This is a genomic window from Flavobacterium bizetiae (assembly GCF_024271895.1).
GTDB classification, from domain to species: Bacteria; Bacteroidota; Bacteroidia; order Flavobacteriales; family Flavobacteriaceae; genus Flavobacterium; species Flavobacterium bizetiae.
In genome coordinates, this window is sequence record NZ_CP091861.1 from 753186 (window position 1) to 868528 (window position 115343).

Annotated in this window: 90 protein-coding genes (1 of these 90 only partly in view); 41 read left to right on the plus strand and 49 right to left on the minus strand. The window is 34.5% G+C overall.

Annotated elements, in window-relative coordinates:
- From ileS to gdhA, 6 genes are all read right to left on the minus strand, one after another.
- On the minus strand, positions 1-2894 hold the 5' portion of the coding sequence (ileS, locus tag L0669_RS03560; RefSeq protein WP_263761373.1) for an isoleucine--tRNA ligase. It extends 508 nt beyond the left edge of the window; 2894 of the gene's 3402 nt are visible here — the first part of the coding sequence; it begins with the start codon at positions 2892-2894; its stop codon lies off the left edge, out of view.
- Between the two features lie 203 nt (positions 2895-3097).
- Entirely contained in the window at positions 3098-5017 is a 1920-nt protein-coding gene (locus L0669_RS03565) for an Atg14 domain-containing protein (protein WP_263761375.1), read from the minus strand.
- Positions 5018-5073: 56 nt separating this feature from the next.
- On the minus strand, positions 5074-6963 hold the full coding sequence (locus tag L0669_RS03570; RefSeq protein ID WP_263761377.1) for an outer membrane protein assembly factor BamB family protein: 1890 nt from the start codon (positions 6961-6963) through the stop codon (positions 5074-5076).
- A gap of 132 nt (positions 6964-7095) precedes the next feature.
- The gene (gene recO, locus L0669_RS03575) at positions 7096-7809 is read right to left on the minus strand and encodes a DNA repair protein RecO (protein WP_263761379.1); all 714 of its coding nucleotides are present in this window, start codon (positions 7807-7809) and stop codon (positions 7096-7098) included.
- Positions 7810-8128: 319 nt separating this feature from the next.
- Positions 8129-10411: a type IX secretion system anionic LPS delivery protein PorZ gene (porZ, locus tag L0669_RS03580; RefSeq protein ID WP_263761381.1), complete on the minus strand. Its 2283-nt coding sequence runs from the start codon at positions 10409-10411 to the stop codon at positions 8129-8131.
- 131 nt (positions 10412-10542) lie between these two features.
- On the minus strand, positions 10543-11886 hold the full coding sequence (gene gdhA, locus L0669_RS03585; RefSeq protein ID WP_173970488.1) for an NADP-specific glutamate dehydrogenase: 1344 nt from the start codon (positions 11884-11886) through the stop codon (positions 10543-10545).
- Positions 11887-12212: 326 nt separating this feature from the next.
- Here gdhA and L0669_RS03590 point away from each other — a divergent pair, with 326 nt between their 5' ends.
- Positions 12213-13007 (plus strand): THC0290_0291 family protein, encoded by a 795-nt coding sequence (locus tag L0669_RS03590; protein WP_173970489.1) that lies wholly within the window; start codon positions 12213-12215, stop codon positions 13005-13007.
- Between the two features lie 86 nt (positions 13008-13093).
- On the opposite strand, the gene L0669_RS03595 is transcribed toward L0669_RS03590, so the two are convergent.
- Positions 13094-14236, minus strand: a complete 1143-nt coding sequence (locus L0669_RS03595; RefSeq protein WP_263761383.1) for a cystathionine gamma-synthase — start codon at positions 14234-14236, stop codon at positions 13094-13096.
- Positions 14237-14341: 105 nt separating this feature from the next.
- On the opposite strand from L0669_RS03595, the gene L0669_RS03600 reads away from it, so the two are divergent.
- Complete coding sequence (locus L0669_RS03600) at positions 14342-15085, plus strand: DUF3298 and DUF4163 domain-containing protein (RefSeq protein ID WP_263761385.1); 744 nt, start codon at positions 14342-14344, stop codon at positions 15083-15085.
- A 169-nt stretch (positions 15086-15254) separates the two neighbouring features.
- Here L0669_RS03600 and L0669_RS03605 read toward each other — a convergent pair whose 3' ends face one another.
- The 4 genes from L0669_RS03605 to L0669_RS03620 all read right to left on the minus strand — a co-directional run bounded on the left by L0669_RS03605 (position 15255) and on the right by L0669_RS03620 (position 18925).
- Positions 15255-16406 (minus strand): ATP-binding protein, encoded by a 1152-nt coding sequence (locus L0669_RS03605; protein WP_263761387.1) that lies wholly within the window; start codon positions 16404-16406, stop codon positions 15255-15257.
- Between the two features lie 132 nt (positions 16407-16538).
- Positions 16539-17291 carry an SDR family NAD(P)-dependent oxidoreductase gene (locus L0669_RS03610; RefSeq protein WP_263761388.1) on the minus strand — a complete coding sequence of 251 codons (753 nt, stop codon included), beginning with the start codon at positions 17289-17291 and terminating at the stop codon, positions 16539-16541.
- 239 nt (positions 17292-17530) lie between these two features.
- A complete protein-coding gene (locus L0669_RS03615) occupies positions 17531-18037 on the minus strand; it encodes a GNAT family N-acetyltransferase (protein ID WP_263761390.1) in 507 nt (168 codons plus the stop codon).
- Positions 18038-18052: 15 nt separating this feature from the next.
- The gene (locus L0669_RS03620) at positions 18053-18925 is read right to left on the minus strand and encodes an aldo/keto reductase (RefSeq protein WP_173970497.1); all 873 of its coding nucleotides are present in this window, start codon (positions 18923-18925) and stop codon (positions 18053-18055) included.
- A gap of 223 nt (positions 18926-19148) precedes the next feature.
- On the opposite strand from L0669_RS03620, the gene L0669_RS03625 reads away from it, so the two are divergent.
- The 8 genes from L0669_RS03625 to L0669_RS03660 all read left to right on the plus strand — a co-directional run bounded on the left by L0669_RS03625 (position 19149) and on the right by L0669_RS03660 (position 28542).
- A complete protein-coding gene (locus L0669_RS03625; RefSeq protein ID WP_056248441.1) occupies positions 19149-20153 on the plus strand; it encodes an AAA family ATPase in 1005 nt (334 codons plus the stop codon).
- Between the two features lie 80 nt (positions 20154-20233).
- Complete coding sequence (locus L0669_RS03630; protein ID WP_055093980.1) at positions 20234-21097, plus strand: DUF58 domain-containing protein; 864 nt, start codon at positions 20234-20236, stop codon at positions 21095-21097.
- Between the two features lie 150 nt (positions 21098-21247).
- Entirely contained in the window at positions 21248-22882 is a 1635-nt protein-coding gene (locus tag L0669_RS03635) for a hypothetical protein (RefSeq protein WP_263761393.1), read from the plus strand.
- Positions 22882-23883 (plus strand): vWA domain-containing protein, encoded by a 1002-nt coding sequence (locus L0669_RS03640; RefSeq protein ID WP_263761395.1) that lies wholly within the window; start codon positions 22882-22884, stop codon positions 23881-23883. Before L0669_RS03635 ends, L0669_RS03640 begins: the two co-directional genes overlap by 1 nt.
- Positions 23884-23956: 73 nt before the next feature.
- The gene (locus L0669_RS03645; protein WP_173970501.1) at positions 23957-24991 is read left to right on the plus strand and encodes a vWA domain-containing protein; all 1035 of its coding nucleotides are present in this window, start codon (positions 23957-23959) and stop codon (positions 24989-24991) included.
- Between the two features lie 45 nt (positions 24992-25036).
- Positions 25037-25789 (plus strand): tetratricopeptide repeat protein, encoded by a 753-nt coding sequence (locus L0669_RS03650; protein ID WP_263761397.1) that lies wholly within the window; start codon positions 25037-25039, stop codon positions 25787-25789.
- A gap of 101 nt (positions 25790-25890) precedes the next feature.
- The gene (locus tag L0669_RS03655) at positions 25891-27654 is read left to right on the plus strand and encodes a BatD family protein (RefSeq protein WP_263761399.1); all 1764 of its coding nucleotides are present in this window, start codon (positions 25891-25893) and stop codon (positions 27652-27654) included.
- 138 nt (positions 27655-27792) lie between these two features.
- Positions 27793-28542 (plus strand): tetratricopeptide repeat protein, encoded by a 750-nt coding sequence (locus tag L0669_RS03660; protein ID WP_263761401.1) that lies wholly within the window; start codon positions 27793-27795, stop codon positions 28540-28542.
- Positions 28543-28712: 170 nt separating this feature from the next.
- On the opposite strand, the gene L0669_RS03665 is transcribed toward L0669_RS03660, so the two are convergent.
- Complete coding sequence (locus L0669_RS03665) at positions 28713-29282, minus strand: 5-formyltetrahydrofolate cyclo-ligase (RefSeq protein ID WP_263761403.1); 570 nt, start codon at positions 29280-29282, stop codon at positions 28713-28715.
- Positions 29269-30249 carry a succinylglutamate desuccinylase/aspartoacylase family protein gene (locus tag L0669_RS03670; RefSeq protein WP_173970506.1) on the minus strand — a complete coding sequence of 327 codons (981 nt, stop codon included), beginning with the start codon at positions 30247-30249 and terminating at the stop codon, positions 29269-29271. Before L0669_RS03670 ends, L0669_RS03665 begins: the two co-directional genes overlap by 14 nt.
- A 135-nt stretch (positions 30250-30384) precedes the next feature.
- On the opposite strand from L0669_RS03670, the gene uvrC reads away from it, so the two are divergent.
- The 14 genes from uvrC to L0669_RS03740 all read left to right on the plus strand — a co-directional run bounded on the left by uvrC (position 30385) and on the right by L0669_RS03740 (position 48106).
- The gene (gene uvrC / locus L0669_RS03675) at positions 30385-32178 is read left to right on the plus strand and encodes an excinuclease ABC subunit UvrC (RefSeq protein ID WP_263763903.1); all 1794 of its coding nucleotides are present in this window, start codon (positions 30385-30387) and stop codon (positions 32176-32178) included.
- Between the two features lie 9 nt (positions 32179-32187).
- Positions 32188-34557 (plus strand): patatin-like phospholipase family protein, encoded by a 2370-nt coding sequence (locus L0669_RS03680; protein ID WP_263761405.1) that lies wholly within the window; start codon positions 32188-32190, stop codon positions 34555-34557.
- A gap of 308 nt (positions 34558-34865) precedes the next feature.
- The gene (locus tag L0669_RS03685) at positions 34866-36023 is read left to right on the plus strand and encodes a homogentisate 1,2-dioxygenase (protein ID WP_263761407.1); all 1158 of its coding nucleotides are present in this window, start codon (positions 34866-34868) and stop codon (positions 36021-36023) included.
- Positions 36024-36161: 138 nt separating this feature from the next.
- Positions 36162-36521, plus strand: a complete 360-nt coding sequence (locus tag L0669_RS03690; protein ID WP_263761409.1) for a four helix bundle protein — start codon at positions 36162-36164, stop codon at positions 36519-36521.
- A 93-nt stretch (positions 36522-36614) separates the two neighbouring features.
- Positions 36615-37775: a 4-hydroxyphenylpyruvate dioxygenase gene (gene hppD / locus L0669_RS03695; RefSeq protein WP_263761410.1), complete on the plus strand. Its 1161-nt coding sequence runs from the start codon at positions 36615-36617 to the stop codon at positions 37773-37775.
- A gap of 299 nt (positions 37776-38074) precedes the next feature.
- Entirely contained in the window at positions 38075-38845 is a 771-nt protein-coding gene (locus tag L0669_RS03700) for a DUF3108 domain-containing protein (protein ID WP_173970511.1), read from the plus strand.
- Entirely contained in the window at positions 38845-39786 is a 942-nt protein-coding gene (locus L0669_RS03705; RefSeq protein WP_263761413.1) for a tryptophan 2,3-dioxygenase family protein, read from the plus strand. Before L0669_RS03700 ends, L0669_RS03705 begins: the two co-directional genes overlap by 1 nt.
- A gap of 22 nt (positions 39787-39808) precedes the next feature.
- The gene (locus L0669_RS03710; protein ID WP_263761415.1) at positions 39809-41029 is read left to right on the plus strand and encodes a peptidoglycan DD-metalloendopeptidase family protein; all 1221 of its coding nucleotides are present in this window, start codon (positions 39809-39811) and stop codon (positions 41027-41029) included.
- Positions 41030-41066: 37 nt separating this feature from the next.
- Positions 41067-41687, plus strand: a complete 621-nt coding sequence (locus L0669_RS03715) for a hypothetical protein (RefSeq protein ID WP_173970515.1) — start codon at positions 41067-41069, stop codon at positions 41685-41687.
- A 46-nt stretch (positions 41688-41733) separates the two neighbouring features.
- Positions 41734-42069, plus strand: coding sequence for a hypothetical protein (locus tag L0669_RS03720; RefSeq protein ID WP_263761417.1), 336 nt, complete (start codon positions 41734-41736; stop codon positions 42067-42069).
- A 113-nt stretch (positions 42070-42182) separates the two neighbouring features.
- On the plus strand, positions 42183-43826 hold the full coding sequence (pgi, locus tag L0669_RS03725; protein WP_173970517.1) for a glucose-6-phosphate isomerase: 1644 nt from the start codon (positions 42183-42185) through the stop codon (positions 43824-43826).
- Positions 43827-44145: 319 nt separating this feature from the next.
- Complete coding sequence (locus L0669_RS03730) at positions 44146-46992, plus strand: TonB-dependent receptor (RefSeq protein WP_263761419.1); 2847 nt, start codon at positions 44146-44148, stop codon at positions 46990-46992.
- Between the two features lie 105 nt (positions 46993-47097).
- On the plus strand, positions 47098-47520 hold the full coding sequence (locus tag L0669_RS03735; RefSeq protein WP_173970519.1) for a hypothetical protein: 423 nt from the start codon (positions 47098-47100) through the stop codon (positions 47518-47520).
- A gap of 88 nt (positions 47521-47608) precedes the next feature.
- Positions 47609-48106 carry a septal ring lytic transglycosylase RlpA family protein gene (locus L0669_RS03740; RefSeq protein ID WP_173970520.1) on the plus strand — a complete coding sequence of 166 codons (498 nt, stop codon included), beginning with the start codon at positions 47609-47611 and terminating at the stop codon, positions 48104-48106.
- Between the two features lie 40 nt (positions 48107-48146).
- Here the strand turns inward: L0669_RS03740 and L0669_RS03745 are convergent, their stop codons facing one another.
- Complete coding sequence (locus L0669_RS03745; protein ID WP_263761421.1) at positions 48147-48602, minus strand: DinB family protein; 456 nt, start codon at positions 48600-48602, stop codon at positions 48147-48149.
- Between the two features lie 78 nt (positions 48603-48680).
- Between L0669_RS03745 and L0669_RS03750 the strand changes: the two genes are divergently transcribed.
- The 6 genes from L0669_RS03750 (at position 48681) to nadD (ending at position 52661) form a co-directional block, all read left to right on the plus strand.
- Complete coding sequence (locus tag L0669_RS03750; RefSeq protein ID WP_173970522.1) at positions 48681-49034, plus strand: arsenate reductase family protein; 354 nt, start codon at positions 48681-48683, stop codon at positions 49032-49034.
- Positions 49035-49422: 388 nt separating this feature from the next.
- The gene (locus L0669_RS03755; protein ID WP_065448735.1) at positions 49423-50283 is read left to right on the plus strand and encodes a YicC/YloC family endoribonuclease; all 861 of its coding nucleotides are present in this window, start codon (positions 49423-49425) and stop codon (positions 50281-50283) included.
- Between the two features lie 6 nt (positions 50284-50289).
- Entirely contained in the window at positions 50290-50898 is a 609-nt protein-coding gene (locus tag L0669_RS03760) for a hypothetical protein (protein WP_263761423.1), read from the plus strand.
- Positions 50899-50915: 17 nt separating this feature from the next.
- Positions 50916-51491 (plus strand): guanylate kinase, encoded by a 576-nt coding sequence (gmk, locus tag L0669_RS03765; protein ID WP_173970523.1) that lies wholly within the window; start codon positions 50916-50918, stop codon positions 51489-51491.
- 74 nt (positions 51492-51565) lie between these two features.
- Positions 51566-51988, plus strand: a complete 423-nt coding sequence (locus L0669_RS03770; RefSeq protein WP_173970524.1) for a DoxX family protein — start codon at positions 51566-51568, stop codon at positions 51986-51988.
- Between the two features lie 67 nt (positions 51989-52055).
- Entirely contained in the window at positions 52056-52661 is a 606-nt protein-coding gene (gene nadD / locus L0669_RS03775) for a nicotinate (nicotinamide) nucleotide adenylyltransferase (protein ID WP_173970525.1), read from the plus strand.
- A gap of 260 nt (positions 52662-52921) precedes the next feature.
- Here the strand turns inward: nadD and L0669_RS03780 are convergent, their stop codons facing one another.
- From L0669_RS03780 to L0669_RS03850, 15 genes are all read right to left on the minus strand, one after another.
- Positions 52922-54391, minus strand: a complete 1470-nt coding sequence (locus L0669_RS03780; RefSeq protein WP_263761424.1) for a nicotinate phosphoribosyltransferase — start codon at positions 54389-54391, stop codon at positions 52922-52924.
- Between the two features lie 141 nt (positions 54392-54532).
- On the minus strand, positions 54533-55264 hold the full coding sequence (locus L0669_RS03785; protein ID WP_263761426.1) for a metallophosphoesterase family protein: 732 nt from the start codon (positions 55262-55264) through the stop codon (positions 54533-54535).
- Between the two features lie 3 nt (positions 55265-55267).
- Positions 55268-55828 carry a 2OG-Fe(II) oxygenase gene (locus L0669_RS03790; protein ID WP_263761428.1) on the minus strand — a complete coding sequence of 187 codons (561 nt, stop codon included), beginning with the start codon at positions 55826-55828 and terminating at the stop codon, positions 55268-55270.
- A gap of 15 nt (positions 55829-55843) precedes the next feature.
- Entirely contained in the window at positions 55844-56683 is an 840-nt protein-coding gene (locus L0669_RS03795) for an ADP-ribosylglycohydrolase family protein (protein WP_263761430.1), read from the minus strand.
- 39 nt (positions 56684-56722) lie between these two features.
- A complete protein-coding gene (locus L0669_RS03800) occupies positions 56723-57271 on the minus strand; it encodes an RNA 2'-phosphotransferase (RefSeq protein WP_263761431.1) in 549 nt (182 codons plus the stop codon).
- Between the two features lie 20 nt (positions 57272-57291).
- Positions 57292-57807, minus strand: a complete 516-nt coding sequence (locus L0669_RS03805) for an O-acetyl-ADP-ribose deacetylase (RefSeq protein ID WP_482168792.1) — start codon at positions 57805-57807, stop codon at positions 57292-57294.
- Between the two features lie 5 nt (positions 57808-57812).
- The gene (locus tag L0669_RS03810) at positions 57813-58340 is read right to left on the minus strand and encodes an NADAR family protein (RefSeq protein WP_263761433.1); all 528 of its coding nucleotides are present in this window, start codon (positions 58338-58340) and stop codon (positions 57813-57815) included.
- 12 nt (positions 58341-58352) lie between these two features.
- Positions 58353-59432, minus strand: a complete 1080-nt coding sequence (locus L0669_RS03815) for an adenylosuccinate synthetase (protein ID WP_263761435.1) — start codon at positions 59430-59432, stop codon at positions 58353-58355.
- Between the two features lie 208 nt (positions 59433-59640).
- Positions 59641-60501, minus strand: coding sequence for an NUDIX hydrolase (locus L0669_RS03820; protein ID WP_263761437.1), 861 nt, complete (start codon positions 60499-60501; stop codon positions 59641-59643).
- A 2-nt stretch (positions 60502-60503) separates the two neighbouring features.
- Entirely contained in the window at positions 60504-60839 is a 336-nt protein-coding gene (locus L0669_RS03825) for a hypothetical protein (RefSeq protein ID WP_194617295.1), read from the minus strand.
- A gap of 84 nt (positions 60840-60923) precedes the next feature.
- Entirely contained in the window at positions 60924-61742 is an 819-nt protein-coding gene (locus tag L0669_RS03830; protein ID WP_263761439.1) for a TIGR02452 family protein, read from the minus strand.
- Positions 61739-62566 (minus strand): ribose-phosphate diphosphokinase, encoded by an 828-nt coding sequence (gene prs, locus L0669_RS03835; protein WP_263761441.1) that lies wholly within the window; start codon positions 62564-62566, stop codon positions 61739-61741. Before prs ends, L0669_RS03830 begins: the two co-directional genes overlap by 4 nt.
- A gap of 74 nt (positions 62567-62640) precedes the next feature.
- A complete protein-coding gene (locus tag L0669_RS03840) occupies positions 62641-63333 on the minus strand; it encodes an NUDIX hydrolase (protein WP_173970537.1) in 693 nt (230 codons plus the stop codon).
- Between the two features lie 112 nt (positions 63334-63445).
- Positions 63446-63817: a PKD domain-containing protein gene (locus L0669_RS03845; RefSeq protein ID WP_263761442.1), complete on the minus strand. Its 372-nt coding sequence runs from the start codon at positions 63815-63817 to the stop codon at positions 63446-63448.
- 68 nt (positions 63818-63885) lie between these two features.
- Positions 63886-64791, minus strand: a complete 906-nt coding sequence (locus L0669_RS03850) for a LysR family transcriptional regulator (protein WP_263761443.1) — start codon at positions 64789-64791, stop codon at positions 63886-63888.
- 85 nt (positions 64792-64876) lie between these two features.
- On the opposite strand from L0669_RS03850, the gene L0669_RS03855 reads away from it, so the two are divergent.
- Together L0669_RS03855 and L0669_RS03860 are read left to right on the plus strand one after the other, a co-directional pair.
- Positions 64877-65641 carry a type 1 glutamine amidotransferase domain-containing protein gene (locus tag L0669_RS03855; protein WP_263761445.1) on the plus strand — a complete coding sequence of 255 codons (765 nt, stop codon included), beginning with the start codon at positions 64877-64879 and terminating at the stop codon, positions 65639-65641.
- 160 nt (positions 65642-65801) lie between these two features.
- Positions 65802-66959 (plus strand): iron-containing alcohol dehydrogenase, encoded by a 1158-nt coding sequence (locus tag L0669_RS03860; RefSeq protein ID WP_263761446.1) that lies wholly within the window; start codon positions 65802-65804, stop codon positions 66957-66959.
- A 257-nt stretch (positions 66960-67216) separates the two neighbouring features.
- Here the strand turns inward: L0669_RS03860 and L0669_RS03865 are convergent, their stop codons facing one another.
- A complete protein-coding gene (locus L0669_RS03865) occupies positions 67217-69706 on the minus strand; it encodes a toxin-antitoxin system YwqK family antitoxin (protein WP_263761448.1) in 2490 nt (829 codons plus the stop codon).
- Positions 69707-69878: 172 nt separating this feature from the next.
- On the opposite strand from L0669_RS03865, the gene L0669_RS03870 reads away from it, so the two are divergent.
- The 5 genes from L0669_RS03870 (at position 69879) to L0669_RS03890 (ending at position 78023) form a co-directional block, all read left to right on the plus strand.
- Positions 69879-70874, plus strand: a complete 996-nt coding sequence (locus tag L0669_RS03870; RefSeq protein ID WP_173970543.1) for an NAD(P)H-dependent glycerol-3-phosphate dehydrogenase — start codon at positions 69879-69881, stop codon at positions 70872-70874.
- Between the two features lie 394 nt (positions 70875-71268).
- A complete protein-coding gene (locus L0669_RS03875; RefSeq protein ID WP_263761450.1) occupies positions 71269-73941 on the plus strand; it encodes a TonB-dependent receptor in 2673 nt (890 codons plus the stop codon).
- A 16-nt stretch (positions 73942-73957) separates the two neighbouring features.
- Positions 73958-75268 carry a DUF4876 domain-containing protein gene (locus L0669_RS03880; RefSeq protein WP_263761453.1) on the plus strand — a complete coding sequence of 437 codons (1311 nt, stop codon included), beginning with the start codon at positions 73958-73960 and terminating at the stop codon, positions 75266-75268.
- Between the two features lie 11 nt (positions 75269-75279).
- Positions 75280-76881 carry a DUF6850 family outer membrane beta-barrel protein gene (locus L0669_RS03885; protein WP_263761455.1) on the plus strand — a complete coding sequence of 534 codons (1602 nt, stop codon included), beginning with the start codon at positions 75280-75282 and terminating at the stop codon, positions 76879-76881.
- Between the two features lie 2 nt (positions 76882-76883).
- A complete protein-coding gene (locus L0669_RS03890; protein WP_263761457.1) occupies positions 76884-78023 on the plus strand; it encodes a cytochrome-c peroxidase in 1140 nt (379 codons plus the stop codon).
- A 228-nt stretch (positions 78024-78251) separates the two neighbouring features.
- Here L0669_RS03890 and L0669_RS03895 read toward each other — a convergent pair whose 3' ends face one another.
- The 4 genes from L0669_RS03895 to L0669_RS03910 form a co-directional block, all read right to left on the minus strand.
- Complete coding sequence (locus tag L0669_RS03895; RefSeq protein WP_173968618.1) at positions 78252-78659, minus strand: hypothetical protein; 408 nt, start codon at positions 78657-78659, stop codon at positions 78252-78254.
- Positions 78660-78776: 117 nt separating this feature from the next.
- Positions 78777-79796 carry a phenylalanine--tRNA ligase subunit alpha gene (pheS, locus tag L0669_RS03900; protein WP_194617281.1) on the minus strand — a complete coding sequence of 340 codons (1020 nt, stop codon included), beginning with the start codon at positions 79794-79796 and terminating at the stop codon, positions 78777-78779.
- Between the two features lie 85 nt (positions 79797-79881).
- The gene (locus L0669_RS03905; protein ID WP_173968614.1) at positions 79882-80331 is read right to left on the minus strand and encodes a hypothetical protein; all 450 of its coding nucleotides are present in this window, start codon (positions 80329-80331) and stop codon (positions 79882-79884) included.
- Between the two features lie 162 nt (positions 80332-80493).
- Complete coding sequence (locus tag L0669_RS03910) at positions 80494-80850, minus strand: hypothetical protein (RefSeq protein WP_173968613.1); 357 nt, start codon at positions 80848-80850, stop codon at positions 80494-80496.
- 398 nt (positions 80851-81248) lie between these two features.
- On the opposite strand from L0669_RS03910, the gene L0669_RS03915 reads away from it, so the two are divergent.
- The gene (locus tag L0669_RS03915; protein ID WP_263761459.1) at positions 81249-81797 is read left to right on the plus strand and encodes a CvpA family protein; all 549 of its coding nucleotides are present in this window, start codon (positions 81249-81251) and stop codon (positions 81795-81797) included.
- 201 nt (positions 81798-81998) lie between these two features.
- Here L0669_RS03915 and L0669_RS03920 read toward each other — a convergent pair whose 3' ends face one another.
- The 14 genes from L0669_RS03920 to L0669_RS03985 all read right to left on the minus strand — a co-directional run bounded on the left by L0669_RS03920 (position 81999) and on the right by L0669_RS03985 (position 110598).
- Entirely contained in the window at positions 81999-84404 is a 2406-nt protein-coding gene (locus tag L0669_RS03920) for a glycoside hydrolase family 95 protein (RefSeq protein ID WP_263761461.1), read from the minus strand.
- 449 nt (positions 84405-84853) lie between these two features.
- Complete coding sequence (locus L0669_RS03925) at positions 84854-86356, minus strand: family 43 glycosylhydrolase (RefSeq protein ID WP_263761464.1); 1503 nt, start codon at positions 86354-86356, stop codon at positions 84854-84856.
- An 8-nt stretch (positions 86357-86364) separates the two neighbouring features.
- Positions 86365-88314, minus strand: a complete 1950-nt coding sequence (locus L0669_RS03930; protein ID WP_263761466.1) for a sialate O-acetylesterase — start codon at positions 88312-88314, stop codon at positions 86365-86367.
- A 106-nt stretch (positions 88315-88420) separates the two neighbouring features.
- The gene (locus L0669_RS03935) at positions 88421-89932 is read right to left on the minus strand and encodes a glycoside hydrolase family 5 protein (protein WP_263761467.1); all 1512 of its coding nucleotides are present in this window, start codon (positions 89930-89932) and stop codon (positions 88421-88423) included.
- A 308-nt stretch (positions 89933-90240) separates the two neighbouring features.
- A complete protein-coding gene (locus L0669_RS03940; RefSeq protein WP_263761469.1) occupies positions 90241-92478 on the minus strand; it encodes a glycoside hydrolase family 3 C-terminal domain-containing protein in 2238 nt (745 codons plus the stop codon).
- A gap of 45 nt (positions 92479-92523) precedes the next feature.
- Positions 92524-94104 carry a GH39 family glycosyl hydrolase gene (locus tag L0669_RS03945; RefSeq protein WP_263761471.1) on the minus strand — a complete coding sequence of 527 codons (1581 nt, stop codon included), beginning with the start codon at positions 94102-94104 and terminating at the stop codon, positions 92524-92526.
- Positions 94105-94276: 172 nt separating this feature from the next.
- Positions 94277-96283, minus strand: a complete 2007-nt coding sequence (locus tag L0669_RS03950; RefSeq protein ID WP_263761473.1) for a glycoside hydrolase family 97 protein — start codon at positions 96281-96283, stop codon at positions 94277-94279.
- Positions 96284-96584: 301 nt separating this feature from the next.
- On the minus strand, positions 96585-98984 hold the full coding sequence (locus tag L0669_RS03955; RefSeq protein WP_263761475.1) for a glycoside hydrolase family 31 protein: 2400 nt from the start codon (positions 98982-98984) through the stop codon (positions 96585-96587).
- 31 nt (positions 98985-99015) lie between these two features.
- Positions 99016-101505: a beta-galactosidase GalB gene (gene galB / locus L0669_RS03960; protein ID WP_263761477.1), complete on the minus strand. Its 2490-nt coding sequence runs from the start codon at positions 101503-101505 to the stop codon at positions 99016-99018.
- A gap of 127 nt (positions 101506-101632) precedes the next feature.
- Entirely contained in the window at positions 101633-103003 is a 1371-nt protein-coding gene (locus tag L0669_RS03965; protein ID WP_263761479.1) for a hypothetical protein, read from the minus strand.
- A gap of 22 nt (positions 103004-103025) precedes the next feature.
- Positions 103026-104597: a RagB/SusD family nutrient uptake outer membrane protein gene (locus L0669_RS03970; protein ID WP_263761481.1), complete on the minus strand. Its 1572-nt coding sequence runs from the start codon at positions 104595-104597 to the stop codon at positions 103026-103028.
- 11 nt (positions 104598-104608) lie between these two features.
- On the minus strand, positions 104609-107740 hold the full coding sequence (locus L0669_RS03975) for a SusC/RagA family TonB-linked outer membrane protein (RefSeq protein ID WP_263761483.1): 3132 nt from the start codon (positions 107738-107740) through the stop codon (positions 104609-104611).
- A gap of 45 nt (positions 107741-107785) precedes the next feature.
- The gene (gene xylA / locus L0669_RS03980; RefSeq protein ID WP_263761485.1) at positions 107786-109105 is read right to left on the minus strand and encodes a xylose isomerase; all 1320 of its coding nucleotides are present in this window, start codon (positions 109103-109105) and stop codon (positions 107786-107788) included.
- A gap of 2 nt (positions 109106-109107) precedes the next feature.
- Complete coding sequence (locus L0669_RS03985) at positions 109108-110598, minus strand: xylulokinase (protein ID WP_263761487.1); 1491 nt, start codon at positions 110596-110598, stop codon at positions 109108-109110.
- Positions 110599-110989: 391 nt separating this feature from the next.
- Between L0669_RS03985 and L0669_RS03990 the strand changes: the two genes are divergently transcribed.
- Together L0669_RS03990 and L0669_RS03995 are read left to right on the plus strand one after the other, a co-directional pair.
- Entirely contained in the window at positions 110990-111706 is a 717-nt protein-coding gene (locus L0669_RS03990) for an NUDIX hydrolase (RefSeq protein WP_173968588.1), read from the plus strand.
- 21 nt (positions 111707-111727) lie between these two features.
- Positions 111728-112453 carry an NUDIX hydrolase gene (locus tag L0669_RS03995; protein ID WP_173968587.1) on the plus strand — a complete coding sequence of 242 codons (726 nt, stop codon included), beginning with the start codon at positions 111728-111730 and terminating at the stop codon, positions 112451-112453.
- A 41-nt stretch (positions 112454-112494) separates the two neighbouring features.
- Here L0669_RS03995 and L0669_RS04000 read toward each other — a convergent pair whose 3' ends face one another.
- A complete protein-coding gene (locus L0669_RS04000) occupies positions 112495-112722 on the minus strand; it encodes a hypothetical protein (protein WP_173968585.1) in 228 nt (75 codons plus the stop codon).
- A 504-nt stretch (positions 112723-113226) separates the two neighbouring features.
- Between L0669_RS04000 and lepA the strand changes: the two genes are divergently transcribed.
- A complete protein-coding gene (lepA, locus tag L0669_RS04005; protein WP_173968583.1) occupies positions 113227-115023 on the plus strand; it encodes a translation elongation factor 4 in 1797 nt (598 codons plus the stop codon).
- The last annotated feature ends 320 nt before the right edge of the window (positions 115024-115343 follow it).

Here is a 115343-nt window from a genome sequence, read left to right on the forward strand (position 1 = left end):
ATTTGTTTTACCAGGATATCTGAATCGTCATCTAAAAGCAGGATTTCTTTAACGTTTACCTCCGCTTTTACAAGCTCTGAAATAGCCAGGATTTCAGCTCTCTGATTTTCGTCAAGTACCGGAATCATTACCTTTTGCAAAGGTTGACGTACTTTTATCATTTCCTTTTTACGAAGTGATAAAACCAAAGATGAGATGGTTTGTGCCTTCTGCATTTTGCTTTCTAACGTTTTATTAACAAAGTTTTCGACAAATTCCGGGAATTTAGCCAAGTGAACACTGCTATATTGCTCAGATCCTGTTGAACTTGTTAAATCACGGTACAATTTATCCATGAAAAAAGGAGCGATTGGAGCGCTTAATTTACTGATCGTTAACAGACAAGTATAAAGCGTTTGGTAAGCTGCAATTTTATCATGAGCATATTCACCTTTCCAGAAACGACGACGGCATAAACGAACGTACCAGTTACTTAAGTTTTCCTGAACGAAATCAGAAATTGCTCTTGCTGCTTTTGTTGGTTCATAATCTTCGTAGCATTCGTCAACAAATTTTATTAAAGAATGTAATTCAGATATGATCCATTGATCGATTTCCGGTCTTTCGTTTAACGGAATTTCAGCTTCTTCATGTTTAAACCCATCGATATTCGCATATAATGAAAAGAACGAATAGGTGTTATATAAAGTTCCGAAGAATTTACGACGAACCTCAGCAATTCCTTCAAGGTCAAATTTTAAGTTATCCCAAGGATTCGCATTCATGATCATGTACCAACGTGTGGCATCAGGACCATATTCTTCGATCGTTTTAAAAGGATCAATAGTGTTCCCTTTACTTTTAGACATTTTGATTCCGTCTTTGTCTAAAACCAAACCATTCGAAACTACGTTTTTATACGCTATTTTATCAAAAACTAAAGTTCCGATAGCGTGCAGGGTATAAAACCATCCACGAGTCTGATCGACACCTTCAGCGATAAAGTTCGCAGGAAAATCTTTATTCTCGTCTATTTTATCTTTATTCTCAAAAGGATAATGCCATTGTGCATAAGGCATCGCTCCTGAATCGAACCAAACATCAATTAAATCGCTTTCGCGTTTCATTGGCTGTCCTGAAGCCGAAACCAACGTAATCTGATCCACTACATTTTTGTGTAAATCGATTAAATCATAATTTGATTCAGCCATATTCCCGATTTCAAAACCTTTAAAAGGATTTTCTTTTTGAAAACCTGCTTCGATAGATTTTTCGATCGCATTGTACAATTCTTCTACAGAACCAATAAGAACTTCTTCTTTTTTGTCTTCAGTTCTCCAAATTGGCAACGGAATACCCCAATATCTAGAACGAGATAAGTTCCAGTCGTTGGCATTTTTCAACCAATTTCCAAAACGTCCTTCACCAGTAGACTTAGGCTTCCAATTGATAGTTTCGTTCAGGTCGAACATTCTATCTTTTACATCGGTTACTTTAATGAACCAAGAGTCTAGCGGATAATATAATAACGGCTCATCAGTTCTCCAACTGTGTGGATAACTATGTACGTATTTTTCAACCTTAAAGGCTTTATTTTCTTCTTTTAATCGAATAGCGATCTCAACATCTACAGAACGTTCTGGAGCTTGTCCCGCATCGTAATATTCGTTTTTCACGTATTTACCAGCCAATTCACCTAAGTGTGAAGTGAATTTTCCTTGTAAATCTACTAAAGGAACTGCTGTTCCGCTTTCGTCAAGAACCAACATTGGCGGTACTTCCGGCTTAGCTTCTTTTGCTACTTTAGCATCATCAGCACCAAAAGTTGGAGCGGTATGTACAACTCCTGTTCCATCCTCTGTAGTAACGAAATCTCCCGCAATTACTCTAAATGCATTTTCAGCATTTTGATATGGTAATACGTAAGGCAATAATTGTTCGTAACGAATTTCTACTAAATCAGCACCTTTTGCTTCTGCTAAGATTTTGTACGGAAGTTTTTTATCTCCTTCTTTTACATTATCAAAATCAGCATCATCTTCACTTAGAAAAAATCCTTTTCCGAATTGTTTTCCAACTAAATTCTTAGCTAAAACAACATTGATTGGCTCAAAAGTATATTGATTGAATGTTTTTACTAAAACATAATCGATTTTTGGTCCAACTGTCAAAGCGGTATTCGATGGCAATGTCCACGGAGTTGTCGTCCATGCCAAGATGTGAATATCACCATAACCTTGTAAAAAGCTTGGTAGCGTTTCCGGCAAAGTTTTGAATTGTGCTACAATCGTAGTATCTGTAACATCTCTATAAGCTCCGGGCTGGTTTACTTCGTGAGAAGACAATCCTGTTCCTGCTTTTGGAGAATAAGGCTGAATTGTATATCCTTTGTACAACAAACCTTTATCGTAGATTTGTTTCAAAAGCCACCAAACAGACTCCATATATTTTGGTTTGTAAGTAACATACGGATCTTCCATATCTACCCAATATCCCATTTTTTCGGTCAAATCATTCCATACGTCCGTATAACGCATTACGGTTTTTTTACACGCTTCGTTATATTCTTCGATCGAAATTGTTTTACCAATATCTTCTTTTGTAATTCCAAGTTCTTTCTCAGTACCTAATTCTACAGGTAAACCGTGAGTATCCCAACCGGCTTTTCTTTTTACCTGAAAACCTTTTTGAGTTTTATATCTGCAAAAAATATCTTTAATCGCACGTGCCATCACGTGGTGAATTCCCGGCAAACCATTTGCTGAAGGCGGACCTTCAAAAAATACGAAAGGCTCTGCTCCTTCGCGAGTAGTTACACTCTTTTCAAATATATTTTCTTTCTTCCAAAAATCAAGTACTTCTGACGCTACTGTTGGCAAGTCAAGTCCTTTGTATTCAGTAAATTTTGTGCTCATTTTATCCTTTTCTTAAACGAGGTGCGAAAGTAAGGAATTTTGGATTATTGACCGCCACTTTCTTGAAATTTCACAAACTTTTGTTGAGATTATAGATACAAAAACAAAAGAATTGATTAGTTTCCGGTTCTGAACTCAAAAAATCGAGTCGAAAAAACCAAAAACCAATCAATTCTAATTATTCTTTTTTATTAAAGTAAAGACTATTTAAATCCTCCGAAATAAACTTCTTTCATAAAAATTCTATTACCAAATACAGGATTTATTTCTACTTTTTCCCGGATTTCCTGATAAAGGGTTTCTCCGTTAAAATCTTCGATTTCGTAATTAATCTTATGCGGAATTTTTCCGGAATTTAATGTCGCAACAGGTCGGTAATCTCCAAAAAGTTTTCTTTCGAAAAAGCTTTTATTTCCGTTATCAAATTCTGTTTTCTCCGTCGAAACTATATTATAATTTTCTTTATCAATAAAAACATGATAATCTGTTTTAGGAATTGTTCTGTTACCTGAACTCAACGTTTTTTCAAAATAATTTAAATGATAACACAATCTGCCTTCGTACATTTCATCTGGCAAAAGCTCAAAATTATTCCATAAATCAAGTCTCAAATCGGTTAAGAAATTGATTAAGTCGACATTTTTAGACAAATTGCTATAATCGTACGAAGTGAGTTTTGCCCATTTCGCATTTACACCACTTTCGCGATCGTCATGACTCCATGCTTCTGCGCCGTTTACGATTTCATAATAGCTTTCCGGCATTTTCTTTCTAAGAAGATAATTGGTGTTTGTGGCCCATTTTTCTTCTGTTTGAGGTATCTTATTTCCTTCTATAGAAAGTTTAGAAAACAAATGTGTTTTTTCAACTTTCTTCAAAGCCTGACTTCCTCCTAAATTATCTATTACTTTAGCAAGCAAATTTGCGTTAAGCTGATAAGGTATCGAATCAAGCATATTGTATCGTTGCATTTTTGATTTTTCTAAATGCGCTTCACGATTCGATTTCTCTACTTCCCATTCAGCATCTTGTAGCTGTATTTTTTCAAAAAAAGCCAATCTTTTTTCTTCTTTTTCTTCGGCAATTTTAAGTCCCAGCTTTTTAAGCTCAGCAAAACGATTGGTATGGCTTCTTATTTTTTTCTCAACAAAATTCCCTCTATTAACCCTATCTATAATTGATGATCCTCGAGAATCCAGTTTATCGTTTTCGATAAGCAAATTAGCATATAACAATGCTTTTTCTTTATTTTCGAGCAGTAAATATGTTTCGGCTAAATTATTTGTAACAATAAATCGGATATATTCGTTAGCAGGCGAAAGCGGATATTTAACCAACAAACTTTCCAGATATTGCAAATGCGGCGCCAGCAACTTCTCATCTAACCCTTTTTCTAGAGTTACTTTCTCCATCTGAGCAGTAATTTCTTTTTCAAAAGCCAACATTTGATTGTATTCTGAATGTCCTTTTGAGGTTACGAATTCAAACCTTTCTTTTGATTCGCCCGTTGAATATCCAAATTTATAATTTAAAAAGTCCTGGATTCTGATAGCTGTTTTGAAAATAACATTATCAAACCCAAGTCCCACATCGCTGTAATCTGAATCTTTTACTGCTGCTCTTACTTTCTTATCCTGATCTGAAGCTGCAAGTTTCATCGCTCCTAAACTATTCCCTACAGTTATTGAATAGGATTCTGAACCTCCAAAATCCTTAGTCAGTATTATTTTATCACCATACTTAACATCTAGTTTTACATTCGTGATGTAATTAGAATGTGTACCATAAGTCCATTTATTTTCTTTCTTATTAAAAGTACTATCTACTTGCGTATCTGTATACCTGGGCAAGGCAAAAGTCAAGTAAATTTTAAGCTTCCCGTTTTCCGGATCTTTTATATATCCTTTAATCTCAAAAAAGTGCTTTTTTAAATTCGATTCTTCTTCCTGCAAAGATTTATCCATTTGATAAAAAGTGGTCTGTGTCAGCACATTGTCGAGAACAGGAAATTCTGAATATTGAATAACCGGAATATAAAATTTCTTTTTCTTCGAACTTATTTTTTCTTGTGCCTGAATTGAACCAATTACAAGCAAAGCAATTAAGAGTAATGTTTTTTTCATAGGCAAAAAAAAAGCCACCAGAAATAAATTCTGATGGCTTTGGGGTTTTAATTTTCTTATTTTTTATTGAAAATTTGAATAGATTTATCAGACACATAAAAAATATTTTGTGTCGCAGGATCTACTTCATAAACTGGTTTATTGTTGTTGAAAATGATTTTATCAACCTCAACTCCATCAACTTTACTCACTTTTACAAGAATTTTTTCTCCAGAATCTGCTTTTGCAAAAATATAAGAGAAGTCTCTGTTTTGTTTCATTGCATTAAAACGAGAGTTAAATTTAGCTGCTACAATACCAAGAGCTGCTGACCCGGCTGCATAAGCTTTTGCCTGATCCTTATTTGTCTGATCTCCTTTTGCAACTGCGGTTCTCATGTTACCGTCAGAATCGCGATATGTCATAGTGATATCAGCACCTTTTACTGAACTTACTGCAGAACCAACACCTAAACCAATACTTCCTGCAATTGCAGCACTTTTTAGAAGACGTCTTGTTCCTTCTCCAGGCTGTGAATAAGTAAGGTGATATTTAACTGTACCATCCATATTAACCCCCATTACTTCAAGCGGTCCTGAAAGCACAACTCCCCAAGGAAATAATTCGATACTGTTTAATTCTTTCTCTTTTTTGATATTTACTTTAGCAAATGGTTCTGGCTTATCGCTAATGCTTGGATCAAATTTGTACAATTTCTCATCATTATATACTAAGTAAGAGTTTGTAGCTTCGTCGTAAGTTGGTAAAACCGGACGATCTTTTTCAAACTTAATATTACGTTTCCAAAGTTTAACTCCTGTTTTGTAATCAACCATGTTTCCATAAGTCCCTGTAAGGTACATTACTTTTTCACCCACTTTTCCTAAATAGTAAATTGGATCTTCTTTATCATCAGAAATTTCGATGAATTTTTTCCAAAGCTTTTCTCCGTCTTTGTTAATAAGCATCATTTCATTTTCTGCAACATATAAGAAATCCTGATCGATTGGAATTACTCTTTTCAAACCATCTCCACGAGCATCTTTTTTCCAGATTTTTTCTCCTGTATTTAAGTCAAAAAAGTTAAAACCACTATAATGAGCAATTAATAATTTTGTTCCCCAATCTTCTAAATAAACAACACGTTTTGTTTTAATAGATTCTTTCCAGATACTTTTTCCGTTTTCTGTATTCAAAACATTCAAATATTCTTTAGCAGCAAATAAACCTTTACTATTTACAACTACAATATTTTTATCATTTTGAGTTAAAAAGAATCTTGAATAATCTTCTTCAGCTTTCCAGTTTAATTTTCCTGAATTTCTGTCGAATGAATATAGTTTTCCGTACAATAAATAATAGATTACTGATCCGTGTACGGTAGCTTTATTTGTATTTGAAGATTCTTTTAATGAAAAACTGAATAATGATTTTGCTTTATCTACAGTAGTATTCCATTTTAATTCTCCTGTTTTCATGTCTAATAAAGCAATTGCCATATCACCGTCTTTTTTCAGCGTAAGCAAATACTCATCTGTTTCAGGTATAAAATCTGACTGCATTACCCAGAAAGATTCTTTTGAAGAATTGTAAACTACCTTACCACTATCTGTATTGATGATGATATATTTACTATTGATGTAAGCCTCTACATAAGGACTTCCCGGAACACTTGATAAATCACTTTTTTCTTTAAAAAGTTTTCCAAAATCAGGATCAGTCAGGATATCACCTGCCGAAGTTGATCCAAAATCATCTTTTGTTAATGTCCAAACAATTTTTTTAGTCTCAGGATCTAAACCTTTTACAGTTCCTCCTTCTTTAAAAACAACAATTCCTGTTATTTCATTTTGAACCATGTCTTTTACACTGTTCTCTGTGGTAATAATTTCGTCGTATTTTCTTTGAGCAGTTGCCGAAAAAGCAACTAAACAAACCAAAATAATCGAAAAAGTAATTTTCTTCATAATAGCTTTTTTTCGTTAAAAAAAATTAATAATTATACTGGGGTTTTTGGTAATGAATTCACTTATTAAAATAATAATTAAGATAATTTTAATAAAAATTCACTGCGCAAATATATAAAAATAGCATTCAGTTTAAGAAAAAATTTCTTTCAGAATATCAAGTGATTTTGGCTTTTTAAAACCGTCTAAATGGAAGCTGTAATAATCGATCAAAACCTTCAATAAAACCTGTCTTTCAATGACATGAAAAACTTTTTGAGTATTATCAAACTTGAGATCAATTAGTTTTTTAAAGAGGCTGGTTTCATGTTCTGTCAGAGCGCTCATACCATGAATAGGAGTAAACACACCATCGTTCATTTCGAAGTAGGGCAAATCGATATCTGACACATCAGGATAAAAACCTAAATACTTTGTAATTTCTAAAAGTAAAATCAAGTGAAAATTAGAAATTTCGTCATGATGATCGAGCCAGGTCAAGGCAGTTTCTAAAAACAAAAATAGCGATTCGTTTTTTTCTTCTTCCTGAATAGAATAATGCAGCATCTCAGACAAAAACATGACCATAGTGCTTTTTATAATATCGGTATGAATGCTCTGAAAAGGAACTGCGCTTTTTATTTCTTTAAAATTTTCTAAAGTCCCTTTGTTTTTATGCACCGCTTCGATCTCAAGAATCGACAAAGGCTGAAAGTAAGCAATCTTTTGACTGGCTTTTCGACTCGAAAAAGCATCGCGCACAAAATAAGACTTCAGGCCGTTTGAAAGCGTAAAGCATTTTACGATCAGACTTTTTTCCTGAAATTTTAATGATGAGATTACTATGGCTTTGGTTTTGACCAGCAAAATTAGATTATTAGATTGTTAGACTTTTTAGATTTTAGATTTTAGATTTCAGATTTTAGATTTTAGATTTTAGATTTTAGATTTTAGATTTTAGATTTTAGATTTTAGATTTTAGATTTTAGATTTTAGATTTTAGATTTTAGATTTTAGATTTTAGATTTTAGATTTTCTAAAAAAATAAAAATTGATTAATCAATTTTTATTTTTTTAGAAAACTGAAACTGAAACTGAAACTGAAACTGAAACTGAAACTGAAACTGAAACTGAAACTGAAACTGAAACTGAAACTGAAACTGAAACTGAGACTGAGACTAAAAAACTACCTTATTATCATTACTTTTTTAACTTTAGTTTCTCCGCCATCTTGTGCCGAGATAAAAATCATATATACTCCTGAAGCAACTTTATAGCGTCCGAAAGCGGTGGTATCCCATTCTATTGTTCCTCCTGTCGAAGTGGTTTCGTATACTAAATTACCTTCGATATCAGTGATTTTAATATTGGCTTTATCAATTAATCCTGCGACTTTTACTGTTCCTGAATAATTGGGACGGACGGGATTAGGATATACATATGCATTATTTAAATCTTCGTTTGCCTCGGTAGCGATTCCTTTAAAGGAAACCATACCTTTATCTGTAGCAAAAAAGACCTCGCCGGTTGCGCTATTAATTTTAATATCATTAATAACATTACTTGGCAAAGGCGAATTATTAATAGTAAAATGATATTTTGTTTCCTGACCGTTTGGCGATACCATAAAAACTCCAGAATCTCCGGTTCCAATCCATTTATTATTAGCACCATCTACAACAATCACATTTATAAATTGCTCATATAATAATTCCTGCGCCAGGTTATCATCCATGATAATAATTGGATTTGCTTTTAACTGACTATCGGTTTGAAAACTCCCAACATTCGACAAAACCCTTAATCCTTTTATGGTACCAATCCATAACTGGTTTTTAGTATCAACAGCAACAGACCGAACATCTGCGGTGGGCAAGTTCCCCACATCTGCACCAAACGTTATTTTTTTGAACGTATTGGTACTTTCGTTAAAACCAATTACACCTTCTCTATTCGTGGCTATCCACTTTGTATTATTTTTGTCAATAACAATATTGGCATAACTGGCAAGTTCAGCATTATCAAGAATGGTTGCTGTAGAATAACTTTGCCATTGTCCATTGGTTTTTAAAACCTTTAAACCATTTTTAATTCTGCTATTGGTAATCCAAAGGTTTCCTGATTTATCAAAAGCAGTTCCGTTAATACGAACATCTATATAATTAGGTCCTTCGGTGGTAATACTTTCTAAACCACTATTTTTTTCATTATATAAAAATGTAGGCACATCCTGCTCAATCTTTAATAAACCTGAGAAAAATGAACTAGCATAAACTTGTTTATCATTGTTGGGATTTACAATAATACGAGTCATTGATTTTGCACCAAGAACATCTTCATAAGGCAAATTAACCCATCCCGCACTATCATATTTACTTATCCCGTAACTGTCTAATGGATAAGGATTATAAGATGATGTGTAATCTCCGTAAACTGTCCAAAGTACATTTGGCGCTACATCGAGAGAGAAAATATTATTTCTTACCGGTCCCGGCGGCGTATTGCTCTCGAAAGTTGAAACATTTGATAATGTCGACGAAAACAATCCTTTTTCTTTTGTTCCGATGTAAAGCAAATCGCCAATAGCTGTAGCACAAGTAAAACTTAATGTATTGTCTAAAACCTGAGTATTGGCAATCTGACGGTTTAAAACCATTTGATTGTTGTAAACAAAAACAGTATTAGGCGTTGTAACAAATAATTTATGATTTACAGTGCGCATATCTGTAGAAGCTTGCGGAAGCTGCAAAAATCCAATAAATGTATTCGAATTATAACGATGAATATATCCGCCGGAATTTATGGCGATAAGTGTTGTATCTAAAGTTTCTACACTCGACCAATCTCCTGAATTTACCACAGTCCACTGATTAAAATCGATCAGGTTGGCATTGGTACTATTTGCTTTTCTGATTCCGTTTGAAGTCGCTGCATAAATAAATCCGTCGAAATAAGCCGTTTGTCTTATACTGATTTCGGCACCATTGTCACCAATAAAATAAGTGTCTCCAAACTGTGATGTCGTTAAATTAAATTGCACAATTCCAAAATCACACGAAACATAAACCAAGCCGTTATGTTCCATAAAATGATTTATTTTTTTAAGGTTTGCCGGTAATTGTTTATTGATGATATCAACGACTTTCAAAATACTGCCATCTTTTTCATTGATCACAATCATCAAACCGTTTTCGTAACCAATTATAGTTTTTTTGAATCCTTCGCTATGATATAATGCTGAAATGGTCTGACCTGATAGTCCGTCAACGGTGGTAGTTATTTTGATGTTTTTTGTAGTCGTATTTTTAGAAAACAATGCATTTTCTGAAGCCGCAAAAATCGTTGTTGGAGCTTCTGAAATATCTTTTATTTCATTAAATGAAAAATAACTCTGCCATGACAATTTATTCTGAGCGAAACTAAATTGAAACAACAGCAAAAACAAAACATACAGAAAACTTCTCTTCATTACTTACGATATTCGGATAGACAAATATACTACAAACGAAAGTATTTGATTTTTGTTCTTTATAAATAAAAAATGCCTCCAATCATCTTTTAAAAAGACAAATGAAGGCATCTTAGCATTGTAATTAAAACTTACACTACACCCTGAGCAAGCATAGCATCGGCCACTTTTACAAACCCTGCAATGTTCGCTCCTTTTACGTAGTTCACATAGCCATCTTCTCCGGCACCGTATTTTTTACATTGGTTGTGAATTCCAACCATGATATCTTTCAATCTCAAATCAACTTCTTCACTCGTCCAGTTTAAACGAATAGAGTTTTGCGTCATTTCTAATCCAGATGCAGCAACTCCTCCAGCATTTGCAGCTTTACCAGGAGCAAAAAGCACTTTATTATCTAAAAATAATTTAATAGCTTCTAATGTCGAAGGCATATTTGCAGCCTCTGTAACACATAAAACACCATTATCAATTAATTTTTGAGCATCTTCTCCGTTTAACTCATTTTGAGTAGCACATGGAATAGCAATATCAACTTTTACTTCCCAAGGGCTTTTTCCTTTATGGAAAACAGCATTTGGATATTTCTTAGTATAAAGTTCAGCTCTGTTATCTCCGGTTGCTCTCATTTCAACCATATGTTCGATTTTTTCACCAGAGATTCCTTCTTCATCATAAATATATCCATCAGGTCCTGAAATAGTAACTACTTTACCACCTAATTCGTTTATTTTTAATGCAACTCCCCAAGCAACATTTCCAAATCCTGAAATTGCAACTCTCTTACCTTTTAGATCATGACCTATGGTACGAAGCATTTGGTCTGTAAAATAAACCACTCCATAACCAGTAGCTTCTGGTCTGATTAACGAACCTCCGTAAGCAAGTCCTTTTCCGGTTAAAACTCCGGTAAATTCATTTCTGATTCTTTTGTATTGACCAAATAAATAACCAATTTCTCTGGCTCCAACACCAATATCTCCTGCAGGAACATCAAGATCCGGACCAATATGACGACATAATTCTGTCATAAATGATTGGCAGAAACGCATAATTTCTCCATCCGATTTTCCTTCAGGATCAAAATCAGATCCTCCTTTTCCACCACCCATTGGCAATGTTGTCAAACTGTTTTTAAATACTTGTTCGAAAGCAAGGAATTTTAAAACAGATAAATTTACTGTATGGTGAAATCTGATTCCACCTTTGTAAGGTCCGATTGCAGAGTTCATCTGAATTCTGAATCCTCTGTTTACAATTATTTCTCCTTTATCGTCAACCCACGGAACTCTAAAAATTATAGATCTTTCCGGTTCAGCGATTCTTAGAAGTAAATTTTTTCCATCGTATTTTTTTCTTTCTGCGATAAACGGAATTACCGTTTCTGCAAATTCTCTAACCGCCTGAAGAAATTCTGGCTCGTTTGGATTTTTAGACTCAACAAGAGCCATAAATTCATTTATTTTTTGTTCCATTTTTAAATAAATTATTCAATAAATAGTTTATAAATTTCAAGTCAATAATATTAAAAAACACGTTTCAAGAAAACGTTTTCGTAATGACGCGCAAAGATAAGGCAAAACAATCATGGTTTGTTAATATTTTTCGTTTTTGAAGCAAAATTGTGTTATTTCTAAACAATCCGAAAAATAAGATTTTACACTATTGAATTTGTATGAAATCATCGCACTTAAAGTTAGTTATTTAAGCTTTTTGTTACTAAATTTTTAATACAACTATTTATATATTTTGTTTAGACAAGGTTTTTTATATATTTGCCATGATTTGAAAGCCCAAAAACATGCTCAAACCTATAATAATCACGCTATTCGCCTTATTCGGAATACCTACAATTGCAAATGCACAATCGAGCCTAGCTCAAGAAGTAGGAATAATATTCGGACCTTCGTCTTTCCAATCTGATTTTGGTCAAAGAAATAATTTTGACACAAATATTGGAAATACAGGTTTTGGAATTGGGATTGTTCACTTCATAAATTTTTCTGCCAATAACAACAGAGAAAGTTTTTTTACCGAACATTTTAAAGTAAGATCTGAACTTTCTTTTAACCAAACCAAACTGGAACATTTTGGAGAATGGGTTGATAACGAAAAAAAGAAAAATCTTGTACGCCATCTTAGAGCAATGCATGGCACTTCTACGTTAGTAAATCTTGGAGCTCAATTAGAATTTTCTCCTTTTATGAAAATTCATGATTTCGAAAATACAATTGGTAGTTTTAGCCCGTATATAAGTTTAGGTTTTCAGGTGAGTTATTACAAAACCAAAGTCGAGTCAAGATTAGGCGCATTAGGACTTCCTCTCACAACGTATCCTAAATACTTAACTCCTTCTGATGGTCGCCAATTTGGTTTTTCTAACGAAAATGGTTTAGTTTTATCCGGAACAGCAGGTGTTGGTGTACATTATAAACTAACGACAATGAGCGATTTAATGTTTGAGGTTCGTTATCAGGGGTACGCCTCTGACTGGGTTGATGGTTTAAATCCTAATAAAGATCTTTATAAAGAAAATAAATCAAACGATTCGCAAGTTTGGTTCAATGCAGGATACATTTATTACTTAGAATTTTAAACAAATCCTTAAAAATATAAAATCCCAAATTCCATAATCATTACGATTGGAATTTGGGATTTTTTTTATTTTAGAATTTTATTCTGTTATGCTAAAGCTTGCTCGATATCTGCAATTAAATCTTCAGCATCTTCGATACCAACACTCAATCGAACTAAATCGTCAGTAATACCAACTTCAGCTCTTTTATCTGCCGGAATAGAAGCATGCGTCATTAAAGCCGGATGATTGGCCAATGATTCAACTCCACCTAAAGATTCTGCCAGAGTAAAAACTTTTAGCTTTTCTAAAAACGCAATAGAATCTTCTTTTTTACCTGATTTAAAAGTAAACGAAACCATTCCGCCAAAAGCTTTCATTTGCTTTTTAGCAATTTCATGAAACGGATGGCTTTTTAAACCCGGATAATAAACCGTATCAATTTTAGGGTGATTGCTTAAAAATTCAACCACTTTTTCTCCGTTTTCGCAATGTCTCTGCACTCTTAACGAAAGTGTTTTGATTCCTCTTAAAACCAAAAAACTATCCATTGGCCCAAGTGTTCCTCCAGTTGCAAATTGTTGAAAGTGTAATTGCTCTCCTAAAGCTTCATCTTTTACGATCAAAGCTCCCGCAATAACATCAGAATGTCCGCCTAAATATTTTGTAGCCGAGTGCATTACAATATCAGCTCCTAAATCAAGAGGTTTTTGTAAATATGGCGTTGCAAAAGTATTATCTACAGCAAATAAAATGTTGTGTGCTTTGGTAATTTTTGCTACTTCTGCAATATCAGCCAATTTCATTAATGGATTTGTTGGTGTTTCAACCCAAATCAGTTTTGTATTTTCGCTGATTAACGATTTCAATTTCTCGATATCAGTCATATCAACAAAGTGAAACTTAATTCCTGAATCTTTATAAATCCTAGAGAACATTCTATACGTTCCTCCGTACAAATCATCCATTGCAATGATTTCGTCACCTGCTTTAAACGATCTTAAAACACAATCTGTCGCTGCTAAACCAGATGAAAAAGCCAATCCGCGAGTACCATTTTCTATACTTGCCAAAGCATTTTCTAAAGCCGTACGAGTTGGGTTCGACGCTCTGCTATACTCATAATCCGCCAAAGGTTTTCCCGGACTTGTTTGTATAAATGTTGAAGTTTGATACACCGGCGGCATAACAGCTCCTGTACTTGGATCATGATGCTGACCACCATGTATTACTTTAGTATTGAATTTCATATAGTTACAAATTTTAAATGCTTAAACGTGGTACAAATTTACCGTTAAATTTATTTTAATCCTGACACAACTTCTTACCTTTGTATATAATTAACACTTTTTGATATGAAACATTACATTTTTATAGTCTTTTTGGCTTTAGCTCTCACCAGTTGCAACAAAGAACTTTCATTTGAAAATGAGACATTTGAAAAAGAATCTACTATTCCTTGCAAAAAAGATTGTCCAAAAATTACGATCGACGTTCCTATTGCTAAAAATATTCCCATTGTAGCAGACAGCATTAATAAAAAAGTTTTTTCGGTTATAAAAGAAATTGTTTATTTTGAAGAAGATCCTTCAAAAGCCAATGATTACAAATATTTAGTTGCTTCCTTTATTACTTCTTTTGAAGAAATGCACAAAAAATTTCCTACCGAAACTTTTGGTTGGGAAGGAAAAATAAAAGGCAACGTCGAGTTTGAATCTGATCAGATTATTAATATAAAAATTGACCATTATACTTTTACCGGAGGCGCACATGGCTACCAGGGAGTTCGCTCTTTATTGTTTCATCCTCAAACCGGAAAAACCATTTTTACCGATGAAATCTTTAAAAACGAAAAAGAGTTTAAGGTTTTCGCCGAAAAAGAATTCAGGGCTAAATACAAAATCCCTGAAAAACTGAACATTAACGCTACCGGTTTAATGTTCGAAAATGATAAATTTCAGCTGCCTCAAAATATCTTTTATACTAAAGAAGGTTTGCTTTTATATTACAACTCTTATGAAGCCGCTTCGTATGCCGATGGACCAAAAGAGCTTTTGTTTCCGTATGCAAAAGTGAATCAGTATTTGAAATATCAATAGGCATTTTCAAAATATGAACTGGAATAATTCGGCTAAAGCCAATGAACAAATTCTAAAAAATGCCTCCAACTAAAGCTGGAGGCTATTCAAAAAAACCTATGAGTTAGACGCACAGCTGTGCGTCTCTACAAAAAACCTTTGTCGCTTTGTTACTTTGAACCTTTGTACCTTACTTGGAACCTTCCTGAAAATCGTACTTCATTTTTCGAAGAATTCGCAACGCTTCTTTAAACGATAAATAGATATTTCCAAAAGGTTTTAAAAGCAATTTAGCATCGATAAGTTTTTGTTTTGCCTCATCAAAACCATTCAAATAACAAATCATAAAAGTCGAAGGGAGATTCTCGAGATCTTTTAATTCGCGATCTGACAAAGCAATTCCTTTTTGCAATTTTTGAAGCAACGCCATATTTGCATTATAAATATGGTATAACATTTTGCGATTAAACTCCGGCGGCTGAAACAACATTTCGCGATCGATTTTATAATAACCATTGTCAAAAAAATGAATCGTTTGCTGCTCTAGCGGATAATAACTTGTTTTATCATTTAATCCTAATGGAACATATTCAGTAATCGTAAAACTATCGTCATCAAAAACAATCGTAACCACATCCTGAGCCGAATAAAAAAGCTTAATTTGTTCGTTGATCAATTCGATATCAACGCGGGATAAAAATGTTTTATCACGGGATTTATGAGGAACTCCTGCCCAGCAAATCACAAATAATTCTTTAAAAACATGGTATTTAGGCGACATGTCTTTGTGCCTGAAATTCATAAAATCAATTACTCCGTCAAGCGTATATTGAATACTGTTTCGGGAACTATTTTCGATTCCAATAACGGTTTCAGTGTTCTGATAGTTTTTTTCGATTTCACCTTCAACCGGAACCGAATTGCTGCCACGCCTAATAAAAACACTATTGGCTGGAGTAGTATGAATTCCTTTTTTGAAATAAGATACCTTACTTTTGGGTTTAATGGTGACCAATCCTACTACTTTATCTTTTGGAAGATTCGGAAACGGCACATTTTCATATTGAATCTTAGGAGGATTTTCCAGAAAAGCATTCACCAAATTCTGAATTCGGCTATCATCAAAGAAATCATCACCAACAATTTCATTATCATGATCTTCAACGCCCACCACTATATAAGAATTATTGGTTGGATTTGAATTTGATAACGCGCAAATATGTTTTAGAAACTTTCCTTTTCCTTCGCGCGAATGCAAATTCAATTGCCTTTTTTTATCATAAAAACTGCTCTCGTCATTATGAGCAAGTAGATTTTTTATTAAAAGGCGCTTATTAATCATTTTTTAGACTTCTTAGATTATTAGAATTTTAGACTTCTTCGACTATCGAACTTTTGAATCTTTAACTTCTTAGATTAATTGGATTACATAAACTTCAAATCTAAGAAGTCTAAGTTAGTCTAAAAATCTAAGTTAGTCTCTTTTGACTATTGTAGATGATGCCTGAGCAGTACTCATCACTACTAAATCGGCAATGTTTACATGATACGGTCTTGAAACCACAAAATGAATAATATCAGCGATATCTTCTGCCTGCAACGGATCGAAACCTTTGTAAACATTCGAAGCTCTTTCTACATCACCTTTAAAACGTACTTCGCTAAACTCAGTCGCGACCATTCCGGGATGAATTGCTCCTACTCTAATACTAAACGGATTCAGATCAATTCGCATTCCTGCTGTAATGGCATCCACGGCATGTTTTGTTCCGCAATACACATTTCCGTTAGGATAAACTTCTTTTGCTGCTGTTGAACCAATATTAATAATATGTCCGGAATTCTTAGCGGTCATTTTAGGAATTACAGCTTTCGAAACATACAAAAGTCCTTTTACATTGATATCGATCATAGCATCCCAATCGTCTAAATCTCCGGTTTGAATGGGATCTAAACCATGCGCATTTCCGGCATTGTTGATCAACACATCAATATCTGAAAATTCAGTTGGCAAAGAGTTGATGCTTTCCAGCACATCTTTTTTATCCCTAACATCAAATGATAAAGAATGTACTTCTGTAAAAGCCGAAAGTTCTTTTTCAAGCTCAGCTAAACGATCTTTACGTCTTCCGCAAAGCACCACTTTATAGTTATTTTTAGCCATGATTTGAGCGGTTGCTTTACCAATTCCGCTTGTGGCTCCAGTAATTAAAACTGTTTTTTTCATTCTTTCCTTTATTTTTATTTTTAACACATAGATACATAGTTTAAAAGCTTAAAAAAGACATTTCACTTTACATAAATTCACATAGCTATGTGAAAATGATTTGTCATTTATTTTTATCTTATTCAAAACAATAAAAATCTATGTTTCTATGTGTTTAATTTCTAGCCACAGATTAAATGGATTAAAATGATTTTATAAACTGTTCGAATCTTTTTAATCTGCGGCAAAAAAATATTTTTTCAATTATTCCTGATCCAATTATTCAAATTCAACTTCATGTTTAGAGCAATCCAGGTTTCATCATCCATTTCCCGAACAAATTTTTTATTCGGATCAATAACAAAACCAATCTTTTCATAGCATTTGATGGCGCTTGTATTAAAATCAAAAACATTAAGCTCAACATTTCTCTGCTTGCTATTTTCAAGAACAAATTCCAGAAGTAAAGTCACTATTTGTTTTCCGATTCCTTTTCCGCGAAGCGTTTCATCCATAATCAGAATTCTTCCCAGATTAGCAAAACTGTCTTTAAAACAAATTTCACAATGTCCGATAGTCGAATCATTAGAAACATTTACCACTCTAAAGGCAATTCTGTTTTCATCCGAAAGTGATTTTTCTATCTGTTCTTCAGTCAAAGGAAAAGTAAATTCAGGTCCTGCAAATTGCATCAATTCACCAGCATCTTTTATACTATCAATCAATTGCGGATAAAACGCTGCATCGAATTTTTCTAATCGTATCATTATATATTGAAAGGTTTAAGCAACTTCTTCGCCTCTGCTTTCTGTCCAGATTGCAAACCAGTCTTCTTTGTCCATTTCTAATTCAACAGCTTTCATCAGCGCTTGAATTCTGGCAATATTTACAGTTCCCGCAATTGGAATAACTGCTGAAGGATGTTTTAAAATCCAGGCCAATAAAAGTGTATCCGAACCAAACCCATATTTCTGCACTAAATCTGCCAATAATTTTTTCAAACGACGTGTTTTTTTAGTGTCTTCTCTAAAAACAGTTCCAAGCGGATTCCATGACAATGGGCGAATTCCGTGTGTTTGCATATAATCAAAACTTCCGTCTACCATTGGCTCAAAATTCGTGGCCGAAAATTGTACCTGATTATAGCTTATTTCTGTTTTCTGACGAATTAATTCGGTTTGAGAACTTGTAAAATTCGAAAGTCCAAAATCAATAATTTTTCCTTCTGCTTTTAATTTCTCTACCGCTTCTGCAATTTCGTCTGCCTGCATTAACGGGCTTGGTCTGTGCAATAAAAAAACATCTACATAATCTGTTTTTAGTTTTTTTAATGATTCTTCAACTGACCAAACAATATAATCCTTGGAGTAATCATAATGTTTGATTTTGTTTGGGCGGCTTTCGGCGATCATCTGAATTCCGCATTTGGTAATTAATTGTAATTTCTCTCTCGAGATTTTGCTGTTGTGAAATGCTTTTCCAAAATCAGCTTCTGTGGTATAAGATCCGTAAATGTCTGCGTGATCAAAAGTTGTAATTTTGTTTTCGATACATAGTTGTATCAGGTTTTCCATTTCTTTAGTTGTAAGGTTTTTATCCCAAACTCCCCAATTCATAGTGCCCGAAATTATAGGCGATAATGCTGTTTTACTCATGGTTTCATTGCGTTATTTTTGGTAATAAATATGCTTTTCTGAAGCATAATCATCAAAGTTCTTAAAAATATAAAAATAGATTCACAATTAGTCCTTAAAATTAGGTCATTGGTCGAAGTTTTAACCATTCTTTAACATCTTACTTCTCAAAAAATATTCAATTTGCACTCTCAAAAGCTACGCATAGAAATCACCGTTTTAAAAAGGTTTTAAAAATATTTATATGGAAGAAAATACAACGACTTTAGACATTAGAGCGATAAATGAAAAAATTGAAAGAGAAAGTGCTTTTATAGACCTTCTTACAATGGAAATGAACAAAGTTATTGTGGGCCAGAAACATATGGTCGAGCGTTTACTAATTGGACTTCTGGGACAAGGGCATATTTTGCTTGAAGGTGTTCCGGGATTGGCAAAAACTTTAGCCATCAATACTTTGTCGCAAGCAGTACAAGGTTCGTTCAGTCGTATTCAGTTTACACCTGACTTATTACCTGCCGATGTCGTTGGAACGATGATTTATAACATCAAAGCAAACGAATTTTCTATCAAAAAAGGGCCAATCTTCGCTAATTTCGTCCTTGCCGATGAGATTAACCGTGCTCCGGCTAAGGTGCAGTCAGCACTTTTGGAGGCGATGCAGGAAAAACAAGTAACTATTGGCGACACGACTTTCAAACTAGATCGTCCGTTTTTAGTATTAGCAACACAAAACCCGGTTGAGCAAGAAGGAACATACCAACTTCCGGAAGCACAAGTCGATCGTTTTATGCTAAAAACTGTAATTGACTACCCAAAAATTGATGAAGAGCGTTTTGTAATTCGTCAAAACTTAAAAGGAACTTACGAAAAAGTAAATGCCGTAGTTTCTGTCGAGCAAATTTTACGTGCGCAAGAAGCGGTTCGTGAAGTTTACATGGACGAAAAAATCGAAAAATATATCTTAGATATCATATTTGCTACTCGTTATCCAGAGAAGTACAAACTTGCAGACTTAAAACCTCTTATTAGTTTTGGAGCATCGCCACGTGGAAGTATCAATTTAGCTAATGCAGCAAAATGTTACGCTTTTATCAAACGTCGTGGATATGTAATTCCAGAAGATGTTCGTGCAGTTGTACATGATGTTCTACGTCACAGAGTTGGAATAACGTATGAGGCTGAAGCCGAAAACATTACTTCTGTAGACATTATCAACAAAATCGTAAACGAGATTGAAGTACCTTAAAAATAGTTTTCAGTTTTCAGTCACAGTGACCAACTTATTAAGTAAACTGCGACTGAAAACTGCGACTGAAAACTAAAGAAATGGATACAAAAGAGCTTTTAAAAAAAGTACGGAAAATAGAAATCAAAACCAAAAGACTGAGCAATCATATCTTTTCGGGAGAATATCACTCTTCATTTAAAGGACGAGGGATGACTTTTAGTGAAGTACGTCAATACCAATATGGCGATGACATTCGTAACATCGATTGGAATGTAACTGCACGCTATAACGAAGCCCACGTAAAAGTTTTTGAAGAAGAACGCGAATTGACCATGGTTTTAATGGTTGATATTTCAGGTTCAGAGGGTTTTGGTTCAAAAAGTCAATTCAAGAAAGACATCGTGACTGAAATTGCAGCAACGATGGCTTTTTCAGCTACACAAAATAATGACAAAATTGGTTTAATATTATTTTCTGATAATGTAGAATTGTATATTCCGCCAAAAAAAGGTCGTTCGCATGTATTGCGAATCATTCGTGAGTTGATCGAATTTGAACCAAAAAGTCAAAAAACAGATGTTGGAGCTGCTCTGAAATTTTTGTCAGGAACGCAGAAAAAGAAAGCAATTGTTTTTGTAATTTCTGATTTTATGTCTGAGAATTATGAGCAAACTTTAAAGATTGCTTCTAAAAAACACGATATTACAGGAGTTAGGGTTTACGATATTCGTGAAGAAAAAATCCCGAATTTAGGAATGGTTCCTATGCTTGATGCTGAAACAGGGAAAATTCAATTGGTAGATACAGGCTCAAAAACAGTGCGAATGAATTACGAAAAACACTATCAGGAAAGAGTTAATTATTTCAAAGATATTTTTAGTAAATCAGGTGCAGGAGTTGTAAACACCAGAGTTGATGAAAATTACGTAACTAAATTATTAGGGTATTTCAAATCACGATAAGATTTTTGGACTTCTTAGATTGTTAGAATATTAGATTTTAAAATATAAATATCCAAATAAAAAAATCCGTTTAAATCTGTGCCATCCGCATCATCTGCATGCCATAATTAAAACATTCATTTTAGAATAAGATCTGAAATCAAAAATCAAATGAAATTAAAGTTTTACATATTTTTATTTTTACTTTCCTCATCTATTTTTGCCCAGCAAAAACAAGTAGAGACAAGCATTGATACTACAAAAAACAAAATTGGAGCCGAATTTAAGTTAACGCTTAAAACGGTTGTCAGTTCAAAATCTAAGGTTGTTTTTCCTAAACTAAAAAATATTGGTCCGCTTGAAGTAATTCAATCGTACCCAATTGATACAGTGAAGAAAAATGACACTTACGAATTGATCAAAAAATATGGTTTAACGCAATTTGATTCCGGAAAATATACAATCCCGAGTATTAAAATTTTAATTGACAAAAAACCATTCTTAACCGATTCTATCCGTGTTGAAGTAGCCAATGTAAAAGTGGATACTTTACAACAAAAAATGTACGACATCAAAGACATCACTCCTGTTGATAACGGAATTGGTGATTGGTGGAAATATGTTTTAGGTCTAATCATTATTTTAGGAATTGGAGCGTTTGTTTATTGGTTTGTTAAAAAACGCCAACAGAAAAAGATTGAAGAAGAAGTTTATAAAACTCCTATAGAAAAAGCAACAAGCTTACTGAACAATCTGGAGCAAAAAGAATTGGTTCAAAAAGGTGAAATCAAAGAATACTACAGTGAACTTACTGATATTGCCCGTAATTATATTGAAGAAGCCATTCATATTCCGGCAATGGAAAGTACCACTTCTGAATTGATTCAGGCGATAAGAACTGCTTCTACCAAAAAGAAAATGACATTAACTCCGGAAACTGTCGAAAATCTGGAGCGCGTTTTACGTCAGGCCGATTTAGTAAAATTCGCTAAATCTAAACCACTTGATTTTGAAATTACCGATGATAGAAATAAAATTCAGAAAGTAATATTAACGCTTGATAATGCAATCCCAACTGAAGTTCCGGCTGAAGAAGAAGATCAATTACTGAACGAAGCGCAAAAACAAAAGCAAATCAAACTTCAGTTATTAAAGAAACGCAACAAACGTATTGCCATCGCTGCAGGAACCGTTTTATTTTTATTAATTGCGACCACAGCATTCTTTATTGTTACTAAAGGTTTTACTTATGTAAAAGATAATCTGATCGGACATCCGTCTAAAGAATTACTAGAAAGCGAATGGGTAAAAAGCGAGTACGGAAATCCTGGTGTATTAATTGAAACTCCAAAGGTTTTAAAACGTGTAGATACTCAAAAAGTATTGCCTAAAGAAACTATGGCGTTAATTAAGGAGATGCAACTTTTTACTTACGGAAGCATGGTGGGTAATTTTTACGTAACTGTTTCAACCAGTAAGTTTAAAAACCCTACAGATATAGATTTAGCAAAAGCATTAGAAGGAACTCTAAAAGTTATCGAAGCCCAGGGCGGACAAAATATTATTGTAAAACAAGAAGATTTCCAGACAAGTGCAGGTATTCAGGGGCTAAAAGGATATGGTACAATGACCGTGTTTAACCCAGCCGACAAAACCAGTACAAAGGCTTACTATGAACTTTTACTGTTTAAACAAGATCAGGGATTACAACAAATTATGATTTTACACGAAGAAGGTGACACATACGCCAATGATATTACAACTAGAATTTTAAATTCTGTTGAACTTAGAAAAGCGAGCAACTAATGGGAAAGATAACTTTTTTAAATCCAGAATTTTTTTGGTTGTTTCTATTAATTCCAATTGCAATCGCTTGGTTTTACTGGAAACGCAACCAGCAATCGGCAACTTTAAAAATGAGTTCTACTCAGGGTTTTAAAAACAGCGAATCGTTGTTAACGAAATTAAAACCTGCTTTATATGTTTTTAGAATTTTAGGATTAAGCTCTTTAATTATAGCATTGGCAAGACCAAGAACGGTAGACATTAGCAGTCAGACTAAAACAACAAAAGGAATTGATATTGTTCTTGCAATAGACGTTTCAGGAAGTATGCTGGCAAAAGATTTAAAGCCAAACCGTATGGAAGCTTTAAAAAGAGTTGCCGCAGATTTCGTTGGAGAAAGACCTAATGACAGAGTTGGATTGGTTTTATACGCCTCTGAAGCATATACCAAAACGCCCGTTACAAGTGATAAGGCTATCATTCTTGAAGCCATAAAAAGCATTAAATACGATACAGTTTTACAAGATGGAACCGGAATTGGAATGGGATTGGCAACTGCCGTAAACCGTTTAAAAGATAGTAAAGCCAAAAGCCGTGTAATTATTTTAATGACAGATGGTGTTAACAATGCCGGTTTTATCGAACCTGAAACAGCATCAGACATTGCAAAACAATACGGAATAAAAGTATACACTATTGGTATTGGTACCAACGGAATGGCGGAATCTCCTTATGCTTATGCACCAAACGGAGGCTTTTTATATAAAATGCAAAAAGTTGAAATCGACGAACAATTAATGAAAAACATTGCCCGTAAAACCGATGGAACTTATTTTAGAGCAACAAGTAATGATCGATTAGCCGAAATATACAACGCGATTAATAAATTAGAAACTACTGAAATCCAGGAATTAAAATTCTATGATTATGACGAAAAATACAGAGGTTTTGTTTTACTGGCAGCCTTTTTATTATTGTTAGAAGTAGGTTTAAGAAATACGGTTTACAGAAGCTTTATATAATATTTTAGTCTCAGTCACAGTTATCAGTCACCCACTGAAAACTGCCACTGAAAACTGAAAACTAGAACTAAAAATGGAATTAGACGAAAAAAAATATTTATACTTTTTATTATTACTCCCAATTGTGGTGTGTATTTTCCTTTTCAATATGTATTGGAAAAGAAAAAAACAGCGCGAATTTGGTGACCTTGAAATGGTAAAAAGACTGAGTCCGGAAAGATCTGTTTTTAAACCGGTTTTAAAAATATCCGTAATACTTTTGGCACTTGCTTGTTTGATCATCGGTTTAGTAAATCCGAAGATTGGAACTAAAATGGAAACCGTAAAACGTGAAGGAATTGATATCGTTTTTGCAGTCGACGTTTCTAAAAGTATGCTGGCCGAAGATGTGGCGCCAAGCCGTTTAGAAAAAAGTAAACAATTGGTTTCGCAAATCATCAATAATTTAGGAAGTGACAGAATTGGAATCGTAGCTTACGCAGGAAGTGCTTTCCCTGTTTTACCTATCACATCAGATTATAGTGTTGCCAAAATGTTCCTGCAAAGTATGACTCCTGATATGGTTTCGTCGCAAGGAACTTCACTTGATGAAGCAATCAGATTATCATCAACTTATTTTGATGAAAAAAGCAAAACCAGCAAATTATTGATTTTAATTTCTGATGGAGAAGATCATTCTGAAGGAGCTTCGGCAGCAGCCGAAGAAGCCAATAAAATGGGAATGAAAATTATCACCATTGGAGTTGGAACCGAAAAAGGAGGAACAATCCCTTTAAAAGAAAATGGTGTAGTTAAAAACTATCAAAAAGATCAAAACGGACAAACGGTTATTACAAAACTAAATCAGGAAGGATTAAAAACCATTGCAAAAGCGACAAAAGGCGGTTATGTATATGGTGGAAGCACTAAAGAAGTTTTAGAATACATAAAAAATGCGCTAAACAATATTCAGAAAACTGAATTTGAAGCGACCCAAATGGCCGATTTTCAATCGCAATATCAATGGTTCATTGGCTTTGCCTTCTTATTATTGTTTGTAGACATTTTCCTTTTAGAAAGAAAAACAAACTGGATAAAAGAGTTGAATTTATTTAACGAAAAGAAATAATTGTTCCCCATTAAAAATTTGGAACAAAAAATTAAAAAAATTAGAATGAAAAATTTACTTCTTTATATTTTACTAACATTTTCTTTAGCTGTTTCGGCTCAGGATAAAGACAAGACATTGCCTGATGCCAATGAAGAATATAAGCAGAATAAATTTGTTGATGCTGAAGCAAATTACAGAATTTCAGAATCAAAATTTCCAAAACGTGCTACTGCTCCTTATAACTTAGGAAATACTATCTACAGACAAAATCAGGTTTCTGAAGCTAAATTCGCTTACGCGAAAGCGATAAAGAACGCTAAAACAAGACCTGAAAAACATAAAGCATTTCACAATTTAGGAAATGTTTTAATGAAAGAGAAAGATTATGCTCAGGCTGTAGAAGCTTATAAAGAAGCTTTACGTAATGACCCAACAGACGAGGAAACGCGTTATAATTATGCTTATGCGAAACAAAAGCTAAAAGAAAATCCGCCTAAAAACGATAAGAACAAAGACAAGGATAAAAACAAAGATAAAGACAAGGACAAGGATAAAAATAAAGACAAGGATAAGGACAAAGATAAAAAGGACGACAAAGGCGATAAAGACAAAGACAAAAAAGATGGTAAAGATGATCCGAAGAAAGACGACAAGTCTGACAATAAAGGAGAACCAAAACCACAGCCTGGCGGAATTTCTAAGGACCGAGTTCAAAATTTATTAGATGCCGTAAACAACGAAGAAAAGAAAATTCAAGATAAAGTAAACGCTCAGAAAGTAAAAGGAAACCCTAAAAAAACAGAGAAAGACTGGTAAAATTTGGTTTATTTGTGTAATCGTTAATTTGTTTAATTGTAAACCCGATTAAATAAATTAGCGATTAAACAGTTAATATAAAAAACACTGAAAAACAATTAATGAAAAGATATTTAATTCTATTACTATTCACTTTTCAAGGGCTTATGGCTCAAGTTCAATTTGAGGCCAGAGTAAGCAAAAACACGCTTGGAGTGAACGAAAGATTACGCATTGACTTCATCATGAATGTTGACGGAGATAACTTCGACCAGCCTTCATTTGACGGATTTAGAATTGTAGGCGGACCAAGCCAGCAAGTAAGCCAGTCTTGGGTAAATGGTAGAAGCTCTTTTCAGAAAATATATTCTTATATTTTACAGCCCAATCAAAAAGGGACATTTTCTATCAAACAAGCCGCTATAGAATATAATGGGCAAATTTACAAAACACAGCCTATAAAAATCGTAGTAACAAATGCCGTTGCTCAGGAAAGAGATCCTTATGACAATAGCAGACCACAAGGTCAGCAAGGAATTCCGAATGAAACCTTGAATCTTGTAGCCGAGATTTCGAAAACAAATCCATATCTAAATGAGCCAATTACGGTTGTTTATAAATTATACTTTAACAACATTAATGTTACTGGTTTTAAAGAATTGGCTAAACCTAAATACAATGATTTCTGGAATCAGAATATAGACATCAAGCAACTGTCTATCGCAGAAGGAACTTTTCAGGGACAAAGATGTTACTACGTAATCCTTAAAAAGACTATCTTATATCCTCAAAAATCAGGACGATTAACGATCGAACCGCTTTCGCTGGACATTGGTGTAGAATTGCCTTCAAATCGTCGTGATATGTACGGACAAATGATTCTGACAGTTGATAACAGAGTAGTTTCGGCCGGAGCAAAAACTATTAATGTAAAAGCATTACCTGAAGCAAGTAAACCAGAAGGCTTTAGCGGTGCTGTAGGTAAATTTAATTTTACAGTTACGCCATCTAAAACAACATTGAAAAGTGGAGAAAGTCTGGATTTAATCGTAAGTGCTTCAGGAAACGGAAACATGAAATTGTTTACTTTACCAAAACCGGTTGTTCCTAATGCATTAGAAATGTACGATCCGGTTCATGATGAGCAAGTAACAACTTCTCTTTCGGGAATGTCAGGAAAAATTACCGATAAGTATTCTATTGTGCCACAATACAAAGGAAAATATGCGATCAAACCAATGCAGTTTTCTTATTTTGATTTGAATACCGGTTCTTATAAAACCATCACCTCACAAGAAATTATGGTCGATGTATTAGACGGACCAATGCAGGCAGAAGCAAGTGCAACAGCAAATGCCTCTAAAAATGTGATTGCAAAAACAGATCAGTTCAAATACATAAAATCAAAAACAACTTTAGTCTCAATCGCTAAAAATGATTTTTACGGCTCTAATTTGTATTATCTTTTATTGTTTGCTCCTTTCGTGATCATACCAATCATTGTTTTGGCTAAGAAAAGAAAAGAAGCTATTGACGGTGACGTAACAGGAAACCGCATTAGAATGAACAACAAATTGGCTAAGAAATATTTATCTCAGGCTAAAAAACAATTAAACAATAAAGAAGCATTTTATATTGCCTTAGAAAAAGCGATGCATAATTTCCTTAAAGCGAAATTGCATATCGAAACCTCAGAAATGAGCAAGGATAATATTAGCGAATTATTATTGTCAAGAAATGCCAACCCGGAATCTGTTCAAAGTTTTATTGACCTGACAGAAAACTGCGAAATTGCCCGTTATGCACCAGCATCAAGCGCTTCGATTCAGCAGGATTTCGACAAGGCTGTTTTAATTATTTCGGCATTAGAAAAGCAAATTGTTTAGTATTTAACCGCAATCCCGAGAGTTATCGGGAATTAAGAAATTAGTTTCGTTTGCGTTTAATTTAAGTTCAAAAAGAAAAAACAAACCTAACAGGTTTTATCCCGAAGCTTCGGAACCGTTAGGTTTAAAACAAATAAAATGAAAAACATAGTAGTATATCTTTTTTTATTAATCACTCAGGTTTTCTTTGCTCAAAGCAGCTTTGAAAAAGGAAATGCCTTGTACCAAAAGGGACAATACCAACAAGCTGTTGATGCTTACGAAAGTATTGTTAAAGAAGACAAACAGCATTCTGCAGAGTTATATTTTAACTTAGGAAATGCCTATTACAAACTCAACAAAGTAGCACCTTCTATTTATAACTACGAAAAAGCATTAGTATTAAAACCTCATGATCCTGACGTTTTAAACAATTTGAAATTTGCTAAAAAACTAACAATCGACGAGATCAAGGAAATCCCGAAAGTAGGTTTTGCAAAACTCATTCAGAACTTTACCGGAATTTTTGATTATAATACCTGGGCAAAGATTTCTGTTGTAATTTCATTTGTGTTTCTATTGAGTTTTATTGGATATTATTTCTCTCAACTTACACTTTCAAAAAGACTGTATTTTATCGGAATGTTTATTTTGTTAGTTGCTTTATTGGTGACCGTTTCTGCAGCAATAACAGAAAAAACTCATTTTAATAATGATCGTCCGGCGATTGTTTTTGCTGAATTAAGCGAAGTCCGCAGCGAGCCGCAAAAAGCAGGCGCAGCTATTATATTATTACACGAAGGCGTAAAAGTTTACGTTATTGAAACCGTAGGACAATGGAAAAAAATCGAATTAACAGACGGAACCGAAGGCTGGATTGACGGTTCTACCATTCGAGAAGTGAAATAACGCTTTTAGTATCTAAAAATAAAAAATCCCAAATTCCAACTTGACAACAATTGGAGTTTGGGATTTTTTATATCAATTTGGATTTAAAAACGCACAATTGATATAAGAAATTTCAAATCACAAACCCAAACAAACTTAAATTATCTTATATCACTTATATGGTTTAAAAACTAGAAATTATAAACCTTCTCAGGCGTAACACAATAATTCAACCTCACATCAGATTCAAAAACATCTTCGATCTGGTTTTCGGCTTCAAAGAAAGAAAGTCCAATTTTTATGGTTTCCGGTTTACATTCGGATAAAAATTTATCATAGAAACCTTTTCCATAACCTACCCGATTTCCTAAAAGATCAAATGCTAAAAGCGGCACAAAAACCACCTCAATAGTTTCTGACGGAACTGGCAAACCATTTACAGGTTCAGGAATATTATATTCGTTTTTTTTAATTTTGGTATTATCCGTCAATAAAAAATGTGTCATTCCGCGAGTTTCAAAATCACTTTTCGAAACCACAATTTCTTTATCTTTTCCGGAAAGCAAATGCAAAATATATTCTGTATTTACCTCTTTTTGTTCTCCAATCGGTAAAAAAACATGATAATATATTTTGTCCCAAATGGGCAACTGAATTAGATTATTGGCTATAGCCAAACTCTTTTCTTCAAGATCATCAAGAGTAATTGCTGCACGGAGGTTTTTGTAGTGTAATCGTAATTCTTTTTTATTCGTCGACATTTGAAGGGCTGTTTTTAGACATATGATAAATCGCATCGCCTTCATAAACGATAGGCGAATGATTCGCGTTAATGACAAAACCGTCATGTGGCGCTTTTACTTTCTGTTCAAATTTACCAAACGGATCTGTAATGATTGCCAAAATTGTCCCTTTAGTTACAAATTTTCCAATCAAATTATAATCGTGCAGCAAACCAGAACATTTCGCACGCAGCCAAACCGAATATTTAATATAAATCGAAGGTTCTTTTGCATATTCAACCACTTGTTTCGCATCAAGCATATTCAAATAATGCAATAAACGCTTCACTCCCATTACCCCTTCATTGGCAATTACATTATTAATATCTAATGATTTTCCGCCTTCAAAAAGCAACATTTTTATATTTGCTTTTTCGCAGGTATTTCTAAAAGATCCATTGATATTTTTAGAATATAACGTAAACGGCGCATTAAAAACATCAGCCAGAATCTTCAATTCAGGATTATTTTCGGTAATCCTTATTTGCGGAGCATTAAATCTACTCGCACCACCCGCATGAAAATCGACAGCATAATCTATAATCGGTAAAACTTCGGCCACGATATGATACGCAAACCTACTGGCCAGAGAACCCTTTTTACTTCCCGGAAAAACACGGTTTAAGTCACGCCCGTCAGGAAACTCACGGGATTTATTTACAAAACCATACATATTGATAATTGGGATACAAATAATCGTTCCTTTCGCCGGACGATTAATTTTTTTGCTAATAATCTGGCGAACAATTTCGACACCATTAATTTCGTCACCATGAATTCCGGCCGAAAATAAAACTACCGGACCTTCAATCTTTGATCGACGTACAATAACCGGAATATTTAGTTTTGTGGTCGTGTGCAACCTCGCAATTTCAACGTTTATTGTTTTGTTTTCTCCCGGCAAAATCGATTCGCCAAAAATAACCAAGGGTTTACTATTTTTCATGTAGAATTATAAAATCTAAATATAGAAATTATTCTTTTGATTTCGTAAATTTGAAACTAAATCAGTGTTAAGCTTTTTTTCAGAATCTAAATGATTTCAGAAAATGCTTTACAGATACTTCAGAAACAAAACAGAATGCAAAAACCGTCTTTAGATCTTCAAATTCAAACTTTACCGGACAACCCTGGTGTGTATCAGTATTACGATAAAGAGGGAAAGATCTTATATGTTGGAAAAGCCAAAAATTTAAAAAAAAGGGTTTCCTCCTACTTCAATAAAATTCATGATACGGCCAAAACAAATGTATTGGTTAAGAAAATTGTAACCATAAAGCACATCGTTGTTCCTACCGAAACCGATGCTCTTTTATTAGAAAACAATTTAATCAAAACCCTACAGCCACGATACAATGTATTGCTTCGTGATGATAAAAGTTACCCGTGGATTTGTATTAAAAGAGAACCTTTTTCGAGAATATTTTCGACCAGACGAATGGTCAAAGACGGCTCAGAATATTTTGGGCCATACACGAGTTTCAAAACCGTACATACTATTCTTGAATTAATCAAAGAATTGTATCCGCTCAGAACCTGCAATTTTGATTTAAGCAAATCGAATATCGATTCAGGCAAATTCAAAGTTTGTCTCGAATACCATATTGGCAATTGCAAAGGCCCGTGCGAAGGTTTAGAACCACTCGAAGAATATCAAAGACAAGTCGATGCGATCCGCGAAATCCTGAAAGGGAATTTTAAAGAAAGTATGAAAGACTTTAAGCGATTAATGAATCAATACGCACAAGATTTACGTTTTGAAGAAGCGCAGAAAATCAAAGAAAAAATAGAAGTTCTCGAAAATTACCAATCGCGATCTACCATTGTAAACCCGAAGATTACCAATATCGATGTCTTCTCGATTGTGTCTGACGAAAGTGCCGCTTACGTAAACTTTCTTCAAATTTCGCACGGATCGATCATTCGTTCGCACACTTTAGAGATCAAGAAAAAACTGGACGAAACCGATGAAGAATTGTTAGAACTCGCGATCATCGAACTTCGCGAACGTTTTCAGTTACTTTCAAAAGAAATCATTGTTCCGTTCGAAATGAACTTGGGCGAGAACATCAAAACAACCGTTCCGCAGCTTGGCGATAAAAAACAAATCCTGGATTTATCGATTCGTAACGCCAAGTTTTACAGAATCGAACAGCTCAAACAATTGCAAATTGTAGATCCTGACCGACACACCAATCGCATCATGGCGCAAATGCAAAAAGATTTGCGATTGCCGGTAGAACCCCGACATATAGAATGTTTCGATAACTCAAATATTCAGGGAACAAATCCCGTTGCGGCCTGCGTAGTTTTTAAAGACGGAAAAGCCAGCAAAAAAGATTACCGCCATTTTAATGTAAAAACTGTCGAAGGGCCTGACGATTTTGCTTCGATGACCGAAATTGTTTATCGTCGTTACAAAAGATTATTAGACGAAAACCAACCTTTGCCACAACTTATCATTATAGACGGTGGAAAAGGACAACTTTCTGCCGCCCTAAAAAGTATAGACGCATTAGAATTAAGAGGTAAAATTGCCATAATCGGGATCGCAAAACGTCTCGAAGAATTATTTTACCCCGGAGATTCCATCCCATTATATCTCGATAAAAAATCCGAAACCTTAAAAGTAATTCAGCAATTACGAAACGAAGCGCATAGATTCGGGATCACATTTCATCGTGACAAACGTAGTAAAGCAGCATTAAATTCATCAGTAGAAAGCATTCCCGGCATTGGCGAAAAAACCATGCTAACATTAATACAACATTTCAAAAGTGTTAAAAGATTGAAACTCGCCACCGAAAAAGAAATATCTGACGTCATAGGAGTATCAAAAGCCAAAAAAATTGTCGACTTTTACAAAACCAACTAGTTATTTTTTATGCGCCCAATCCAGCTGTCCATTTCAAATACTCGGTCAAAACGATTTTTTTCTATTGCAAAAAAAGGAGCTTCTAAAGTCGCTCTTTTTTTACAAGAAAAAATATCGTTTTGTCTCTCGCAGTTTTCCATTTCCATCTGGGGCGTGCAGTTGGTACTTTTCACACTTTTATTTTTCAATACACAAAACTCCTTTTCACAAGAAAATAGCGAAAACACAAAACAAGACGAACCCAAAAGACCAAAAATTGGTTTGGTATTAAGTGGTGGTGGTGCAAAAGGATTTGCTCACATCGGAGTGCTGAAAGTTTTAGAAGAGGCTGGAATCAAAATCGACTATATTGGTGGAACCAGTATGGGATCGATCATTGGCGGACTTTACGCTTCCGGTTACAACGCTTCTCAAATTGACTCCATTTTCAAAAGAACCAATTTCGACGAATTGATAAACGACTACATTCCGCGTTCTTCAAAAAACTTTTACGGTAAAAAAAATGACGAATTATACGCTATAGTTTTACCCTTCAGTAATTTTAGAGTCGGAATTCCTGAGGCACTCTCAAAAGGAATGTACAATTATAATTTATTAAGCAGTCTTACCCGCAACGTACGACATGTACGCGATTTCAATAAACTCCCAACACCGTTTCTTTGTATTGGTACCAATATCGAAACCGGCGAAGAAGTTTTATTAAACAAAGGAAATTTAGTTCAGGCCATGATGGCAAGTGCCGCATTCCCGTCGTTATTTACTCCCGTAGAAATCGATGGCAACTTATTGGTTGATGGCGGCGTAGTTAATAATTATCCCATACAAGAAGTTCGTAATCTTGGCGCTGACATTATTATTGGTGTCGACGTTCAGGATGATTTAATGAAACGAAAAAACCTGAAAAACGCGACCCGAATATTAGTGCAGATCACAAATTTGCAATCTATCGATAAGATGAAAAGCAAAATAAAAAACACCGATGTTTACATCAAACCCGACATTCGTGATTATGGCGTAATTTCATTTGATAAAGGTGAAGAAATTATCCGAAAAGGTGAAGAAGCTGCTTTTGCCGTTTATGAAAAAATCAAAACATTAGTCAATGAAGACAATTTTTACAAAAAACCAAAACTAAAAATTGCTACTGATACCCTCAAAATCGAAAAAATAAACAGTGACAGATTAGACAATTATACCAGAGAATACATTCGCGGAAAATTACGTTTCAAACCCGGAAGTACCATAACTTATGATGATCTTAAAACAGGGATCAACAACTTAAACGCTACTCAAAACTTTAGCACCATTTCTTATTGCCTGCAACCAGACGGCACAAAAGACGATCTTGATTTGGTTTTAAAAGAAAATCCAACACAAACATTCCTTAAACTTGGACTTCACTACGACGGGCTTTACAAAAGTGCTATTTTACTGAATCTTACTCATAAAAAAACATTTCTAAAAAATGATATAACATCGCTTGACATCATTCTTGGTGATAATTTCAGGTACGATTTAAATTATTATGTCGAAAATGGTTTCAACATAAGCTTTGGCTTTCGATCAAGATTAAATCAATTCAATCGAAATGTAACAACAAGCATCAGTAGCCTTTTCGCAGAAAATCAAGCCCTAAATTTGATCAATGTTGATTTTTTAGATCTTACCAATCAGGCTTATTTTCAAACCATATTTGTACAAAAGTTTTTAATGGGTGGAGGTCTAGAATACAAATACCTTAAAATAAACTCGCCAACACTTTCTAATACAGAAAATATTATCGAGAAAAGCAATTATTTCAGTCTTTTTGGATATTTAAAATACGATTCGTTTGACAATAAATATTTTCCTCACACTGGTTTATATTTCTCCGGAGATTTACAAACTTATTTAGCATCATCAGATTACACCAAACAATTTCAGCCCTTCTCTATTGCAAAAGCCGAAATTGCCATTGCAAGAACCCTGTTCAGAAAAGCCACAATAAAAATTGGAGCAGATGCCGGATTTAATATTGGCAGCGACAGCGTTCCCTTCTTTGATTTTATATTAGGAGGTTATGGGTACAGCAAAATCAACAATTTCAATTATTTTTACGGATACGATTTTTTAAGTATCGCCGGAAACAGTTTCTTAAAAGCCGACATTACTTTAGATTATGAAATCCTAAAAAAGAACCATGTTAACCTTTCAGCTAATTTTGCCAACTTAGGCGACGATATTTTCACAAGTGTCGACTGGGTTTCAATGCCTAAATATTCCGGATATGCCGTGGGTTACGGACTAGAAACCATTATTGGCCCAATCGAAATCAAACAATCTTGGTCTCCTCAAATGTCAAAAAGCTTTACCTGGTTTAGTATCGGATTCCATTTCTAATACTAATCAATAAAAACATCACCCTAACAAAGAGCTAAGAAATTTACGATAAAAATATTTTTAATGTTTTTTTAGCGTTAATAATTGATACAATATATAATTTAAATCAATAAAAATTACGACATTTGTTATAATGAAAACAAAATGGACAGGTTTATTAGAGTATCTTCAATTCCTTATCAAGAGAAATCCTGAGTAAAACTACCGAATTGAGATAATTAGTCAGTGGCAACATTGAGTTAATTATCTGTTCCAACAATTCAAATTTTTCGAATTATCTAATTTACAAATTATCTAATAGAAAAGCCATGCCATTATATCATAAACTCGGAGACTTTCCTCAAAAAAGACACACCCAATTCGAAAAACCTAACGGAGGTTTTTACTACGAACAATTATTTGGCACCGAAGGTTTTCACGGACATTCTTCATTATCGTATCATGTTCACAGACCAACGCAGGTTAAAGAAATTTTAAACTCTTATTCGGTTGAGCCAAAAATTGCAATCGGAAAAAATATAAAGTCATTACTTTTTAAAGGTTTCGAATTGAAACCAGAAAACGATTTTCTGGACAGCCGCAAAGCAATGTTAGTCAACAAAGACTGCATTATTGGTTTGGCAGCTCCAAAAGAATCACTTCGAAATTATTTCTACAAAAATGCCGATGCTGATGAAATGCTTTTCATCCATAAAGGGAAAGGAAAATTAAGAACAATGCTTGGGAATATTCCATTTGAATATGGCGATTATCTTATTATTCCCAGAGGTATTATTTACCAAATCGATTTCGAAACCACAGAAAACAGACTTTTTTACGTAGAATCTTACTCCCCTTTTTACACTCCAAAACGTTATAAAAACCAATCAGGTCAGCATTTAGAACATTCGCCATTTTGCGAACGCGATTTTATTTTGCCAAACGAATTGGAAACACATGACGAAAAAGGCGATTTTTTAATTAAAATCAAAAAAGAAGGCATGATTCACGAAGTGGTTTATGCCACACATCCTTTTGACGTTGTGGGCTGGGACGGTTACAATTTTCCATACGGATTTTCAATTCACAATTTCGAACCAATAACTGGGCGAGTTCACCAACCGCCTCCAGTGCATCAAACTTTTGAAACGGCCACTTTTGTCGTTTGTTCATTCTGCCCGAGACTTTACGATTATCACCCGAAAGCAATTCCGGCGCCATACAATCACAGCAATATAGATTCTGACGAAGTACTATATTATGTCGATGGTGATTTTATGAGCCGTAATAATATCGAGCAAGGTCATATCACTTTACACCCAAAAGGAATTCCGCATGGTCCCGCACCAGGCGCGATGGAACGCAGTATTGGTCATAAAGAAACCCATGAATTAGCCGTTATGGTTGATACTTTCAGACCTTTAATGGTTACGGAAGAAGCAATGGGTCTTGATGACGGGCAGTATTATAAATCTTGGACCGAATAATTAGTTAATGTGGCAATTAGATAATTAGAAAATGCTTTTGAAACCGCATAAATTATAAAATTTAAATAATTAATTTATAATTTTAAACCTACAAATAAATTATCTTATTATCAAATTTTCTAATTATCACATTAAAAAATGACTTTCAACGAAAAATATAAAGACAATGCTCTTTTAATTAAAACATTCAATTTCGCATTAAACATAATTGATTATACTAATGAACTTCAAGAACAAAAGAAATTCGTAATTGCAAATCAGTTATTAAAAAGCGGAACATCAATTGGAGCAAATTCAAAAGAATCACAAAATGCAGAAAGCAAAGCAGATTTTATTCATAAATTAAAAATTGCAATTAAAGAAGCAGATGAAACAGAGTATTGGTTGTTTTTATGCGACGCACATAGCGAATATCCAAAGTGTAGTCGTTTATTAAATGATCTCTCAGAAATTTTAAAAATTTTAAATAAAATAATATCAACATCTAAGAGGAATTAGAAAATTAGAAAATGTGCCAATTAGAAAATTATTTTTAATTATCAGCATTTCAAAAATTATCTCATTTTCTCATTATCAAATTATCTAATTATCATGAGCAAAGAAGTAAAATCAGTAGAATACGGATTAGAAAAAATCTTCGAAGGAGCACAAGATTTCCTTCCGTTATTAGGAACAGATTATGTAGAATTCTACGTAGGGAATGCAAAACAATCTGCACATTATTATAAAACCGCTTTCGGGTATCAGTCATTGGCCTATGCAGGATTAGAAACCGGAGTAAAAGACAGAGCATCTTATGTTTTGAAACAAGATAAAATCAGAATTGTTTTAACAACACCATTAACGCAAGATTCGCCAATTCATGAACATCTTAAAAAACATGGAGACGGTGTAAAAGTTGCTGCACTTTGGGTTGAAGATTCCAGAAGCGCTTACGAAGAAACCATGAAACGCGGCGCTCGTTCGTTTATGGAACCAACCGTAGAAAGCGATGAATTTGGAGAAGTAGTTCGTTCAGGAATTTACACTTACGGAGAAACAGTACATATTTTTGTAGAAAGAAAAAACTACAACGGTGTTTTCTTACCTGGTTACAAAGAATGGAAATCAGATTACAATCCTGAACCAACAGGTTTAAAATACATTGACCACATGGTTGGAAATGTGGGCTGGAACGAAATGAATACTTGGGTAAAATTCTACGAAGAAGTAATGGGATTTGTAAATTTCCTATCATTTGATGACAAACAAATTACCACAGAATACTCAGCATTGATGAGTAAAGTAATGTCTAACGGAAACGGAAGAATTAAATTCCCTATTAATGAACCGGCGGAAGGAAAGAAAAAATCGCAAATCGAAGAATATCTTGATTTTTACGGCGGACCCGGAATTCAGCATATTGCCATTGCAACAGATGACATTATTAAAACAGTATCACAACTAAAAGCACGCGGAGTTGAATTTTTATCTGCCCCTCCTCATACCTATTACCAGGCAATTCCCGAAAGATTGGGCGTTCATATGGATATGATGAAAGAAGATATTAACGAAATCGAAAAGTTAGCCATTATGGTAGATGCCGACGAAGATGGTTACCTTTTACAGATTTTTACTAAGCCAGTTCAGGACAGACCAACGCTTTTTTTCGAAATTATTCAACGAATGGGAGCAAAAGGATTTGGCGCAGGGAACTTTAAAGCCCTTTTTGAGTCGATTGAAAGAGAACAAGAATTGAGAGGAACATTATAAAATCGTAATATTATTGCATTATACAGTATAATTCTCGGTAAAACGATGGTTTTTATGCAAATGTTATGTTAAACTTGCCTTTTGCTATTTCTTTTTTGAATTTTCTATATATCTTTGCACTCGCAAATCAAGAAGGGGTGGTTTCCTTCTGAATTGATATAAATTTCATAATTTATAGTTTTTTGGTTAGTTAATAGCATAAAAACTCAGTCATTCCTTGACTGAGTTTTTTTGTTTTGGTACATTTGGAATAGAATTTGCATTTCTTTATCTTTATAATGAAATGTAAAAATTGTACTATGAAAAAATTCATCCTCATCATATTAATTCTCACGACACTTAGTTTCGATACTCAAAAGGAAGATGCTTTTGATACTGGAGAATACTTTAAATTCCGCATTCACTACGGAATTATAAATGCAGGTTATGCCACACTTGAAGTAAAAGACGCCACAATAAACAATAAAAAAGTGTTTCATGCTGTGGGTAAAGGTTATACAACCGGAATGTCAAAGTTTTTCTTTAAGGTCGAAGATTTATACGAAAGTTATTTCGACAAACAAACCGGAGAGCCCTATCGTTATATTAGAAAAATCGACGAAGGAGGTTACACCAAAAATCAGGAAGGTTTTTTTAATCCAAGCGAAAACAGGATTTTAGTTAAAGATTATAAACGTAAAACCGAAAAGACAATTGTTTTAACTGACAATGTTCAGGATATCATTTCCTCTTTTTATTACCTGAGAAATCATCCCAGCATTGACAAACTAAAACCGGGCGAAGCTATAACAATTGACATGTTTTTTGATGATGAAATCACAAAATTTAAGTTAAAATATGTAGGTCGTCAAGATATTACAACTAAATTTGGAACCGTTTCTACAATGATTTTTAAACCTTTGGTACAAACCGGAAGGGTTTTTAAAGAAAAAGAAAGCGTAACACTTTGGATAACAGACGACAATAACAAAGTTCCGATTAGAATAAAAGCAGAACTTGCCGTTGGATCACTAAAAGCAGATCTTGACGAATATAAAGGATTAAAAAATCCATTTAAAGTAAAAAAATAATGAATACCACAGATAATTCTGAATCAATTCTAAAAGAAATTGACTTAAAATTCCAAGCTATAAATCAAAAAACTGAAGTTCAGTTAGAAGGATTGCTTTGGTCAAAACCAATTACTTATTGGGATTACATTCAGACTGATGCTCTTTTGAATTTACAAATACAACGCACCACACTTCCTGACGAAATGGTTTTTATCATGTATCATCAGGTAAACGAGTTAATTTTTAAAATGATTTTGTGGGAAATTGATCAAATTGCCGGTACACAAAACATTCAGGTCGATTTTTTTAGTGAAAGATTATCCAGAATCACCCGTTATTTTGACATGCTGACGAATTCTTTCAGCATCATGGAAAACGGGATGGATGTTGACCAATACATGAAATTCAGAAATACACTAACTCCTGCAAGTGGTTTTCAAAGCGCACAATACAGATTGATTGAATTTGCTTCCACTGATGTTATCAATTTAACAGATCGCAGATACAAAGCAAACTTTGATGAAAATACAGATTTAGAAACCAGCTTCGAACATTTGTACTGGCAGGCTGCCGGAAAAGATTATCATACCGGAGAAAAATCATACTTGCTTAAAGAATTCGAAAACAAGTATAAAGATCAATTTCTTAAACAAATAACTACTTTTAGAGACAAAAATATTTGGCAAAAATTTACTCAACTTCCTATTGATGATCAACAAAATCAGGAATTAATTGATGCTATGCGTCATTATGATAAAACTGTGAATATCACTTGGGTTATGCAACATTTGAATACCGCTCGTAAATATATTTTAGAAAGCGGAAAAGGCAATGGTGAAGCCACAGGGGGAAGTGACTGGCAAAAATATATGCATCCAAAATACCAAAGACGCATCTTTTTTCCTAAATTGTGGACCGAAGAAGAATTGTCTAATTGGGGAACTGAAACCACAGTTTAATTTCCAAAAAAAATAAATAAGTTTGAAAAAAGTACTCGTAATTATAATCCTATTATTTTCAATAATTTCATGTAATAAAACCGCTGAAAAAGTTGAAATTAAAATTACAAAACCAAAAACTAAGAAAGTCGAATTTGGTTTTAATTACGCCGATTTTAATGTTCTTCAAGACACTATAAAAAAAGGAGATTCTTTTGGATCGATCATTCAACGTCAAAATATTGGCGATAAAAAAGTTTATGATGTAGTCGAACAAATAAAAGATTCTTTTAATGTAAGATCAATTCGATACCACAAACCTTACACTATTCTTCGATCAAAAAATAAAACAAACAAACTACAGGTTTTTATTTATCAACCCGATGCTTTGACTTATTATGTAGTCGATTTTCGCGATAGTATTGCCAAAGCTTACAAAAAAATAAAACCGGTAACACTTAAACGTAAAATTATTGGTGGCGTTTTAAAAAGTTCGTTATCTGAAACTTTAGGAAACGAAAGCGTAGAAACGGCTCTTGCCAGCAGAATTACCAAAGTATTTTCATGGTCTATTGACTTCTTTAAACTTAAAAAAGGAGATCGCTACGGATTAATCTTCACGGAACGTTTTATAAATGGTAAAACATATGACGGAGTAGAAGATCTTGAAGCTGCATTTTTTGAATATAAAGGAAAAATCATCTACGCCTTTCCATTTGAACAAGATACTACTTCAGGAAAAGTAGAATATTATGATGATCAGGGAAGAACGCTGAAAAACTTTTTCTTAAAAACTCCAATTAAATTTAGCCGAATCACTTCAAGATTTACCGCAAACAGATTTCATCCGGTACAACATACCTGGAAAGCACACAAAGGAACCGATTATGCTGCTCCAACCGGAACACCAATTTCTACAACCGCATCTGGAGTTGTAGAAGCTACAGGATATACAGCAGGAAACGGAAACTTTGTGAAAGTAAAACACAACGGAACCTACTCTACTCAATACTTACATATGTCAAGAATTTTAGTAAAACGAGGACAACGTGTTACACAAGGACAAACCATAGGATTAGTAGGAAGTACAGGATTAGCAACCGGACCTCACGTTTGTTATCGCTTCTGGAAGAACGGAGTTCAGGTCGATGCGCTTCGACTTAATTTACCAACCGGAGAATCCCTTACAGGAAATAGCAGAACTCGTTTCATGAAACAAATCGAACCTTTGAAAAGAGAATTGGATAGTATTGGTAATTTGTAAATTTTATTAAAATCTCCATTTTAAAAATATCAAAAACATGAAAAACGCTCGTCTTAAAGCAATTTATAATGAAACTTTTTCAGGTTTAAAACTATTTTACAGAGACACGAACGCATCTGATGCTTTAATTTCAAATTATAAAATTGGCCAAATAATTCAGGAAAAAGGTTTTACCGATATGAGTTCAATGGGCGGTGGACTTTCTGGCAATTTGAGATATTTAATTGCAAGTGCGCATCCCAAAGATTTATCTAAATTCAATCCTGATTCAGCAAAAAATGGTCATTTTCTTTTAGATTCGATTGCCTATTTTAAAGTATTAGACATTCAAAAAATTGGAAACAAAACACAAGTTTTTCTTTTAAACATTCCTGACAATTCGCTAACACTTCTTAAAAATTCCTCTTCAAACTTAGAAGAAGAGATTATTGAGAAAGCGAGAAAAAAATTCGCAGACAAAATCAACTTACCTTTAGTTCCGGAGTTACAAACCGAAAAGTGGAAAGAAAGAACTAAATCTCTTATTGGAATAGACGAAAATGGTAAACTATTTTTCGATGATTCTAAAATTAAAGCTGAACCATTAAAAAGAATAGACATTGATATTGCCAAAAAGACAATAGAAGTTAACAAAAAGCCTTGGTGGAAGATTTGGTAAAAATTTTTATTCAAAAAACACCATCAAACTAATCCACGATTATTTAATGAAAAGAACTTTGCTAATACTTTCTTCTACAATAATTTTAGGATGCTCTAAACCAACTGTGTTTATTTTAAATGACACAAAAGATAACAAATATTTTATCTCAAAATTAGTAAACCAAGCCTTTGAAGAAGATCAAATTGACAAATCGCCTTTAATTGTAATAAATGGAATTTATTTGAAATACGATAAAAAGCAAGATACCATAATACTGCCTCTTAAAAAATCTGACATTATAAGCTTAGATTTTTTAAACAAAAACAGTAGTCGCATCATTTATAATGAAAAAGAAAATGGTGGTGCAATTATAATATCAACAAGAATTAAAAACAAATAACTTCATAAATCGTTTTCGTAACTATTTGTTATATAATTGTGAACCGATACCCTATTAAAACTAATTTCAGTATTTTTGTTGTTTATAACCACATTCTCAATTAAACAAAAAAAATGGCTTTAAACACAACAAACCCAACCGGGACTGAAGCGTGGAAAAATCTGCAAAACCACTATAACGCAATTCACGAAACTACGATACAAGAATTGTTTCAACAAGATAATGCTCGTGTTGAAAAATTCAATTTACAATGGAACGACTTTTTAGTTGATTATTCTAAAAACAATATTAGTCAGGAAACTGTTTCTCTTTTATTAGAATTGGCCAATTCAATTGGATTAAAAGAAGCAATCTCTCAATACTTTGGTGGAGAAATAATCAACCAGACAGAAAACCGTGCTGTTTTGCATACTGCATTACGCGCACCGGAATCAGCAGTAATAAAAGTTGACGGAGAAAATGTAATTCCGGAAGTTTACGAAGTAAAAAACAAAATCAAAAAATTCAGCCACGAAGTAATTTCGGGAGAAAGAAAAGGATATACCGGAAAAGCTTTTACTGATGTTGTAAATATTGGTATTGGAGGTTCTGATCTTGGTCCGGTTATGGCGGTTGAAGCTTTACAATTTTACAAAAACCATTTAAATCTTCATTTTGTATCTAATGTAGATGGCGATCACGTAAATGAAGTAATAAAAAAATTAAATCCTGAAACGACATTATTTTTAATTGTTTCTAAAACTTTTACCACTCAGGAAACTTTATCAAATTCTGAAACGATCAAAGAATGGTTCTTAAAATCGGCAACTCAGGAAGATATTGCGAAACATTTTGTGGCAGTTTCGACAAATATTCAAAAAGTAACTGAATTCGGAATTAATCCTGACAATGTTTTCCCGATGTGGGACTGGGTTGGAGGAAGATTTTCTTTATGGAGTGCTGTTGGATTAAGTATTAGTTTAGCAATTGGTTTCGATAATTATAATGATTTATTGAAAGGTGCAAACGAAATGGACGAACATTTTAAATCGACAGAATTCGACGAAAACATTCCGGTAATTCTTGCTTTGTTAAGTGTTTGGTACAATAATTTCTTTGGAGCTGAAAGCGAAGCTTTGATTCCGTACACACAATATTTATCAAAACTAGCTCCATATTTACAGCAAGCGACTATGGAAAGTAATGGTAAAAGTGTTGGCCGTGACGGAAAACCTGTAAACTATCAAACCGGAACTATTATCTGGGGAGAACCGGGAACGAATTCGCAACACGCCTTTTTTCAATTAATTCACCAGGGAACAAAATTAATTCCTACTGATTTTATTGGATTCGTAAAACCATTATACGGAAACGAAGATCATCATGATAAATTGATGTCTAACTTTTTTGCTCAGACAGAAGCTTTATTAAACGGAAAAACTGCAGCACAAGTTCAGGCAGAATTTGACAAGCAAGGTTTAGCTCCAGAAAAAGCATCTTATTTATTGCCTTTTAAAGTTTTTACAGGAAACAAACCAACCAACACCATTTTAATTCAAAAATTGACACCAAAAAGCTTAGGATCTTTGATCGCTTTATACGAGCACAAGATTTTTGTTCAGGGGGTTATCTGGAATATTTTTAGTTTTGATCAATGGGGAGTAGAATTAGGAAAACAGTTAGCGAATTCTATTTTGGATGAAATTAACACTAAGACGGTAAAAAATCACGACAGTTCGACTTCATTTTTGTTAAATCATTTTTTGAAGAACAAATAAGAAGCTAAATAAAAAATTCACAACAAACTGAAACGCCTTAATTTAAGAAAAATTAAGGCGTTTTTTCGTATAAATATCACCCAAAACACCCCTAAAACGCTGATTATTGCAAGTTTAGCACTACAAGACTATGCAAATCATTACGATTTTAACAAAATACTATCCCAAAAAATCAAAAAAACGTTATTTTCTTTAATGAAAAAAGAAAAAATCATTTTAATGCTCAACAGATTAGATAAAACTTATTTTTCTTAACATTTTGATAACACTATCTGATTTAATTGTTATAATTTTGCCAAAAACAATAAACTAATAACAAATGAAGACAATGAAAAATTGGTTACTCACTGGACTATTGTTCATGATAGTTTCAACCGCATTTTCTCAAGGAAAAATTACAGGTATGATTACCGACGGAGTTGGGTCATTACCGGGAGCAAACGTAGTGATCAAAGGATCTACGACTGCAACTTCTACAGATTTTGACGGTAAATTTACCTTGAATGCAACAACTAGTACAGGAGAAATCGTTATTTCTTTTTTAGGTTACGAAAACAAAACTGTTAAATTTTCAGTTTCTGGAGGATCAACTAACTTAGGAACAATCGTTTTAACTTCTAATTCTAATGAATTAAGTGAGATTGTTGTAAAAAGTTCAGTTGTCGATATTGCAAAGGACAGAAAAACTCCTGTAGCAGTTTCTACAATTAAAGCTGCTGAAATTCAGGAAAAATTAGGAACTCAGGAATTTCCAGAGATCTTAAGAAACACTCCTTCAGTTTATGTTACTAAATCAGGTGGTGGTTTTGGAGATTCAAGAATCAACATCCGTGGATTCAACCAAAATAACATCGCTGTTATGATTAACGGTATGCCGGTTAACGACATGGAAAACGGTTCTGTTTACTGGAGTAACTGGGCAGGTTTATCTGATGTAACATCTGCAATGCAGGTTCAAAGAGGTTTAGGAGCTTCTAAACTTGCTACTCCATCTGTTGGGGGAACAATTAACATTGTAACAAAATCTTCTGACAAAAAAGAAGGTGGATCTTTCGCTTCAGGTTTTGGAAATGGAAGAAACTTTAAAATCCAAGGTTCATACAACACTGGAAAATTAGACAATGGCCTATCTGCTTCTATCTTGTTATCTCAAACAATGGGAGATGGTTATGTTGACGGAACTCAATTTGAAGGTTCTAACTATTATGTTGCTTTAGGATACAGCAACAAAAGCGGAAAACATGATTTCCAACTTACTGTAACAGGTGCGCCACAATGGCACAACCAAAGATCTACAATATCTACAATTGCTACTTACCAACAATACGGACGTAATGGCGAGCCAAACATCAGATACAATGCTGATAACGGATATTTGAATGGTGAAGAATACAACATCAGAAAAAATTACTACCACAAACCTGTTGCATCTTTCAACTGGGATTATAAAATCAACGAAACAACAAAACTTTCTTCTGTTCTTTATGCTTCTATGGGACGTGGTGCAGGAGCTAGCGCAAGTGGAGGAATTAAAGGAAAAGCATACAGCGATGTTGTAGCTTTTAGAAGACCTGATGGTTTAGTAGATTACGATAAAATCGTAGCTTACAACTCTGGTACACCAGTAGCTATTGCAGGTTTCCCTGGACTTAGCCAAAGACAACAAATTGGTGGAGTTTACCAAAACAGCTCTTACTTTAATACAAGTTCAAATATTGTGGATTATAACCCACAAACTAACGTTAATACTTCTGGTATCTCTCAAACTTCATCTATCAACTCTCATGACTGGTTTGGTGCAGTAATCAACTTAAACAAAAAATTATCTAATACATTAACTTTAGATTTTGGTTTTGACGGAAGAACTTACAAAGGATACCACTATACAGTTTTAAATAACCTATTAGGTGGAAATGAGTATTATGATAATTTTATCGCTGATCAAAAACCAGTAGGTAGACATTTGACTACAACTTACGATACAGATGTTCAATGGAATGTTTTCAAAAAGACAGACTATGAGAAAATTTCTTTCAACAGTACTGGTAATGTAAAATGGTACGGTGTATTTACTCAATTAGAGTACGCTAAAGATAATTTAACAGCTTTCGTTCAGGGAGCTATATCTCAACAAGGTTACAAAAGAGAGGATAACTTTGTATACAAAACAACAGATCCGTTATCTTCTACTCCTTACAAAAACATCACTGGTGGAAACGTAAAAGGTGGAGCTAACTACAACATCAACGAGAAACACAATGTTTACGCTAATGCTGGATACTACTCAAGACAACCGTTCTTTAACTCAGTTTATCCAAACAACAGATCTACAGTAAACCCTAACCTTACTAACGAGAAAATCATTGGATTTGAAGCTGGATACGGTTTCCGTTCTAAATTCTTTAACGCTACAGTAAACCTTTACAACACTACCTGGAATGACAGATACTTAAGAGGTAATCCACTTACTGCAACACCAACTATTCCTGCAAACTCAACTTATACAGAATTCGTAGGACTTAACGAAGTTCACTCTGGAATTGAATTTGAAGGTAGTTCAAACATTACTGAAAGATTAAAAATTACAGGTATGTTCTCTTACGGAATTTGGGAATACAAAGGAAATGCTACTGTAAATGCTTACAATCAATCAGACAACACACCAGTTGTAGGATACACTGCAGCTACTGTATACATGGATAAAGTAAAAGTAGGTGATGCCGCTCAAATGACTGCATCTTTAGGAGCTTCTTACGAAGTTCTTACAAGAGTAACTGTAGATGCTAACTACAACTTTAATGACAAATTATATGCTGGATTAAACCCGGTAAACTTTACATCTGCAACAAACAAAGGAGCTTTAGAATTACCTTCTTACGGTTTAATGGATGCTGGTTTCTCATATAAAATGTTAACTGGTAAAAACAAAGACAAATCTGTAAACTTCAGATTAAACGTAAACAACGTTTTTGATAAAATTTACATTGCTGAGGCAAGAACTAACATCTTTGCTGATGATAATCTTCCTACAACTAGTCCAGCATTACCAGGTTCAAAAGGAACTTATGCTTCTAACGGAATGCTTTATAATGGAGTTGCTAACGTGAACACTGTATTCTTCGGATTTGGAAGAACATGGAACTTTACACTACGTTACGATTTCTAATATTTAGAATCTAAATAAATACCAAAAAACGGCATTGACTTTTAGTCCAATGCCGTTTTTTTTATGCCTTTTTTGCTATATTTGTTTTAACAAAAAAATTAATTTATGTACCATTTTCTACAAAAATTCCATTCTGGCTGGGCTTATTTAGCACTTTTGCTTTTATTAATTGCCGTTGTAAATGCCATTATTGGAGTAACTTCTAAGAAGGATTTTACAGCTAAGGATCGTAAAATTGCATTGTTTGCTTTAATTGGAACTCACACGCAATTATTGATCGGAATAATACTTTATTTTGTTTCTCCGCTAGGAAAAGCAGCTTTTGGACAAATGTCTAATGCAGAACTAAGATTAACTTCACTAGAACACCCGTTAATCAATATTATCGCTATCATTTTGATCACTATTGGATGGTCTAAACATAAAAAATTAATCAATAGCGAAGCTAAGTTTAAAACTTTTGCTATTTATTACGGATTAGGATTATTGCTTATTTTAAGCAGAATTCCGTGGAACCTTTGGTTCTAAAAACCAATTAAAGCCCTAAAATAATAGGGCTTTTTTTATCTCGGCATATTATTTGTACAAACTCCCCAAGTCTGAAAAAAAATAACCCATGAGAAGTAAAAAAAACATTATACTTACCAGCCTTACAATAACTTTTTTAAGTTGTTTTACTTATGTTATAAGTCAAACAAAACCAGCAACAGAACAAAAATCTAAAACCTCCCAGGATACAGTAAAAGCTGTAAGACCGGATATACTTGCGATACCAACCGATTCTGTTTTTACTGATAAAGGTTTAAAGTTAAAGCCCTATAAAAAAAATGCACACGCTTCATATTACGCTGACCGTTTTAACGGAAAGAAAACAGCAAGCGGCGCCCGATTTAGCAATAGTAAATATACCGCAGCGCACAAAAAACTCCCATTTGGCACAAGAATAAAAGTAACAAATGAAGCAAACGGAAAATTTGTCATAGTGAAAGTTACAGATCGTGGTCCGTTTGTGAGAACAAGAGAACTTGATTTATCGAAAAGAGCTTTTATGGAAATCACCAAAAATAAAGGAAGCGGTGCTATGAAAGTAACAATTGAAACTATAGTAGAATAAAAAAAATCCCGTTTCGAAATTTCGAAACGGGATTTTCTTTTTAAACAAACTTTCTAATGCTCATGATGATTCCGGTGTGAATTCCCTCGTGATAATTATTAAAGTCTAATGCTCCATCTATATTTTTGAGGGTAAAACCCTGACTTGTTGTATACTCGTGATAATTTACAAATATATTATTGGCAAAATCTTGTTCGGTTTGGTGTAAAGTTGTAGAAAGTAAAGTTCTGATTTCATCGACTTCAGCTTGCGAAACATCACCTTCTGGCTTGGTTCCTTTTTTGTATTTTGCTATAAACTCATCTGAGGCCATGGTTGGTAAACCTGATAATTTATAGATTAAAACCTGTTGCGAGGAAACACAATGCGCAATATTCCAGATAAGATTATTACTGAATCCTTGTGGAATTTTATTTAATTGTTCTAATGAATGATGGTCTAAAACCTTTAAGAGAATTTCTCTAATGGTTTTCTGTACTTCAAAAACTGAATTCATAATTTTATTTTTTTTCTAAAATTAGGCATTTTTCAGTTTTAAATGAATTTTCTTTGTAGTCTCTTAAATTTAAAAATCATGAATAAAATATACTATTTAGCTTCTTGCGACACGTGTCGAAAAATTATTAAAAGTTTACCAAAGGATAATGATTTGGTTTTTCATGACATTAAACAAAACCCTATTACCGAAGCTGAACTTGAAGAAATGTACAAACTTGCCGGAAGCTACGAGGCTTTGTTTAGCAAAAAAGCGCAATTGTACAAATCGATGGATTTAAAAAACAAGTCTTTGACTGAGGCAGATTATAAAAAATACATTTTAGAACATTATACATTCATCAGTCGTCCGGTTTTTATTATTGATGAAAAGATTTATATTGGTAATACACAACCTGTAACCTTGCAGGTTCAGAAAGCTTTAGAAAAATAAGAAGCTTAAAATTGTAATGAATATGGGGTTGCGTTAGGGATAGAAGCGGAAATCCTTTTTTTGAGCTTTTTCTGCTCAAAAAAAGATTGGGAGCGGATAGCCCGGCCGGAGGCAACGCCCAAATTAAAATTCTGGTTATAAAAAAGTTAGCCACGAGTTTAATTATTGTGAATTCAGTGCTTTTCTTTTGGCACAGATTAAAGTGATTTTATCAATCTGTGAGAATCTTTTTAATCTGTGGCAACTTTTAAGCTCAACAAATAATTGGTGCAAATTCGTGAAATTCGTGGCGAAAAAATCTTAATCTAATAACGGTTTTAACAGATTAGTTATTTACAACCCAAGACTGCAAAGTTTTATTTATCTTTGCGCCTTTATACTCAATTATATGATACAATCTATGACAGGGTTTGGCAAAGCTTCTTTGCAATTGCCTACAAAAAAAATTACCGTTGAAGTAAAATCTTTAAATAGTAAAGGTTTGGATCTGAACGTAAGAATGCCGTCGCTTTATCGCGAAATGGAATTAGGTTTAAGGACTCAGATTTCTACAAAACTTGAAAGAGGAAAAATTGATTTTGGAATTTACATTGAAAGTACTTCTGAACAAACTTCGACTAAAGTAAATGTTCCTGTTGTAAAAAACTATATCGCGCAGCTTAGAGAGGTTTATCCTGGTGCTGATGAAACTGAATTAATGAAAATGGCCGTTCGTATGCCTGATACGCTAAAAACGGAACGCGAGGAAATCGATGAAAACGATTGGGAACAAATTCAGGTTATAATTGAGGAAGCGCTTCAAAACATCTTAACTTTTAGAAAAGACGAAGGTGAATCTCTTGAAAAAGAATTTAACTTAAGAATTGGAAATATTCGCCAATATATGAACGATGCTTTGGCTCTTGATCCAGAACGCGTTCAGGCTATTAAAGATCGTTTGCAAACGGCAATATCTGAATTGAAAGTGAATGTTGATGAAAATCGTTTCGAACAGGAATTGATTTATTATTTAGAGAAACTGGATATTACTGAGGAGAAAGTTCGCTTGACGAATCATTTAGATTATTTCTTAGAAACTATAAAAGGGACTGAAGCGAATGGTCGTAAATTAGGTTTTATTACTCAGGAAATGGGTCGCGAGATCAATACAATGGGTTCTAAATCGAATCACGCTCAAATGCAGAAGTTGGTGGTGATGATGAAGGATGAATTGGAAAAGATTAAAGAACAGGTTTTGAATGTGCTTTAGAACCTTATGAAAGTTTTTCTTTTTCTTATCATTCTTTTGTTTAGCTTTCATGTTAAAGCTCAAGATATTTCAGAAATCAATAAGGTTTTAGAAATATCAGATACATTAAAGTTTGAAAAAGAAATTCGTATTTATAAAGATTATTCTATTGCAGACAGGATTACTGCTCTGAGAATGTATAAAAAAGAAAAAGATGACTGGATTGTAACTATTTATTCTTATTCGAAAACATTAAAACAAGTTACCAAGATTGATGAAATCCGTTTTCCTAAAGAGAATATTGGAAAATTAAAACCAAAAGATGCAAACCTAATTTGGCTCAATTTATTATTAGCCAATGTGGAGTTTTTACCAAGTATGACAAGTATACAATACAAATTTGAAAAGCCTTTTATTGATATAGAAAAAGGAGAACAAATTATAGTAAAAAAGAAGTTTCTTGTTATCGATGGTGTAGGCTATCAAATTTATGTTAAAAACGGAAAACTGAAAAATAGTTTTTCTTTTGACAATCCTGAGGCTTATTTAAAACGTTATCCAACAGTTGATGAATTAATCTCTTATAATGAAATATTATCAATCTTAAAGAAAGAGTTTAACTTTTTCAATGACTGATCACATATAAATAAAGAATGAACAAAGGAAAATTAATTGTTTTCTCAGCACCTTCGGGATCAGGAAAAACAACTATAGTAAAACATTTACTAGGGAAAGAAGATTTAAATTTAGAATTTTCGATCTCGGCGGCTTCACGCGACCCACGCGGAGAAGAAGAACACGGAAAAGATTATTATTTTATTTCGTTGGAAGAATTTAAAAAACACATTAAAGCCGAAGATTTCCTGGAATGGGAAGAAGTGTATCGCGATAATTTTTACGGTACTTTAAAAGCCGAAATTGAGCGCATTTGGGCTCTAGGTAAAAATGTGATTTTTGATATTGATGTTGCCGGTGGATTGCGTATTAAACATAAATTCCCGGAGCAGACTTTGGCTGTCTTTGTAAAACCTCCAAGCGTAGATGAATTGAAACGCAGACTAAAAGAGCGTTCTACAGAGAGTGACGACAAGATCAATATGCGAATTGCAAAAGCTTCTGTAGAATTGGCAACTGCGCCTCAGTTTGATACGATCATCAAAAATTACGACCTTGATACTGCCAAAGAAGAAGCATATCAATTGGTAAAAGCTTTTGTAAATAAAGACTAGAAACTTCATAAAATCAATACTTTTTTAGAAAAACAGCCGTTAGTTTTGATGTAACCGCTATTAATATCTGTATTATGATTAATTTATTTGAAATAAAAAGAAACGAAAATTATCTGAGTATCATTATTCTTGTGATTAGAATATCTATCGCAACATTGATGATTTCTCACGGATTATCTAAACTGAATATGCTTATTGCCGGAGGTGACATTCAATTTCCTGACCCGCTTGGAGTAGGAAAAACAGCGTCTTTGACTCTTGCTGTTTTTGCAGAAGTTTTATGTTCGTTCTTTCTTTTTATTGGTTTAGCCACAAGATTGGCTACATTGCCGTTAATAATTACAATGCTGGTTGCGGTATTTGTTATTCATGGTGCTGACCCAATGGATGTAAAAGAAATGGGAATTTTATATTTACTGTTTTATGTACTTCTTTTGGTGACCGGAAGTGGTAAATTCTCTATTGATTATTTGATTTCAAAAAAGAATCGTTACTAAGTTATTTAATACCACAGATTAATTTGAATGTATTAATTACGATTTGAATTATGAAAAAACCTCTTTTATGAAGATAGGCCTTTATTTCGGAACTTATAATCCCATTCATGTTGGCCACTTAATTATTGCCAATCATATGGCAGAGTTTGCCGATTTAGATCAGATTTGGATGGTGGTAACGCCTCATAATCCGTTAAAGAAAAAATCTACCTTATTAGACGATCATCAACGATTGGAAATGGTGCATTTGGCAACAAAAGATTATCCAAAAATTAAGCCATCTGATATTGAATTCAAATTACCTCAGCCTAATTATACGGTAAATACTTTGGTTCATTTGCATGAAAAGTATCCAACTCATGACTTTTCATTAATTATGGGCGAAGACAACCTGAAGACGCTTCATAAATGGAAAAACTACGAGGTACTTTTAGAACATTATGAAATTTATGTTTATCCAAGACTCGAAGACAAAACAACAGTTAATCTTCTCGAAGAAGAACAGCCTAATGCTTTGAAATCGCATCCTAATATTCATATTATTGATGCTCCGGTTGTAGAGATTTCCGCAACATTTATTCGAAAAAGCATTAAGGAAGGAAAAAATATTCAGCCTTTATTACCTCCAAAAGTTTGGGAGTATATCGATCATAATAATTTTTATAAGAAATAAAACAAATAGCCTCCAGCAAAAACTGGAGGCTATTTGTTTTCAAAAAATCATTCCGTTAGGAATGTCTGCTTGGTAGAATTAAATTTGAATTACGAATTATACGTTCCATCGGAACGTTTGATAATGGGCAATTTGTTATTTCAATAAAACAGGTGTCCCTACGGGACACATCGAAAAACAACATATCTTTCTACCAACGAGATATTCCTACGGAATATGATTACGCAAAAAAGCCTGAATTTACATTCAGGCTTCTTGTTTTATGCTTCAACATTAATATCACTCTTAACTCGTGATCTAATATCACTTAAAGACTGATCTACTAAAAGTTTTCCGTCTCTGAAAACTTCTTTCAATTCACCTTGTTTTTCTTCTTCCCAAGAAACATTATCAGTTAAATGATATACACCGTCGATTAAATCGATTTTCATCAATCCTTTGGCCGATTTTTTAGTTCCGTCATCTGTAATCGGATCTTTAAAAATAGCTCTTCCTTCGCCATCCACTTCTCCGTAGGTCGCTTTCATGGCAAAACCAAAAGTATCTCTGGTATTGTATTGATACGTAAAAGAACCAATTCCTAAAACAACGTTTGTAGAAGCAAATCCTTTTTCTTTTAATCTTTCGCAAATTTGAGTCGCTCTTGCCACAGTAATACTATCGCCGTAAATAGCCCCAATTTGAGGTATAAGCTCTTTATATCCTTTTGCATTAGTTGTACCTCCAAAAACATCCCAAAGCAGCTCAATTACACCTTTCTTTTCCTGTTCTGTTTTTCCGTTTGGATTTCCGCAGATAATATCCACCGGATCACCACTATCAGGACGAATCACAACTTTACCTTCTCTGGCAACAATATCTTCTTTTAAACGTGGTAAATAATCGGTTAGAACTTTCCATAAATCCCAAGTATCAGAAACGATTGAGACAATTCCTTTTGGATAAACTTCTGTCACTAATCTTTTAAACGTTTCACATTCGCCTTCAGTAGTTCCCATGCACATTACAGAATGCTCTGTTGCAGCAACTGAACCTGCGATTAATTCAGTATCAGAATTGGCATTATAATATTCTTCGAAAAAGTCAATAACCGGAATTGTATCAGAACCTGTAAAACTTAATAAATGTCCTGCCGCAGAAGTTATCGCTGCTTCGATTCCGCCCATTCCTCTCATAGAGAAATCATGCGCCTGCCAATCTACAAACTCAGGAACAGATGAAGTTTCATCAGCGTATTTGTCTAATACTTTTCTGTATTCTTTGGCGATTGTAGCCGAGTTACAAGGCAACCAAACCACAGCAGAAAGTAAGGTTTCGAAATAATTCGTTAACCAGAAAAACTCCGGAATGGTATTGTACATGGTAAACATTGGTACTCTCAACGGCACGCTTGCTCCTTCTGGTAATGCTTTAAAAACCATTGGGATATATCCTAAATCGTGCAGATCTTCGATATGCTTTGTACCAACTTGGTTTTCGCCTAAATAATTATTGATTCGACGAGCGTATTTTTTTACCACTTCTTCTTTTGGCTGTTTGAAAAAATAGGCATCAAAATCATGAATAATATATTTCTTGATAAAGTATTGTAATCCAAAAAAGACTACTTCATCAAGACCTTCGATTCTTGATTTTCTTGGTGTCCAGTTAGAATATACTAATGTTGTCTTGTCAGGGTATTGTCTTCTGTGGTCAACTTTGTAACCGTCGGTTAATAGTAGTGGGTTCATATTTTTTTAAATTATTTTTAAACTTTTATAAATCGTATCAGAATTCTGAAGTCAGTTTTAAATTTCCTAACTCCATCTATTTTATCGAAACTCTTAAAAAGTTTCGGCAGGCTAATTTACTTATCTAAAATATATCTTGGCTTATTTATTTCTTCCTTTTTCTTCCGGATAAAAAGATTGCACCACATCACTTTGCCAAAATGCTTTTGTTTCGACATCAATACAAGTTAACTTACCGTAAAAACCTGCTCCGGTATCAATATCCCAAACATTACAGCCCTGCATTGGAATTTCAACATTATAATGAAGCGTTGGTGTATGGCCAATGTAAATTTCATTAAAAAGCAATAATCTTTTTGGGTACGAAAGCGAATCTTTCCGGATTCTTTTATCCATCGTTAGAGCCATTTCCCATAAAGTTCTGTCCCAGGAATAATTCGTTTTATAATGTTCTTTCTCCGGACCGTGCATCGAGGAAAAACCGGCATGAATAAACAAATTGTTATTTTCGTCTACATAGTAATCTTTCATATCATTGAAAAAATGACAATGTTTTTCTTTTTCCGAAAATTCAATATCAGCATAACTTTCTATTGTCGATTTTCCTCCGTGTAAAAACCAAATATCGTTTATAACATCATTTTCCAGCCATTCCTGACACCATACATCATGATTTCCTTTTATAAAAATACATTCCTGTTTTTGGGATAAATCAATGAGAAAATCGATTAATTGTTTTGATTCACTCCAACCGTCGACATAATCTCCAAGAAAAACAAATCTGTCATTTTCTGAATAATCGATTCTTTCCAACAACTGAATTAATGCTTTTAATCCGCCGTGAATGTCTCCAAAAACTAACGTTCTTTTCATCAATTAAATTTCACCTTTTAGTTTGTATATAATATCACTTCTTAAAACATACTTTATTCCTGAAATCAAAGCTGCTCCTTCATGACGTTGGCTATGTTCAAAAATAAGCGCTGTTCCGGTTTTGGGCATAATAATTTCACCCGAAGCAAATTTTGTTTCTCCACCTTCATAACTATCATTCAAATAAATGAGGAATGTGTAATAACTATATTCAGATTCACTGCGTTTATAACTTCCGTCACGGTGCATTTTAAAACGTTGACCCGGATTATACTTGTAAAATCTGAACATTTCATTTAATCCAATGGCAAAACTGTTTCCGACTTCAGACTTAACATGAGGCTGCAATTTTTGCCAAAAGAAAGATGCATAGTCATCATCTTGATACATGATACGTTCATTATTACGCACCATTTTCATCATTTTCTGTGCTCCGTCAATATTTACTCCAGCTTCTTCGAAGCCAATTTGTTCACTTTTCTCTATTAATTCATTACATTCATCAACAGTAAGAAAATTGTCGATCGTATAAATTTCCAGTGTATCATTAATAATGTTTAGCATAATTATACATTTGAATTAATTAAACTTATTATCCAGAGCTGTATCTAATTGTATCAGAAAATCTTTCCCGAATTTATCATTCTCTAAACCTTCATACAAAAATAAAGGCAACGTTTTATCACAATTTTCCTTATGACTTAAAATCGCCATACACAAAGCTGCAACAGTATCTGTATCTCCACCATAACCTATACTCGTTTTTAGGCACTCGCTCATAGAAGTGGCTTCAGAAACTATTTTAATAACAGATTGTGTGGTTGGATATCCGTGCATATCAATTGGCGAAGTAATCTTGTAAGTTTCATTTTCCTTCAGCGTTTCATTCAAAAATGCAATCAAAGTCGATCCATCTCCTAAATTGTATTTAAAATAATGAACCGCCAAAGCGATACGTTTCGCACAACTAATCCCTTCGATTGTATGATGAGAAGTCTTTGCCTGAATTTCGCAAAACTCCATCAATTGCTCTATGTTTTTTAGATAACCAATAGAATACGCTCGCATTGCAGAACCGTTTCCGTTACTTCCGTTATCAATTATTTTAATAAAATCAGATCCGTTTTTACTGGCATCTAAAGCATTATAAACACGATCTGAATATCCTCTTCTTTTATCCCTGTGAAAAACTTCTACAAATTTATCTGCGACTTTAATCTCGTTCCAGTTATCATCTTCTAATAGCAATTCTGAAATGGCAATTGCCATTTGAGTATCATCTGTATATCTTTTATAAATTTCCGTGTATAGTCCGTGTTTATGATACTCAGTCAAATTGTTGTTTTGAGTAATAAAATTTAAATCACGAAATTCAAAACCTGCACCGTATGCATCGCCTATTGCTGCCTCTAGTATCATAATCAGTCTTTTGTTTGTTAATTGGAAATACTTGTAACTTTATGATTTAAACTCGATATATTTCGCCGGAACCTCATCTGTAAGCCAAACATTGTTTTCAGACAAATAAAATTTAAATCCGTCTCTGTGCATAGCACCGCTTCTAATGGTTAAAATTTGAGGAACGCCGCGTCTGCTTCCTACTTTTGTCGCGGTTTCTTTATCTTTTGACAGATGTACGTGCTGACGGCTCATTTTTTTCAAACCTTCTTTCTGAATGTTATCCATAAATTTTCCAACGGTTCCGTGATACAAATATTCTAAAGGTTCTGTTTCTGCCAGATTCAATTCAACCGAAATGGAATGTCCCTGACTTGCACGTATTTTAGTTTTATCCTCGTTATACGCAAAACGTTTTTTATCGTTGTTTTCTACGACGTAATCTAAGAGAACTGCGTCTAGTTTCTGTCCTTTTTTAGAACATTTTAAAATTAATTCATCTACATCTGCCCAGCCGTTTTCGTCTAGTTTTAATCCTATTTTTTCTGGAGAATGTCGAAGCACTAAGCTTAGAAATTTACTCACTGTTTTTGCTATATTTTCATTCATTGTTTTAATTTTTAAAGCGTCTAGCTTTCTAATAAGCTTTGATAAATTTCATAACTCTCCTTATCAAAGCAGACAAATATTACTTTCTCTATTTCTGAAATTTTATAGAAATCTTTCACCGATTTTATTGCAATTCTAGCTGCTTTATCTTTTGGAAAGCGATAAATTCCTGTACTAATACCAGGAAAAGCGATTGTTTTGATCTCATTTTTTATAGCTAATTCTAAACTATTTTTATAACAATCTGAAAGTAGTTTTGATTTTTCGTCTTTATCTCCATTCCAAACCGGACCAACGGTATGAATTACATATTTTGCTGGTAAATTTCCAGCTGTTGTAATCACGGCATCTCCAACTTTACAACCGCCTTGCTTATTTCGAATTTTAACACAATCATCTAAAATAGCTTTTCCTCCTTTTCTATGAATTGCACCATCAACTCCTCCTCCTCCAAGCAAAGACGTATTCGCTGCGTTTACAATTGCATCAACTTGAATTTCGGTTATATCAGCCTTAAAGATTTCTATTTTCATCATTCAAATTATTTTAAATCATCCCTAACTTCCATCAAAGCAAATCCTAACAAATTCAAGCCTTTCCATTTGGTCGGATTCAAAACATCTTTGTGATCACCAGCCATACCAATTCCCCAAATCGCATCGACCGGACTTGCTTCTACAATAACTCTGTCGTTTGTATTTAGTAAAAAAGTTTTTAGCTCAGGATTCTGGCTGAATTTATGATAATTCCCTTCTGTTACAATTTCATATCTGGCAGCTAACCAAAGGGTTTCATTATAATTCTTTACTTCTCTTCCTAATTTTTTGGCTTCCGCAGGAGATTTAGCCTGAAGGATTCTCGGTAAGATTTCATCATCTTTAAACAATTCGGCTTTTTTGGCCATCATCCAGTGTTCGGCAGTTTTATAAGTTACTTTATCTACTTCAAAAGAACTTAACCACCATTGACTGAAACAGGTTTTAGAGATACTTCCGTCTTTATTGGTTTGGTGTCCCCAAAAAAATAAAAACTTACTTTCCGGGGCTATATTTTCTATATTGTATTTCATTTTTTCTATTTATTAAAACAAAGAAGTTAACGGTTTAAAATCTTTAGAATCGGGTGAAAATGATCCGTAGATATTGGCAAACTCCGTTGTTAGTTTTTCAAACTCAAAATCCACTTCAATTTGATCCATACAAGTTACGACCAGATTTCTTTTTGCGTTTAAGCTATAAGCTGCGTCCAACTTTAAACTATAATTTAAAAGATCATAATCTAAATCGCCTGTTCGCAATTCTTTCTGAAAGTCGTTGTAAACACAGGTTTCTTCTTCGTTATTTTTTAATTGTAATTCTCTTTCGTTGCTCATCCAGCCACTTCCGTGTCGGGTTGCATAACTTCTGGTTAAATAATACATTTCGATATTTTCGATTTGTAATTTTTGACAGATTTCGTACGCATTTTTTGAAGTTGTATTCGCATACGTTACATTAGGGAAAACACCGTGATCCATGTCAAGTAAAATTCCCTGGCTTCCTTCGAAAATAAGATTCTCATACTTTTCTAAAAAGCTGTAATCGCTGATATTCCATTTTATTTGATCAACAACTTCAAGAAAATGATTTACTTCTTCGTTGATTTCACTTTCATTTAGAAAACCATAATAATAAGCGATCTTTTCTAGTTTGGCTACCAACATTTGCTTTGGCGCAATCAAATCTATCGCGAATAATTTGTACTGGCCTTCGTTGCGTTTCATTGTGGCTCCAACTCCTTTGCCACAAGTTCCGTGATCTAAGTTTCGAACATTGTTTCGGTTTTGCCAAACATCAAATGGTGTTGTAATTTTGGCTAAAGGATGAATATGAAGTGTTGTATTTCCGCCTTTTTCTTCTAGTTCTACTTTTTCATTAAATAAAAAAACCGGATGAATCGTGCAATGTTCGCTATAATAAGAAGGTAAACCTCGAAGCGCTCCGCTGGCAAAACTCGAATGAACGTGCTTTTTATCGCCAATCATTACGGTGTGTGCCGCTTGCTGTCCTCCTGAAAACCGAATAACTATAGATTCAGGATTTTGCTTCGCCAGAAAATCTGTTGTAATTCCTTTTCCTTCATCACCAAATCCTAAACCTATAACTATTTGTGCTGTTTTCATCTTGTTGTTATTGTTATCGCGCAAAGTCGCGAAGTCGCAAAGTTTTTTTTAAGCATATTAATACGACATCTTTAAGTAATCTCAAATCATCAACTCTTTAAAACTTAACCTTTTTTATTCAAATCTTTTCGTCTCTGTGACTTTGCGAGCAAATTTACTTTTGCTGAGAAAAAAGTTTGATGTTTAATCTCCCAGAGTCCCAAAACTTTTATAGCATTTGTATATTATCTAATCCGTCAAGCGGAGTGGTTCCTAAACTCAATCCTGAATCTTTATGTTTGTCGCAAATAATTTTTGTAATGATATTCGGGATTTCTTTGTGATCAAGTATTGATATACAATTTTGCCCTAATAATTCTTTCCATTCTGTATCTGCCTGACTTGGTGCATCTGAGTATTTCACGCTAATATGATACACTTCATAGTATCTTTGAGCTTCTATCAATAATTCGCGATGCGTAAAAGTATGTTGTCCTGAACCCATAATTTCTTTAACAGCTGAAGCCGGAAGTGTTTTTAATCCAGGTTCATCACCCACGGTAAACAACAATCCTTTTTGACCTCTTTTCTCGAAAGCATCGGTTTTAGTATGAAAAGCGGCAAAATACCAGGCTAAAAGATAACTTTCACCTGCATTTCCTCCACCTCCACCTTCAATATACGTTCTGGTTAACCACATATCCAATTCTTCATCGCCAGACTCAAATTGTCCTGCCTGAAGCGGAAATCTGTCGCATTCGTGATCTCCGATTCCTAAAAATAAAAGTGCCGGATCCGGAACGCCGCCCTGAATAATTCCGCCCATTAATTTCGGAAGTCCTTCTTTGATCAATTCATGCGGAATATGTCCCATACTTCCTGTAACATCCAATCCTAAAATAATTGGAACTGTATTAGGATGAACTTCAGAATCTCTGGCTTCTCTAAACGTAACACCGTTTGGATTCATAGATTCATGTGCTAATCCTATTTGGTTTTGCACGAATATTTCGCTTGCAGATTTAAATCCGTAACCTGCATCTTTTGCTCTGCTTGAACGAGCGCCTAAATCATATCTTGTACCTCCCATAACTAAAATGTTTTACCAAATAAATATTCGAATCTCTTTTTTGTCACTTCAAACTGAATATTTAAATTCCTGATGGTCAATGACAATTCCATATCTCTTTGCACAAATGCTTCGGGTTGAAAATCAGCAAAAGTCAAACTGTTTTTATCCAGCGGACTAATATCGATAAGTCCTTCTTGTTCTCTTTCTAATCTTTTTATTTTTAGTTCAATATCTTCAACTCGGCGTCTGTAAATTAACTCAGAATCCTCACCAATTGTTTTGGCTCTGTCTTCTCTAATCTGATCATTGTTTCTTTTCAAAGACTCAATGAATCTTGGTTTTAAATCATCACTCATGGTTTTTATGGTTTATTGTTAATAGTATTTTTTTGTTTCAGCTTTTAAGTTGATGTACAGAACCTGAAACTTTAAACTTTTAAACTAATTAAAGGCATTTTCGAAATGCTTAAAATTTGATTTTTTTTCAGAATTGTCAAAAATTGCAAAGACTATTTTTTTAAAAGCTCCTGCGTATTTTTCTGTGATAATTTCTTTGAATAAATGCGCTACATCTTTGGGTTCATTTCTAAAAACGCCACAACCCCAGGCTCCCAAAATAATGGTATCGTTTTTTTGCTTTGCGGCAATTGCTAAAACTTTATCCATTCTGTTTTTTAAAACCTCTTCTGTTGCAGCAATTTCTTCTTTCCTGTTATGTTGCAGCATCGCGCCTTTGTTTGGTGCTGGTGCAGTAATAATGTCTGCAGAGAATGGTTTCTCAAAATAATTCCCATCATCATCGTTCCAAAACAAAACATTCGGACTATAAATCATGTAATCTGAATATAAAAACGAAGACTGTTTTCTATTAAAGTCGTACATCGTTTTGTCTTTGATTTGTGTTTCATAAAGGTTTGAAGATCTGGCCAGACTTTCTTCCTGAGCAGAAGCACCTCCTAAAAATCCACCGCCCGGATTTTTTGCAGAAGCAAAATTCAACACGCAAATTTTACCGTTTTTCTCCTGAACGATTGCTTCAATTGTCGAACAGTTTTTTGTCACAATTTCTGTTTCAAACTTATTTTCAATTGGATTTTTTAAAATTGCCTCCCAATCTTTTGGTGCAATTGTAAACGTATTTTCTATAGATTCTTTAAGTTCTTTTTCGACTACAATCTCTTTTCCTTTATATTCATAAAAACCATTTTTTGCGGTTTCTAAGGTTTTATTTGCTATTTCTACTCTATAATTTTTATTCATAATTCTAATTTTACAACCTCAACCCTTTTATCATCAAAATCTTTAAAAGAATTCGTAGTAAATATTTTGTCAAAGCAATCTAAAACTTCAAAGCCTTTGTTGAAGATTCCGTGACTTACGGCTAAGTATAATTTTCCGGCATTTTTCTTTTTTAACTCTTCGGCTAATCCTACGAAAGTTCCTCCTCCATCGCAAATATCATCCACAATTAAACAATCCATGCCCTTTAGATCGTCTTCATAAACTTTAAAACCAGATAATTTTCCTGTTTTTACATCACGGCTTTTGCTGCATTCTACAACATCAATTCCGCCTAAAAATTCAGAAACTTTGTATATTTTTTTCAAAGCACCACCATCGGGAGAAATTAATTTTACGTTGTCTCCAATTACTTTTAAAACTTGTTGAATAAAAGTATGATTTGGGATGACTTCGCAGTTGTTTACCAATGCCGGAGTAACTTCAGAATGTGCATCAAAAACAAAAACTTTATTTAATTGAAGTCCGTTTATAATATCCGCATATACTTTTACAGATAGAGATTCTCCTTTTATCATCACACGATCTTGTCTCGCTGCCGGGAAATACGGAATAAACAGGTCGATTATTTTCACGTCCATTCTGCGTAAAGCATCTACCGTGATACACAATAAACCTAAATCGTTGAATGAATTTAATCGATGTGTGATGGTTACTTTTTCATTATGATCAAAATCAGGATTGATTTTAATGTGAGGTTCTCCTCCTGAAAATGTAAAACTTTGAAATTTGATTTCTTCCTGAGTAGTTACAGGAGTGAATTTTGGGTCTAGGTTAAGTATCATAGTTTTATAGTTTGCGTTAATTATACGCAAATGTAGAATTAAATTTTAAATAAACAATTTATTTTGTGTAAAAATTACGCAAATTTTATTTCGAAGTGAAAGCCTTTTTCTATTAATTCATTGTATTTCAATTTATTAAACTTAAAAAGTTTTGCCGGACGACCACTTTTTATTGGAGAAAAATGTTCTGTTTGATCTAAAAAGCCATAACTGAGGATTTTTTTCCTGAAATTTCTTCGGTCTATTTCCTTTTCTAAAATAGTACAATAAAGATTTTCAAGATCCGAAAACAGAAATTCATCCGGAAGCAAATCGAAACCAATAGGCTCGTAAGTTAGTTTTGCTTTTAATCTTTTTATAGCGGTTTCAAGAATTAAATTGTGGTCGAATGCTAAAGACGGAATTGCATCTATTTTAAACCATTGCACTTTCTCGGCATCGGTATCGGCTTTAATTTCGAGATTCGAAGCATCGACCAAAGCATAATACGCCACAGAAATAACACGGTTTCTGGAATCTCTGTATATATCATCGCCAAAAGTGTACAGCTGCTCCATAAAAGTAAGCTGCACGTTTGTTTCTTCGTGCAATTCGCGTATCACCGCATCGCTCAGCGATTCATCATTTTTAACTAAACCCCCTGGCAAAGCCCAATATTTTTCTGAAGTACCAAATTGCTGCTCAATCAATAACGCGTACAAATCATTATTTTTATATCCAAAAACAATGGCATCAACGGCAACTCTTATATTTTGTAAATTTTCCATAATCCTAAATCATATCAAACAAATATAACGAATGAGAGCCAATTTTATAATGTATTACCGTAGCAATACATTATAAAATTGACTCTCGTCAATATACTTTCATTTTGTTTTTTTAATTCACCGTTATACTTTTCTTTGGGCTAACGGTACAGCTACCTCCAGATTTAGAAACCGTAACATCAGCTTTTACCTCAAATGTTCCTGCTGCTGCATAAGTATGCGATATAGCTCCCGTAGCACTATTTACGGTTTGCGCCGGAGTTCCGTCGCCAAAAGTCCATTTTACAGAAGTTACAGCATTACTTCCGCTGTACTGTATAGAGTAATTAATAATCTTAGAATTGGTTCCATCTGCCGAATGTTTTAATTCGGTCAGGATCGAATCTCCAAAACAATCTACTATTGCTTCATCATCACTCTTACTGCAAGAATTGGATGCAAAGAACACCGCTGTTAGTATTAAAATTGTTGCAATCTTTTTCATATTTAGAAATCTTTAGTGGTTTGTATATCAAAATTATTCTTTTAAAAAACAAAACACAATGATTTCAATCATAATCTGTTACCAAAAAACAACTTTAGTTCTTTAGAAATAATTTCAAAAAACGAATTCAAATTACTGTTTTTAGGGGCTAATAAATACACAAACTCTTCCGGAACGTGAAAACTATTCCATACTAACTGGAGTTTGTTTTCTTTAATATAATTTCTGGCATTACAATTCCAGGTTACGGCCACGCCTTCATTTTTAGATAAAAGTCTCAACATATCCGATTCTGAAGGAATAATGTAATTAGGAACCATCGAGGGTCTTTTTTTATTAAAGGCATGTAACCAGAACAATTTTATGTGTGGAATTCTGGCATCATGACTGTACCATTTTTGACTGTTAAGCCATTGTTCTATTTCGGTATAATTGTCTGCTTTTAATTTTTGGCGAAATTCGGTTATGTCTAAACTTGTTGGCGCTACCAGTATAAGCTTAATTTTTCCAACAATTTCATACGTGGTATCAAACGTATCGAACCTTTTTGTGGTAATGGCAAAATCTAATTTTTTAGCATCGACTAAAGCAAAAAGTTCATCATTTTCTGCAAAGGTAAAATCGATTAAATCGAACTTAGCAATTAAAAGATCGCCTACACAATTAAAAAGATGTTTTGAAATTCCAACAGAAATTAATCGATTTGCATCTTCTGCTTTGGCACGAAAACCGGCTTCGACACTTTCGAGTCTGTCCAGCGCATCTATTATCAAATTATTCAGTAACTTAGCGTATTCCGTTGGTTCTACGCCTTTTGACTTTCGGTTAAACAATTTATTCCCCACATGAGCTTCCAGCATTGAGATTTGCTGGCTAACTGCAGGCTGACTCATAAACAACTCTTTTGCAGCGATAGAAAAATTTCCGTTTTTATAAACCGCTTTAAATGTTCTGTACCATTCGAGATTTACCATGACATAAATTTATTTATAACAAACATAGTTTATTTTATTTTTACAAATATCACTTAAGCAGTAAATTTGACAAAAATTTAAACTTATGAAGAAAATAGCATTACTCGCGATTATAACCTTAACAGCTTTTAGCTCAACAGCTATAGCTCAAAAAACAAATAAAAAAAGTATGAAAAAAGTATTATTTGTTGTGACCAGTAACGATAAACTGGGCAATACGGGAGAGAAAACAGGATTTTGGTCAGAAGAACTTGCTGCACCTTATTACGAATTATTAGACCAGGGAGTAGAAATTACGATTGCGACTCCGCTTGGAGGTCAGCCACCAATTGATCCAAAAAGTGCTGATCCCGCATCTGCGACCGAAGACACAAAACGTTTTGACGCTGATAAAATTTTACAGGAAAAATTAAAACACACGCACAAACTTTCGACCATTAACCAAAAAGATTACGATGCCGTTTTCTATCCTGGTGGTCACGGACCGCTTTGGGATTTAGTTGAAGATAAAAATTCAATTGCTTTAATCGAATCTTTCTATACACATAAAAAACCGGTAGCTTTTGTTTGTCATGCTCCGGCAGTTTTGAAAAACGTGAAAGTAAATGGTGAATTTTTAGTAAAAGGTAAAAAAGTAACTGGTTTTACTAATGAAGAAGAGGAAGCGGTTGGTTTAACTAAAGTGGTTCCGTTTTTATTAGAAGATGCTTTGACTCAAAATGGAGCGAAATTTTCAAAAGGTCCAAATTGGGCACCCTATTCTGTTGAAGACGGACTTTTAATTACAGGACAAAACCCGGCTTCGTCTAAATTGGTAGCGGCAAAATTATTGGAAAAATTGACTAAATAAGGTTCTAAGTTGCTAAGGTTCTAAGTTACTAAGATTGGAATATCTTTAAAGAAAACTTAAAAACTTAGTACGTCAATAAATATTAATAAAAAGATATTAAGTTGCCAGGATCAAAAACTTAGAACCTTAGCAACTTAGCATCTCAGAAACTATAAAAAAAATGCTAAACTTCGAATTATATAATCCGACGAATTTAATTTTCGGAAAAGGACAAATTGAAAAACTATCTACTTTAGTTCCTAAAGATGCTAAAATTCTTTTAGCTTATGGTGGCGGAAGTATTTTTAATAACGGAATTCACGAACAGGTAATCAAAAATTTAAAAGGTTTTGATATTGTAGAATTTGGCGGAATTGAGCCAAATCCGCATTTTGAAACGTTGATGAAAGCGGTTGAAGTGATTAAAAAGGAGAAAATTAATTTTATTCTGGCTGTTGGTGGCGGATCTGTGATTGATGGTGTAAAATTTATTTCGGCAGCTGTTAACTTTGACGGAAATCCAATTGATATTTTGCAAAAACGTTTGTTGATTAAAGAAAATGCAATGTCTTTTGGTACTGTTTTGACTTTGCCTGCAACAGGAAGCGAGATGAACTCGGGAGCTGTGGTTACGATTACAGAAACTCAGGAAAAACTGGCTTTTGGCGGAAGTGCAATGTTTCCTCAATTTTCTATTTGCGATCCAACTGTTATTGCATCTTTACCTAAAAGACAATTGCAAAATGGTGTTGTAGATGCGTATACTCACGTTATGGAACAATACTTAACGTATCCGCATGAAGGTTATTTGCAAGACCGAATTGCCGAAGGAATTCTGCAAACGTTAATTGAAGTTGGCCCAAAAGTGGTCGAAAACCCAACAGATTATGCTTTGGCTTCTAATTTTATGTGGAGCTGTACAATGGCGCTAAACGGATTGATTCAAAAAGGTGTTCCGTCTGATTGGGCAACGCACATGATTGGTCACGAATTAACGGCTTTGTACGGAATTGATCACGCGAGAACTTTAGCTATTATTGGCCCAAGTTTATACAATGTGATGTTTGATACCAAAAAACAAAAATTAGCGCAATACGGCCGAAGAATCTTTAATCTTGAAGGTTCTGAAGATGAAGTGGCTAAAGAGGCAATCAATAAAACAGTTGAGTTCTTCCATACAATGGGAATGGACACTAAACTTTCGCAATACATTGAAGATTATAGCAAAACCGCAGACTTTATTGTGAATCGTTTTGACAAAAGAGGCTGGAAAGGTTTAGGAGAAAAACAACTGATTACCTTAGATAAAGTAAAATCGATTGTTGAGCTTAGTTATTAGTCGCAGTCGCAGTATTTAGTCGCAGTTGAAACTGAAAACTGTGACGGTAAACTGAAAACTAAAAAAAAGGCGTTCTTGAATTTTTCAGGAACGCCTTTTTACAATACTAAAACAAAACTAACTAACTCAATTTTTGCTAAACTCATTAAATTCTAATTTACAAGTAGTTACAACGTAGCAGTTTTATTTTTATTGTGTATAATTAAAAATAATTTTCTATTTTTTTCTAATCTTCATTTCTGGTTGTTTGAAACCGTTTATTTAAAGTTTTCGTTCATTTTCTTTTCAAGAATAGCATTCATTTTTTTAACTTCTTCCCTGATGTTTTTTATATCAATGTTCTTCTTTTCCTCCACCACTTTTCCATCGAAAAATGATTTTAAATTATATGATGTATTGTTATTTTTTAATAACAAAATTCCAATTTCCGGCTTTTTAGATTCATTAAATCGTAATCCTGTCAGTACATCTGCATTATCTCCTTTGCCAAACATGGCTTCAATATTTTTGCTTGTCGAAAAATCCTGTGCTATTGAATTGAAGTTTTCTTCGATTGTTTTCGCACTATTAGCTGTTGACGCAAATATTGCATAAAACATCTCTGATGCTCTTCGGCCTTCATCATCTGTTTCATTAGAGTTTAAAATTTTAGCTTTGATTATCTGGTTCGATTCATAATATACGATACTTCCTGTTTGTTCCGGCACCTCGTTTTCTAAGTCAATAGATGTACTTGACATTACTACTTTATCATCAATAATCAATTGACTTGTATATTTATTGCCGTTTTTCTCGATCGTAATTCTGCCTTTTTGTTCCTTTTTTAATTCCGTAATCTCAATACCATTATTTTTCAATTCAAAATGAAAACGGTTAAAATAATGCATTGCGAAAAGATCTACATCAAAACTTTGCAAACTTCCATTTTTCCAATATTTCGAAATAAACTGACGATCTAATTTTATGTATTCTACGCCATCTACTATTTTTCCGTCTTTATAAGTCGATTTTATATCATAATACGGATGTTGGTATTTCTCCAGATTCTCCAGATAATCATTAGAATATTGATACTTTATATTTCCGTTTTCATAATAATCAACATGATTAAACTCGTGAAAATCTGTAGCGAAATATCCTGAATAAGGTTTTTCATCTTTATAAATTCCTTCATAAGAATCCTGAACTTTATCTGCAATCGTAAAAGAACGATCTACTATTTTAGAAAGTTTTCGGTTTGTATAATGTTTAGATCTTAAAATATTGTTTTCATCGGTTCTTTCGTATTTACTTCTATAAATGATTTCTTCAGCAATTGCACCATTTTTATAAATTGTGGCTTTTTCAGCTTCGACTAATTTACCTTCAAAAGGTAAGTCGTTTTTATATTCCAGTTTCCCTGTAACTTCTCCATTTTCATAAAAAACAGTTTCACCATTTTTCACATCATTTACACAAGTATAAGTTTCAAGAACATTATCGATATTATAACTAAATACTTTTTGCAATCCGTTTTTCTTAAAGTCTATAACATGAATCAACTCATGACGATCTTTTCCGCTTTCTATAATAAATGTTCCATTATAGGGTTTTCCATTTTTGTAAATGCCCTTAGCAACAATACTATCATTTTCTTGTTTTTTAGCAATTGCCTCTCCATCTATTACACCTTTTACATAGTTGGCATTAACCAATAAACTTCCTGAAAAATTTTCATCAAAATTCCCCTCAAAAGGCGCTCCGTTTTTATACACTCGCTTTGTCACTAAAGTTTCATTTTTGTCATAAACGATTTCATCTCCCACTTTTTCACCATCTAAATATTTAGTAAGTTCCTGAATTTTACCGTTAGGAAAGTACCTAATTTCTTCGCCTGATTTTATCCTTTGCTTATAAGTAGTTTTTGACTTAATACCTACAGCAAATTTATTTTGAAGGTAATAATCATAAAAAGTACCGTTTGAAATATCACTTCCATATTGTTCAAAATCATTTTGATTGATGGTTTGCAGCACTTTTCCCGTTTTATCATAATTGACCTGTTTAAAAGGATGCATTTGTCCGTACTCAATTTCATACCAAATTTCCTGTGCCAATTGTTTTGAGTTGATCCAGAATATTTTTTTCTTAACCAGATTCTTTATAACCTTTTTTGGAGTTCCGGACTGATAATCTTCAACCATTACCGGTGCCGTTTCAATCATAACTTCGGTCTGTTCCTTATAAGCTTCTTCCTCTGACTTGTTGTTGCGGTAATCATCCCAGTTTCTAACTTCCTCAAAATCTCCTTCAACCGGTTTTCCATCAAGGTATTTTCCTTTCATTAAAACCGTTCCATCCTGATGATAAACAATCGAAAATCCGCTTTTTCTTCCTTTTTTATATTCAATCGTTTTGCGTTTTTTTCCATTAGGATAATAGTAAGTCAAAACAGGAACAGCTGTATTATTATAATATTGATAAACCGCTGTATCGAAACCATTTTCGTCATACCAAACGATATCTCCCACATAACTATTCTCGTCGCTTTGTAAAGCATAACCTTGAAACTGCGGTGTATTATTACTATAGAAATCCTGCATTAAAAACAGATTATCCACTTTTTTTGATGGCATGATTCTGTAAAAAGAAGCATTTTCTTTGGTAGTTTCTTTCCAGTCTTTATCATAATAAATACGATCTGCGTTTTGTGAAAAAGAAAAACTGGTTGTCAAAATCAAAATAATGTTGAAAATTTTAGTCGTCATATTTGAAAGAAATTTCACCGAATGTAAGGCTTTTTGAATTCATTTAGTTTTTTAAAGATAAAAAATACTGCGTAAAATTCAACTCGTCTTACCAACCGTTTATAAATTTCTTAAATCAGATTTTGTGATATTACTGCATTATTAAGTACTTTTGTTTTAAATTATTAAAAAAATGAGCGAAAATCTAAAATTTGCAGTAATTGGAGGAGGAAGCTGGGCTACGGCAATTGCAAAAATGTTATGCGTGAATCTTTCAGAAATTGCCTGGTACATGCGTAATGATGCTGCGATCGAGCACATTCAGAAATACAAACACAATCCAAATTATTTAAGTTCGGTTGAATTTGATACTGCAAAACTTAAATTAACCAACAATATAAACGAAGCGGTCGAATATGCAGATTATGTAATTTTTGCTATTCCGTCTGCATTCTTAGATGCTGAATTAAAACATTTAACGGTTTCTTTGTCTGATAAAATTATCTTTTCGGCAATTAAAGGAATCGTTCCTGAAACGAGTTTAATTGTTGGAGAACACTTTCATATTCAATACGACATTCCGTATTATAACATTGGTGTTATTACAGGTCCTTGCCACGCTGAAGAGGTTGCATTAGAAAGACTTTCGTACTTGACAATTGCTTGTGGAGATCCGGCTAAAGCCAAGGTTGTTGCTACAACATTGTCCGGAAATTACATCAAAGCCAAAATTTCTGATGATATTATTGGTACTGAATATGCTGCAATGCTTAAAAACATTTATGCAATCGCAGCCGGAATTGCACACGGTTTAGGTTACGGAGATAACTTTCAATCGGTTATGATGAGTAACGGAATTCGCGAAATGAAAAAATTCATCAAAAAAGTACATAAAATGAAACGTAACATCAATGATTCGGCTTATTTAGGCGATTTATTGGTTACGGGATATTCTGTATTCTCCAGAAACAGAATGTTCGGAAACATGATTGGAAAAGGTTATACCGTAAAAAGTGCCATGATGGAGATGAGTATGGTTGCAGAAGGTTACTACGCGACTAAAAGTGCTTATAAACTTAATCAGGGTTATGGAGCAAAAACCCCAATTATCGATGCTGTTTACGCTATTTTATACGAAGGAAAAGATGCTAAAACGGTGTTTAAAAAACTAACAGAATCTTTGGATTAAGCTTTTATTCGACGTTACAGTTTTCAATCGAAGTCTTAAAACTTATATAAAGAGCCAGGAAATTTTAAATTTTCTGGCTCTTTTTTTATATCCAATTCTTAAAAATGTTAAGTCGAAGCAAAAAAAACAAACGAATTAACAAGAAATGTTCTGCTTCAGAATACATCAAACGTACATCTTGTTAAAAAAAAGTAAATGCTCTACTCTTACAAAATGGTCAAAACAACCCTTTACTGATTATCAACAACATAGAGCAAGTTTTTAAAAACTTAAAGCCTACCTTTTTCTCACAAATTGGTGTACTCACAATTTCAAACCCCCTTATTTTTCATTGGTTCACAAAGAATTATTGATACATTTGCGCTATTATTTTTATTGATTCTAATTAAAAACAATGCGTTCTATTATATTTCTTCTTTTAATTTCGAGTTCTGTTTTTTCTCAAAGAGTAATTACAGGTAAGATTATAGACAAAGAAACTTCAGCCACTTTATCAGGCGTTTTTATACGAGATACAAAATCTGATAACTGGAGTATTTCAGATAAAAACGGAGCCTTTCAAATTACCATTCCTTATCTTGAAGATATAGTACTAAACTTTTCTCTATTGGGAAAAATGGAGTCTAATATTGCTTTAAAAAACAACGAAAATTTCATTACTGCTTTTTTAGAAGATAACACACTTCGCCTTAAAGAAGTTGTGGTTACCGCCAATAAAGAGAGAAAATATTCTGAACTTACTTTAGGGACAAATGCAATTAATAATGTACAGGCTTTTTCGTTAGATGATGTTTTGAAGCAGCTTCCGGGACAAACTACCACGGATTTTAATTTAAATGAATTCAAGAATATAGTTTTTCGCACCGCCTCAAAATTGTCAGCTTCTAATGCAAATAAGGCTTTTGGAACTTCATTTGTAATGAATGACATTCCTATTTCTAACAACGAGAACATGCAGGCCTTAAATCCAAATTCAGGTCTTGCAGATGATTTTGGTATAAAAGGAAACACTTTTACGAATGCAAATAGAGGAGTTGATTTAAGAGAAATATCTACTAATAATATTGAAGAAATAAAAGTGATCCAAGGAATTCCTTCTGCAAAGTATGGTGATTTAACTTCGGGGCTTGTTTTAATAACAACAAAGGTAGGAAATAGTCCTTACCGGGTTTCTGCCTCGATCAGAGATGCTACATCCGAACTTAATTTGACAAAAGGAGTAAAATTCAATTTAAATAATTCGATGAATTTTGGAATTAATTATCTCGATTCTAAAGCTGATCCGAGAGACAATATCCTGAATTATGAAAGAATAAACGGAAACATATCCTGGCAATATAAAAATAATGATGCTACTATAAAAAACACGGTAAATACTTCATTTCGAATGAATCTTGATAACTCTAAAAGTGATCCGGATGATATCAGCGCTCAAGTCATAAAAAACGAGAAAAAAGGTTTTTCTATTTCAAATAATTTAATGTGGAAACCCAAAAACTTATGGGTTGACGGAATTAATGTAAATGCAAGTCTTAGCTATGACCGACAATTTTCCAGAAGAGATAAATGGATGAATACTTCACCTTCGGCTGCAACTGATACTCAAGAAGAAGGGATACATGAGGCCATTATTGTTCCATCACAATATACTAGTGTAAGTACAGTAGAAGGTATTCCTATTTCAACATTTTTCACTCTTGAAACTACAAAAACACTAACAAATAAATCGAATTGGATTCACAGTCTGGTTCTTGGAGTTTCGCACAGAACAAGCGTAAACAGAGGTGAAGGACGAAAAAATGCTACCGAGGAAATGTTAAATTTTTATACTCTTTCGAGAGAAGGAAACAGCACAATTGGTTTTAGAGACTATAGCTTTACTAACTCAAAAACAGAATATCAAATTTCTACTTATTTCGAAGACAGAATATTTAAAAAATTTAAAGACGAACGAATATTAAATCTTGATTTAGGAGTACGATTTGATAATCAAATGGGAAATATTTCATTACAGCCCCGTATAAATTCATCTTATACACTTAATGAAACATTTAGATTACGAGTAGGATTGGGCCTTTCATCAAAAGCTCCGTCTTTAAACCAACTATACACCGGAGATCGTTATATCGATAAATTAATTGGTAGTGGTATTTATACTTATCCGGGTGTTTATCAAAAAGCCTGGATTCAAACTATCATAACTCCCGGAGACAATTTAAACCTAAAGCCAAGTAAAGCATATCGAACAGAAGCGGGATTAGATATAAAATTACCTTTTGCCTCCGTTAATTTAACCGGATATTATAATAAGCTTTATAATGGTTTTTCGGGTCAAAAAGTTCCTTTATATAGAGTAATTCCAAAAGCCGAAATCATTGTAACCGGTACAGAAATTCCAAACTACAACATTGTTGGCACTGAAAAATTTTACTACATGAATAACAGTCTGACAAATGACCGTAGTTCAGAAGATACTGGTATAGAAACTACCATAAATTTCAAAAAAATTAAATCTCTTAATTTGGATGTAAGCATGAATGCTTCATACACGCATACAAAAGATTTTTCAGATGTTAAAGAATACGAATCTTCTGCAAGTCTTACTTCTGCTGAAAGATACGGAGTTTACAATCCCCAAGATGGTATAATGGATAGCTTCACAACTAGCTTTAATTTTAATTATCATATACCTGCTGTTGGATTACTTATTTCCTTGAGAACGGAACATATTTTATTACAGAATACTAAAACCCAAACTAGTAATTATCCTAATGGATATTTAGACTCAGAACTTGTTTATCACGAAATTCCTGTTGAAGACAGGACTAATATTCAAAAATATGGGCATTTAATCAAAGTAAGAAACGAAACTCAATCTAAGATACCAAACATACTTCATAACCTTCATTTAAGAGTTTCCAAAGATTTTTTAAATGGTTTCAGTGCTTCATTATATGCAACTAACTTTTTAAATCTTAAACCCTATTATTATGATGATTATGACAATAAAATTTTATCAAAAATTGCCACTATTTCATTTGGAACAAGCCTAAACTATGAATTTTAAACTAAATATATATACCATGAAAAAAACTCTTCTTATTACTATAACATTTCTTTTAGGATTACTAATACAATCCTGCAGCAATAACGATGAAAATGAAGCTTTAAAACCAGTAAACTTTAGTGTTTCTATTAAATACGATGAAACATTCAATAACATTATAACAAAAAAATCTGATGTAACTATTGTAAATAGCGAAACAGGAAACAAATACACTGTACAATCAGACGACAACGGAACGGCACAATTCAACCAAATTTTACCCGGTAACTATTCTGTTTCAGCGACAAAAGTAATGCAATCGGCAGAATTCACAGAAACCTTTGGTTATACGCCATCGGAGACTGAAATTAACTTTAATGCTTCTCAAAGTAATATAACAGTAAACACAGAAACTACTCCTGTAACTTTAATAATGAAAACCTCAAAAGTAGGCGACTTTGTACTTAAACAAATTTACTACGGTGGATCTGACACAAAAAAGGGAGCTACTTTTAGAGATCAATTTATAGAAATTTATAATAACTCTAATACCGTTCAATATGCAGATGGTTTGTACATGGCTCAACTTACAGGATCTACAACAACGACGGTAGCGGCTCATTCTTTGGCTAATGGGCAGTTTGACTGGAGCAAAGCAGAAGGAATGACGGAAGGTAATAGTGCAAATACTAATTATGTTTACGGAATTAATATTATAAAAATCCCTGGAAATGGCACTCAATATCCTGTACAACCGGGTAAAAGTATTGTTATTGCTCAAAATGCAATTAACCATAAATCTAACTACATTGACAATAACGGAAAAGCCGTAAGTATTTTAAATCCTGAATTGACTGTAGATTTAAGCAACGCAGATTTTGAATCATTCTTAGGTACTTTTTCAGGTGATTTATATCAATATGACATTCAAAATCCAGCTGTTCCGGATGTAGAGATTGCCTACTGGGGAAACAGTAATAATGATATGATATTAGATGCTAATGGAAGACAGGCTTATGCTATTTTTAAAATGACCGATGCAGAATTTGCAGCGCTGAAAAAATATAAAAATCCTAAAGGAGACAAAAATTTATTTCTTCAAATTCCCAACTCGGTTCTTATTGATGGTGTTGATACTACAAAGGATTTAGGATCAGGATTAATTCCTAAAAAGTTACCAGCACAAATTGATGGAGGAAATACTTATTTGCCTTCTGGAAACTATTCTTCAAAATCAGTAATAAGAAGGACAAAAACTACGATTGCAGGAAGAATCATATTACAGGATACTAATAATTCAACTAATGACTTTGTTGAAATAACCGCAAACCCTAGAGGATTCAACTAAAATTTTCATTAATGAAAATCGAAAATATCAAAATTTACAATACTATGAGTAATGCCCGGAAATACTGGGCGTTACTTCTTTTTTCTATTTTTCCCATATCTTCTTTACAAGCACAAGACAGTATAATTGTAACCAATCATATTATTGATTCGCAGATTAAAAATCAAATTTTTAAATATCCTGTTAATTACACCAAACAGTATATTAAAGATTTTACGTTTACTGAAGTCTCATACGAATATCAAAAAAATGAATTTGCCCGAAAACAAATTGCAAATGAAATAAACACCTATCAGTTTTTAGCTCAAGGTTATTATACAACAACTTCGAAATGGAAATTATTTGGGAATTTATCTCTAAAAAAAATAGATGAAAAGGATTTAGGATGGGTACTTTCTGATGATCGTTCAGAAGAACAGGAAGTTATTATGCCTCATTATTTTTTTGTTCCGAGAAAAGCAAACTGGACCAACCAGCAATATGTAGTCAACGGAGGTCTTTCTAAACAGCTCACGCGTAAAATATCTTTTGCCTCAAAGCTAGGTTATGAAGTAGCAAAATACAGTCGAAATTTAGATCCGAGACCGCAAATTATTTCGAGAAAAATTGGCGGTGAAATACAACTGGGATACGACCTAAAAGAAAATCATAAAATTTTTGCTTTGGCCAATTATACGCGCTCAGACAAAGATTTTTCATATCGATATAAAGATGATCATTCTAATGTTGAAGTAAAACCTGAAACTTATCTACGATTCAATACAGGTTATGGCAGAATTATCAATTATTTCAAATCTAATTATTACAATAGTACACGATTCCTTTACAAGGAGAATCAAAACAAAATTGGTTTCGGTTATAACTTTAGCAATAAGAACACTCGTTTCACTGCTTTATATTACAACCAAAAAGCAAATAATAATTTTTACTCCGATGTTTTTGACAATGAAGATAATCTAAGGCTAAAAATTGAAACTACCACTAATCACGCCGAATTATTTGCATTGCATCAATGGGGCAAAAAAGAGTTAAAATCAACTTTTAAATACGACATGAGCGATGGTAAAAATTTTGATGTAAAAAATAATGGCTATAACTACAAGAACAAATTAAATGCAATTAGCTGGTTAACTTCACTTTCAAAAAAAACAGGTTCATATATAGATTATTTACTTGGATTTGATGTGCTTTACCAACAAAACGAATATCATGATGTCATGGCAACCACTGATCTCGAAATTAACTCGCTAAATACAGGCATATTCGCAAGCCGTGATTTTGCATTTGATAAAAGCAAGCTAAATACAACAGTAAGCTTTAATATGTATTTTCCATTGCCGTCATCTAAACTAGATTATTATGATACTTCTGGCGGTACTAATAGCACTTTTTTCAACGACGTTATCATTCACGATTATGTAGTGAGTACAACTAATTATTTTGCTCCGGCAATACGACTAGAATACAGCTATCCGGTAAAAAACAACAAAACAGTAGTTTTCTTTACCAATTTTAAAGAAAAACTAGCACTAAAAAAACAAAATGACTACAACGCCATTATCAATACGAATACTACTTATTGGATTCAGTGTGGTGTACAATTAAATTACTAAAAATGAAAACAAAGTTTATTGCCATTGGGGTAATGGTACTATCACTTATTATCGTTTCTTATACTAAGATTAATCCAACGCTTTCTATTGCTCAATTAAAGAGATTGTACAGCAGCGGAGATTATCAAAAATGGCCAAAACCAGAGGTAGATTCACTTGTTTATGCACAGGGTTTTGAAGATATTGGAACTTTAGGGCAACCTGAATTTCCTGAAGACAACAAATACACCGAAGAGAAAGCAGCATTGGGTAAGATTCTATTCTTTGATCCTAGATTATCAAAATCAGGGCAAATTTCTTGTGCCAATTGCCATGATCCGGAATTAAACTGGGGCGATGCCAGAAGGGTTTCTTACGGAGAAGGAAGATTACAAGGAATTAGAAATTCTCCGAGTTTAATGAATATCGCTTATGCAAAAGTTTTCTTCTGGGACGGAAGAGCGGCAACGCTCGAAGATCAGGCAAGCTTTCCTATAAAAGATACTAAAGAAATGAACTTTCATATTGATCTTGCTACAAAAAGGCTGAATAAAATAAAAGGTTACAGAACTCACTTTCAAAAAGCTTTTGGAAAAGAAAAACTCACTCAGACCGAAATTCTAAAAGCCATTGCCACTTTCGAAAGGACTTTAATAAGCCCGAAAAGCCGCTTCGACAAATTTGTGGCGGGTGATTCAACTCAACTGAGCAATAAAGAAGTCGAAGGTTTGCATTTATTCCGTACCAAAGCACGTTGCATTAATTGTCATAATACGGCCAATTTCTCTGATAATAAATTTCATAATATTGGTCTAACCTATTACGGAAGAGAATATGAGGATTTAGGAAGATATAATGTGACTGGAAAAAAAGAAAATGTAGGCGAATTTAAAACGCAATCTTTAAGAGGAGTTGCTCAAAATGCGCCTTATATGCACAATGGTTTATTCCCGAATTTACGCGGCGTTCTAAACATGTACAATGCAGGAATGCCTCAACCTAAAAGAAAGGAAAGCCAAGCGAACGACACATTATTCCCGACAACTTCCAGATTGATTCAAAAACTAAAACTAAATCAATCAGAGGTTGATGCTTTAGAAGCTTTTATTAGCAGTTTGTCTACGGGCGCTTATAAAATGAGACCGCCTGAGTTACCGCAATAGTGGTCAGTTTTCAGTTTCAATGTGAGTACTTGAAAAATAAAAAAAGAGTCCGGAAAATTATTTTCCGGACTCTTTTTATTTATAAATTATTCTAACTTTATAAGCTTGATAAAATTGAGACTGAGACTGAGACTGAGACTGAGACTGAGACTGAGACTGAGACTGAGACTGAGACTGAGACTGAGACTGAGACTGAGACTGAGACTGAGACTGAGACTAAAAACTAGCCTACTTCACCATCACTCCTTCTACAAACAAAATAGGCACTTCTTCAGTATCGTTTTCGTTGATTAGGTTTGATTTGAAAGTGAATTTCTTGTCGTACAATTTATTATCGATGAAGAAAGTTACCATGAATTCGTTGTTTAAAACCAGTAAACTTTTTTCGACCATTTCGATTTTTACAACCGAAACTGCCGGAACTTCGACAAAGGCATGGCGTAAAACTGATGTTTTTTTCATTTCGCCATCGATAGTTCCAAATGCTTTTGAGACTACCATAACGCTGTCCAGATCAAAGTCGCTGTCGTTTACAAGATAAGCGTACCATACTTTTTCCATAAAATCATCGCTCCATTCCTGAACAGCGGCAATGAATACGTTTTCTACTTCCGGGATTGTTATATCTGCTTTCATTTTTATTAAATTTTAAAAACCTTTATCAAAGCCTGAAGCTTCAACAAAGGTTTATTGTATTAATGAGAATTGTATCTTTCAAAAATTAATCTAGAATCTACAATCTAATTTCTAAAATTAAATATTTGCTTTGAATTGCTCTAAGAAACGAACGTCGTTTTCGTAAAACATACGAATATCGCCAATTTGGTATAAAAGCATTGCAATACGCTCTACTCCCATTCCGAAAGCAAAACCATTGAATTCGTCCGGATTGATGTCGCAATTTTTAAGAACGTTTGGATCTACCATTCCGCAACCTCCAATTTCTAACCAACCTGTTCCTTTTGTGATACGGTAATCGGTTTCGGTTTTTAAACCCCAATAGATATCAATTTCGGCACTTGGTTCTGTAAACGGAAAGTATGACGGACGTAAACGAATCTTAGATTTTCCGAACATTTCTTTGGTGAAATAAAGCAGGGTTTGTTTTAAATCGGCAAAAGAAACGTCTTTGTCAATGTATAATCCTTCCACTTGGTGGAAAATACAGTGAGAACGAGATGAAATCGCTTCGTTACGGAAAACACGTCCCGGAGAAATAGTACGAATTGGCGGTTTGTGATTTTCCATGTAACGCACCTGAACAGATGATGTATGCGTACGCAACAACACATCAGGATTGGTCTGAATGAAAAATGTATCCTGCATATCACGCGCCGGATGGTATTCTGGCAAGTTCAAAGCAGTAAAATTATGCCAATCGTCTTCGATTTCCGGACCTTCGGAAACGTTGAAACCAATGTTGGCAAAAATATCTATAATTTGATTTTTAACGATCGAAATAGGGTGACGAGAACCAATAATTACCGGTTCTGCAGCACGTGTTAAATCGCCAAACATTCCTTTTACCTCCTGTTTGCTTTCTAGTTCTTCCTGAATAACGCGAACTTTTTCTTCAGCTACAGCTTTTAAAGTATTGATAACTTGTCCGAAATCTTTTTTCTGATCGTTTGGAATATTTTTGAACTCTGAAAAAAGTTCTTTCAACAACCCTTTACTACCTAAATATTTAATACGGAACTGCTCTAACGATTCTTTATTTTTATCATTAAAGGCTTTCGCTTCCTCTATATGTTGTTTTATCTTGTCTATCATCGATCTTACTTTGAAGGTGCAAATTTAAGGATTTTGTTCTAAGTAGATGTCTAAAATTCAAAGTTTCCTTTTCAAATTCGAGAATCTATTTTATGAGACTAATTTTATGTTCTATTTGTTTCACTTTTTCAAGCCAAAAACTGATTCCTTCCTGGTTGGTAATAATTTCTTTTCGGTGTTTTGATGCTATATTACTCAATTGAGCCCAGTTTTTATTCCATTCTTTATCTCGCTCGGTATTGTTCGTTGGTTCTGTTCTGGAACGCCAAAACTCCATATTTTTAAAGTATTTTTGTTTTAAATCTTCAAAATATTCGATTAGCTTTTCTTTAGAATTAGGAATATAACCCGGACCGCTGCAACCACAGGAATGAAATGCAATACCAACTGAATATAGACTTTTGATATGTTCCCATTTTTTGAGATCGTCTTTTTTTGGCGATTCAAAATCGAGTCCCATACTCGCCATCAATTCGCCGCATTCCGGACATTTGGCTTCCTGAACTGATTTTTCGCCTCTTTGTATGTCGTTCATCAATCTTCTTTTAAATGTCTTTCGGCAATTAAAACAAGCATAATGTGGTTTGTAGGCAACCATTGCGTATCTGCACATTTTTTTTCTGGTTTTCAGTCGCAGTTTTCAGTCACAGTCGCAGTTTGGCACTGAAAACTGCGACTGTGACTGTAAACTAAAAAACTATTCAATAAGTTCTCTTTCTAAAAAATAATTTACAATGGCTTCTTTCATTAAAACCGATTGTTCTCCGGCTTTTAGGGACGGTAATTCTTCTTTTACTTTGTAGTGTGGCCATCCTTCGGCATCAAAAAAGTCGAATTCATAAAAACCGTATGGTTCTAATAATCGGCAAATGGCGATGTGCATCAGGTTTAATTTTTCGTCTTTTTTGAATTCGCGGTGTACTTTTCCGAGTTCCTGAACTCCAATTAGGTAAATTATGGCATCTAAATCTAAGTCTTCGCCTTGCGAAAATTGATTAGATAGTATATCGACGAGCTTTTCCCATCGCTCTTTTAGTTGTGTATCTCTGGACATTTTTATTTGTGGATTTTAGATTTTAGATTTCAGATTGAAGAACGATTTAAAGATTATTTAAACTTAATTTCTACTATCACAGCTCTAAAATTATTATTGCAAAGATAGGAACTTCAAATCCAAAGACCTAAAATTAAAGATTTCTCATACATTATTAAATAAATCACCCACTGATTAAGCGGGTTGAACGGATTATCACTTATTTTTTTTCTCTACTGTTAACCCTTCCTGATCTTTACTTAAAAGCCTTAGTCTAAATCTGCCCACTAATTTTACTTTGTGTCAACCTGCTAAAATCCGTATAATGCGTGGGCTAAAAAACCTTTGAACCTTTGCAACTCTGAATCTTTGAACCTAAAAAAAGACCTATATTTGCGCCTCAATAAAACACAAAAAATATGAGTTTTTTAGACATGCTTTTTGGAGCACTCTTAGCTTTTAGTTTATACAAAGGAATTAAAAACGGGCTTTTTGTAGAGATCGCTTCTTTTATTTCTTTATTGTTGGGAATTTATATTGCGATTAAATTCTCTTCGTTTATGAAGGAACTGATCATGAAACACGTTTCATGGAATCCGAACACGATACAGGTTACGGCTTTTATCCTGACTTTTATTCTGGTGGTTATTGGTGTTTATTTCCTGGCCAAAATCCTGACGGGAATTGCTGATTTTGCTTTTCTGGGATGGGCCAACAAACTGGGCGGAGGTTTTTTCAGAGTTTTAAAAACGATCCTGATTCTGAGTATTTTTATTGCGCTTTTTGAGAAAATAAATTTCAACGAAACGTTTGCCAAAAAAGAAACGCTCGATAAATCTATTTTTTATAATCCTGTAAAAAAAGTAGCTGCTTTTGTTTATCCTTCTATCGAAAAATGGTACGAAGAATTTAAAGATAATCATGCTCAAGATTCTGAAGCAAAACAGGAAACGATTAAAGAAGAATAAGTCCCAAAAGGGAGAAAATATTTTGTTTTGCGAGGATTTTATATGTCGCTCCGCTGGAGCTTTATATTGTAAATGTTGATGCTATAAATATTTCGCTTCTACGAAGCTTTTCCTTAAAAACAAAACGATTATTTATAATAAGCAAACCCGACAGGTTTTAAAAACCTGTCGGGTTTGACGAAGATTGCGTTTATAATTATTCTACCACTTTACTTCTAGATTCTCTCCTTTTTTCAGAACAATTTCTTGCTTTTTATTTCCGTTTATTAGAGTTGTTTTCCCTCCTGTTTTCGAAGAAATTATCAATTTCTTTATAAGCTTGTTTTCCCAATTCATTTCGATTTCAAATCCGCCACGGGCGCAAATTCCTTTTACTGATCCGGTTTCCCAGGCGTCTGGTAAGGCAGGAAGTAATCTGATTTCGTTTTCGTTTGACTGAACCAGCATTTCGGCAACGGCTGCGGCTCCTCCAAAATTTCCGTCTATTTGAAACGGCGGATGTGCATCGAATAGATTCGGATAAGTTCCTCCTCCTCTTCTTGGTTTATCGGTTTTCTTTCCGTCCGGATCTACATATCTTAGTAATTCGCGAAACATTTTATAAGCGCGGTTTCCATCCCAAAGTCTTGCCCAAAGATTGATTCTCCAGCCTTTTGACCAGCCTGTTGTTTCATCTCCTTTTATTTCTAAAGTCTTTTTTGATGCTGCCGCAAGATCTGGCGTTTTTTCGGGTGTGATATGATCTCCCGGAAAAAGTCCGAATAATTGCGATTGATGACGGTGTTTGGGATCTTTATCTTCCCAATCGAAATACCATTCTTGCAGATTTCCTTTTTTACCAATTTGATAGGGATGCAATTTTGCAAGTGCATTTTCTAATTTTGATCTAAAAGCAGCATCGGTATTTAGAACTTTAGATGCTTTTATCGTTTTATCAAAACATTCTCTAATCATGGCCAAATCTGCTGTTCCACCAGACATTGTGGCTCCAACAAAACCATCAGGCGTTAGATATTGGTTTTCTGGCGAAGTGGATGGCGATGTTATGAGATTTCCGTTTTTATCGATGACCATCCATCCTAAAAGAAATTCGGCTGCGCCTTTCATTAACGGATATCCTTCTGTTTTTAGATAGGTTTTGTCTTGTGTAAAAGTATAATGTTCCCAAATGTGTGTACTTAACCAGGCGCCGGCAAGTGGCCAACAGGCCCACATTGGATCTTCTTTACCAAATTGCCCCACCGGATTGGTCATGGCCCAAATATCTGAATTGTGTGCTGCGGCCCAACCCTGATTTACGCCATAAAAAGTTTTTGCCGTTACTTTTCCGGTTACCGAAAGATTTTTGATGAAACTCAAAAGCGGCAAATGCATTTCGGATAAATTGGTGTTTTCGGCCAGCCAGTAATTTTCTTCCAGGTTGATGTTCATGGTATAATTACTGCTCCATGGCGGATTTAAATGCGGATTCCAGATTCCTTGTAAATTGGCCGGAACTCCAGGTGTTCTGGAACTGCTTATTAATAAATAACGTCCGTAATTGAAATATAGAATTTCTAAGTTTTTATCTTCTTTTCCGTCGGCGTAGCGTAATAAGCGTTCGTTTGTTGGCAAGTCGGGAGCGGTTGTTTTACTTAAATCTAATGTTACTCTACTGTAATATTTTTGGTAATCAGCAATGTGGGCTTCTTTTAGTTTATCGAATGATTTTGCAAATGATTTGTTCAGGTTTTGCAATGCAATCGATACATCATCTACACCTTCTGTTGCGGGATTTTTGTCGAAACCGTTAAAACTTGTAGCGACAGATACATAAATATAAGCTTCGGTTGCATCTTTTAAACTTAGGGCATCTCTGGAACTTGTAATTTTTCCGTCAGTTTTTTTAATTTGGATTAAAGTAGTAAATCTTGTTCCTCTTTCTTTTACTTGCAGATATTTTGGTAAAACGGTATATCCTATATTTTCATGAATGGGTGCCGAACCTGTCATTACCAATATATTGCTTCTTACTTCGACATTAGATTTTAGTAAGCTCTTTAGATTGATGTCAAAATTTAAACCTCCTTTTATACTACTTGTCAATTTAATAACCATGATTTGGTCTGGGGCAGAAACAAAATATTCACGGGTAAATTTTATTCCGTTCATCTCATAACTGACTTTTGATACGGCGTTCGAAATATCGAGTTCTCGATAGTAATTAACGGCTTTTCCTTTTTCGGAATTATTGATTTCTAATGTTCCAAGCGGGGCAAATGATTCGGAGTTTTTTCCCTGAACTTTTTTATTGAGTTCTTCGGCTAGTTTGTAGTTTTCATTTTTGAGTGCTTCGCGAATTGCGGGAATATTTTTGTAAGCATCAGGACTCATATTGGCGTTTACAGGTTCGCCTGACCAGAGCGTGGCGTCGTTTAGATAAATTTTATCTGAATTTGCTCCGCCAAAAACGGTTGCGCCGAGTTTTCCGTTTCCTAAAACTAAACTTTCTTCAAAGAATTCTGCGGGTTGATTGTACCATAAAACATGACTGGATTGTGCAGACATCTTGGTGCAGAAAGTGGCGAATAGTAAAATGAAAAGTGTGTTTTTGAGATTTGAATTCATTTTTTTGATGCGTTTTAATGTTACCGTTCAGATGTTCCTACGGAACATTATTACAGGTGTTTATTATCTTATCATCAACGGATTTCATCCGTTGTTACCAACCAATTGTTCCTGACGGAACAACTTTGGGATATTCGTTTACGATGAATTATTTCTGATGAAACATTTAACCGTATTTTATCTATAACAGGTTTTTCAAGCTATTATATATTCTAATTTTTTAATCGCTTTGACAAAGATAACTAACCCCTTTTGAAAACCTATTAGGATACGTAACCACAATTTGTGCGCGTGAGGGATAGGAGCTGGCTACCGAAGTAGCGTGGATAGCCCGACCGTATTTGCGAAAGGCGCACATAAGCGATTTGTTAGATAGCGCCTTTTGTAAATACGGTCACGCCCTAATGATCACAGCCACTATTTTGATTCTAAATATAATTATTTAGATCTTAATTTGTCGCTTTATAAACAAAATTTCTAAACGTAACCTGACCTTCGCCAACTGCTGAAAGCCCTAAACGAAGACTCATGAAACCGCTTAATACATTGTGGTTAAACGAGGTTACTTCTGCCGAGTTTTCGATCTTGATCCATGTTTTGCCATCGATGCTGTAAAACATATTTACAAGTTGTTCTTTCTTTTCTAAACGAAGCCATAAATGAGTTTTATTGACACCTTTTTGGGTTGGAAATTGCCATGATCGCAATATGGCTAAAACATTTTCTTTGTCGGCAGCAATTCCGGTGTAGAGTTTAGTGTCGTAAAACAGAATCAATCCTGCGGTGGCGTTGCCTTCTATTTCTACTTCGACTTGTGCAATGTAAGAGTGATCAGAAGGTGTACACAAAAGCGGAGAGCTTTCGCCAATGCTTTTTCCTTTTGCTTTTATCTGAATTCCGTTTTGGGTGAGTTTAAATCGTTCAGCGTCATAATGATCGAAAAATTGCCATTGTGGCTGAAGTTCAGTTCCTGAAAAAGTATCTGAAAGTACGAAATTACTTTTTACAGTTTTTCCTGCCGGACTTTTTATGGGTTCTTCGGTTTTTATGTTTTCCGGACTTTTGAACCAGCCATCGTTTGTCCATTCTACAGGTTGTAAGAGTGTTTGACGCCCCATATTATAATAGCCATTTTCGTAACCGTGAAAAACCATCCACCATTTTCCGCTAACATCGTCGATTAATGTGGCGTGTCCTTTTGACCACCATTTTTCTGAACTATCGTTTGTTCTTAGAATTGGATTGTATGGCGAGTTTTCCCACGGTCCTAAAGGCGATTTTGATCTTGCCGAAATGACCATATGGCTCGTTGCCGGACCGGCTGTTCCGCCTTCGGCAACGGTTAGGTAATAATAATTTCCGTGTTTTAGCACTTTTGGTCCTTCCATACAAAAACATTCTATCGACCATTCTGAAGGAATTTTCCAACCGTCGTAAACATGTTTGCCTGCTCCGGAAACTGTGAGTCCGTCTTTGGACAATGGTACATAATCGCCATTGCTAAAGTATAAATAGCGATTTCCTTTTTCGTCTGTAAAATGTCCGGGATCGATATTACCAATTTTTAAATCGATTGGATCGCTCCAGGGTCCGTTGATATTATCTGCTGAAACGACATAATTGGTTTCGTTTGCAGGGAAATAGATGTAAAATTTGTTGTTATATTTCACCAAATCTGGTGCCCAAACTGAACCTACGCTTTTTTTAAGGGCATGTGTTACGGGTTTCCAATTGACTAAATCTTTTGAGGTCCAGATTAATAATCCGGGATAATAATTGAATGAAGAATGTAGGATGTAGTAATCTTCGCCATCTCTTATTATGGACGGATCCGGATAATCTCCTGAAAATATTGGATTTTGATAAGTATCAGTTTCAACTTTGCTGTTTTGCTGCTGCGCATTGATTACCAGCGAAATGAAACTTACAAATAATAAAATTAACTTTTTCATAATTAAGATTATTTGCTGACTTTATATACCTCATTTGCCGTAATCATTTCCCAATTATCGGTTCTGAAAGGCGATGCCGGAAATTTTTCTTTATTGAAAAGATTGATTTCTGTATCGTCGTCTGCCCAACCGTAATGCACGGCTACGGGATTTTTTACGTTTTCGGATGAAACAATGACTTTGTTATTTTTTATTATCGCTTTCGCGGAATGAAAAACTTTGTCGGCTCCGGCGATTTCGAATCCTTTTAGGTTTTGCGAATTGTCTGATGCTGTCAGGCCGCTTCCTATATTGTCGAAAGTTAGAATAATTTCGTTTCCTTTTACTTCCTGAGTTTTATAAGTTGGTCCGCTGTACACTTGTTTTTTGCCGTAAACGTTGTTGAGAGCAATTGCCGCCAAACGCAAACCTACGTCTTGTTTGTTTGTTGGGTGAATGTCTTTTGCGTTACCAATATCGGTCGTTACTGCCATTCCGGTGTTTTTGAGCTTTAATGTTTCTGATTGTGCTTCGCGGAGTTCTGCCCAACGGCTTCCTACTTTACTATTGCCTTTGAATTCGTCAAAAGTGGATAACTGAACGAAATAGAAAGGGAAATCGCCTTGATTCCATTTGGTTCGCCAGTCGGTAATCATTAACGGAAATGCTGTTTTGTACTGTTTTGCTCTCCAGACATTGGCTTCGCCCTGATACCATAAAACGCCCTGAAACGCATACGGAATTAACGGATTGACCATTGCATTGAATAATAATGAGGGATAACTGTTTGGTGAAACGGCAATTTTTACCTGAACGACATTGAATTTCCAAAGTCCTTCAAGTGGTACACTATTGTTTTTGAATTGAATTTTAAGATCAGCGGGATCGCCGTAGATTCCGCCACCGCCTGAATAATCTGCGATGCGAACAGCAATTACGTTTTTGCCTTCTTTTAAAGTTCCGGCAGGGATTGTATAAACTCGTAGTGTTTCCCAGATTTTGTTGGTTCCTACCTGAATGCCATTCACGTAAGTGATATCTTCGTCGTCTACTTTAGCCAAATGCAAAATGGCTTCGCTTTTGGCTTGTTCGGCGGTTAAGGTAATTGTTTTACGCATCCAGACTACGCCATCGATATTGCCTATTTGTTGGTTTTCCCAAAGGGAAGGAACTTTTATTTCGGGCCAGTTTTTATCATCAAAATTAAAGTCTTTGAATTGGTTTTCGTTTTCCATTGAAACGTCAAAACCCTGAACTTTTTTTACATTATCAAGTAGTGTTTTTTTATACACTTCGAAAACAGCGTCCATGTCTACTTGAGGAACATCGGCAATCATGGCTTTGAAATCATTGCTTTTTTCGAAAGCTTCGCGGCTTGTCCAGGTTTCTACATTGGTCCCGCCCCAGGAAGTATTGATGATTCCGATTGGGATTTTTAATTCGGCGTATAATTTTTTAGCAAAGAAGAATCCTGCTGCTGTAAAATCACGAATGTTGTCTTTGTTGGCAACAGCCCATTTCCCTGCTTTGAGATCATCTTTTGGTGTTCCGCTTAGATCTTGCGCGACTCCAAAATGACGAATCATAGGATAATCAGCATCGGCCATTTCTTTTTCGGCATTCATGGTTTTGTACATCTGAAATTCCATGTTCGATTGTCCGCTGCAAATCCATACTTCGCCTACCAAAACATCTTTTATGATGATTTTATTTTTTCCTGTAATGGATAACTCAAAAGGTCCTCCGGCTTTTTCGGCAGAAAGTTTTACCATCCATTTTCCGTTTTTATCAGCCTGAACGGTTTTGGTTTGTTTGTTAAAATGAACTTCCACTTTTTCGTTTGGTTCTGCCCAACCCCAAACCGGGATTTCTTTATTGCGCTGCAAAACCATTCCATCAGAAAACAACAAAGGCATTCTGACATTGGCATTTGCCATTATACTGAATAGTAAAAAAAGCAAAAGGATGTTTTTCTTCATTGTGTTTATTGTTTTTTAAACCATATAAGTGATATAAGATAATTTAAGTTTTGCTCATAGCTTGCGCTTACATTTTCTTATATCACTTATATGATGAATTTATTATTTATTGCATTCCTTCGATCAATGCATTTAATGCTTGTGTGTCGAAAACTGTATTATTAGATCTATTTATGATTCCGAAACTATTGTCTCCCAGACTTCCTTCATCCCAATAAAATGGTAATAAACCATTTGCTTTTGCTGTTTTTACTACCGTTTTTAAGTAATACGCTCTTGAGTTGAGATGTAATGTTAATGCATCTCCGGTTAGACTTGTGCGACGAATGGCGCCAAACTCTCCTAGCAAAACCGGAATTCCTTTGTCTACAAACTGGGTTTTCATTAGTTTAAAGGTTTTATCTAAATCGGCTTCTTCTCCATAACTTGCATTTCGGTCCAATTCTGTAGTAGAATGATAGTTTGCTCCCCAATAATAAAACATTTTACCCCAGGATTCGTCTTTGGTTAGTCCGGCGAAATTCCACGGAGAATAATAATGAACTTCTACCATCATACGGCTTGTCGCTGTATCTGTTGGCAATGTAGTCATTAATTTATTTGTTTTTTCGATATCTGTTGTAGGTCCCTGAACTACTAATGTTCTGTAGGCATTTTTACCTCCGGTAGAACGTACAGCATCAATGAAGGTTTGGTGATAGGATGTTAACACTGCCATTTGGGCTGCGTCTTCGACTGCTGGTTCATTGGCACTTGCAAAAAGTAAATGCTCGTCGAAACCGCGTAAGTGTGTGGCAATTTGTTCCCAAAATGCTTTTTGTTTGGCGTTGTTTTCTACTTTTTTGGCTTCGGTAATGTTGTTTTCTAACCAGCCGCCATCCCAGTGGATATTAACAACTACATACATATTATTGTCTACACAATATTGCACGACTTCTTTTACCCGGTTTAACCATTCGGCTTTGATTTTGGCTGTAGCCGAATTTTCTAAATACTGGTTCCACGAACAAGGAATTCTTATGGCATTGAATCCATTGGCTTTTACAGCATCGATCAAGGCTTTTGTTACTTTTGGATTTCCCCAGGCGGTTTCTCCGTTAGTAGCTTCGAGCGTATTACCAATATTCCATCCTAATTTAATTTTTGCTGCCAGTTGTACGGCTGTGCTTCCCATTCCTGATGCATCGGCAGCAATTGGATTCGTATTGTAACTTGGATATAAACCTGTCACAATATTTCCTGCTGCCTGCGAAACGGCAATTTGTACCGATGTTGCCTGAGACGAACTTATAGTAACAATTGCGGTTCTTGCAGTTGTGGTGGTATTGGCTAAAGCGGTAATTTTTACGGTGATGGTTCCGGCGGTTCCGCCAACCTGATTCAATTGTATCCAACTAGTATCTGATCCTGAAATCTTCCATGAAGCTACGTCTGTTGTAATTTTTATGTCGACTGCATTTCCTGTATTTAGAAAATCAATTTTATTGGTATCAACCGTAATTGTTTTATTGGTTGCATTAGGATCTGCTGCATCTTTATCTGAACTGCAGGCCCAGATAGTCAAAACCGACAAGCACAACATGGCACTAAACAGGTAACTTTTAATGGAATTTTTCATTTGGTTTGGTTTAATAGTTAGTTTTAAGTTTTATTCAGGCAATTTCATTTTTATGTATTAAAATAGACGTTGGGGTAAATGGAATAAAAATTTAATTGGCACCCATAGAAACATAGCTTTTATAATTTTGGAAAAAAGGAAATCAAAAAGAAACTCGTTTCTCACACATAGCTATGTTTGTTAATGCAAGTGAAACGCCTTTTTGAGTTCAATAAATTCTATGTGTCTATGTGTTAAAAAATAATTACACCCTACAGATTAAAACAATGCTCTTTAATAAAAATTAAAGAGCATTGATGTTTCGAGTTTTATTTGATTGTTACAACAACTTCTTTCTTGATATCTCTTGAGGAGTTTCCTAGCTTCAAAGTATATTTCCCAGGTTCAACTATCCATTTTTTAGCGGCTACATCATAATAAGCCAATTCTTTTACCGGAACTTTAATAGTTACTGTATTTGAACTTCCTGATTTTACCAATGTTTTCTGGAAACCTTTTAATTCCTGTGCAGCACGTGTTATTTTCGAATCTGATTTAGATGAATACAACTGAATCACTTCTTTACCGTCTACTTTTCCTGTGTTTTTTACATCTACAGAAACTGTGATCGTTTCGTTTTGTGCGTATGAAGTTTTGTCTGTTTTTGCATTATCGAAAGCAAAAGTGGTATACGATAATCCGAATCCGAAAGGATATAATGGGGCGATATTTTTAGTATCAAACCAACGGTATCCTACCAAAATTCCTTCGGCATAGTTTACTGTTTTTCCTCCAGGGAAACTGTTTGTGGCGTGCGCCGGAGAATCCATAATGTTTTTAGGCATTGTCCATGGTAATTTTCCTGACGGATTTACTTTTCCTAAAATTACATCGGCCAAGGCATTTCCTCCTTCTGATCCATTAAACCATGTCCAGACTAAAGCTGAAGTTTTTTTGCTTACGGCATCAATATCAAAAGGTGCCCCGGCAACCATTACTACAATTGTTTTTGGGTTAACGGCTAATACTTTCTGAATTAATTCTTCTTGTCCAAATGGTAATTTTAGGTTTCTACGATCAGAAGCTTCTGTTTCGTAATCACGGTTTGAACCTGCAAAAATAATAGCAACATCTGATTTTTTAGCGGTTTCGATCGCTTCCTGTAATTTAGCAGGATCTAACTGATCGATTGTTACGGGACCATTTGAGGTGATGTTTCCTAAATTTCCTTTGTTCTTTTCGTCGTAACGTTCTACATATCCTTCGGCATAATTAATTTTGATCGATGATGGCAATCTGTTTTTCAAACCATCTAGCGGCGTAACTTCTCTTTTGGTTTTTACTCCGGCTCCAAATCCGCCAAGCGCATTTTTTTTCGTAGCGTTGTTACCAATTACAGCAATAGATTTTACTCCGTCTAGTTTTAGAGGCAATGCATTGTTGTCATTTTTTAATAAAACAATTGCTTCTGCAGCAATTTTATAGGCGTCCTGATAATGTGCTTCGGTTGCGATACTTCCTTTTACACGCTCTTTTCCGCCCATTGCTTTTACCTGAAATAAAGTACGCAGGATTCTTTTTACATGAACATCAATTTCTGCTTCTGAAATTTCTTTGTTTTTAGCAGCAGCAATTAATTTATCGGCAAGAAAAAATTCATTGAATGGTTTTGGTGTTCCCATTTCAATATCTAATCCGTTTTTTAATGATTTTACTGTAGAATGTACGGCAGCCCAATCTGACACTACAACGCCTTTAAATCCCCATTCGTCACGAAGAATTTTATTCAGCATATAATCGTTTTCACATAAATATTCTCCTCTAAATTTATTGTAAGCGCCCATAACACTATAGGCATGCGCTTCTTTTATCGAAGCTTCAAATGCTGGTAAATATATTTCACGAAGTGTACGTTCGTCAATTTGTACATCTACAAAATCGCGATTGGTTTCCTGATTGTTTGCGGCAAAGTGCTTTACACAAGCCATAACATCGTTATCCTGTAAACCAACAATTAACGGCACTGCAATTTTTTTGTTCAAAAACGGATCTTCAGACATATATTCATAAGTTCTTCCTCCCAATGGTGTCCTTACGATATTTATGGCTGGCGAAAGCAACATATCTTTGTCTCTGGCGCGCAATTCCTGTCCTACACTATTTCCAAATGTATAGGCCATTTCTGCATTCCATGTTGCAGCTAGTCCTCCTCCGGCTGGATAATAGGTTGCAAAATCATCTTTTAATCCTGCAGGAGCCCAATTGTCGCGTGATATTTCTTCACGAACTCCCAGAGGTCCGTCGGCCATTTTAAGTTCCGGAATTCCTAAACGTTTTACACCGCCAGAAGTAAACATGCTGTTACCATGCAACATTCCGATTTTTTCTTCAAGCGTCATTTGAGCAACCAGTTTGTCGATTTCTGCATCGTATTCTGATCCTATTTCTTTTCCTTTGTATTCTTCTGTTTGTGCCGAATCAGAACCTGCTGTTTTTACATCATTTTTACAAGAGGCAAATGCCAAAAATGCAAATGCGGCTGAAAGGCATATCATTTTGTTTTTCATGCTTAATAGATTTATTTTTAGTTTTTAGATAGTCGTTTTAAATAATTATTGTCTCACCAAATTCAACAAGAAAACATCATTCTCATTGATTTTTATATCCTTCTTAAGTGTTCCTGTAGCATCAATTCTCACTTTTTCTGATGCAATCAAAGCGCCGTCATTTTTTCTCTTAATAGTTTCAACTTGTTGTTTGGTAAGCTGCGACGGTTTTCCCATTGCTAAATAATCCGCGTAAGCGTCATTTGTTTTATAACCTACTTTATAGATTTCTAAAGTATAATTCCCTTTTTGCAAACCATCGACTTCTATTTTTATACTTCCTTTAGTTTTTGAAGGTAAATCTTTTATATAATAAGTCTGATTGTTCATAGAATCTCCAGGATGCGTATTCGTAAAATCCCAGAACAATAACTGAACATCTCCTTTTGAATTTTTAGTCACCCATGAAGAGGTGTCTTTGTTTTGAAGTTCAGTTTCACCTAATTTATTTAAAAAGGAATACGAGAAATAGGCTGGCTTTTTGATTCCTTGTGTATTCAATAATCCAAATCCTCCGTGAAAAGGGGTAAATCTTGGTCCTGCTTCTTCAAAAATATCGGTAAAAACCCAATATGACATTGAGTTTGCGGCATTGCCAATTTGTTTTAGTTTTTGCAAAATATAAGCAGCCGAATGGTAACTGTCATGAACAGGATCTGCCGGAGTATAGGATGAACTCCATTCTGTATAATGTAATTCTAATTTTGGCTTAGCCGAATTTAAAATTTGTTGGCGTGAATTTATAACATCTCCGCTAATACTCGATTCGTCTTTATTTAAAACAGTTCCTGTAGTTCCAAATTCATCCAGAAATCCTTGTTTTACTCCGTAAGTATGTGTTGAAATAAAATCTAAAGGAACATTGTTTTTAACACAAAATTCTATTGTTTCAGGAACCCACGCTGCTCCCGCGGTTGCTGGCCCACCAACTTTGTAAGCAGAATTTACGCTTTTGATTCCGCGAGCCGCATATTCATATAGTTTGAAATATTCTGCCTGAGTTCCTGTCCAGAAACCTGGTGTTAAATTAGGCTCGTTCCAAACTTCAAAATACCATGTTTGTACTTCTTCGTCTCCATAACGTTCTTTAAAATGCTGGGTTAAATTTCGAATTAAATCTTCCCATTTTTTATAATCTTTTGGAGGAGTTACATTTCCTTTCCACCAGAAAATAGTTTCTTTTCCGCTCGCCAAAGCCGAAGGCATAAAACCCAACTCAACAAAAGGTTTCATTTTTATACTCAATATAAAATCATACAAAGCATCAATATATTGGTAATTGTATTCCGGATTTCCTTTTGAGTCTTCGCGATAAACGGCCATATCATCAGACAATAAACCATGCATTCTGATGTATTTAAAATCGCATTCTTTTTTGGTCATTGCCAATTGTTGTTGCCAATTGGCACGTAATCCTTCATTTGCTCTTCCGGCACCGATACATTCTTTGAACATGGTGTTCAGTTTTCCTGCTTCTTTATTGTAATCGATTTTTATGATTCGGTTTTCAACATTACTGTTTTGTCCAAACAAATTAATATTGATTAGATTAACGAAAATCAGGAATGTTAGTAAGAATCTTTTCATATTAAATTCATTTGAGTTGAATTACATTGGGTTAGACGGACTGCTGTGCGTCTCTACGATTCAGCATGTGCGTATACTTGTTAGGTATATATAAATAAATTTTTAAATTAAATAGTAACGTTATTAAACCCGACAGATTTTAAAAACCTTTCGGGTTTGAAATGTCTATAGCTTATAGTTTTTTAAATCTAATCGCTGTTCCTCCTGCACCGCCTAAATGCAATTTCATTGAATCTGAAGCTTTTACCGTTTTCTTAGAAATTGCTACGGCTTCAGGATTGTGTTTTTGATCTGTTCCTGCGGCATCAGCATAAATTTGTGCTTCGTAACTGGCATTTTTATCTAAAAACGATAATGAAATTTCAAGCTCTCTTGGGTTTTCATTTGTAATACTTCCTAAAAACCAATCGGCGCTGTTTCTGTCTTTACGAACTGTTGTAATGTATTGACCAATTTCTCCGTTCAATACTTTTGTGTCTTCCCAGTCTGTTGGTACATCTTTCAAGAATTGTAATGCTGGTTTTCCTTCGTAATTTTCAGGAAGATCTGCCAACATTTGAATTGGAGAATAGGTTGTAACATAAATCGCCAATTGCTGCCCCACTGTTCCCTGAATTCTTTTTCCGGGATATCCTTGTTTTACCTCAACATCAAAAATTCCAGGTGTAAAATCCATCGGTCCTGAAAGTAATCTTGTAAACGGAATTATGCTTAAATGATTTGGCGGATTTCCTTCGCTCCACGCATTATATTCTTGTCCGCGGGCTGCTTCTCTCGAAACCATGTTGGGGAAAGTTCTGCGTTCTCCGGTATCTTTTATCGACTCGTGGTATAAAACGGCTAAATCGTATTGTGCGGCTTTTTCTAAAATGTATCTGAAATAATTCACTCCAAATTGTCCGAAGTGCATTTCTTTCATGTTTAATTTAGAACCTACGTGACCAATTTTTACGGTGTGAATTCCAAGTTTTTTGTACAAAGCAAAACCTTCATCAACTTGTTTTAAGTAATTAATAAGGTTTGAACCTGTCTCGTGATAGCCAATTAATTCGATATCTTTTTTCTTTGCATATTCTACTACTTTTTCTAAGTCGAAATTGTCTGCATTCTTAGTAAAACTAAACATGTGCATACGGTTTTCATACCAGCCTGGTGTCCAGCCTTTATTCCATCCTTCGATCAATAAATGATGAAATCCTTCTTTTGCCGTAAAATCTATATATTCTTCGGCGTGTTTTGTGGTAGCACCTTGTTTGTCACTTTCCCAAAAAGTATATTTCCCGATATGCATTCCCCACCAAATTCCAAGATATTTGTATGGTTTGAAATAACTGTCTGTATTTTTTAATTTATTAGGTTCGTTCAGATTTAGTATTAAATAGGATGTAATTAAATCTGTTGGTTTTTCGCCAATTTGAATGGTTCTCCACGAAGAAGTGAAGGTATCTTTTACACGAACTTTTACGCCATCTGACCAAGGCACAAGATCTGTTTTTAATTGTGTTCCTACATTGTTTACCAAGGTTGTACTCGCATAATCAATAAGGTTTGCTTCGTGAAAACTTAATGCTAATCCGCTTTTACTTTCTATTGTTAAGGGCGTTAAAACGGTATCGAGTTTACTAACCGGAGCTTTTTCAAATAAATATTCGTCACGGTTTTCTCGGTTGGCCGGAATCCACCATGCTTTTCCATCTTCTTTCAGGTTAAAAGTTGTTTTTTCATCCATAATGAAAATACTGTCTTTTACATTTTGTTTTGGATATACATATCTAAAAGCCACTCCGTCATCGAAAGCACGAAACTGAATTTCTAATTTACGTTTGTTTCCTGTTTTTTGCTGTAATTCTACAGAAAGCTGATTGTAATGGTTTCTAATGTTTTTCTTTTCTCCCCAAACTTGTTCCCAGGTTTCATCGAAGGTTGATTTTTTTACATTTTTAATTTCGAAATTAGAACTGAAATCTTCATTTCCTTTTAATAAAAATCCTAAATCTGATGGTGTAATGACTTCGGTTTTTCCGTGTGAAACGGCGTACTTTGGAGCATTTTTTACTAACTCAAATTTAATTTTGTTTTGTCCGTTTGGTGATGCCAGTTCGTAAGCATTTTTGCTTTTCTGACTGTATCCAATCGAAACTGAAAGTAATAAGGCGGGAAGAATGAGGTAATTTTTCATGATATTTTTCTTAATTCATTTTTAGTAAATCGGGCGTTGGCAAGGCTTTCGCCCGATTTAGAAACTCAACAAAAACTTATTTTTATCCTTTTGGGATTTATTTTTTATGCAGATTTTTTGCCACTAATTGCACAAATTTTCTCGAATTATTTTTTTTTGCCACAGATTGCACAGATTAAAATGATTTCTTTTTTCTCTGTGCTTATTTTTTCACTCAGATTTGGCAGATTGAGCGGATTTGTAATTTTTAATTCTCAATTTTTAATCCTTTTAATCTGTGCAATCTGTGGCATATATTTCTTTATTTTATCCACTCTGTTTTAAGAGTTGTTTTTCCTTGTAATGGGTTTGATGTTATGTCAAAATTGTTTCCGGATTTTGTAACTTTAATTTCTTGTACTGCATCGCCGTCCGGTAAAAATACTTTGGCTGTGGCCGATGTGGTTTTGTCACTTGCATAAACTTTAAGTGTCAATTTACTCCAATCCATGTCTTTTGTAGATTGTGCTAAAGCGATGTGGGGCAAAGCTGTTCCGTCTTTTACTAAAACTACAATTGGTACTTCGCCAGCTTTGATTTTATGCCAGCCAGATTGGTATACTTTTTTGGTTTGGTAATCAATCCATGTTCCTTCCGGAAGGTAAACGTCTCTTTCTGTCACTTCTTCAAAAAGTGGTGCAACCAACATACTTGATCCAAATAAATATTCGTTGTCTACTAACCAGGCTCCCGGATCATTTGGATATTCTACAAATAAAGCACGCATCATTGGCAATCCTTTTTGTGAACTTTCTTTTGCCTGAGCGTAGATATATGGCATTAATTCGTAACGCATATTATCGGCTTTTCTGAATCCTTCAAGGAAATCTTTGCTGTACAACCAAGGTTCACGCGGAGGTTCTCCGTGACTTCTTACGTGTGAGGTAAACATTCCGAAAGGTGCCCATCTTCTGTATAAATTCTCTGGTGATTTTGTTGCAAATCCTCCTACGTCATGACTCCAAAAACTAAATCCGCTTAATCCTAATGAAAGTCCGCCACGTAATTCTGCTGACATTGCTCCGTTTGTAGTTTCAGCGTCTCCACCCCAATGTAACGGGTAACGTTGTGATCCTGCCCAGGTACTTCTTGCCCAGATTAAAGTGTATCCTTTTTCTTTTTGAGTAATTTCGGCGACAGCCTTATTGTATCGTAACGGATATAAATTGTGTTCGTAAAAACCTGTTCTTCCTGAATGGTAAATTCCGTCTGGCGGTGCTGCTTCTCCAAAATCTACTTTAAAAACTGCCACTCCCTGATCAAATAAATGTTTCAGTTTTGCCTGATACCAGGTTACGGTTTCCGGATTTGAGAAATCTAAGACTGCATCTTCGTACGGAAGATTTCCTTTTCGATCTCTTACGGCTAAATTCTTATCCATGATTTCATTAAACAACGTATTTTTTGGTGAGAAATAAGGCAATTGCCATAAACAAACCTGAAAACCATCTTTCTTTAAATCGGTCATCATTTTTTCTGCATCAGGGAAACGTGCTTTTGCAAACTCGTAATTGTTTCTCCAATCTACATCAAACCAACCTGTATCGAAATGAATTACATCAGTTGGAATTTTATATTTACGTAAATCTCTTGCTACATCTCTTCCTTCTTTTTCAGAGAAATACGTGATTCGGCTCATCCAGAAACCAAATGACCAAAGTGGTGGCATTGCTGCTTTTCCGGTTAAATCTGTGTATTGATCTAAAATGTCTTTTGGTTCTCCTATAAAGAAAAACAAATCGGCTTCGTCATCGCCAATATACATTTCGTTGGCACTTGAATAATATCTCCCAAAGTCAACTGTAATTGGTGTGGAATGATGCATGAAAACTCCATATCCGCGACTACTCATGTAGAAAGGAACGGGTTTGTACATGGTTTCGTTCTGAATTCCGTTCGCATCATCTGCCCATAAAACTACTTTTTGTCCGCGTTTGTTGAATTGTGTGAATGATTCTCCACAACCAAATATTTTTTCGTCTGGTTCTAAACTAAAAGCCGCTCCCATACTTCTTGAATAATCGCTGTTTCTGCGCACATACGAAAACGGAAGTGTTGGTGTATAGGTGTTTTTGAAATCGGAATCGTGAAGTGTACTTGTCAGCAATTTTCCTGTTTCATCATAGATTTTTACGTGCCAGGGTTTGGTCAAAATTTCTACTTTTCCGTGTTTGCTGGTATAACTGTGACCGCCTTCAATTTTAGCATATTTCCATAATTCAGGATGATTGGGCGCAACGCCGTTAATCAACATTAAAGATTCTTTTTCAGGGTGAAATTGTGGTCCAGAAGTAGTTTTTATTCTAATGGTTCTATCTGAAACAAACTGAATTTGGAAAGGTAATTCCGGTGAAGCCTGATATTCTGTGGTTGGAAATTCGTTTGCTTCGACAACATCGGGTTTCATCATCATATTGTTGAAAGCCTGACGCGTTTTATAATTGTATCTCAGATATTTTATGGTTCCTTTTCCTGTTGCAGGATCAAAAGCTGTTAATTCATCAGCAAAATAAAAGGTGTTCAGATAATTCTGAAAATCCTTGCTGATATCTATCGGAGCATTTAGCACATCTGCGTTCTGAATTTGTGCCGATGCTTTTGGCGAAAGCAACAATCCAAAACCCATGAATAGAGATAAAGAAGCTATCTGTATTTTTTTCATTGTGTGGTTATTTAGTTTTATTAATAGTCTTTTATTCTGCTGTAATTACAATTGTGGCTGGTTTTAGTCCATTTGCTTTAGCAGTTAATTCTAATCTTCCTGTTTTAGTATCAGACTGAACAATAACTAAGCATTTTCCGTTAAGCGCTGTGTGTTTTGAACCTTTGTACGATTCGTGACTTACAGGATCTCCACTGCAAACGCCTACAATTTTTCCGTTTCCTTTTAATGAAAAGTTGATTTCGTTATTGGCATTTGGAGCCAAAGTACCTTTTGCATCGAGAATATCTACAGTTACAAATGACAAATCATTTCCATCGGCTTTGATGTTACTTCTGTCTGCTGTCAGTTTTAAATTCTCAGGATTTCCGGCTGTTTTGATTTCGGTTTCCAGAACTGTTTTTCCGTTTTTACGAGAGATTGCTTTTAGTGTTCCGGGTTGAAAAGGAATTCTCCACATGACGTGTAAATCATCTCCTTTTTTACTGCGAACTCCAACTGATTTTCCGTTAAGGAAAAGTTCAACCTCATCTGCTTTATTGTAATATGCCCAAACATCTACGGTTTGTCCTGCTTTCCAATTCCAATGCGGAAAAATATGCAGCACCGTTTTGTCTGTCCATTCGCTTTGGTACATATAATAAACGTCTTTTGGGAAACCGGCTAAATCGACAATTCCGAAATAAGAACTGATCGACGGCCATTCATACGGAGTTGGTTCTCCGATATAATCGAAACCTGTCCAGATGTACATTCCCGAAAGGAAATCGTGTTTTTTTACTACTTTCCAGGTGGCTTCGTGCGTAGAACCCCAAGGCGTTTGTACCTGATCGTAAGCAGAAACGGTATTACCCGGATTTCCTCCGGTAAATTTTTTATCCCAGCTAACTGGCCATTTTTTTATGGTGTCTGAAACAGCGTCATAATAACCTCTTGTTTGTAATCCCGAAGTCGTTTCGGTTGCAATGAATGGTGTATTTGGGAAGTTTTTTTGATGATGTTCATAGGTTTGATGTGCATAATTGTAACCAATTAAATCTAAAACACCAGATGCGGCAAGTGGATTAATTGATACATTTTTTTTCTCAAATTGTAATGTTACGGCATCAATATTCATATTTACCGGCGGATTCATCGCAGCTGTCAACGGACGTGTTTTATCGTATTGACGCGTTATTGCCGCTAATTCTTTGGCTATAGCCACACCATTTTCATTCCATTGTTCCGGGATTTCATTACCAATACTCCAGACAAAAATACTTGGATGGTTACGGTCGCGAAGCAATTGATCTATCAGATCTTTTTTGTGCCATTTGTCCCAATCGTTTCCGTAATCATATTTGGTTTTAGTTTGTTTCCACATATCGAAAGCTTCATCCATGACAATGAAACCCATTTTATCGCATAAATCTAAAAGTTCGGGAGCGGGTGGATTATGAGAAGTTCTGATTCCGTTTACGCCCATCTCTTTCATGATTTCTAACTGACGTTCGATGGCGCGCGTATTAATTGCAGCACCCAACGGACCCAAATCATGATGTAAACAAACACCTTTTATTTTGACTTGTTTTCCGTTCAAAATAAAACCTTTATCAAGATCGAACTTAAAATCTCTGATTCCGAAATTGGTTTTATATTGATCTACAATTTTATTGTCAACTGAAATTTCTGTAACGGCTGTATACAATTCAGGTTTTTCGACCGACCATAAAATTGGTTTTTCGACCTGAGTTTCTTGTTTGATAGTTTGATTGGCATTTGCACCAATCGTTATATTTTGAGTAACGGATGTTACTTTGGTATCTTCTTTAAAAATAGTAGTGGTTACTGTTGCTTTTTTTGAAGCGGTGTTTTGGTTTTGAATGGTAGTTTCAAAACTTACCGAAGCTTTTTCGGCAGTAACTTTTGGTGTTGTCACATAAGTTCCCCATTGTGCAACGTGTAGTTTATCTGTGGTTTCGATCCAGACATTTCTAAAAATTCCTGATCCTGAATACCAACGTGAATTGGGTTGTTTTGAATTGTCAACCTTTACAATGATATCGTTGTTTTTGTCTCCGTAATTTAAATACGGTGACATGTCATATTGAAAACCTATGTATCCGTTTGGACGTTTTCCTAAATAATGTCCGTTTATCCAGACTTCGCTGTCTTTGTAAACGCCATCAAAAATAATGGATATTACTTTACTGCTATCTGCAGCAGCAACTTTGAATGTTTTTTTATACCAGCCCAAACCTCCGTTTAATGCTCCGCCTCCGTATCCGGCAGGACTTTTTTCATCAAAATTTCCTTCGATACTCCAATCATGAGGAACGTTTAAAGTTCTCCATTTGGTGGAAGTTCCAATGGTATCTTTGTCTTGTATGCTATCATTTAAATGAAAACTCCAATCTGAATTAAAAGAAACTTTTCTGTTTGCAAAAGCATCCTCTTTTTTGCTGCAAGAGCCCAACAAGATAATTCCGATTAGCATTAATAATGGTAATCCATTATTGAAGTATTTTCTTTTATTCTTCATTTTGAAAGGATTTTTTAATATTTAAAAACAAATATAAACATACCGATAGGCGACTCTGTAAATCCCCTACCGGTTGTTTTATACTTTTAAACAATCTGGCTTTTAGTTTTTAAAAAGCCACAATTATTTAAGGAATGATGTAATGGAAAACAAACCACTCATCTTTGGTTGCATCATAAGATGTTCCTAACCAAATACCTTTTTGAAGAAAATCTTTATTGTATGCTTTCACTACTTTAATAACATTTGTAGTTGGGTTCATCCAGCTTGTTGAATTTTGAAGCAGTGTATCTGTTCCTAAATTAATCTCGTTGGTTGCTGCATTTATAGTAAAGATTCCGGTAGTTACAACTCCGTTTTGGCTGCGGGTATAGTTTAATTTACCGCCCCACTGATCAAAACGTATCCAAGAATTAGCTGCAACAGCTGCCCAATCATCATTCCATCCCCAGTTGTAAGAATCGTTAGGTCCTTTAGTCCATCCTATACCTTTACCTACCCAGTCTACCGGATTTCCTGCTGCATCCAGTTTCCAAACTCTACCTGCACCAGCACCACCTGTTAGCATGGTTACCAATTCTCCAGGAGCAAAAGTTGGGTTGAAACCTTCATCAAAAACTGGCACTGTAACTGGAGGAACGTAGTTTTCTGCATATTCCTTAGAAACGAAATTCCAGATGTACCACCAAGGTCCTTCGCTATTGGTTCTCTTAATCGCAATTCGCAACTGATTCTCTGTAAGTGTTAATACTTTTATTTCACTAGTCCAGTTACTTGCATTTGCAATATAATTATCCGGTCTTAAAATTGTAGCTCCGGTTGTAGTCAAGGTATGAGCATTAACATCTAAGAAATATGCTCCGCTTTCGATACTTGTTCCGTTAGCTTCATGAACGGTCATAAAAGGTCCTCCGTCAAGGCTGAAAGTCATGTATCTTCCCCAATGCATATCTGCATCTGTACTTGAATTTGCATTTCCTGTAGGTTCCCAGTTTGGAGAAAATTTATTCCATTCTACCACTGTATTAGGATCTGCATAAGACATTGCTCCCGGAGCTAATCCGTATTTACCGTTGTCAGCTACCCATGATTTTTTGTGTCCAACTCCGCCTGATAATGCAGTCCATAAAGGATCATTAACATAGTTTAAGTTGTCTTGACTTACTGTAATAGTTACCGGGTCTAACTCGACAATACCACCATCTGTTACTGCAGAAATCTTAATGGTATAAGTTCCTTTAAAAGCATATTGTACTTTTTGTTCCGCTTTATTTGATTTTCCTGTAACATAATCCCAGTTTAAGATAACTCCTGGAGTTGTGTTTTTTAATAGTACTGTATTCCCTCCGGGATCTGCAACTAAATCCTGAGTAATGTCATAATGTATATCTGATTTATTCATTGGCTCATCCAGAGAATAGGTATCTGGAGAACAAGATGATACGAGCATTAGTGCCAATATCAAAAATGATGTAATTAATACTTTAATATTTTTCATTTCTTTGATTTTTTAGTTAAAATTACCAACCAGCATTTTGTTTCAAAAGTCCTCCTGATAATGTAATCTGAGTATTCGGAATTTGGATCAGTCCTTTTGTTTCCTGAATTTTACCTGCCGAAATTGTTTTTGTTGTAGGAACTCCACCATTTAATAATGTTGTAGTTTCTGCAATACTTGAAGATGCTTTTCCAATTCCCTGACGTAATAAATCATAGTATCTTACTCCTTCAAGAGCAAACTCCAGACGTCTCTCGTTCAAAATATTATCAGCATTTACCGGCAATGAAACAAAATTTTCTTTGTAAGCTCTTTCTCTTACTTCATCAAAGTAACGTTGAGCATTTCCACTTCCTAATTCTGCAGCCATTAATAAAACGTCTGAGTATCTTAACACAACGTAATCCTGAAATTGACTGATGTCCCAAAACTGGCTTCCCATAGCAATCGGAAGATCTACTCCATCTTTATTGACCATTGGAGAATATTTTTTGTTGTAATATCCTGTGTATTCTCTTTGGCTATTTTTTTTATCAAATGGTATCTTTTCTTCATCAACTCCAATGATACTTGCAGTACGTCTTGTATCTGTTGGGCTGTAAGCATTCCATAATTTAGAATTTACAGTAACTCCCCAACCACGGCCATAAGGATAAGATGAAAATTCTCTCATACCAAACATTACCATCCATTGGTTACTATCTGTATTTCCGTTATAGTCACTTGTGTAAGTGTATTTTATTGAAAATACAAATTCTCTATTGCCTTCTCCTGCATATTTATCTACTGAAGCCGCTGGCCATAGAGTAGAAAAATCAGCTACTAAACCATGTCCGCTAGAAGAAATAACATCTTCTAAATGTCCTAAAGCCTGAGTTTTATTTACTACACCAACCAGGTCAGGTTTTCCGTAATATCCTGTGTAGTATAAATAAACACGCCCTAGTAAAGATTTTGCTGCCCATTTTGTAATACGTCCGTTTGGTTTCGCATTATAGGCTTCTGTAGGCAAATTGTTTGATGCAAATACTAAATCATCTGCTATTACTTTATAAATTGCTTCTGGAGTGGCCTGAGCTTCATCTTCAGCTGCCGGAGTTGTCACTAAAGGCACACTTCCCCATAAACGGGTCATTTCAAAATAAATGTATGCTCTTATAAATCTAGTTTCAGATTCGTAGGTGTTTCTTAAGGCAATATCTCCCTGCCATTCGATCTGATCCATTTTAGACAATAACATATTACAACGGTAAATTGCTTTGTAATAAGCGATCCAGTTTGAATTTAGTAAATCAGTATCTCCAGGAGATCGTGAAATATCAAATTCGTCGATAGCGGCATAATTGTAACCATCTGAATTTCCGGTTCCTCCAAAACAATTGTCTGACATTATTTCGCTAATTACAGGAATTCCCATTCCTGCCCCGCCAGTTGCCACCTGCATTCCATCATAACAACCTACTAATGCTGTATAAGCATCGTCTTTGGTTTTGTAAAAACTTGTATCTATTGGAGTCAAAGGCTCTGTTTCTAAGCTACAAGAACCCAAAGACAATAAACTCAAACAGAAAATATATAAATATGTATTTTTCATCTTTTTATTTATTAAAGTTTAACATTTAATCCTAACATGAATGTTCTTGGTCTTGGGTAGTATCCTACATCTACACCTGATGAGAACTTTTGGTCATCGTTTGAAGAACCAAATCCAATTTCAGGGTCCATACCATTGTATTTCGTGAAAGTGTAAAGGTTTAATACTGAAAAGTAAACTCTAAACTGGCTGGCAAAAAATGGTTTCGATTGTTTCATTTTTGCCAAATCAAATCCTAATGTTACCGTGCTGATTCTTAAGAAATCACCATTCTGTACATATAAATCCGAAAATTGTGTGAAGTTTCTATTGTCTTCTGTTACTCTTGGTACTGTGTTAGAAGATCCTTCTCCATGCCAACGATCTAATATGGCAGAAGTATAATTTCCGAAAGCATTAGATTGATTTCTATACGATTGTACAATTTGGTTTCCTGCTACTCCATTTGCTAAAAGTGAAAAGTCAAAAGCTTTGTAACTGGCTGATAAAGAGAATCCGTAAGTAAAGTCAGGATTAGGATTTCCGATATTGGTTTTATCCGTTGAGTCAATTTTATCATCTCCATTGGTATTTACATAAATAACATCACCAGGAGCTGCAGTTGGCTGTAATACTACACCATTTGCTGATTTATAATTGTCGATTTGTGCCTGATTCTGGAAAACACCACCGGTTTTATATCCCCAAAAATAGCCTAACGGATATCCGTTTTGTGCTCTGTAAAATTCAGTTGAATTATCATAAAGTTCATTAGGCAAACCGTGAATTATTCCACCGTCTGCAGGTATCTCACCTACAGTGTTTTTGTTGTAAGCACCATTGGCACTCACACTGTATTTAAAATCTCCAATACTGTTTTGGTAACTTAAACTTACCTCAACCCCTTTATTTACCACATCTCCTCCATTTTTAAATGGTGCATCTGCGCCTTTAATTGCTACAACTGGCGCTAAGATTAACCAGTCTTTATTGGTTTTCTTATAAAAATCAACCGTAAGATTTAATGCATTGTCTAAAAATCTTGCATCCAGACCAAGGTCAATTTGTTCTGAAGTTTCCCATTTTAAATCCAGATTAGACAATCTGTTCGGGTAAGCTCCCGGAGTAAGAACTCCTTCTTCGTCTCCAAAAGTATAATTGGTATTATTAACTTTTATTGGAGATAAGTATTGAAAAGCTCTTGCATTCTGATTCCCAACTTGTCCCCAAGATGCTCTTAGCTTAAGAAAATTGATCACTTTTGAATCTCTTAAAAATTCTTCGTTTGATACAATCCAACCTGCTGAAACAGATGGGAAATAGCCCCACTCATTTTCTTTAGAAAAAATAGATGATCCATCAACTCTAAAAGTGGCATTTAATAAATAAGTTTCTTTAAAGTTATAATTTAACCTACCAAAATAAGACATTCTTTTGGTTTGTTGTTTGATACCATTTAATGATATCTTAGCTCCGTCTTTATTTGTTGTATTGTCTAACCACGCATGTTCTAAATCATCAAAAAATGAATCTGCATTTGTAGCCGATATACTCGTTCCATCAAAATTAATAGACGATGTACCCACCATTGCTTCAAAATGATGCGTTTCGGCAACATTAAATTTATACGTCAATAAGTTATCCCAGGTAAGTGTTTTACCTTTGTTCATGTTTTGATTTACTTTATCAAAAGCACTGTTTGCATAAATCGACAATTGATATTTAGGAGAATATGAATGTCCTTCGCCTGCATAATAATCAAGGCCTAAAGTAGTTTTGAATGTTAAGTTTTTTATTGGCTCAATTTGCAAATAAACATTACCAAGTAATTTTTGGTTATTATTTTCATTTTGATTATTGTACTCCATTAATGCATAAGGATTTGCCTGCCCCGCCAACCAAGGTTCGCTGTTTTTGCTGCTATCATAATAGTTCCCGTTTGCATCGTACATTGGTAATAATGGTGTTACCTGATAAGCACTTCTTAAAGAATTATTGTACTGATTTCCAACTCCAATTCCGTTTTTATTGATGTAAGCAAAACTTAAGTTCTGACCAAAAGTCAATACATCTTTGTATAATTTATGTTCTGAATTGAATCGGAAATTATAACGCTCATAGTTCGATAAATCTTTACCTCCTACAACTCCCTCTTGTCCTAAATAAGACAAAGATGATGAGTAAACAGAATTATCTGAACCACCGGAAACACCAAAAGAAAAGTTTTTAGTTGCTGCATTATCTACTAACATTTTATCCATCCAGTTTGTTCCTTTTCCCATTGCAGCAATTTGAGCATTGGTAAAATAAGGAGTATTGCCAGAATTTACTCTTGACTCATTTAATATAGTCGCATATTCAGTTGCATCTAATAAATCTACTTTTCTGGATACTGATTGTACTCCGTAATATTGGTCAAAAGTAACTTGTCCTGAAGAACCTCTTTTTCCTTTTTTGGTTGTTACCAATACAACTCCATTAGAAGCTTGCGAACCATAAATGGCAGCAGACGCAGCATCTTTTAATACAGAAATAGATTCGATATCTGAGTTGCTTAAATACGAAATATCACTAGTAAGTATGCCGTCTACAACATATAACGGACTGCTTCCTGCTGTTGAACCAACACCTCTAATCACCACATTTAGTCCTTCTCCCGGCTGACCTGAAGTAGAAGTAATCTGGATACCCGCTGCCTGACCCTGAAGTGCCTGTAGCGCATTTGTTGTATTGGTTTTGGCAAGATTTTCTCCGCTAACCTGAGTAACAGCATTAGTTACAAGTGTTTTCTTTTGTGAACCGTACCCAATAACGACAACTTCTTTAAGATCTGCCGCTTCTGTTTGTAAAGTAATAGCAAGCGTTTTTTGAGTTCCAACGGTAATACGTTGTGTTTTAAATCCCATAAAACTGATTACGATTACGTTGCCAGCTTTGGCTTCTAATTTAAAATTTCCATCAAAATCTGTTGATGTAGCGGTCTTGGTACCTTCGATAGCGACCGTAGCACCCGGAACGCTCATACCATCATCTCCTGATTTTACATTTCCGGTTACAAACTGGGATTGCTCCTGGGCAAAACCGGACTGCATCATAAATACACTAAGCAACAGCGCCATACAAAACGAGAGCGGTGTTGTTTTAATACAATGTTTGCTTTTCATAATAGTTAAGAATTGGTTTAAATTATAGTTAGTAATTTTTAGTCGTTAGTAAGCATTCGAAATAATTTGTTCGAATAATTCCTGTCTTCCACTTAATGGTTGAGGTTCTCCACTTGCACGTGCAATTTTGCTAAGATCTTCAAGAGATAATTCTCCGTTTTCGAACTTTGCTCCGTTTCCTCCGTCAAATGAACTGTAACGCTGCGTGCGTAATTTTCTGTAATCTGTATTTTGAAGTATGTGATCTGCGCAGATTAATCCTCTTGCAAAAACATCCATTCCTGAAATGTGTGCGATGAATTTATCTTCTAAATCGATTGAATTTCTTCTCACTTTCGCATCAAAGTTTACTCCGCCACCCTGAATTCCTCCACCTTCAAGTATCACTAACATTGCCTGAGTAACTTCCTGAAGATTTATTGGAAACTGATCTGTATCCCAACCGTTTTGGTAATCACCACGATTGGCATCAATACTACCTAACATTCCTGCATCAACGGCAACTTGCAATTCATGTTCAAAAGAATGTCCGGCAAGTGTTGCGTGGTTTACTTCAAGATTTAATTTGAAATCATTTTGAAGTCCGTATTTATTAATGAATCCTAATGAAGTCGCAGCATCATAATCATATTGATGTTTTGTTGGTTCCATTGGTTTTGGTTCGATCAGGAAGTTTCCTTTAAAACCTTCTTTACGAGCATAATCTTTACAAGTATTTAAGAATCTGCCTAAGTGATCTAATTCTCTTTTCATGTCTGTGTTGAGCAAACTCATGTATCCTTCACGTCCTCCCCAGAAAACATAATTTTCACCACCTAAAGCTATAGTAGCATCAATTGCGATTTTTGCCTGAGCACCTGCATAAGCCAAAACATCAAAATTTGGATTTGTTGCAGCACCATTCATATAGCGAGGATTGCTGAATAAGTTTGAAGTTCCCCACAACAATTTGATACCTGATTCTTGTTGTTTTTGTTTGGCATATTCAACCATTGTCTGAATACGAGTTTCAAATTCTGCTAATGTTGGCGCATCATCTACAACATCAACATCATGAAAACAATAATAAGGCAAACCTAATTTTGTCATGAATTCAAAAGCCGCATCCATTTTGTCTTTGGCTCTTAAGATTACATTTTCATTTTTATCCCAAGAAAAAGTTTCAGTCGAAGCTCCAAACGGATCTCCTCCTGTGTTACATAGCGTATGCCAGTATGCCATCGAAAAGCGTAAATGCTCTTTTAATGTTTTTCCTGCAACGACACGATTTTCATCGTACCATTTAAACGCTAATGGGTTATCACTTTCTTTGCCTTCGAATTTAATCGTGTCTATGTTTTTAAAATATTGATTGGTTGTGCTCATTATTATTGTATTTTAATTTGATTTTTCCATTCTTGATACAAATCCTGATATTGAGTCGTCAGGATTTTATTAGGTTCAATTCGGTCTAAACATTGCAATCCCTGAAAAGCTTCGTCGAGCGAATTGTAATAGCCGTAACCAAAAGCAGCGCCTCTTGCAGCACCTTCGGCTCCGGATGTATTGTATAATTCTAAAGTAGTCTGTGTAGTATTGGTGAAGATTTCTCTAAAAACCGGGCTCAAAAACAAGTTTGAATTTCCGGCACGAACCACAGTTCCTGAAACTCCTGTTTCTTTCATCACATCAAAACCGTAATTCATGGCGAACACAATTCCTTCGCAGGCGGCGCGCACCAAATGTGATGGATGATGAATATTGAAGTTTAAGTTCTGAATACCTGAAGTCGCATTTTTATTATTGAAGATTCTTTCTACACCATTTCCGAAAGGATAAAAACGAAGTCCGTTACTTCCGGCATCTACTTTTGCAGCTTCGGCATTTAGTTTTTCGTAGGCAATTAATTCAGTTCTGTCAACCGACATGATTTTGCGTAACCATTGGTACAAAATTCCAGAACCGTTTATGCACAACATCACTCCGTTGCGTTTTTCTGCTTCAGTATTATTAACATGTAAAAAAGTATTGATTCTGTTCTGTTTGTCGTAAGCATCCTGATCACTTACGGCGTATACAACTGCTGAGGTTCCGGCTGTTGTAGCGATTTCTCCGGGTTTTAAAACATTCAATGATAATGCATTGTTGGGCTGATCTCCGGCTCTGTAGGTTATTTTAGCATCAGGATTTAATCCTAATTCTTGTGCTATTTCGGGGTGAATAGTTGCCTGAATGCCAAAATTCGAAACAATCTCAGGAACAATCTCAGATGATAATCCCATTTGAGAAAGGATTTCGGTTGCCAGTTTTCCTTCTGAGAAATTCCATAAAGCTGCTTCTGATAATCCCGAAGTACTAATTTGAGCCACTTTCGATAATTTCGCAGCAATAAAATCACCCGGAAGCATCATGTATTTTGCTTTTGCAAAAACTTCAGGCTGATTGTCTTTTACCCATTTTAGTTTTGAAGCGGTAAAATTTCCCGGACTTCCTAAAATTTGCTTTTGACAATTTTCGGCTCCAATCTGATTGTAAATTTCATCTCCAATAATGGCTGCACGACTGTCACACCAAATAATCGACGAACGAACAGGATTCAGATTTTCATCGGTCAAAACCAAACCGTGCATTTGATAAGCGATGCCTATTCCTGCAATTTTCTTTAAATCCATATTAGATTTTGTGCCTAAATGCTGAATTCCGTCTTTTACAAATTGCCACCATGATTCAGGATCTTGTTCTGCCCAGCCAAACTGTTGGGCAATAATTGGCATTTCAAAATCAGGAACGCTAACGGCTCCAATGGTCGTTCCTTTTTCTGGATCGAAAACTGATAATTTTATCGAAGAGCTTCCTAAATCAATTCCTAAAAAAAACATTTGGTGGTATTTTAAGTTAGTTATAGATTTGTCCTTTTTAAACTTATAGTCAAACTGAACTTATCTTATGGTTAATTTGACTACAAGTGTAAAACATTTTTTCTATATTAACAAAATATTAGGGTTATATTTTTTCAATTCTGATAATTGGATCCTCATTTTTGTGAATACAATAAAATATTGGGTTAAATAGAATAAAAAAATATCAAAAAAATAACGAATTAGCGATTTGACAATCAGCCGTTTAGGAATTATAATTTTAGAATGGCATTTTCTGACGAATCACAAACACTTGATTGTCAGAAAATTATTTCGTTAAAAAAAATATAAAGGTTTTATAAAAGCAACTATTCATTTTATTTATTTAATTTGTTTAAAATTTAAGTAGCATATGGTCAAAAATGTAGCCGACGATTCAGCTTTAAAAAGTGAACCAACCGCAATGAATGCGATCACGATTGACTGTGTCATATTTGGATTTGATAAAGGGAGTCTAGAAGTACTATTGGTACAACACGGAGAGGGTATTAGCAAAGGAAAATGGGGACTTCCGGGAGGATGGATTTATAAAAAAGAAAGTACTGACAATGCTGCACATCGTTTATTGAACGAACTTACGGGACTGGATAACATTTACTTAGAGCAATTAAAAGCTTTTGGAGATCCGGATCGTTTTCCGCTTCGACGCGTTATTACTATAGGTTATTATGCTTTGGTAAAACGAGAAGATTACAATATTAAAGCCGGTTTTACGGCATCTGATGCTAAATGGTATAAGATCAATAGTATTCCGGATTTGATTTACGATCATAACGAAATTCTTGCTTATAGTTTAAAACATCTTCAAAACAGGGTACGCCAGGCACCGCTTGGATTTAACCTTTTGCCTGAAAAATTTACTTTATTGCAATTAATGCATCTATATGAAGAGATTCTGGGGATCGAAATGGATAAATCTAATTTTAGAAGAAAGATTCTTCACATGAAATTATTGGTTGCATTAGATGAAAAACAACAGGATGTTTCGCATAGAGCTGCTAAATTGTATAAATTTGATCCGGAGATTTACAACAAACTCACCGAAAAAGGATTCAATTTTGAATTTTAATACTATCGACAATATTAGCAAATGACTTTTCCATCTTCTAAAAATAATCCAGATCCTACGAATAAAACCACTACTCCGGAAATAGACGGAATGACAATTGACTGCGTTATTTTTGGATTTAATAAAGCAAGTCTTGAAGTACTGTTGGTACAACACGCTGAAGGAGAAAGCATAGGAAAATGGGGACTTCTGGGCGGATACATGAAGAGGGAAGAAAGTGCTGATGATGCAGCGCACCGAATCGTATATGAACTTACGAGTCTTGATAACATTTATTTAGAGCAATTAAAAGCTTTTACCAATCCTGCCCGTGTACCACAAAGACGCGTAGTAACTATTGGTTATTATACTTTGGTCAATCGTGAAGATTATAATATCAAAGCCAGTTTATCTGTTATTGAAGCTAAGTGGTATAAAATTAATAAGATCCCGGAGTTGATTTTTGATCATAACGAAATTCTAAATTTTAGTTTGATGCAGCTGCGCAATCGCGTTCGTCAGGCTCCGATTGGTTTTAATCTTTTACCGGAAAAATTTACATTGTTGCAGTTAATGCATTTGTACGAAGAGATTTTAGGAATCGAATTAGATAAATCTAATTTCCGCAGAAAGATTTTACATATGAAATTACTTGTTGAACTCGATGAAAAACAAAAAGCCGTATCGCACAGAGCCGCTAAATTGTACAAATTCGATGCTGATACTTATAAAAAACTTACTGAAAAAGGTTTCAGTTTTGAGTTTTAATACAAATGCCTGAAGGAAATCTTCAGGCATTTTTTATTATTCTAGATACATAAAAATATCACATTGCAATAACCTCCCACAATACCCGGATATTTAGTAGGATCTTCTGTTCCGGAGTTGGCTGCGACTCCCATTCCGCTGGCACAAATTGAGGTTGGTACGGGTCTGGCACCACAAATTGTTCCTAAGGCACCGCCCGTGATGTTTTTCATTTCATCTTTAGTAAGCCTGCCAAATTTTTCAGCAAGCTGCATGGTTTGTTTTTTCATAATTTGTTTGATTTAATTATTAGTAAAAAATAAACACTCTTTCCTGAGGTGTTTTTTACAATAAAATCCTGCGCACAGATTTTTCATAAAAAATAACCTCAAAAATCTTAACTACAATATGATTTTTTATTATAGTCAAAAAGACTACAAGTATAATCATATTTCACGAAACGACAATTATTCGTACAAAAAATACAGTTTTTTCAAACAAAAGCTAATTATGATATTTTTTCAGCAAGGATGTTTTCCTAAGAGGTCAGAAAAAAAGATTATCCTTACATTTTTGAGTACTAAGGTATAATTGATTATGAAGGAATTAGCATAATTTTATCTCTTAAAAAACGGCTTTCAGGCTTCAAAACTCAAAATCGGACAAGTACATTCCAGAATCCAAAACTTTGCGCTATCTTTGCGGCTTAATAACACGCTCTACAGCAATTGCTACAGCGCAAATTTATACCCTGAAAATTACTTAAAACTCGTTTAGAGAATTGAAATATTAAAATGAAGAAGATACGTAACTTTTGCATTATTGCACACATTGACCACGGTAAAAGTACATTGGCAGACCGCTTATTGGGCGCTACACAAACCGTTACAGCTCGTGAAGAAAAAGCTCAATTGCTTGACAACATGGACCTGGAACGTGAGCGTGGAATCACCATTAAGAGTCACGCCATTCAGATGGAATATACCTATAAGGGAGAAGAATATATTTTAAATCTTATTGATACTCCTGGTCACGTTGACTTTTCATACGAAGTTTCACGATCTATTGCCGCTTGTGAAGGGGCACTTTTAATTGTGGATGCTGCACAAAGTATTCAGGCACAAACGATTTCTAACTTATATCTTGCTTTAGAAAATGACCTGGAAATTATTCCGGTTTTGAATAAAGTAGATTTACCAAGTGCAAATCCTGAAGAAGTTAGTGATGATATTATCGATTTATTAGGATGTAAATTAGAAGATATTATTCATGCTTCCGGAAAAACCGGTTTTGGTGTCGAAAATATTTTGGCTGCTATTATCGAAAAAATTCCTGCTCCAAAAGGAAATCCTGATGAACCATTACAAGCTTTGATTTTTGACTCGGTTTACAATCCGTTTCGTGGAATCGAAGTAATCTTTAGAGTTGTAAACGGTGAAATCAAAAAAGGGCAAAAAATTAAATTCATGGCTACAGGCAATGAATATTTTGCTGACGAAATTGGAACTTTAAAATTAAATCAGGTTCCTAAAAATGTAATTTCCAGCGGAGATGTTGGTTATTTGATTTCTGGAATTAAAGAAGCGAAAGAGGTAAAAGTTGGAGATACTCTAACGGATGCTAAAACGCCAACTACCAATATGATTACTGGTTTTGAGGATGTAAAACCAATGGTATTTGCCGGAATTTATCCAGTTGATACTGAAGATTACGAAGATTTGCGTTCTTCTATGGAGAAATTGCAACTTAATGATGCTTCGCTTGTTTTTACTCCTGAAAGTTCTGCGGCTTTAGGTTTTGGTTTCCGTTGCGGATTCTTAGGAATGCTTCACATGGAAATTATTCAGGAACGTTTAGAGCGTGAGTTCGACATGACGGTAATTACGACAGTACCTAACGTTTCGTATTTGGCTTACACCAAAAAAGATCCTGAAACTGCATTTATTGTAAACAACCCTTCTGATTTGCCTGAACCTTCCCGTTTAGACAGAGTTGAAGAACCATTTATAAAAGCTACTATCATTACAAAAGCTGATTTCGTAGGAAACGTAATGAGTTTATGTATCGAAAAACGTGGTCAGATTACGAATCAAACGTATTTGACTACAGAACGTGTTGAATTGAATTTCGACATGCCTTTGGCGGAAATTGTATTCGATTTTTATGATCGTTTGAAAACAGTTTCTAAAGGTTATGCTTCTTTTGATTACTCTCCGATAGGAATGAGAACTTCAAAATTGGTAAAACTGGATGTTCTTTTGAATGCACAAACGGTTGATGCACTTTCAGCATTGATTCACGAAGACAACGCTTACAACATCGGTAAAAAAATGACCGAGAAATTACGCGAATTAATCCCAAGACAACAATTCGACATTCCGATTCAGGCTGCAATTGGGGCTAAAATTATTGCTCGTGAAACAATTAAAGCACTTCGTAAAGACGTTACCGCAAAATGTTATGGTGGAGATATTTCGCGTAAGCGTAAACTTCTTGAAAAACAGAAAAAAGGTAAAAAACGTATGAGACAAGTAGGAAACGTTGAAATTCCTCAGGAAGCTTTTATGGCTGTTTTGAAACTTAACGATTAATTTTTTTTCAGAAGAAAGAGTAAAGAAAATAGAATATAGATTGAACCCGATGACGAAAGTTGTCGGGTTTTTTGTTTTAATATTTGATTGCAAAGATTAGGATTTACCTATAAATACGACGGCTATTCTCAATCTAAAGAATTGTAGAGACGCACAGCAGTGCGTCTCCCGCAAAGTTTATCGGCAATTAATATTAAATCTTTCGAGAAAATAGACATAGATTGCGAAGACGCACTGCTGTGCGTCTCTACGATTAGAATTCTGATATCTTGTATTTTTTATTTAGAAAACAGATAAAGCCGATAGCAAAAGTTATCGGT

What these genes read in the sequence shown, in the direction of transcription:
- L0669_RS03565 (WP_263761375.1), bottom strand. Translation starts at nt 5,017, where the DNA reads ATGAAAAAAACATTACTCTTAATTGCTTTGCTTGTAATTGGTTCAATT.
- L0669_RS03570 (WP_263761377.1), bottom strand. Translation starts at nt 6,963, where the DNA reads ATGAAGAAAATTACTTTTTCGATTATTTTGGTTTGTTTAGTTGCTTTT.
- porZ (WP_263761381.1), bottom strand. Translation starts at nt 10,411, where the DNA reads ATGAAGAGAAGTTTTCTGTATGTTTTGTTTTTGCTGTTGTTTCAATTT.
- gdhA (WP_173970488.1), bottom strand. Translation starts at nt 11,886, where the DNA reads ATGGAACAAAAAATAAATGAATTTATGGCTCTTGTTGAGTCTAAAAAT.
- L0669_RS03590 (WP_173970489.1), top strand. Translation starts at nt 12,213, where the DNA reads ATGCTCAAACCTATAATAATCACGCTATTCGCCTTATTCGGAATACCT.
- L0669_RS03595 (WP_263761383.1), bottom strand. Translation starts at nt 14,236, where the DNA reads ATGAAATTCAATACTAAAGTAATACATGGTGGTCAGCATCATGATCCA.
- L0669_RS03600 (WP_263761385.1), top strand. Translation starts at nt 14,342, where the DNA reads ATGAAACATTACATTTTTATAGTCTTTTTGGCTTTAGCTCTCACCAGT.
- L0669_RS03605 (WP_263761387.1), bottom strand. Translation starts at nt 16,406, where the DNA reads ATGATTAATAAGCGCCTTTTAATAAAAAATCTACTTGCTCATAATGAC.
- L0669_RS03610 (WP_263761388.1), bottom strand. Translation starts at nt 17,291, where the DNA reads ATGAAAAAAACAGTTTTAATTACTGGAGCCACAAGCGGAATTGGTAAA.
- L0669_RS03615 (WP_263761390.1), bottom strand. Translation starts at nt 18,037, where the DNA reads ATGATACGATTAGAAAAATTCGATGCAGCGTTTTATCCGCAATTGATT.
- L0669_RS03620 (WP_173970497.1), bottom strand. Translation starts at nt 18,925, where the DNA reads ATGAGTAAAACAGCATTATCGCCTATAATTTCGGGCACTATGAATTGG.
- L0669_RS03625 (WP_056248441.1), top strand. Translation starts at nt 19,149, where the DNA reads ATGGAAGAAAATACAACGACTTTAGACATTAGAGCGATAAATGAAAAA.
- L0669_RS03630 (WP_055093980.1), top strand. Translation starts at nt 20,234, where the DNA reads ATGGATACAAAAGAGCTTTTAAAAAAAGTACGGAAAATAGAAATCAAA.
- L0669_RS03635 (WP_263761393.1), top strand. Translation starts at nt 21,248, where the DNA reads ATGAAATTAAAGTTTTACATATTTTTATTTTTACTTTCCTCATCTATT.
- L0669_RS03640 (WP_263761395.1), top strand. Translation starts at nt 22,882, where the DNA reads ATGGGAAAGATAACTTTTTTAAATCCAGAATTTTTTTGGTTGTTTCTA.
- L0669_RS03645 (WP_173970501.1), top strand. Translation starts at nt 23,957, where the DNA reads ATGGAATTAGACGAAAAAAAATATTTATACTTTTTATTATTACTCCCA.
- L0669_RS03650 (WP_263761397.1), top strand. Translation starts at nt 25,037, where the DNA reads ATGAAAAATTTACTTCTTTATATTTTACTAACATTTTCTTTAGCTGTT.
- L0669_RS03655 (WP_263761399.1), top strand. Translation starts at nt 25,891, where the DNA reads ATGAAAAGATATTTAATTCTATTACTATTCACTTTTCAAGGGCTTATG.
- L0669_RS03660 (WP_263761401.1), top strand. Translation starts at nt 27,793, where the DNA reads ATGAAAAACATAGTAGTATATCTTTTTTTATTAATCACTCAGGTTTTC.
- L0669_RS03665 (WP_263761403.1), bottom strand. Translation starts at nt 29,282, where the DNA reads ATGTCGACGAATAAAAAAGAATTACGATTACACTACAAAAACCTCCGT.
- L0669_RS03670 (WP_173970506.1), bottom strand. Translation starts at nt 30,249, where the DNA reads ATGAAAAATAGTAAACCCTTGGTTATTTTTGGCGAATCGATTTTGCCG.
- uvrC (WP_263763903.1), top strand. Translation starts at nt 30,385, where the DNA reads ATGCAAAAACCGTCTTTAGATCTTCAAATTCAAACTTTACCGGACAAC.
- L0669_RS03680 (WP_263761405.1), top strand. Translation starts at nt 32,188, where the DNA reads ATGCGCCCAATCCAGCTGTCCATTTCAAATACTCGGTCAAAACGATTT.
- L0669_RS03685 (WP_263761407.1), top strand. Translation starts at nt 34,866, where the DNA reads ATGCCATTATATCATAAACTCGGAGACTTTCCTCAAAAAAGACACACC.
- L0669_RS03690 (WP_263761409.1), top strand. Translation starts at nt 36,162, where the DNA reads ATGACTTTCAACGAAAAATATAAAGACAATGCTCTTTTAATTAAAACA.
- hppD (WP_263761410.1), top strand. Translation starts at nt 36,615, where the DNA reads ATGAGCAAAGAAGTAAAATCAGTAGAATACGGATTAGAAAAAATCTTC.
- L0669_RS03700 (WP_173970511.1), top strand. Translation starts at nt 38,075, where the DNA reads ATGAAAAAATTCATCCTCATCATATTAATTCTCACGACACTTAGTTTC.
- L0669_RS03705 (WP_263761413.1), top strand. Translation starts at nt 38,845, where the DNA reads ATGAATACCACAGATAATTCTGAATCAATTCTAAAAGAAATTGACTTA.
- L0669_RS03715 (WP_173970515.1), top strand. Translation starts at nt 41,067, where the DNA reads ATGAAAAACGCTCGTCTTAAAGCAATTTATAATGAAACTTTTTCAGGT.
- L0669_RS03720 (WP_263761417.1), top strand. Translation starts at nt 41,734, where the DNA reads ATGAAAAGAACTTTGCTAATACTTTCTTCTACAATAATTTTAGGATGC.
- pgi (WP_173970517.1), top strand. Translation starts at nt 42,183, where the DNA reads ATGGCTTTAAACACAACAAACCCAACCGGGACTGAAGCGTGGAAAAAT.
- L0669_RS03730 (WP_263761419.1), top strand. Translation starts at nt 44,146, where the DNA reads ATGAAGACAATGAAAAATTGGTTACTCACTGGACTATTGTTCATGATA.
- L0669_RS03735 (WP_173970519.1), top strand. Translation starts at nt 47,098, where the DNA reads ATGTACCATTTTCTACAAAAATTCCATTCTGGCTGGGCTTATTTAGCA.
- L0669_RS03740 (WP_173970520.1), top strand. Translation starts at nt 47,609, where the DNA reads ATGAGAAGTAAAAAAAACATTATACTTACCAGCCTTACAATAACTTTT.
- L0669_RS03745 (WP_263761421.1), bottom strand. Translation starts at nt 48,602, where the DNA reads ATGAATTCAGTTTTTGAAGTACAGAAAACCATTAGAGAAATTCTCTTA.
- L0669_RS03750 (WP_173970522.1), top strand. Translation starts at nt 48,681, where the DNA reads ATGAATAAAATATACTATTTAGCTTCTTGCGACACGTGTCGAAAAATT.
- L0669_RS03755 (WP_065448735.1), top strand. Translation starts at nt 49,423, where the DNA reads ATGATACAATCTATGACAGGGTTTGGCAAAGCTTCTTTGCAATTGCCT.
- L0669_RS03760 (WP_263761423.1), top strand. Translation starts at nt 50,290, where the DNA reads ATGAAAGTTTTTCTTTTTCTTATCATTCTTTTGTTTAGCTTTCATGTT.
- gmk (WP_173970523.1), top strand. Translation starts at nt 50,916, where the DNA reads ATGAACAAAGGAAAATTAATTGTTTTCTCAGCACCTTCGGGATCAGGA.
- L0669_RS03770 (WP_173970524.1), top strand. Translation starts at nt 51,566, where the DNA reads ATGATTAATTTATTTGAAATAAAAAGAAACGAAAATTATCTGAGTATC.
- nadD (WP_173970525.1), top strand. Translation starts at nt 52,056, where the DNA reads ATGAAGATAGGCCTTTATTTCGGAACTTATAATCCCATTCATGTTGGC.
- L0669_RS03780 (WP_263761424.1), bottom strand. Translation starts at nt 54,391, where the DNA reads ATGAACCCACTACTATTAACCGACGGTTACAAAGTTGACCACAGAAGA.
- L0669_RS03785 (WP_263761426.1), bottom strand. Translation starts at nt 55,264, where the DNA reads ATGAAAAGAACGTTAGTTTTTGGAGACATTCACGGCGGATTAAAAGCA.
- L0669_RS03790 (WP_263761428.1), bottom strand. Translation starts at nt 55,828, where the DNA reads ATGCTAAACATTATTAATGATACACTGGAAATTTATACGATCGACAAT.
- L0669_RS03795 (WP_263761430.1), bottom strand. Translation starts at nt 56,683, where the DNA reads ATGATACTAGAGGCAGCAATAGGCGATGCATACGGTGCAGGTTTTGAA.
- L0669_RS03800 (WP_263761431.1), bottom strand. Translation starts at nt 57,271, where the DNA reads ATGAATGAAAATATAGCAAAAACAGTGAGTAAATTTCTAAGCTTAGTG.
- L0669_RS03805 (WP_482168792.1), bottom strand. Translation starts at nt 57,807, where the DNA reads ATGATGAAAATAGAAATCTTTAAGGCTGATATAACCGAAATTCAAGTT.
- L0669_RS03810 (WP_263761433.1), bottom strand. Translation starts at nt 58,340, where the DNA reads ATGAAATACAATATAGAAAATATAGCCCCGGAAAGTAAGTTTTTATTT.
- L0669_RS03815 (WP_263761435.1), bottom strand. Translation starts at nt 59,432, where the DNA reads ATGAAAACAGCACAAATAGTTATAGGTTTAGGATTTGGTGATGAAGGA.
- L0669_RS03820 (WP_263761437.1), bottom strand. Translation starts at nt 60,501, where the DNA reads ATGGGAGGTACAAGATATGATTTAGGCGCTCGTTCAAGCAGAGCAAAA.
- L0669_RS03825 (WP_194617295.1), bottom strand. Translation starts at nt 60,839, where the DNA reads ATGAGTGATGATTTAAAACCAAGATTCATTGAGTCTTTGAAAAGAAAC.
- L0669_RS03830 (WP_263761439.1), bottom strand. Translation starts at nt 61,742, where the DNA reads ATGAATAAAAATTATAGAGTAGAAATAGCAAATAAAACCTTAGAAACC.
- prs (WP_263761441.1), bottom strand. Translation starts at nt 62,566, where the DNA reads ATGATACTTAACCTAGACCCAAAATTCACTCCTGTAACTACTCAGGAA.
- L0669_RS03840 (WP_173970537.1), bottom strand. Translation starts at nt 63,333, where the DNA reads ATGGAAAATTTACAAAATATAAGAGTTGCCGTTGATGCCATTGTTTTT.
- L0669_RS03845 (WP_263761442.1), bottom strand. Translation starts at nt 63,817, where the DNA reads ATGAAAAAGATTGCAACAATTTTAATACTAACAGCGGTGTTCTTTGCA.
- L0669_RS03850 (WP_263761443.1), bottom strand. Translation starts at nt 64,791, where the DNA reads ATGGTAAATCTCGAATGGTACAGAACATTTAAAGCGGTTTATAAAAAC.
- L0669_RS03855 (WP_263761445.1), top strand. Translation starts at nt 64,877, where the DNA reads ATGAAGAAAATAGCATTACTCGCGATTATAACCTTAACAGCTTTTAGC.
- L0669_RS03860 (WP_263761446.1), top strand. Translation starts at nt 65,802, where the DNA reads ATGCTAAACTTCGAATTATATAATCCGACGAATTTAATTTTCGGAAAA.
- L0669_RS03865 (WP_263761448.1), bottom strand. Translation starts at nt 69,706, where the DNA reads ATGACGACTAAAATTTTCAACATTATTTTGATTTTGACAACCAGTTTT.
- L0669_RS03870 (WP_173970543.1), top strand. Translation starts at nt 69,879, where the DNA reads ATGAGCGAAAATCTAAAATTTGCAGTAATTGGAGGAGGAAGCTGGGCT.
- L0669_RS03875 (WP_263761450.1), top strand. Translation starts at nt 71,269, where the DNA reads ATGCGTTCTATTATATTTCTTCTTTTAATTTCGAGTTCTGTTTTTTCT.
- L0669_RS03880 (WP_263761453.1), top strand. Translation starts at nt 73,958, where the DNA reads ATGAAAAAAACTCTTCTTATTACTATAACATTTCTTTTAGGATTACTA.
- L0669_RS03885 (WP_263761455.1), top strand. Translation starts at nt 75,280, where the DNA reads ATGAAAATCGAAAATATCAAAATTTACAATACTATGAGTAATGCCCGG.
- L0669_RS03890 (WP_263761457.1), top strand. Translation starts at nt 76,884, where the DNA reads ATGAAAACAAAGTTTATTGCCATTGGGGTAATGGTACTATCACTTATT.
- L0669_RS03895 (WP_173968618.1), bottom strand. Translation starts at nt 78,659, where the DNA reads ATGAAAGCAGATATAACAATCCCGGAAGTAGAAAACGTATTCATTGCC.
- pheS (WP_194617281.1), bottom strand. Translation starts at nt 79,796, where the DNA reads ATGATAGACAAGATAAAACAACATATAGAGGAAGCGAAAGCCTTTAAT.
- L0669_RS03905 (WP_173968614.1), bottom strand. Translation starts at nt 80,331, where the DNA reads ATGAACGACATACAAAGAGGCGAAAAATCAGTTCAGGAAGCCAAATGT.
- L0669_RS03910 (WP_173968613.1), bottom strand. Translation starts at nt 80,850, where the DNA reads ATGTCCAGAGATACACAACTAAAAGAGCGATGGGAAAAGCTCGTCGAT.
- L0669_RS03915 (WP_263761459.1), top strand. Translation starts at nt 81,249, where the DNA reads ATGAGTTTTTTAGACATGCTTTTTGGAGCACTCTTAGCTTTTAGTTTA.
- L0669_RS03920 (WP_263761461.1), bottom strand. Translation starts at nt 84,404, where the DNA reads ATGAATTCAAATCTCAAAAACACACTTTTCATTTTACTATTCGCCACT.
- L0669_RS03925 (WP_263761464.1), bottom strand. Translation starts at nt 86,356, where the DNA reads ATGAAAAAGTTAATTTTATTATTTGTAAGTTTCATTTCGCTGGTAATC.
- L0669_RS03930 (WP_263761466.1), bottom strand. Translation starts at nt 88,314, where the DNA reads ATGAAGAAAAACATCCTTTTGCTTTTTTTACTATTCAGTATAATGGCA.
- L0669_RS03935 (WP_263761467.1), bottom strand. Translation starts at nt 89,932, where the DNA reads ATGAAAAATTCCATTAAAAGTTACCTGTTTAGTGCCATGTTGTGCTTG.
- L0669_RS03940 (WP_263761469.1), bottom strand. Translation starts at nt 92,478, where the DNA reads ATGAAAAACAAAATGATATGCCTTTCAGCCGCATTTGCATTTTTGGCA.
- L0669_RS03945 (WP_263761471.1), bottom strand. Translation starts at nt 94,104, where the DNA reads ATGAAAAGATTCTTACTAACATTCCTGATTTTCGTTAATCTAATCAAT.
- L0669_RS03950 (WP_263761473.1), bottom strand. Translation starts at nt 96,283, where the DNA reads ATGAAAAATTACCTCATTCTTCCCGCCTTATTACTTTCAGTTTCGATT.
- L0669_RS03955 (WP_263761475.1), bottom strand. Translation starts at nt 98,984, where the DNA reads ATGAAAAAAATACAGATAGCTTCTTTATCTCTATTCATGGGTTTTGGA.
- galB (WP_263761477.1), bottom strand. Translation starts at nt 101,505, where the DNA reads ATGAAGAATAAAAGAAAATACTTCAATAATGGATTACCATTATTAATG.
- L0669_RS03965 (WP_263761479.1), bottom strand. Translation starts at nt 103,003, where the DNA reads ATGAAAAATATTAAAGTATTAATTACATCATTTTTGATATTGGCACTA.
- L0669_RS03970 (WP_263761481.1), bottom strand. Translation starts at nt 104,597, where the DNA reads ATGAAAAATACATATTTATATATTTTCTGTTTGAGTTTATTGTCTTTG.
- L0669_RS03975 (WP_263761483.1), bottom strand. Translation starts at nt 107,740, where the DNA reads ATGAAAAGCAAACATTGTATTAAAACAACACCGCTCTCGTTTTGTATG.
- xylA (WP_263761485.1), bottom strand. Translation starts at nt 109,105, where the DNA reads ATGAGCACAACCAATCAATATTTTAAAAACATAGACACGATTAAATTC.
- L0669_RS03985 (WP_263761487.1), bottom strand. Translation starts at nt 110,598, where the DNA reads ATGTTTTTTTTAGGAATTGATTTAGGAAGCTCTTCGATAAAATTATCA.
- L0669_RS03990 (WP_173968588.1), top strand. Translation starts at nt 110,990, where the DNA reads ATGGTCAAAAATGTAGCCGACGATTCAGCTTTAAAAAGTGAACCAACC.
- L0669_RS03995 (WP_173968587.1), top strand. Translation starts at nt 111,728, where the DNA reads ATGACTTTTCCATCTTCTAAAAATAATCCAGATCCTACGAATAAAACC.
- L0669_RS04000 (WP_173968585.1), bottom strand. Translation starts at nt 112,722, where the DNA reads ATGAAAAAACAAACCATGCAGCTTGCTGAAAAATTTGGCAGGCTTACT.
- lepA (WP_173968583.1), top strand. Translation starts at nt 113,227, where the DNA reads ATGAAGAAGATACGTAACTTTTGCATTATTGCACACATTGACCACGGT.